102 protein-coding genes, 2 tRNA genes and 1 pseudogene (2 of these 105 cut by a window edge) are annotated in these 115,343 nt (G+C 43.9%); 78 read left to right on the forward strand and 27 right to left on the reverse strand.

What is annotated here, in order from left to right; translation table 11 throughout:
* The 16 genes from B3S93_RS12455 to B3S93_RS12530 all read left to right on the forward strand — a co-directional run.
* A protein-coding gene (locus B3S93_RS12455; RefSeq protein WP_292403277.1) for a L,D-transpeptidase crosses the window boundary here: on the forward strand, positions 1 to 411 show its 3' portion. The gene continues 75 nt to the left of window position 1, outside the view; only the last 411 of its 486 coding nucleotides appear in the window; its start codon lies off the left edge, out of view; the stop codon is at positions 409 to 411.
* Positions 412 to 420: 9 nt separating this feature from the next.
* Positions 421 to 1,470, forward strand: a complete 1,050-nt coding sequence (gene nagZ, locus B3S93_RS12460) for a beta-N-acetylhexosaminidase (protein WP_292403279.1) — start codon at positions 421 to 423, stop codon at positions 1,468 to 1,470.
* Positions 1,471 to 1,545: 75 nt separating this feature from the next.
* Positions 1,546 to 5,031, forward strand: coding sequence for a DNA polymerase III subunit alpha (gene dnaE / locus B3S93_RS12465; RefSeq protein WP_292403282.1), 3,486 nt, complete (start codon positions 1,546 to 1,548; stop codon positions 5,029 to 5,031).
* Between the two features lie 86 nt (positions 5,032 to 5,117).
* Positions 5,118 to 6,215, forward strand: a complete 1,098-nt coding sequence (locus B3S93_RS12470) for a PilT/PilU family type 4a pilus ATPase (protein ID WP_292403515.1) — start codon at positions 5,118 to 5,120, stop codon at positions 6,213 to 6,215.
* A 115-nt stretch (positions 6,216 to 6,330) separates the two neighbouring features.
* On the forward strand, positions 6,331 to 7,287 hold the full coding sequence (locus B3S93_RS12475; protein WP_292403284.1) for an acetyl-CoA carboxylase carboxyltransferase subunit alpha: 957 nt from the start codon (positions 6,331 to 6,333) through the stop codon (positions 7,285 to 7,287).
* A gap of 20 nt (positions 7,288 to 7,307) precedes the next feature.
* Entirely contained in the window at positions 7,308 to 8,636 is a 1,329-nt protein-coding gene (gene tilS / locus B3S93_RS12480; RefSeq protein ID WP_292403287.1) for a tRNA lysidine(34) synthetase TilS, read from the forward strand.
* Between the two features lie 105 nt (positions 8,637 to 8,741).
* Positions 8,742 to 10,379: a CTP synthase gene (locus tag B3S93_RS12485; protein ID WP_292355918.1), complete on the forward strand. Its 1,638-nt coding sequence runs from the start codon at positions 8,742 to 8,744 to the stop codon at positions 10,377 to 10,379.
* Positions 10,379 to 11,215: a 3-deoxy-8-phosphooctulonate synthase gene (kdsA, locus tag B3S93_RS12490; RefSeq protein ID WP_292403289.1), complete on the forward strand. Its 837-nt coding sequence runs from the start codon at positions 10,379 to 10,381 to the stop codon at positions 11,213 to 11,215. The genes B3S93_RS12485 and kdsA overlap by 1 nt, the downstream gene beginning before the upstream one ends.
* Before the next feature lie 60 nt (positions 11,216 to 11,275).
* Positions 11,276 to 12,556, forward strand: coding sequence for a phosphopyruvate hydratase (gene eno / locus B3S93_RS12495; RefSeq protein WP_292403291.1), 1,281 nt, complete (start codon positions 11,276 to 11,278; stop codon positions 12,554 to 12,556).
* 10 nt (positions 12,557 to 12,566) lie between these two features.
* Complete coding sequence (gene ftsB, locus B3S93_RS12500; protein WP_292355913.1) at positions 12,567 to 12,857, forward strand: cell division protein FtsB; 291 nt, start codon at positions 12,567 to 12,569, stop codon at positions 12,855 to 12,857.
* Entirely contained in the window at positions 12,841 to 13,557 is a 717-nt protein-coding gene (gene ispD / locus B3S93_RS12505) for a 2-C-methyl-D-erythritol 4-phosphate cytidylyltransferase (RefSeq protein WP_349677843.1), read from the forward strand. The genes ftsB and ispD overlap by 17 nt, the downstream gene beginning before the upstream one ends.
* Positions 13,554 to 14,036, forward strand: a complete 483-nt coding sequence (gene ispF, locus B3S93_RS12510) for a 2-C-methyl-D-erythritol 2,4-cyclodiphosphate synthase (protein WP_292403294.1) — start codon at positions 13,554 to 13,556, stop codon at positions 14,034 to 14,036. Before ispD ends, ispF begins: the two co-directional genes overlap by 4 nt.
* Positions 14,033 to 15,115 (forward strand): tRNA pseudouridine(13) synthase TruD, encoded by a 1,083-nt coding sequence (gene truD / locus B3S93_RS12515; RefSeq protein ID WP_292403297.1) that lies wholly within the window; start codon positions 14,033 to 14,035, stop codon positions 15,113 to 15,115. Before ispF ends, truD begins: the two co-directional genes overlap by 4 nt.
* Before the next feature lie 28 nt (positions 15,116 to 15,143).
* Positions 15,144 to 15,917, forward strand: a complete 774-nt coding sequence (locus tag B3S93_RS12520) for a DUF1223 domain-containing protein (RefSeq protein ID WP_292403300.1) — start codon at positions 15,144 to 15,146, stop codon at positions 15,915 to 15,917.
* Positions 15,918 to 15,924: 7 nt separating this feature from the next.
* On the forward strand, positions 15,925 to 17,319 hold the full coding sequence (cysG, locus tag B3S93_RS12525; protein WP_292403302.1) for a siroheme synthase CysG: 1,395 nt from the start codon (positions 15,925 to 15,927) through the stop codon (positions 17,317 to 17,319).
* A 142-nt stretch (positions 17,320 to 17,461) separates the two neighbouring features.
* Positions 17,462 to 19,774, forward strand: a complete 2,313-nt coding sequence (locus tag B3S93_RS12530; RefSeq protein ID WP_292403305.1) for a TonB-dependent receptor — start codon at positions 17,462 to 17,464, stop codon at positions 19,772 to 19,774.
* A gap of 48 nt (positions 19,775 to 19,822) precedes the next feature.
* Here B3S93_RS12530 and nadC read toward each other — a convergent pair whose 3' ends face one another.
* Positions 19,823 to 20,671, reverse strand: coding sequence for a carboxylating nicotinate-nucleotide diphosphorylase (gene nadC, locus B3S93_RS12535; protein ID WP_292403308.1), 849 nt, complete (start codon positions 20,669 to 20,671; stop codon positions 19,823 to 19,825).
* Positions 20,672 to 20,756: 85 nt separating this feature from the next.
* Between nadC and ampD the strand changes: the two genes are divergently transcribed.
* The gene (gene ampD, locus B3S93_RS12540; protein WP_292403311.1) at positions 20,757 to 21,308 is read left to right on the forward strand and encodes a 1,6-anhydro-N-acetylmuramyl-L-alanine amidase AmpD; all 552 of its coding nucleotides are present in this window, start codon (positions 20,757 to 20,759) and stop codon (positions 21,306 to 21,308) included.
* Positions 21,309 to 21,351: 43 nt separating this feature from the next.
* On the opposite strand, the gene B3S93_RS12545 is transcribed toward ampD, so the two are convergent.
* A complete protein-coding gene (locus tag B3S93_RS12545) occupies positions 21,352 to 21,975 on the reverse strand; it encodes an FKBP-type peptidyl-prolyl cis-trans isomerase (RefSeq protein ID WP_292355895.1) in 624 nt (207 codons plus the stop codon).
* A gap of 236 nt (positions 21,976 to 22,211) precedes the next feature.
* Between B3S93_RS12545 and B3S93_RS12550 the strand changes: the two genes are divergently transcribed.
* The 12 genes from B3S93_RS12550 to B3S93_RS12605 all read left to right on the forward strand — a co-directional run bounded on the left by B3S93_RS12550 (position 22,212) and on the right by B3S93_RS12605 (position 32,519).
* Complete coding sequence (locus B3S93_RS12550; RefSeq protein ID WP_292355893.1) at positions 22,212 to 22,700, forward strand: SUF system Fe-S cluster assembly regulator; 489 nt, start codon at positions 22,212 to 22,214, stop codon at positions 22,698 to 22,700.
* Positions 22,693 to 24,141: a Fe-S cluster assembly protein SufB gene (gene sufB, locus B3S93_RS12555; protein WP_292355891.1), complete on the forward strand. Its 1,449-nt coding sequence runs from the start codon at positions 22,693 to 22,695 to the stop codon at positions 24,139 to 24,141. Before B3S93_RS12550 ends, sufB begins: the two co-directional genes overlap by 8 nt.
* Positions 24,142 to 24,222: 81 nt before the next feature.
* A complete protein-coding gene (gene sufC / locus B3S93_RS12560; protein ID WP_292355889.1) occupies positions 24,223 to 24,990 on the forward strand; it encodes a Fe-S cluster assembly ATPase SufC in 768 nt (255 codons plus the stop codon).
* Positions 24,987 to 26,291, forward strand: coding sequence for a Fe-S cluster assembly protein SufD (sufD, locus tag B3S93_RS12565; protein WP_292403313.1), 1,305 nt, complete (start codon positions 24,987 to 24,989; stop codon positions 26,289 to 26,291). Before sufC ends, sufD begins: the two co-directional genes overlap by 4 nt.
* Complete coding sequence (locus B3S93_RS12570; protein WP_292403316.1) at positions 26,284 to 27,507, forward strand: cysteine desulfurase; 1,224 nt, start codon at positions 26,284 to 26,286, stop codon at positions 27,505 to 27,507. The genes sufD and B3S93_RS12570 overlap by 8 nt, the downstream gene beginning before the upstream one ends.
* Positions 27,507 to 27,953 carry a Fe-S cluster assembly sulfur transfer protein SufU gene (gene sufU, locus B3S93_RS12575; protein WP_292355884.1) on the forward strand — a complete coding sequence of 149 codons (447 nt, stop codon included), beginning with the start codon at positions 27,507 to 27,509 and terminating at the stop codon, positions 27,951 to 27,953. Before B3S93_RS12570 ends, sufU begins: the two co-directional genes overlap by 1 nt.
* 3 nt (positions 27,954 to 27,956) lie before the next feature.
* Entirely contained in the window at positions 27,957 to 28,292 is a 336-nt protein-coding gene (locus B3S93_RS12580; protein ID WP_292355882.1) for an SUF system Fe-S cluster assembly protein, read from the forward strand.
* Positions 28,293 to 28,749: 457 nt separating this feature from the next.
* Entirely contained in the window at positions 28,750 to 28,971 is a 222-nt protein-coding gene (locus tag B3S93_RS12585; protein WP_292355879.1) for a hypothetical protein, read from the forward strand.
* A 258-nt stretch (positions 28,972 to 29,229) separates the two neighbouring features.
* Positions 29,230 to 30,558: a histidine kinase gene (locus B3S93_RS12590; RefSeq protein ID WP_292403320.1), complete on the forward strand. Its 1,329-nt coding sequence runs from the start codon at positions 29,230 to 29,232 to the stop codon at positions 30,556 to 30,558.
* Positions 30,551 to 31,207, forward strand: a complete 657-nt coding sequence (locus B3S93_RS12595) for a response regulator (RefSeq protein ID WP_292355875.1) — start codon at positions 30,551 to 30,553, stop codon at positions 31,205 to 31,207. The genes B3S93_RS12590 and B3S93_RS12595 overlap by 8 nt, the downstream gene beginning before the upstream one ends.
* A 140-nt stretch (positions 31,208 to 31,347) precedes the next feature.
* Complete coding sequence (locus B3S93_RS12600) at positions 31,348 to 31,785, forward strand: Hsp20/alpha crystallin family protein (RefSeq protein ID WP_292355873.1); 438 nt, start codon at positions 31,348 to 31,350, stop codon at positions 31,783 to 31,785.
* Between the two features lie 173 nt (positions 31,786 to 31,958).
* Positions 31,959 to 32,519 carry a PepSY domain-containing protein gene (locus tag B3S93_RS12605; RefSeq protein ID WP_292355871.1) on the forward strand — a complete coding sequence of 187 codons (561 nt, stop codon included), beginning with the start codon at positions 31,959 to 31,961 and terminating at the stop codon, positions 32,517 to 32,519.
* A 99-nt stretch (positions 32,520 to 32,618) separates the two neighbouring features.
* On the opposite strand, the gene metG is transcribed toward B3S93_RS12605, so the two are convergent.
* Positions 32,619 to 34,637 carry a methionine--tRNA ligase gene (gene metG, locus B3S93_RS12610; protein WP_292403323.1) on the reverse strand — a complete coding sequence of 673 codons (2,019 nt, stop codon included), beginning with the start codon at positions 34,635 to 34,637 and terminating at the stop codon, positions 32,619 to 32,621.
* A 211-nt stretch (positions 34,638 to 34,848) separates the two neighbouring features.
* Here metG and B3S93_RS12615 point away from each other — a divergent pair, with 211 nt between their 5' ends.
* From B3S93_RS12615 to B3S93_RS12635, 5 genes are all read left to right on the forward strand, one after another.
* Complete coding sequence (locus tag B3S93_RS12615; protein WP_292355867.1) at positions 34,849 to 35,352, forward strand: hypothetical protein; 504 nt, start codon at positions 34,849 to 34,851, stop codon at positions 35,350 to 35,352.
* Complete coding sequence (locus tag B3S93_RS12620) at positions 35,352 to 35,939, forward strand: succinate dehydrogenase (protein WP_292403326.1); 588 nt, start codon at positions 35,352 to 35,354, stop codon at positions 35,937 to 35,939. Before B3S93_RS12615 ends, B3S93_RS12620 begins: the two co-directional genes overlap by 1 nt.
* Positions 35,940 to 37,880, forward strand: a complete 1,941-nt coding sequence (locus tag B3S93_RS12625) for a fumarate reductase/succinate dehydrogenase flavoprotein subunit (RefSeq protein ID WP_292403329.1) — start codon at positions 35,940 to 35,942, stop codon at positions 37,878 to 37,880. It begins immediately after the preceding gene.
* Complete coding sequence (locus tag B3S93_RS12630; protein WP_292355861.1) at positions 37,877 to 38,602, forward strand: succinate dehydrogenase/fumarate reductase iron-sulfur subunit; 726 nt, start codon at positions 37,877 to 37,879, stop codon at positions 38,600 to 38,602. Before B3S93_RS12625 ends, B3S93_RS12630 begins: the two co-directional genes overlap by 4 nt.
* Positions 38,603 to 38,775: 173 nt before the next feature.
* Positions 38,776 to 40,698, forward strand: a complete 1,923-nt coding sequence (locus tag B3S93_RS12635) for a TIGR00341 family protein (RefSeq protein ID WP_292355859.1) — start codon at positions 38,776 to 38,778, stop codon at positions 40,696 to 40,698.
* 43 nt (positions 40,699 to 40,741) lie between these two features.
* On the opposite strand, the gene B3S93_RS12640 is transcribed toward B3S93_RS12635, so the two are convergent.
* Complete coding sequence (locus B3S93_RS12640) at positions 40,742 to 41,557, reverse strand: class I SAM-dependent methyltransferase (protein WP_292403332.1); 816 nt, start codon at positions 41,555 to 41,557, stop codon at positions 40,742 to 40,744.
* 217 nt (positions 41,558 to 41,774) lie between these two features.
* On the opposite strand from B3S93_RS12640, the gene B3S93_RS12645 reads away from it, so the two are divergent.
* Genes B3S93_RS12645 through B3S93_RS12660 form a run of 4 tightly spaced genes read left to right on the forward strand, consistent with a single transcriptional unit; the run spans position 41,775 to position 47,656 of the window.
* On the forward strand, positions 41,775 to 43,931 hold the full coding sequence (locus B3S93_RS12645) for an HAD-IIB family hydrolase (protein WP_292403334.1): 2,157 nt from the start codon (positions 41,775 to 41,777) through the stop codon (positions 43,929 to 43,931).
* Entirely contained in the window at positions 43,932 to 44,789 is an 858-nt protein-coding gene (locus B3S93_RS12650; RefSeq protein ID WP_292403337.1) for an HAD-IIB family hydrolase, read from the forward strand.
* Positions 44,786 to 45,658: a PfkB family carbohydrate kinase gene (locus B3S93_RS12655; protein ID WP_292403340.1), complete on the forward strand. Its 873-nt coding sequence runs from the start codon at positions 44,786 to 44,788 to the stop codon at positions 45,656 to 45,658. Before B3S93_RS12650 ends, B3S93_RS12655 begins: the two co-directional genes overlap by 4 nt.
* A gap of 42 nt (positions 45,659 to 45,700) precedes the next feature.
* Complete coding sequence (locus B3S93_RS12660) at positions 45,701 to 47,656, forward strand: alpha-amylase family glycosyl hydrolase (protein WP_292403343.1); 1,956 nt, start codon at positions 45,701 to 45,703, stop codon at positions 47,654 to 47,656.
* A 54-nt stretch (positions 47,657 to 47,710) separates the two neighbouring features.
* Here B3S93_RS12660 and B3S93_RS12665 read toward each other — a convergent pair whose 3' ends face one another.
* The gene (locus tag B3S93_RS12665) at positions 47,711 to 48,127 is read right to left on the reverse strand and encodes a thiol-disulfide oxidoreductase DCC family protein (protein WP_292403346.1); all 417 of its coding nucleotides are present in this window, start codon (positions 48,125 to 48,127) and stop codon (positions 47,711 to 47,713) included.
* A 103-nt stretch (positions 48,128 to 48,230) separates the two neighbouring features.
* Between B3S93_RS12665 and B3S93_RS12670 the strand changes: the two genes are divergently transcribed.
* From B3S93_RS12670 to B3S93_RS12685, 4 genes are all read left to right on the forward strand, one after another.
* Positions 48,231 to 49,544, forward strand: a complete 1,314-nt coding sequence (locus B3S93_RS12670) for a DASH family cryptochrome (protein ID WP_292403349.1) — start codon at positions 48,231 to 48,233, stop codon at positions 49,542 to 49,544.
* Complete coding sequence (locus B3S93_RS12675; RefSeq protein ID WP_292403352.1) at positions 49,541 to 51,007, forward strand: cryptochrome/deoxyribodipyrimidine photo-lyase family protein; 1,467 nt, start codon at positions 49,541 to 49,543, stop codon at positions 51,005 to 51,007. The genes B3S93_RS12670 and B3S93_RS12675 overlap by 4 nt, the downstream gene beginning before the upstream one ends.
* A 78-nt stretch (positions 51,008 to 51,085) precedes the next feature.
* Positions 51,086 to 52,057 carry a calcium/sodium antiporter gene (locus tag B3S93_RS12680; protein ID WP_292403355.1) on the forward strand — a complete coding sequence of 324 codons (972 nt, stop codon included), beginning with the start codon at positions 51,086 to 51,088 and terminating at the stop codon, positions 52,055 to 52,057.
* Between the two features lie 246 nt (positions 52,058 to 52,303).
* Positions 52,304 to 53,290, forward strand: coding sequence for a sensor domain-containing diguanylate cyclase (locus B3S93_RS12685; protein WP_292355838.1), 987 nt, complete (start codon positions 52,304 to 52,306; stop codon positions 53,288 to 53,290).
* A 144-nt stretch (positions 53,291 to 53,434) separates the two neighbouring features.
* Here B3S93_RS12685 and rimO read toward each other — a convergent pair whose 3' ends face one another.
* Positions 53,435 to 54,745 (reverse strand): 30S ribosomal protein S12 methylthiotransferase RimO, encoded by a 1,311-nt coding sequence (gene rimO, locus B3S93_RS12690; RefSeq protein WP_292355836.1) that lies wholly within the window; start codon positions 54,743 to 54,745, stop codon positions 53,435 to 53,437.
* A gap of 563 nt (positions 54,746 to 55,308) precedes the next feature.
* Here rimO and B3S93_RS12695 point away from each other — a divergent pair.
* Positions 55,309 to 56,088 (forward strand): TIGR01458 family HAD-type hydrolase, encoded by a 780-nt coding sequence (locus tag B3S93_RS12695; protein ID WP_292403359.1) that lies wholly within the window; start codon positions 55,309 to 55,311, stop codon positions 56,086 to 56,088.
* Here B3S93_RS12695 and amrB read toward each other — a convergent pair.
* The 4 genes from amrB to B3S93_RS12715 all read right to left on the reverse strand — a co-directional run bounded on the left by amrB (position 56,073) and on the right by B3S93_RS12715 (position 58,967).
* The gene (gene amrB, locus B3S93_RS12700) at positions 56,073 to 56,861 is read right to left on the reverse strand and encodes an AmmeMemoRadiSam system protein B (RefSeq protein ID WP_292403362.1); all 789 of its coding nucleotides are present in this window, start codon (positions 56,859 to 56,861) and stop codon (positions 56,073 to 56,075) included. The genes B3S93_RS12695 and amrB overlap by 16 nt on opposite strands.
* Positions 56,862 to 56,889: 28 nt before the next feature.
* Positions 56,890 to 57,039 (reverse strand): hypothetical protein, encoded by a 150-nt coding sequence (locus B3S93_RS12705; RefSeq protein WP_292355830.1) that lies wholly within the window; start codon positions 57,037 to 57,039, stop codon positions 56,890 to 56,892.
* A gap of 293 nt (positions 57,040 to 57,332) precedes the next feature.
* Positions 57,333 to 57,989: a pyridoxamine 5'-phosphate oxidase family protein gene (locus B3S93_RS12710; RefSeq protein ID WP_292355828.1), complete on the reverse strand. Its 657-nt coding sequence runs from the start codon at positions 57,987 to 57,989 to the stop codon at positions 57,333 to 57,335.
* A 72-nt stretch (positions 57,990 to 58,061) separates the two neighbouring features.
* Positions 58,062 to 58,967 (reverse strand): LysR family transcriptional regulator, encoded by a 906-nt coding sequence (locus B3S93_RS12715; protein ID WP_292403364.1) that lies wholly within the window; start codon positions 58,965 to 58,967, stop codon positions 58,062 to 58,064.
* A 122-nt stretch (positions 58,968 to 59,089) separates the two neighbouring features.
* Between B3S93_RS12715 and B3S93_RS12720 the strand changes: the two genes are divergently transcribed.
* From B3S93_RS12720 to B3S93_RS12735, 4 genes are all read left to right on the forward strand, one after another.
* A complete protein-coding gene (locus tag B3S93_RS12720) occupies positions 59,090 to 59,674 on the forward strand; it encodes an FMN-dependent NADH-azoreductase (protein WP_292403367.1) in 585 nt (194 codons plus the stop codon).
* Positions 59,675 to 59,684: 10 nt separating this feature from the next.
* Positions 59,685 to 60,527, forward strand: a complete 843-nt coding sequence (locus tag B3S93_RS12725) for a pirin family protein (RefSeq protein ID WP_292403370.1) — start codon at positions 59,685 to 59,687, stop codon at positions 60,525 to 60,527.
* A gap of 270 nt (positions 60,528 to 60,797) precedes the next feature.
* Positions 60,798 to 61,247 carry a DUF305 domain-containing protein gene (locus B3S93_RS12730; RefSeq protein ID WP_292355820.1) on the forward strand — a complete coding sequence of 150 codons (450 nt, stop codon included), beginning with the start codon at positions 60,798 to 60,800 and terminating at the stop codon, positions 61,245 to 61,247.
* Positions 61,248 to 61,344: 97 nt separating this feature from the next.
* Positions 61,345 to 61,989, forward strand: a complete 645-nt coding sequence (locus B3S93_RS12735) for a MarC family protein (RefSeq protein ID WP_292355719.1) — start codon at positions 61,345 to 61,347, stop codon at positions 61,987 to 61,989.
* Here B3S93_RS12735 and B3S93_RS12740 read toward each other — a convergent pair whose 3' ends face one another.
* The 3 genes from B3S93_RS12740 to B3S93_RS12750 all read right to left on the reverse strand — a co-directional run bounded on the left by B3S93_RS12740 (position 61,990) and on the right by B3S93_RS12750 (position 65,828).
* Positions 61,990 to 63,696 carry a potassium/proton antiporter gene (locus B3S93_RS12740; RefSeq protein WP_292403373.1) on the reverse strand — a complete coding sequence of 569 codons (1,707 nt, stop codon included), beginning with the start codon at positions 63,694 to 63,696 and terminating at the stop codon, positions 61,990 to 61,992. It abuts the gene before it with no gap.
* A gap of 388 nt (positions 63,697 to 64,084) precedes the next feature.
* Positions 64,085 to 65,182 carry an alkene reductase gene (locus tag B3S93_RS12745; RefSeq protein WP_292403377.1) on the reverse strand — a complete coding sequence of 366 codons (1,098 nt, stop codon included), beginning with the start codon at positions 65,180 to 65,182 and terminating at the stop codon, positions 64,085 to 64,087.
* A gap of 235 nt (positions 65,183 to 65,417) precedes the next feature.
* Positions 65,418 to 65,828 (reverse strand): hypothetical protein, encoded by a 411-nt coding sequence (locus B3S93_RS12750; RefSeq protein ID WP_292355725.1) that lies wholly within the window; start codon positions 65,826 to 65,828, stop codon positions 65,418 to 65,420.
* A 163-nt stretch (positions 65,829 to 65,991) separates the two neighbouring features.
* Between B3S93_RS12750 and B3S93_RS12755 the strand changes: the two genes are divergently transcribed.
* Together B3S93_RS12755 and alkB are read left to right on the forward strand one after the other, a co-directional pair.
* On the forward strand, positions 65,992 to 66,531 hold the full coding sequence (locus B3S93_RS12755; protein WP_292403379.1) for a methylated-DNA--[protein]-cysteine S-methyltransferase: 540 nt from the start codon (positions 65,992 to 65,994) through the stop codon (positions 66,529 to 66,531).
* Positions 66,532 to 66,776: 245 nt separating this feature from the next.
* Complete coding sequence (alkB, locus tag B3S93_RS12760) at positions 66,777 to 67,448, forward strand: DNA oxidative demethylase AlkB (RefSeq protein ID WP_292403383.1); 672 nt, start codon at positions 66,777 to 66,779, stop codon at positions 67,446 to 67,448.
* A 1-nt stretch (position 67,449) separates the two neighbouring features.
* Here the strand turns inward: alkB and B3S93_RS12765 are convergent, their stop codons facing one another.
* The 5 genes from B3S93_RS12765 to B3S93_RS12785 are packed head-to-tail and all read right to left on the reverse strand — an operon-like array spanning position 67,450 to position 70,609.
* Positions 67,450 to 68,451: an ArsJ-associated glyceraldehyde-3-phosphate dehydrogenase gene (locus B3S93_RS12765; protein ID WP_292403386.1), complete on the reverse strand. Its 1,002-nt coding sequence runs from the start codon at positions 68,449 to 68,451 to the stop codon at positions 67,450 to 67,452.
* Positions 68,448 to 69,482, reverse strand: coding sequence for an ACR3 family arsenite efflux transporter (gene arsB, locus B3S93_RS12770; protein ID WP_292403389.1), 1,035 nt, complete (start codon positions 69,480 to 69,482; stop codon positions 68,448 to 68,450). Before arsB ends, B3S93_RS12765 begins: the two co-directional genes overlap by 4 nt.
* Positions 69,482 to 69,967, reverse strand: a complete 486-nt coding sequence (locus B3S93_RS12775; protein ID WP_292403392.1) for an arsenate reductase ArsC — start codon at positions 69,965 to 69,967, stop codon at positions 69,482 to 69,484. The genes arsB and B3S93_RS12775 overlap by 1 nt, the downstream gene beginning before the upstream one ends.
* A 36-nt stretch (positions 69,968 to 70,003) precedes the next feature.
* Positions 70,004 to 70,327 carry a metalloregulator ArsR/SmtB family transcription factor gene (locus tag B3S93_RS12780; protein WP_292353422.1) on the reverse strand — a complete coding sequence of 108 codons (324 nt, stop codon included), beginning with the start codon at positions 70,325 to 70,327 and terminating at the stop codon, positions 70,004 to 70,006.
* Between the two features lie 60 nt (positions 70,328 to 70,387).
* Positions 70,388 to 70,609 (reverse strand): RNA-binding S4 domain-containing protein, encoded by a 222-nt coding sequence (locus B3S93_RS12785; protein ID WP_292353423.1) that lies wholly within the window; start codon positions 70,607 to 70,609, stop codon positions 70,388 to 70,390.
* Positions 70,610 to 70,974: 365 nt separating this feature from the next.
* Between B3S93_RS12785 and B3S93_RS12790 the strand changes: the two genes are divergently transcribed.
* Complete coding sequence (locus B3S93_RS12790; RefSeq protein WP_292403394.1) at positions 70,975 to 71,304, forward strand: hypothetical protein; 330 nt, start codon at positions 70,975 to 70,977, stop codon at positions 71,302 to 71,304.
* A gap of 32 nt (positions 71,305 to 71,336) precedes the next feature.
* Here B3S93_RS12790 and B3S93_RS12795 read toward each other — a convergent pair whose 3' ends face one another.
* Genes B3S93_RS12795 through B3S93_RS12805 form a run of 3 tightly spaced genes read right to left on the reverse strand, consistent with a single transcriptional unit; the run spans position 71,337 to position 74,605 of the window.
* Entirely contained in the window at positions 71,337 to 72,470 is a 1,134-nt protein-coding gene (locus B3S93_RS12795; RefSeq protein WP_292353425.1) for a sodium ion-translocating decarboxylase subunit beta, read from the reverse strand.
* A gap of 11 nt (positions 72,471 to 72,481) precedes the next feature.
* Positions 72,482 to 74,269 (reverse strand): sodium-extruding oxaloacetate decarboxylase subunit alpha, encoded by a 1,788-nt coding sequence (gene oadA, locus B3S93_RS12800; protein WP_292403397.1) that lies wholly within the window; start codon positions 74,267 to 74,269, stop codon positions 72,482 to 72,484.
* 45 nt (positions 74,270 to 74,314) lie between these two features.
* Positions 74,315 to 74,605, reverse strand: coding sequence for an OadG family transporter subunit (locus B3S93_RS12805; protein WP_292353427.1), 291 nt, complete (start codon positions 74,603 to 74,605; stop codon positions 74,315 to 74,317).
* A 487-nt stretch (positions 74,606 to 75,092) separates the two neighbouring features.
* Between B3S93_RS12805 and B3S93_RS12810 the strand changes: the two genes are divergently transcribed.
* From B3S93_RS12810 to B3S93_RS12860, 11 genes are all read left to right on the forward strand, one after another.
* A complete protein-coding gene (locus B3S93_RS12810) occupies positions 75,093 to 76,469 on the forward strand; it encodes a ribonuclease J (protein WP_292353428.1) in 1,377 nt (458 codons plus the stop codon).
* Between the two features lie 389 nt (positions 76,470 to 76,858).
* Complete coding sequence (locus tag B3S93_RS12815) at positions 76,859 to 77,782, forward strand: patatin-like phospholipase family protein (RefSeq protein ID WP_292403400.1); 924 nt, start codon at positions 76,859 to 76,861, stop codon at positions 77,780 to 77,782.
* 236 nt (positions 77,783 to 78,018) lie between these two features.
* Positions 78,019 to 79,899, forward strand: coding sequence for a peptide-binding protein (locus tag B3S93_RS12820; RefSeq protein ID WP_292403403.1), 1,881 nt, complete (start codon positions 78,019 to 78,021; stop codon positions 79,897 to 79,899).
* Positions 79,900 to 79,912: 13 nt separating this feature from the next.
* Positions 79,913 to 81,295 (forward strand): ABC transporter permease subunit, encoded by a 1,383-nt coding sequence (locus B3S93_RS12825; protein ID WP_292353432.1) that lies wholly within the window; start codon positions 79,913 to 79,915, stop codon positions 81,293 to 81,295.
* Complete coding sequence (locus B3S93_RS12830) at positions 81,288 to 82,484, forward strand: ABC transporter permease (RefSeq protein WP_292403407.1); 1,197 nt, start codon at positions 81,288 to 81,290, stop codon at positions 82,482 to 82,484. The genes B3S93_RS12825 and B3S93_RS12830 overlap by 8 nt, the downstream gene beginning before the upstream one ends.
* Positions 82,481 to 84,133, forward strand: a complete 1,653-nt coding sequence (locus B3S93_RS12835) for an ABC transporter ATP-binding protein (RefSeq protein WP_292403409.1) — start codon at positions 82,481 to 82,483, stop codon at positions 84,131 to 84,133. The genes B3S93_RS12830 and B3S93_RS12835 overlap by 4 nt, the downstream gene beginning before the upstream one ends.
* 105 nt (positions 84,134 to 84,238) lie before the next feature.
* A complete protein-coding gene (locus tag B3S93_RS12840) occupies positions 84,239 to 84,778 on the forward strand; it encodes a glutathione peroxidase (protein ID WP_292403411.1) in 540 nt (179 codons plus the stop codon).
* A 362-nt stretch (positions 84,779 to 85,140) separates the two neighbouring features.
* Complete coding sequence (locus B3S93_RS12845; RefSeq protein ID WP_292403414.1) at positions 85,141 to 86,931, forward strand: sensor domain-containing diguanylate cyclase; 1,791 nt, start codon at positions 85,141 to 85,143, stop codon at positions 86,929 to 86,931.
* Positions 86,932 to 87,195: 264 nt separating this feature from the next.
* Positions 87,196 to 87,627, forward strand: a complete 432-nt coding sequence (locus B3S93_RS12850; RefSeq protein ID WP_292403418.1) for a CBS domain-containing protein — start codon at positions 87,196 to 87,198, stop codon at positions 87,625 to 87,627.
* A gap of 20 nt (positions 87,628 to 87,647) precedes the next feature.
* Entirely contained in the window at positions 87,648 to 88,103 is a 456-nt protein-coding gene (locus B3S93_RS12855; protein WP_292403421.1) for a DUF892 family protein, read from the forward strand.
* Positions 88,104 to 88,225: 122 nt separating this feature from the next.
* The gene (locus B3S93_RS12860) at positions 88,226 to 88,891 is read left to right on the forward strand and encodes a flavodoxin family protein (RefSeq protein WP_292403423.1); all 666 of its coding nucleotides are present in this window, start codon (positions 88,226 to 88,228) and stop codon (positions 88,889 to 88,891) included.
* Positions 88,892 to 88,917: 26 nt separating this feature from the next.
* Here B3S93_RS12860 and B3S93_RS12865 read toward each other — a convergent pair whose 3' ends face one another.
* On the reverse strand, positions 88,918 to 89,913 hold the full coding sequence (locus tag B3S93_RS12865) for a potassium channel family protein (protein WP_292403426.1): 996 nt from the start codon (positions 89,911 to 89,913) through the stop codon (positions 88,918 to 88,920).
* Between the two features lie 655 nt (positions 89,914 to 90,568).
* On the opposite strand from B3S93_RS12865, the gene B3S93_RS12870 reads away from it, so the two are divergent.
* From B3S93_RS12870 to B3S93_RS12945, 17 genes and pseudogenes are all read left to right on the forward strand, one after another.
* A complete protein-coding gene (locus tag B3S93_RS12870; RefSeq protein ID WP_292403429.1) occupies positions 90,569 to 91,117 on the forward strand; it encodes a sigma-70 family RNA polymerase sigma factor in 549 nt (182 codons plus the stop codon).
* A gap of 18 nt (positions 91,118 to 91,135) precedes the next feature.
* Positions 91,136 to 92,101: a FecR domain-containing protein gene (locus B3S93_RS12875; protein ID WP_292403431.1), complete on the forward strand. Its 966-nt coding sequence runs from the start codon at positions 91,136 to 91,138 to the stop codon at positions 92,099 to 92,101.
* A 114-nt stretch (positions 92,102 to 92,215) separates the two neighbouring features.
* A complete protein-coding gene (locus B3S93_RS12880) occupies positions 92,216 to 95,749 on the forward strand; it encodes a TonB-dependent receptor domain-containing protein (RefSeq protein WP_292403435.1) in 3,534 nt (1,177 codons plus the stop codon).
* Positions 95,750 to 96,288: 539 nt separating this feature from the next.
* The gene (locus B3S93_RS12885; protein WP_292403438.1) at positions 96,289 to 96,675 is read left to right on the forward strand and encodes a type II secretion system protein; all 387 of its coding nucleotides are present in this window, start codon (positions 96,289 to 96,291) and stop codon (positions 96,673 to 96,675) included.
* 499 nt (positions 96,676 to 97,174) lie between these two features.
* Positions 97,175 to 97,858: a MotA/TolQ/ExbB proton channel family protein gene (locus B3S93_RS12890; RefSeq protein ID WP_292403440.1), complete on the forward strand. Its 684-nt coding sequence runs from the start codon at positions 97,175 to 97,177 to the stop codon at positions 97,856 to 97,858.
* A gap of 53 nt (positions 97,859 to 97,911) precedes the next feature.
* Positions 97,912 to 98,322, forward strand: a complete 411-nt coding sequence (locus B3S93_RS12895; protein WP_292403443.1) for an ExbD/TolR family protein — start codon at positions 97,912 to 97,914, stop codon at positions 98,320 to 98,322.
* Between the two features lie 39 nt (positions 98,323 to 98,361).
* Positions 98,362 to 99,366, forward strand: a complete 1,005-nt coding sequence (locus tag B3S93_RS12900; RefSeq protein WP_292403446.1) for an energy transducer TonB — start codon at positions 98,362 to 98,364, stop codon at positions 99,364 to 99,366.
* Positions 99,367 to 99,542: 176 nt separating this feature from the next.
* Positions 99,543 to 100,274 (forward strand): DUF2726 domain-containing protein, encoded by a 732-nt coding sequence (locus B3S93_RS12905; RefSeq protein ID WP_292403449.1) that lies wholly within the window; start codon positions 99,543 to 99,545, stop codon positions 100,272 to 100,274.
* Positions 100,275 to 100,337: 63 nt separating this feature from the next.
* Positions 100,338 to 100,865, forward strand: a complete 528-nt coding sequence (locus tag B3S93_RS12910; protein ID WP_292403453.1) for a hypothetical protein — start codon at positions 100,338 to 100,340, stop codon at positions 100,863 to 100,865.
* A gap of 263 nt (positions 100,866 to 101,128) precedes the next feature.
* Positions 101,129 to 104,554, forward strand: coding sequence for a P-loop NTPase fold protein (locus tag B3S93_RS12915; protein WP_292403456.1), 3,426 nt, complete (start codon positions 101,129 to 101,131; stop codon positions 104,552 to 104,554).
* Positions 104,555 to 104,694: 140 nt separating this feature from the next.
* Positions 104,695 to 104,970, forward strand: a pseudogene (locus B3S93_RS15625) (hypothetical protein); the annotation flags it as partial.
* Positions 104,971 to 105,124: 154 nt separating this feature from the next.
* Positions 105,125 to 105,655: a hypothetical protein gene (locus tag B3S93_RS12925; RefSeq protein ID WP_292403459.1), complete on the forward strand. Its 531-nt coding sequence runs from the start codon at positions 105,125 to 105,127 to the stop codon at positions 105,653 to 105,655.
* A gap of 232 nt (positions 105,656 to 105,887) precedes the next feature.
* Complete coding sequence (locus B3S93_RS12930) at positions 105,888 to 107,741, forward strand: ATP-dependent nuclease (RefSeq protein ID WP_292403462.1); 1,854 nt, start codon at positions 105,888 to 105,890, stop codon at positions 107,739 to 107,741.
* A 25-nt stretch (positions 107,742 to 107,766) separates the two neighbouring features.
* The gene (locus B3S93_RS12935) at positions 107,767 to 108,561 is read left to right on the forward strand and encodes a hypothetical protein (protein WP_292403464.1); all 795 of its coding nucleotides are present in this window, start codon (positions 107,767 to 107,769) and stop codon (positions 108,559 to 108,561) included.
* A gap of 149 nt (positions 108,562 to 108,710) precedes the next feature.
* The gene (locus tag B3S93_RS12940; RefSeq protein WP_292403468.1) at positions 108,711 to 110,021 is read left to right on the forward strand and encodes a hypothetical protein; all 1,311 of its coding nucleotides are present in this window, start codon (positions 108,711 to 108,713) and stop codon (positions 110,019 to 110,021) included.
* Positions 110,011 to 110,322, forward strand: coding sequence for a helix-turn-helix domain-containing protein (locus tag B3S93_RS15630; protein WP_366928636.1), 312 nt, complete (start codon positions 110,011 to 110,013; stop codon positions 110,320 to 110,322). Before B3S93_RS12940 ends, B3S93_RS15630 begins: the two co-directional genes overlap by 11 nt.
* Positions 110,232 to 111,296, forward strand: a complete 1,065-nt coding sequence (locus B3S93_RS12945) for a tyrosine-type recombinase/integrase (protein ID WP_292403471.1) — start codon at positions 110,232 to 110,234, stop codon at positions 111,294 to 111,296. The genes B3S93_RS15630 and B3S93_RS12945 overlap by 91 nt, the downstream gene beginning before the upstream one ends.
* Before the next feature lie 15 nt (positions 111,297 to 111,311).
* Here the strand turns inward: B3S93_RS12945 and B3S93_RS12950 are convergent.
* From B3S93_RS12950 to alaS, 5 genes are all read right to left on the reverse strand, one after another.
* Positions 111,312 to 111,388: transfer RNA gene (locus B3S93_RS12950), tRNA-Arg, on the reverse strand.
* A 61-nt stretch (positions 111,389 to 111,449) separates the two neighbouring features.
* Positions 111,450 to 111,539 (reverse strand) — tRNA-Ser (locus B3S93_RS12955).
* Positions 111,540 to 111,593: 54 nt separating this feature from the next.
* Positions 111,594 to 111,779: a carbon storage regulator CsrA gene (gene csrA, locus B3S93_RS12960; protein ID WP_014706856.1), complete on the reverse strand. Its 186-nt coding sequence runs from the start codon at positions 111,777 to 111,779 to the stop codon at positions 111,594 to 111,596.
* Positions 111,780 to 112,005: 226 nt separating this feature from the next.
* On the reverse strand, positions 112,006 to 113,226 hold the full coding sequence (locus B3S93_RS12965; RefSeq protein ID WP_292356753.1) for an aspartate kinase: 1,221 nt from the start codon (positions 113,224 to 113,226) through the stop codon (positions 112,006 to 112,008).
* A 3-nt stretch (positions 113,227 to 113,229) separates the two neighbouring features.
* Positions 113,230 to 115,343 carry the 3' portion of an alanine--tRNA ligase gene (gene alaS, locus B3S93_RS12970; protein WP_292403474.1) on the reverse strand. 490 nt of this gene lie beyond the right edge of the window, so only the last 2,114 of its 2,604 coding nucleotides appear in the window; its start codon lies beyond the right edge, outside the window; the stop codon is at positions 113,230 to 113,232.

Below are 115,343 nucleotides of genomic sequence, written 5' to 3' on the forward strand. Positions count from 1 at the left end.
TCTGCATCTGTTTCAACGGCTTTAAATGGACCCGGTGAACAGGAAGGTTCAGGATGCACTCCCAGAGGCTGGCATATAATCAGGGCATGTATTGGTGAGGGGCAACCGGTTAATACCGTGTTTCGTGGCAGACGGCCCACTGGTGAAATTTTTTCACCACAGCTGGCAAAACAGTTTCCCGATAAAGACTGGATTTTAACGCGCATAATCTGGTTAAGCGGACTGGAACTTGGCAGGAATCGACTGGGAAATGTTGATACAATGCGTCGCTATATTTACATACATGGCACACCGGATAGCGAGCCAATGGGCATCGCTAAATCCCACGGTTGTATCCGCATGCACAATCAGGATTTGCTGACGTTGTTTGATCTGGTCAAACCCGGTTTGAAAGTCCTCATTCACGAATAAGGTAATTACATGACATTAGGCCCGTTGATGGTGGATCTGATCGGCGTAACGATCAGTGAGAAAGAAAGAGAAATTCTTCAACATCCATTGGTTGGCGGTGTCATCCTGTTCAGCCGTAATTATGAATCTCCGGAACAAATTGCTGCACTGACTTCTGAAATCCACGCAATACGTCAACCACATCTCATCATTGCTGTGGATCATGAAGGTGGACGGGTACAACGGTTTCGTGAAGGCTTCAGCCGTCTTCCACCTGTTGGCACGTTAGGCCAGCATTACATGCAACATCCTCAAAAAAGCCTTAAACAAGCCGAAGTAACCGGTTGGTTAATGGCGGCAGAACTACGTGCCGTGGGAGTAGATTTCAGTTTTGCACCGGTTCTGGATCTGGATTACGGCATCAGTGAAGTGATTGGTGACCGTGCGTTTCATCGAGATCCCCAAGCGGTCACCAAACTGGCTGCTGCTTATATCAGCGGCATGAAACAGGCTTACATGGCAGCTGTTGGTAAACATTTTCCCGGTCATGGTGCAGTGGAAGTCGACTCGCATTCAGGTCTGCCGATCGATAAACGCTATCTGGAAGATATGTGGCAGGCTGATATGCTGCCATTTAGGCAACTTTGCTCACAAACCTTGGCGGGCATCATGCCAGCACATATTGTTTATGAAAAATGCGACAGTTTGCCGGCTGGCTTTTCACCCTATTGGATCCAGGAAATTCTGCGTAAGCGTATGGGCTTCCAGGGTGCAGTCATCAGTGATGATCTGAGTATGGCAGGTGCTGCCATTATGGGAGATAGTACAGCTCGTGCAGAAGCTGCTTTAGCTGCGGGTTGTGACTTGTTGCTACTTTGCAATAACCCCTCAGAAGTTGAAAGTGTGCTGGATAACCTTAAATGTGATGCCGATCCGCTAAGACATATGCGTCTGGTTCGATTGCATGGTCGTCACCCGATTGACCGCGAGACGCTAATGGCAAGCGAGCAATGGAAACAGGCGGTTTATAGCGTTGCCAATTATGCTCCTGATACTGATCGGCAACTGGATCTTGCCTGATATTTTTTCGGCTGATTCTCCCTACACCGCCAGTCGGCAGTGTTATCATTTTGCTTTGAATTAAAAAACTGTCTAATGACCTCGCAATTCGTAAACCTGCATTTACACACTGATTATTCTCTGGTTGACGGACTGGTCCGTATCAAACCGCTGGTCAAGGCAGCGGCTGCCTCTGGCATGCCTGCAATTGCCATTACCGATCAACATAACCTGTTTGCCGCCGTAAAACTTTACAGCGCTGCAATGCAAGCCGGGGTCAAACCTATTCTTGGTGCCGATATCCGGCTGCGGGACAGCAGTGACAGCAAAAAAAGCCTGCGTATGGTGTTGCTGTGCAGCACGATGGAGGGCTATCACAACTTGTCACGATTGATTTCAAGAGCCTATACAGAAGGACAGCATTTAGGTGTGCCAATGCTGGAACCTGAATGGCTTGATGGACAAACTGACGGGTTGATTTGTTTAAGTGGCGGGCGTGAAGGGTTGTTAGGCCGTGACTTGTTGGGCGGTCGACAAACAGAAGCTGAACAATTGGCCAGACATTGGATGCAGTTGTTTCCAGATCGCTTTTATCTGGAGCTGGTGCGAACTGGCCGCGATGATGAAGAACGTTATATTCAACAGGCGTTGCAACTGGCCAGTGAGCTCGACTTGCCGGTGGTGGCGACCAACGATGTGCGCTTTTTAACTCCGGATCAGTTTGAAGCCCATGAAGCCAAGGTCTGTATTAATGAAGGCCGGTTGCTTGATGATCCGCGTCGCCCAAGAATGTACTCCGAACAGCAATATCTGCGTAGTCCGGAAGAAATGGTGCGTTTGTTTGCCGATATTCCGGAAGCCATCACCAACACGGTCGAAATCGCCAAACGCTGTAATGTTGAATTAACACTGGGCGAACATTATCTGCCGGATTTCCCGGTACCTGATGGCATGACACTGGCGGAATTCTTCTCCAAGGAATCATTTGAGGGGCTTGCTGAAAGATTACCGGTGTTGTTTCCGGATGAGGCAGAGCGTGAACAAAAGCGCCCTGAATATGAATCACGGCTGCAGATTGAACTCGACGTTATCAATGAAATGGGCTTTCCAGGTTACTTTCTAATCGTTGCCGACTTTATTCGCTGGGCCAAGAATAACGGGGTTCCGGTAGGACCGGGACGGGGTTCCGGTGCAGGCTCTCTGGTGGCCTATGCTTTAAAAATTACCGATATAGATCCGCTGCAATACGATCTGCTGTTTGAACGGTTTTTGAATCCGGAGCGTGTATCACTGCCTGACTTTGACGTCGACTTTTGTATGGATGGCCGGGATCGCGTTATCGATTATGTGTCCCGGCATTATGGTCGGGATCATGTCTCGCAGATCATTACTTTCGGCACCATGGCCGCCAAAGCGGTATTGCGCGATGTCGGCCGTGTTTTGGGTCATCCTTATGGCATGGTCGATCAACTGGCCAAGCTGGTGCCGTTTGAACTGAAAATGACTCTGAGCAAGGCGCTGGAACAAGAGCCTCAGCTTAAAGAACGTTACGACAAGGAAGAAGACGTTCGCACGCTGATTGATTTGGCATTGCAGCTGGAAGGTCTGACCCGAAACGTCGGTAAACATGCCGGTGGTGTGGTCATCGCACCGAAAAAACTGACTGATTACACACCGTTATATTGTGAACAGAATGGCGCTGGTCTGGTGTCGCAATATGATAAAGACGACGTTGAAAGTGTCGGTCTGGTTAAATTTGACTTTCTGGGCCTGAAAACCCTGACTGTTATTGACTGGGCGGTTAAAAATGTAAAAGCGATGTTGTCAGCTGACGAGGCGGACAAGATTGATATCACCTTGCTGCCGCTGGATGACAAACCCAGTTACGACTTATTAAAACGGTGTGAAACCACTGCGGTATTCCAGTTGGAATCGCGCGGTATGAAAGAGCTTATCAAGCGACTGCAGCCGGATAATTTTGAAGATATTATCGCTTTGGTGGCATTGTTCCGACCCGGGCCGTTGCAATCGGGCATGGTCGATGACTTTGTTAATCGTAAACATGGCCGGGCCAAAGTCGATTATCCGCATCCCGATCTCGAACCCGTTCTGAAACCTACCTATGGGGTAATCGTTTATCAGGAACAGGTTATGCAAATCGCCCAGGTTCTGGCCGGTTATAGTCTGGGGGAAGCCGATATGCTGCGCCGGGCGATGGGTAAGAAAAAGCCCGAAGAAATGGCCAAGCAACGACAGATTTTCCTGGAAGGTGCTAAAAATCGTGGCATTGAGGAAAACACTGCAGGACCGATTTTCGATTTGATGGAAAAGTTTGCTGAGTACGGTTTTAACAAATCGCATTCAGCTGCTTATGCATTGGTTGCCTATCAAACGGCCTGGCTGAAAGCCCATTATCCAGCAGCGTTTATGGCGGCAGTATTATCAGCGGATATGGACAACACGGATAAAGTTGTCGGCCTGATTGATGAATGCCGGGATATGAATCTGACGGTATTACCGCCTGATGTTAATTTCAGCAAAATCCAGTTTACCGTAGAAAATGAAACCACTATCCGTTACGGCATGGGCGCCATCAAAGGGGTAGGTGAATCGGCACTGGCAGGTATTGTTTCAGAACGCGAGCAGGGCGAAGCATTTACCTCATTATTTGATTTCTGTCGTCGGGTTGAGCTGAAAAAAATCAACCGCCGAGTGATGGAATCTTTAGTTAAAGCGGGTGCATTTGATTCACTTGGCGGACATCGAGCCAGTCTTGAATCCAGCCTCAGCCGGGCGATGCAGATTGCAGAGCAGCATCGGCGTGATGCCGCCAGTGGGCAGAATGATTTGTTTGGCCTGGCTGAACCATCTCATGCCGATCAACCGCAAACTGATTTGCTGGAAGATGTGCCTGAATGGCAGGAAGAGCAGTTATTACGTGCTGAGAAAGAAACACTGGGGTTATATTTAAGCGGACACCCCATCGATCGTTATGCTGCCGAGCTGGCCCAATTTATTCCAAAAAAAATCAGTGAGCTGGATGCGCCTGAATCCAAAGGCTATCAACGTAATGAAATTCCATTACTGACTGCTGGTTTGATTGTGGCCATTCGTACGATGAAATCCAAAAACGGCAGCCGTATGGCGTTTATTACTCTGGATGATCAGACAGCCCGCCTGGAAGTGCGGGTTTTTGGCGATGTCTATGAGCAATATCAAAGTGTTATACAACCGGATAAATTGGTGGTGATTCAGGGCAAGATTGGCCAGGATAATTTCAGTGGCGGTCTCGCTGGTACGGCAGAGTCAGTTTATGATTTACAGAAAGCCCGTGAATTATTTGGTAAGTCAGTCCAATTGACGGTGAAGCAGCAAGGTGAGGATGCACAATGGATTTCGCAGATGCAAGCTGTGATGTCACCATTTTGTGGTGGTGTAATTCCAGTGGAACTCAAGTATGTTAATCAGGATGCTGAAGTATTGATCCGACTGGGGCATGACTGGCAAATCACTCCATCGGATACCCTGTTGAAAGAGCTGGCAGATTTACCAATTAGTGAAACTGTGACGGTGCGCTATTAAGCGACTTAATCCGCTTTGTTGGCTGATGTCAATCGTGTACGATTAATGCAACTCAAACGTTTATTCTAAGGATTGCTGACGTGGAAATGATGCCTTACCTGAAACTGATGGCTGATAAGGAAGCCTCAGATTTGTTTTTTTGTACTGCGACCGAACCGCAAGTCAAAATTCAAGGGGTGATACGCCCCGTTGGCAGTAAAAAAATGCTGACAGGTGAAGTCAAAGAGCTCGCCTATTCATTAATGGATCAGCAACAGATAGCTGAATTTGAACAAAATCTGGAAATGAATTTTGCCGTTCCAGTCCATGGCGTTGGCCGGTTCCGGGTCAATATCTTCCGGCAGCGTGGCGAAGTCTCCATGGTCATTCGCTATATTCGTACCCATATTCCAAATTTTGAAGAAATGAGTTTGCCACCGGTACTGGGTAATGTGGTGATGGAAAAACGTGGTTTGATTCTAGTTGTCGGTGCCACCGGCAGTGGTAAGTCCACTACGTTGGCCGCAATGATTGGTCATCGAAATCGAAATTCCGGATCACATATTCTGACCATTGAAGATCCACTGGAATTTGTGCATTCCCATCAGCGATCAATTGTGCAACAGCGCGAAGTCGGTATTGATACTCTTTCTTACGAAAATGCATTAAAAAATGCCTTGCGTGAAGCACCCGATGTCATTCTGATTGGTGAGATCCGCGACATGGACACCATGAAGCACGCTATCAATTACTCTGAAACCGGTCATCTGTGTTTAGCGACCTTGCACGCTAATAATGCAAATCAGGCGCTGGATCGGATCATTAACTTTTTCCCGGAAATGATGCATCGTCAGATCCTGATGGATCTGTCACTGAATTTGCGTGCCATCATCTCGCAGCGTTTATTACCTTCGGTGCAGGATGGCAATCTGGTGCCGGCGGTGGAGGTCATGCTTAGCTCGCCATATATCGCTGAATTGATTAATAAAGGTCAGATCGGTGCGATCAAGGATGCGATGAAAGAAAGTAGTGAACCGGGGACGATTACCTTTGACCAGGCGTTGTTGACACTGTATCGGCAAGGCAAGATTTCTCAGGAAGATGCATTGCGTAATGCCGATTCACGTAATGACCTCAGTCTGGAAATCCGTATGGGGGCAACCCATGATGACAGCGATGCAGAAGACGAATTAATCCTCAGCTGAGCATAACGATAGGGTTTGCTGATCTTTCATAGTCGTCAGCAGTGGTAGATATGAAAGATCAACAAGCCCTAGTGCGTGTATAATCGAACTATTTTGATTCGAAGGTAATTTTGTAATGCAGTTGAATTTCCTTGACTACGAGCAGCCTATTGCCGAGCTGGAAGCTAAAATCGACGAACTTCGCTACATGAGCAATGACAGCGATCTGAATATCACCGAAGAAATTCAGAAGCTTAAGGAAAAAAGTGAATCGCTTACGCGCTCGATTTTTTCCGGATTGACGCCATGGCAAGTCACCCAAATGGCTCGCCATCCGCAGCGACCTTATACGTTCGATTACATCAAATATCTGATCACTGACTTCGAAGAATTGCATGGTGATCGCGCCTACGCCGATGACCAGGCATTAATTACCGGAATGGGCCGTTTCAATGGCCAGCCGGTGATTGTTATTGGTCATCAGAAAGGTCGTGATACCAAAGAAAAAGTGGCTCGTAATTTCGGTATGCCACGCCCTGAAGGCTATCGTAAAGCGTTACGGGTGATGAAACTGGCTGAACGCTTTGGTATGCCAGTATTGACCTTTATTGATACGCCAGGTGCATATCCCGGTATCGGTGCTGAAGAGCGTGGTCAGAGTGAAGCCATTGCTCGGAATCTGTTTGAAATGGCTAAATTAAAAACCCCCATCATCAGCACCGTTATCGGTGAGGGTGGCTCAGGCGGTGCGCTGGCAATCGGTGTTGCTGACCATTTGATGATGCTGCAATACAGTATTTATTCGGTTATTTCACCGGAAGGCTGTGCCTCCATTCTTTGGAAGAGCGCTGAAAAAGCTTCTGATGCTGCCGCAACACTTGGCGTGACTTCAGATCGTCTGAAATCCCTGGGGTTAATCGATGAAATTGTCAAAGAACCCCTGGGTGGTGCGCATCGTGATCCTGAAGCACTGATGGCAAATATGAAAACAGCAATCAATACTAAAATTAAACAGTTACAGGTGATGCCGGTTGATGAACTGGTTAAACGCCGTCAACAACGTTTGCTTAATTATGGTGCCTTTGAAGGATAAACAGGCCCTGGTTTATACAAGTGTCTTTTGACACAGAATTAGTTATTCAGAAGATCCGCAAATATTGCGGATCTTCTACTTTATGGGTGGCCTACAGCGGTGGTATGGACTCCCATGTGCTGCTGCATTTTCTGGCAACACATCGTGAGCAGTTTCCCCAAAAAATACAGGTCGTGCATGTCGACCATCAGCTGCAATCTCAATCTGCCCGTTGGACTGAACACTGTCGACAGGTTGCTGCTTCATTAGAAATGCCTTTTCACTGTTTGAAAGTGACGGTTACAGATATTAATCAGTCAGGCCTTGAATCGGCCGCACGGACTGCGCGTTATCAAGCTATTCATCAACTGATTAACGATGATGGCATTTTGCTAACTGGACAACATTTGCAAGATCAGGCTGAAACCTTGATGCTGCAATTACTGCGAGGGGCTGGCACTCGTGGATTAGGAGCGATGAAAGTAATTTCTCAATGGCAGAAAATGCAGATTGTTCGGCCATTGTTGACTATTTCCAGAGAAGCGTTATTTGAATACGCAACAACACATCAGTTGCAGTGGATTGAAGATCCCAGTAATCAAAATACCCAGATAAATCGTAACTTCCTACGTCATCAAATCTGGCCATTGTTACAACAACGTTGGCCTGCCTTAAACCGAAATCTGGCACGTTCAGCAAATAACCTGCAGGAAAGCCAAATTCTGTTGGATGAGATAGCGGAACAAGATTTAATTTCTGTTGAAGCTAATTCAATTGATGGCAGTTTAAACATTACCAAATTGCAGGCTTTGAGTGAGCCAAGGCAACGCAATGTGCTGCGATTTTTTATAAAAAAGTTAAATATGGTGCTGCCGTCAAGCATAAATTTGCAACGGATTTTAATGGAAGTCTGTCAAGCCGCAGCAGATGGGCAGCCTCAGGTCAGTTGGAGCCAATACATTGCCAGACGGTATCAGAACACACTTTATATCAGTTGGTTAAGACAACATCCTTTACCGGCTTCATCCGTGAATCTGCTTTACGATCAACAGCCCATATTGTTGGATGCTGAGCATCAGTTAGTTTGGAAAGCTGCAAGGGGAGAAGGGATTCGTGCCGAATTGTTTCGCTCTGGTTTAGCATTAACGTTTCGTCAGGGTGGAGAAAAAATCCAGCTAGCTGGCAAGTCTCATCATCAATCATTAAAAAAGTTGTTCCAGGAATGGCAAATCCCGGTTTGGCAACGCGATTCAATTCCGTTGTTGTTTGCCAATCAGCAATTAGTCGCAATTGTTGGGTATGCCTGTGCAGAAAAAGCCAAGCCCTTATCCGACGAAACTGGCTGGTTACCAGTGATTGAACAGACTTGATGGGGATATTTTGATTGAGCGACTCGGGCAATTCTGATACTTTATGACGATATTTTTGAGTGTGGCTATTCTGGCTGCACCGCTATTGCAAAAACTCTCCATAATATGACTAAATTTATATTTGTCACTGGTGGTGTTGTGTCGTCTCTCGGTAAGGGAATCGCGGCGGCTTCACTGGCAGCGATTCTAGAAGCTCGTGGCCTGAAGGTCACAATGATTAAACTCGATCCCTACATCAACGTTGATCCCGGAACAATGAGCCCACTGCAACATGGTGAGGTGTTTGTAACGGATGATGGTGCTGAAACCGATCTGGATTTAGGTCACTACGAGCGATTTATTGATGCCAATATGACCAGCCGCAATAACCATACGACTGGCCAAATCTATGAAAACGTTATCCGTAAAGAACGCCGGGGAGAGTATCTTGGCAATACGGTGCAGGTCATTCCGCATATAACCGATGAAATCAAACGCTGTGTTTATGAAGGCGCTGGCGATGCCGATGTTGCACTGGTGGAAATCGGTGGAACGGTCGGCGATATTGAGTCATTACCGTTTTTGGAAACCATTCGTCAGATGGCCACTGAATTAGGCCGTGATCGTGCCTTGTTTATTCATCTGACATTGGTGCCCTATATTGCTTCTGCCGGTGAAATCAAAACCAAACCCACTCAGCATTCCGTAAAAGAACTGCGCACTATCGGTATTCAACCGGATGTTTTGCTGTGTCGTATGGATCGTCCCCTACCGGAATCCGAACGCCGCAAGATTTCATTGTTTACCAATGTGCCTGAAAAATCGGTTATCACCTGTATTGATGTAGACAGCATTTACAAGATACCAATGGAGTTACACAAACAAGGTCTTGATGACATTGTGGTGAAACAACTGGGACTTGATGCTAAACCGGCCGATCTGAGTCAGTGGCAGCAGGTTTATGAAAATCTCTCCAACCCGCAGGGTGAAGTCAATATAGCCATGGTCGGCAAATATATGGAGTTGACCGAAGCCTATAAATCCCTTTCCGAAGCCTTGGTTCATGCTGGTATTCATACCCGTACCAAGGTCAATGTGCATTATGTCGATTCTGAAATGATCGAGAAAAATGGCACCAACAGTATTGCCGATATGGATGCCATTCTGGTGCCTGGCGGCTTTGGAAAACGTGGTGTCGAAGGTATGATTTCAACCGCCCAGTTTGCCCGCGAAAACAATATCCCGTATCTGGGAATTTGTTTGGGGATGCAGGTGGCCGTCATCGAATATGCTCGTCATAAAGCAGGCCTGACACAGGCTTTCAGTACTGAGTTTGAACCTAATACGCCAGATCCTGTGATAGGTCTTATTACAGAATGGCAGAAAGAGGATGGCAGTGTAGAACAGCGTGATCATGATTCAGATCTGGGTGGCACCATGCGTTTGGGCGGTTATCCCTGTGTACTGAAACCAGGATCTCTGGCACAACAGATTTACGGTGCTGATGAAATCGTTGAGCGTCATCGTCATCGTTATGAGTTCAACAATAATTACAAACAGAAACTGGAAGATGCCGGATTACTGTTTTCTGGCATGTCAAAAGATAACTCGCTGGCAGAAATGGTCGAGATTCCAGGCCATCCCTGGTTTGTGGCCTGTCAGTTCCATCCAGAGTTCACCTCCACTCCAAGACACGGACATCGATTATTTGAAGGTTTTATCAATGCTGCGGTGGCGAATCATAAAAAACGAGGACAGCAGTAATGCAATTATGTGGTCATGAAGTTGGTGGTAAACAACCGTTGTTTTTGATTGCCGGCACCTGTGTTATCGAAAGTGAACAAATGACTATGGATGTGGCTGGTAAGTTAAAAGAGATGACAGACAAACTGGGTATCCCTTTTATCTACAAATCCTCATTCGATAAAGCCAATCGTACCTCTACTAATACCTATCGCGGTCCTGGTCTTGAAGCGGGTATGGCGATTCTGGAAAAGGTTAAAAAAGAATTTGGTCTGCCTATTCTGACAGACGTTCATGAAGACACCCCGCTGGCAGAAGTTGCCAGTGTGGTCGATGTATTGCAAACCCCAGCTTTCTTGTGTCGTCAGACCAATTTTATTATTAATGTTGCCAGCCAGGGATTACCGGTAAATATTAAAAAAGGCCAGTTTCTGGCGCCATGGGATATGCAGCATGTCGCGGATAAAGCCAAATCAACGGGTAACCAGCAGATCATGTTATGTGAACGTGGTACTTCATTTGGTTATAACACATTGATTTCAGATATGCGTGGTTTACCGACCATGCGTCATATGGATTGCCCGGTAGTATTCGATGCCACCCACTCAGTGCAGCAACCTGGTGGTCAGGGTGGCAAAAGCGGTGGCCAGAGACAGTTTGTACCTGTACTGGCACGTTCTGCAGTAGCGGCTGGCATTGCTGGCTTGTTCATGGAAACGCATCCGGATCCTGAAAAAGCCCTCAGTGATGGACCGAATTCCTGGCCACTGCATAAAATGCAGGCTTTACTGGAAACGCTGATTGCTATCGATAAAACAGTTAAACAACAAGACTTTATTGAAGACGCCTACCTGTAACAGGTGGCATGCCAGAACAGGGTTATTGTCTGGCAACTTCAACTATAGATGGAGACAATTATGAGTAAAATTATAGATGTTCGTGGCCGTGAGATCATTGATTCTCGTGGTAATCCTACGGTCGAAGCTGACGTTATTCTTGCCAGTGGTGCTATGGGAAGAGCAGCTGTACCTTCAGGTGCTTCAACTGGCGAACGTGAAGCGATTGAGTTACGTGATGGCGATAAGTCACGTTATCTGGGCAAAGGCGTAACCAAAGCTGTTGAAGCAATCAATACTGAGTTACGTGCGGCTGTTGTTGGAATGGATTGTCTCGATCAATCCAGCCTAGATGAAAAACTCATTGCCTGTGATGGTACTGATAATAAACAACGTCTTGGCGCCAACGCAATTCTGGCGGTTTCCATGGCGGCGGCAGTAGCAGGTGCGGATGAACAGGGTTTGCCTTTATATCGCTATCTTGGTGGAGATAAGGCGGTGACCTTGCCGGTACCGATGATGAACATTATCAATGGTGGATCACACGCTGATAATAGTGTTGATTTTCAGGAATTCATGATTGTGCCAGTCGGTGCCAAAAGCTTCAAAGAAGCCATTCGTGCCGGAGCAGAAGTATTTCATCAGTTAAAAGCAGTTTTATTAGCCCAGGGTCTTAATACCGCTGTGGGTGATGAAGGTGGATTTGCCCCCGATCTGGCGTCAAATGAAGCCGCTATGGAACTGATTATGCAAGCCATCAAACAGGCCGGCTATGAGCCGGGCCGTGATGTCATGATCGCGCTGGATGTCGCCAGTTCCGAGTTTTATAAAGACGGTATGTATCGTCTGGAATCCGAACAGCGTAGTCTCACTGCGGCTGAATTAACCGATTTGCTGGAAAACTGGTGCAACAAGTATCCAATCATCAGCATTGAGGATGGCATGGATGAAAATGACTGGCAGGGATGGAAGTTGCTGACCGATCGTTTAGGGGATCGTATTCAATTGGTGGGTGATGATTTATTTGTTACCAACAGTGCGATTCTGCAGAAGGGCATTGAAGCCAAGGTGGCCAATGCGATCTTGATTAAGCTGAATCAAATTGGCACGTTGAGTGAAACACTTCATGCAATGAATATGGCCGCTGAAGCAGGCTATAAATCAATTGCATCCCATCGCAGTGGCGAGACTGAAGATACGTTTATTGCTGATTTGGCGGTGGGCACCCAATGTGGTCAAATCAAGACTGGCTCAATGTCGCGTTCAGACCGGGTAGCAAAATATAATCAGTTGCTGCGTATTGAAGCTGAACTGGGCGCTGCAGCAATTTATCCGGGGTTGCGGGCTTTCGCCTGTCAGTGAAGTTTGACGTATGAAAACAGTACTGATTGTGCTGACGTTAATTTTTGTCATGCTGCAATACAGATTGTGGTTGAGTCATGATGGCTTACCAGCTTTGTTAAGACTTCATCACACAGTTGAAAAACAGCGTATTGATAATGCAAAACTTGAAGAGCGTAATCAGGTACTGGCGGCAGAAGTTGCTGATCTTAAAAGCGGTTTGGATGCGTTGGAAGAGCGTGCTCGCAGTGAACTGGGTATGGTTAAGCCAGAAGAGACCTTTTTTCACATAATCGAACTTCCAGATGATGATGAACAATAAAGTCTGGGCGGTGGTGCCTGCTGCAGGGATCGGCAGCAGAATGCAGGCCGATCGCCCTAAGCAGTATCTACTACTGAATAATCAACCAGTAATTGTTCATAGTCTGCAACGGCTTATCAGTCATCCTGCAATTGAAGGGGTCGTTGTCGCGCTTTCAGCCAATGATCCCTACTGGCCTTCATTGAATCTGCCATCACAATGGCCCATCCATACAACACTGGGGGGTGAGCATCGGGCAGATTCAGTGAGCAATGCGTTGGAATTTTTAAAAAATCTTACCCGGCAGGATCCCTGGGTCCTGGTTCATGATGCAGCACGACCCTGCATTCGGCACAGTGATATTGATTCCATGTTGCAGCAATTAAGCGATGATCCGGTGGGCGGTATTTTAGGTGTGCCGCTAAGTGAGACGATCAAGCGTGTGAATACAGATAACACCATTGAAGCAACAGTAGATCGAACTGGATTATGGCGAGCATCCACTCCTCAGATGTTCCGTTTGAGAGGTTTGGCTGAGGCATTAACTCAAGCGAAACAATGTAATATCAATGTTACAGATGAGGCCAGTGCAATGGAGTTTATGGGCTTAGTACCCAAAATGGTAGCCGGCCATGCTGACAATATCAAAATTACTCTGCCACAGGATCTGGCATTAGCAGCGCTCTTTTTACAACAACAGAATAATGGAGAAGCTGCGTGAGAATCGGTCACGGTTATGATGTACATCGGTTTGCTGAGAACTGTTCGTTAATTATAGGTGGCGTAAATATCCCTCATACGCATGGACTGGAGGCTCACTCCGATGGGGATGTGTTGATTCATGCAATATGTGATGCTTTGCTCGGCGCTGCAGGCTGGTGGGATATCGGCCACCATTTTCCAGATGATGATATGGCCTTCGCGGGAATTGATAGTCGGGTACTGTTGCGTCGTGTTTATGACGATTTGAAAGCGGCAGGCTGGCAGGTCAGCAATGTCGATTCTACAGTGGTAGCACAAGTCCCTAAATTAGCGCCGTATATCCCGCAAATGCGAGAATTGCTGGCCACTGACCTGCATATTGAGTCCTCAGCGATTAATATCAAAGCGACCACAACCGAAAAGCTGGGCTTTGTCGGCCGCCAGGAGGGCATAGCGGCTCATGCTGTGGCGCTTATCCAAAAGGCTGTATCTGTTTGAAACATTTTGATTATTTTTCCCTGCCACACCATTCTGCCACTGCGTCAAGTTGTGGTGCCAAGTTACGTGAGAAAGCCGTTTATTTTGAAGTGGAGGAGCATCTGCCATTTTCGCCGGAGGGCGAAGGGTCGCATGTCTGGCTGTATGTGCACAAAACCGATACCAACACCGACTGGCTGGCCCAGGAAATTGCCCGTTTTGCCGGTGTATCACCCGTTGCAGTAGGTTACGCCGGGCTTAAAGATCGTCATGCAGTTACTTCACAATGGTTCAGTGTAAATTTACAGGGGTTGCCAGAACCGGATTGGCTGGCATTTGAAAATGAACAAATCAAAATTCTTAAAGCGGTTCGTCACAGCAAAAAATTAAAACGTGGGGCACTTGCCGGAAACCGTTTTCGTTTGCGATTAACCGACATTGTCGGTGACATGAATATCTGGGAGCAGAATCTGCAATTAATTGCGAAGCAGGGCGTACCTAATTATTTTGCCGAACAACGTTTCGGTCATCACGGTAATAACCTGAAAAAAGCAGATCAATGGTTCACAGAAGGGACCGAGCCGAAAAAGCGTAATCAACGCAGTATTATTATTTCAGCAGCGCGTTCCTGGTTGTTCAATCTGGTGCTGGCCGAAAGAATCCGTCAAGGCAACTGGAATCAACTATTGGCAGGTGACGTAATGTTGCTGGCTGGTACCAGAGCCAGTTATTTTGTCGCTGAAACCAAAGATGAAGTACTTAAAAAGCGAATTAACGAAATGGACATCCACCCGACCGGACCACTCTGGGGTAAGGGGGAAGCAATCAGTAAGAATGATACGCTGGCTCTGGAACAGAGTGTATTAAAAGACTGGCAGGATTGGCAGCAGCAGCTGGTGAAACTGGGTTTATCGCAGGAACGTCGTGCGCTGAGATTGTTTCCACAGAATCTTAAATGGCAATTTATCAATGAAACCAGTTTACTGTTAGAGTTTGAATTGGGGCCGGGCAGTTATGCAACGGCTGTTTTGCGAGAACTGGCTGAAATTCAGGACATGTCGCAGAAAATTTCCGCAGTGTCACCGAGTCCTAGTGAATAGGATTCAGTGATCTCTGAAGGAGGCTGATATGAATCTCTCCATGATTAAGGTGTTATTGCTGTTTTTATTATGCCTGCCATTCTCTGTTCAGGCAGTAGATCGGTGGCAGGCGTCGAGTGGTAATAAACATACCGCGGTACTGGAATTATTTACTTCAGAAGGCTGTGGCCTTTGTCCACCTGCGGAACGCTGGTTATATCAACAGCAGCGGGCAGAGCTTGATTATATTGTTTTGGGCTTTCATGTGGATTATCTGAATGATAAGAAAGGCTGGGTGGATGCATTTGCCAAACCGGTATTTTCTGAACGCCAGAAACTATTGGCCCGACTGAACCGATATCAGACGATTTACACTCCGGAATTTGTATTAAGTGGCGAGTCCCTGCCAAATTGGCGGGCGAATTTCGCTGAAGCAGTTAGTTTTCTCAATGAATTTGATGCTCAAGCACAGATTCGTTTAAGGGCTAACCTGATTAATGATCAGTTGAAGATTGATAGCCGAAGCCTGGTAACGGGTAAGGAAAATCGTCAACACAGCAAACTGTACCTTGCTATTACGGAGGATGATGTCAGCAGTCTTGTCCTTGGTGGAGATAATGCCGGACAGACCTTTAATCATCAAAACCTGGTTCGTCGATGGTTGGGTCCATTTGAGCTTGATGATTCTGGTGAAACCTTTATTGAACATCAAGTGAAATTGTCACCTGAATGGCAGCAGGACAAACTGAAACTGGTGGCGATTGTTCAAAATTTATCCGATGGTTATATTTTGCAGGCCGTGGAATTACCCTTAACACAATAGAAGTTAGATGGATTATTTACCAATATTTATAGATTTAAAACAACGCCAGTGTCTGGTGGTTGGGGGGGGCGAAATTGCAGCTCGTAAAGCAGCACTATTGTTGAAAGCTCAGGCATCAGTAACCATTGTTGCCCCCGAGATTGCAGAGATGTCGCGCCAATTGCTGGAAGAGCCTGATTACAAGGGCAGGTTGCGTTGGGTCAATGATAGATTTGATTCAAACTACCTGAATCAGCAAACGCTGGTGATCGCAGCGACCAATGATGAAAAAGTTAATCTTGAGGTCTATCAGGAAGCCAAAGCCAGAAATATTCTCACCAATGTGGCTGACCAGCCCGAGATGTGTGACTTTATTCTGCCTTCGGTTCTGGATCGATCGCCGATTGTGGTGGCAATATCCAGTGGTGGTCAGTCACCTATTCTTGCCAGACAATTACGCGCACGACTGGAAACACTGATTCCACCGGCTTACAGTAAACTGGGTTTACTGGTGGGGGAATATCGTGATCGGGTGAAGGCAAAGTTCGGCCATATTAAACAGCGTCGTCGTTTCTGGGAGTCTGTTTTACAAGGCCCAGTCGCCGATCATGTATTGGCGGGACGTGATGAACTGGCCAGCAAAACCCTCGAAACCCTGATTGATGAAACCGCTGATAATGCTTTGCAACAAGGAGAAGTCTATCTGGTGGGAGCCGGCCCCGGTGATCCCGATTTACTAACCTTTAAAGCCTTACGATTGATGCAGCAGGCCGATGTGGTTTTTTACGATCGTCTGGTGAGCAAGGAAGTGCTGGCATTAGTACGTAAAGAAGCTGAAATGATTTATGTCGGAAAACAGCGAGCATGGCACAGCAAGCGTCAGGATGAAATAAATCTGCTATTACTGGAACACGCTCAGGCTGGCAAACGTGTTTTACGTTTGAAAGGTGGGGATCCGTTTATTTTTGGTCGTGGTGGTGAGGAAATTGCCACACTGGCTGAACAGAAAATTCCTTTTCAGGTCGTACCAGGAATTACAGCTGCTTCGGGTGTCGCTTGCTACTCCGGTATTCCTTTAACACATCGTGATTATTCACAAAGTTGTGTGTTTGTAACAGGCCAGTTAAAAGAAGGTGAGCTGGATTTGAATTGGCAGGCCTTAGTGCAGCCTCGCCAGACAGTGGTTGTTTATATGGGCCTCGCAGGGCTTGATATTCTTAGTCAGAAGCTACAACAGCACGGCATGAAAGCCGATATGCCTGCGGCACTGGTTCAGCAAGGCACAACAGATAATCAAAAGGTTTGGACAAGTACTATTGCCGAGCTTCCTGAATTGGCAAAAAAACAACAACCTGTCGCACCAACGCTACTGATTATTGGTGAAGTTGTACAATTGCATAATAAACTATCCTGGTTTTCTTAATAAAATCAACAGATTAATCTTCCCTTATTGTTTTAGGAATTTTTCCTAATTCTATGTGCGAAACGTCATGCTAGCATCGCCCTAAGCTTCATAGAAAGCGATATAAAAAAATTAATACAAATATTAAATCTGGGAGATTAAGATGGCGATTCCATTCCGACGCGGCCTCCTGCCTGCGTTGCTAGCTAGTGCATTAACTCCGGGACTCAGCTTAGCTGCAGAACCGGATCTTCAACTTGAAAATATCGAAGTTATCAGTCTCACACCATTACATGGGGTAGGACTGGAGGCAGATAAAATTCCAAGTCATGTTCAAACTGCAACTGACGAAGATATTGAGCGTAACCAAAGCTTGGATATTTCTGATTTTATGAATCAGACAATGGATAGTGTGAGTCTGAATGCCGCTCAAAATAATCCTTTCCAACCTGATTTGAAATTCCGTGGTTTCACCGCTTCTCCACTTGTCGGTAATTCTCAAGGAATATCGGTTTATCAGGATGGTGTTCGTATCAACGAACCTTTCGGCGATGCGGTGAACTTTGAATTATTGCCTAAATCGGCAATTGCCAGCATGAATATGATGTCAGGTTCGAATCCATTATTTGGTCTGAATACTCTGGGTGGCGCTTTATCGATTCAAACGAAAAACGGTTTTACCCATCCTGGTCATAGTCTGGAAGCTTACACCGGTTCATTTGGTCGTGATTCGGGCACTATTGAAACGGGGGGCAATGACGGCAATTTTGGTTATTTTGTGACCGGTTCCATTACCAAAGAAGATGGTTGGCGTGATTTTTCACCTTCCAGAGTTGAACAGTTCTTTTCCAACTTAAGCTATCGTAATGAAACCAGTAGTCTGGATTTTGGTATTACCGCTGTTGATAGTGATTTGAATGGTAACGGTGCTTCTCCAATTGAGTTAGTTGCTGACGATCGGGAAGCTGTTTTCACCCATCCAGATAATACGCAAAATGAGTTGCGTATGTTCACTTTGAATGGATCACATTGGGTGAATGACAATGTCATGCTGTCTGCTAACACCTATTATCGTCGAAGTGATCGCAGCACGTTTAATGGTGATGGTTCTGAGTTAAGTGTAATTGGTGGGCAAATCGGCGAAGACGAGGATGGTGTTGAAGGTGTATTTGATGGTGATGACGAAATCATTAGTACAGATTCGCTCGGCTTTGCAGATGGTGATGATGTAGCCCTGAATAACACTAGTAAAACTGAACAAGATAGTTATGGTTTTGCTTTACAGTCAACCTTTTTGAATGATTTGTTCGATCGGGAAAATCAATTGATTGTTGGTGCTTCCTACGATACTTCAGATGTTAAATATTCATCCCAATCTGAAATAGCAGAATTTACTGATTCGCGTGGAACAGATGGAACGGGCTTCATTATTGATGAAACAGTAGTTGATGGTGATATTGAAACAGACACATTCAGTTTGTTTTTCACTAACACACATTCATTAACTGAACGTCTCGATTTAACTGTGGGTGGACGTTATAACTGGATTCAGATTGATATTTCTGGGACCAGCGAAGGTGGTGAACAGGATCTTAATGAGTCTGGTAATAAACATGTATTCAAACGCTTTAACCCTACAGTTGGTTTAACTTACGCGTTACAGGATAACTTGACTGTGTATGGGAACTATAGCGAATCTAATCGTGCTCCCACTGCATCTGAACTGACTTGTGCCGAACCAGAGTCACCTTGTGCTTACCCTAATGCTTTTTTAGCAGATCCTCCTCTGGATGATGTAGTTGCTAAAACAGTTGAGGCAGGTTTGCGTGGACAGCAAGAAATGTTTAATTGGTATAGCAACATTTATTACACTCAGCTAACGGATGATTTGTTCTTCTTCTCAGAAGATGAAGAAGTTTCTGAAGAAGTTAGTGGGCGTTTAGGTCTGGGTAACTTCAGAAATATTGACAAAACAGCACGTGCAGGGCTGGAAGTTGGACTGAATGGCCAATATCAACAACTGGCCTGGTTTAGTAATTACAGTTATGTTCGGGCGACCTTCGAAGATAATTTTGATTATTCCCGTAATGGCAATTTATTCAGCGTAAGTAAAGGCGACCGTCTGCCAAGTATTCCTGAACACAATATCAAGATCGGTGTTGATTATGCCTTTACACCGAAATTATCTCTTGGTGCGACAGCTTCATATCACTCCAGCCAATATTACCGTGGCGATGAGGCAAATGAAGATAAGAAAATCAGTGGTTATGGATTGGTTAATCTCCATGGTCGTTATAAGCTGAATAAAAATGTTCAGTTCTTTGCCAAAGTCGACAATTTGTTTGATAGTGAATACGAGAACTTTGGTTTGTACGGCGAACCTGATGAAGCGCCTGGTCTGGATTATGAAGATCCCCGCTTTGTTGGTGCAGGTGCACCGAGAGCCGGATGGATTGGTTTTAAAATTACTCTGTAATCAAATCGTTAAGCTAAAAGAAAGGCCGCTTCATGCGGCCTTTCTTTTTTATAAATCAATAAATCGCATCGATAAGTCGACAGCCTGCAAATCTTTGGTTAATTGCCCCACAGAAATTCTATCAACACCTGTCTCAGCAATACTTCGTAGCGTCTCTTTATTAATACCACCAGAAGCCTCAAGAGCTACTTTACCCTGAGCAATCACAACAGCCTCGCGAAGCATCTCCAGTGAAAAATTATCCAGCAAAACAATATCCACAGCAGTATTGAGTACCTGATGTAATTCATCCATAGACTCGACTTCAACTTCAATTGACACATTTGGATGCAAAGCTTTGGCCTGAGCTACCGCTGCTGCAATTGAGCCCGCAGCAAGAATATGATTTTCCTTAATCAATATGGCGTCATACAGCCCAAAGCGATGATTAACTCCGCCACCACAACGTACCGCATATTTCTGGCCAAGCCTTAATCCTGGAAGGGTTTTGCGGGTATCCAGCAGTTTAACCGGCAAGTCTTTGATGATGTCAGCATAAAGTTTGGTATGGGTAGCGGTGCCGGAAAACGTCTGCAAAAAATTCATAGCGGTACGTTCGCCACTCAATAATGCCCGGGCATTACCGGAGAGTTCACATACCACCGCATTTTCCCGCAGCAAATCGGCATCGTTGAAGAACCAGTGGATTTGAATACTTGGATCCAGCTGCTTGAAGACTTCATTAAACCAGTCTTGCCCACATAGAACAGCATCCTGACGACTAATTAGTCTGGCTTTGGCTATCGCATTTTTTGGAATAAGATCTGCGGTGAGATCTTGTTGTCCAATATCCTCAAGTAGGGAGAGTTTGACTTGTGAAGTAATAAAATTTGCTGGAATGAAATTCTGAATCGTCATAGTGTTAGGGGTTCAATTTAAACAGACGATAGGGTAACTGTTAAAGCTCTGATAATCTATTCAGAAACCTATGTTGGAGAGATGAGTGATTATCGACAAGCAAAGTGGATGGCTGGATGCGGCGGAGATTTTACCCTCACCAAATTATGATGACCGTCCTGATGAGAGCGATATCAGCGGCATCATTATTCACAATATCAGTTTACCGCCTGGACAGTTCGGCGGAGGCTGGATTGCCGATCTTTTTCTAAACCAGCTTGACCCGAATGCACATCCTTATTTTGCAGAAATCGCGCATCTAAAAGTTTCATCGCATTTGTTGATAAGACGAGATGGATTGATGCAGCAGTTTGTGCCATTTCAAAAACGTGCATGGCATGCAGGGGTATCCTGCTGGGAAGGGCGTGAACGTTGTAATGACTTTACAATCGGTATTGAAATGGAAGGCGATGATGAAACAGCATTCACCGAAGATCAATATCAACAACTAGCAAATGTGAGCAAAGCTCTGTTTGCAGCCTATCCATTATTATCGAAAGAACGAATTACCGGTCATGAGCATATCGCTCCTGGACGTAAAACCGATCCCGGGCCCTATTTTGATTGGGTCTATTTCAAACAATTATTGCAAGCATAAAAAAAGCCGCCAGGAGGCGGCTTTAGTCGATTTTAAATGATTATCACTGCGTGATCGCAATCAGCTCGATATCAAAAATCAAAGTTTCATTGGGGCCAATCATTTCACCGGCACCTTGTGGACCATAAGCCAGATTGCCTGGGATGACCACGCGCCATTTTCCGCCTTCTTTCATCATCTGCAAGACTTCCTGCCAGCCTTGAATAACGCCATTCACTGGGAAGGTTGCTGGTTCACCACGCTGAATAGAGCTGTCAAACACAGTACCATCAATCAAAGTACCTTCGTAATGGGCGATGACTTTATCAGTTGCTTTTGGTGTTGCGCCATCACCTTCTTCAAGAATTTCATATTGCAGGCCACTATCGGTTGTGACTACACCGTCTTTTTTAGCGTTTTCTGCCATATAGGCTTTAGACTCGGCTTGTTTTTTGTTCATCATTGCAGCCAGTTCTTGTGATTTTTTCTGCTGGTATTTACCAATGATTTCCTGCGCAGTTGCCTGATCCATCTGTGGTTGACGGCCAGCCATCATGTCGGCAACACCTGCACTGAATGCATCCATTTCAAGCTCTACACCTTCCATCATCATTTGTTGACCGACTTGTATGCCGAAGATATAGCTGAGTTTTTGTTGTTCGGTATCGAGGGTGGCGTTTTCTGCCATTACATTAGCTCCAAATAAAACGGGAAGGAAAGCGAGATATTTCAGTTTCATGTCTTATGACTCTCAAATTTTAAATAAAATAATTTAGCTTGCGTGGGTTAGAGATCTTATCAGCCGCGAAGTTCGCCATGCGATTGTCTCATATTTTTTCACAGCTTTCAGATTGAATAGCCGAGTAATACACTTGGTTATTCGTTCAAATGATACTATAATGGTATCAATTAGGAGGGCGTCAAATGTTACGCATGAGTAAATTGACTGATTACGGCATTGTGCTGATGAGTTACATAGCCGAGCACCGAAGCAAACAGCATAGTGCCCACATGCTATCTGATGCCGTGCATATGCCATTGCCGACGGTGCGAAAAATTTTAAAAGTGTTGTCAGCCGGAGGACTACTGACTTCAGAACGTGGCGCGCAGGGTGGATATACATTAAGTGGAGATCCCGCCAGTATTTCCGTCGCGCAGATTATTACCGCAATTGAAGGTCCTATAGCTTTAACGGAATGTGTAAGTACTGTTACGCATTGTGATCAGGAAACGCATTGCACCGTGCAGACAAACTGGAACCAAATCAATAATGCCGTATTTCACGCGCTGGATGAGGTCAAGTTAGCCGATATGCTGGCGCCAACAGTTTCAGCGCCGCGAACAGTTCAATTTTACCCGCCCAATTACAGGGCAAGAACAGTTACCTTACAGGATGGTGATCAACATGAATGATCAAACACAACAACTAGAAGCAATTACCCAGAAAGAATACAAAGCTGGCTTTTATACTGATATTGAATCAGACAGTTTGCCACCGGGTTTGAATGAAGATGTAGTTCGTCAGATCTCCCTTATTAAAGGTGAGCCGGAGTTCATGCTTGAATGGCGCCTGAAAGCCTTCCGCCATTGGTTAACGATGGAAACGCCGGAATGGGCACACGTCCATTATCCTGAAATCGACTATCAGTCAGTCAGTTATTATTCAGCTCCCAAGAAAAAAACTGATGGACCAAAAAGCCTCGATGAAGTTGATCCGGAATTATTGCGTACCTATGAAAAGCTGGGTGTGCCCTTAGACGAACGGGCGCGTTTGGCAGGGGTTGCTGTTGACGCGGTGTTTGATAGCGTTTCAGTCTCTAATACCTTTAAAGATAAACTGGCCGAGCAGGGCATCCTGTTTATGCCAATCTCAGAAGCCATTCATGAGCATCCTGAACTGGTCAAAAAATATCTGGGTAGTGTTGTTCCCTATAAAGATAACTATTACGCTGCATTGAACTGTGCTGTATTTACCGATGGTTCTTTTGTCTATATCCCGAAAGGGGTGCGTTGTCCGATGGAACTCTCCACTTATTTCCGTATCAATGCGGCTAATACCGGACAGTTTGAACGGACGTTAATCATTGCTGATGATGACTCCTATGTGAGTTACCTGGAAGGTTGTACAGCGCCTATGCGTGATGAAAACCAGCTGCATGCGGCGGTAGTAGAACTGGTGGCACTGGATCGTGCAGAAATTAAATATTCCACTGTGCAGAACTGGTATCCCGGTGATGAAAACGGCAAAGGTGGTATTTATAACTTTGTAACAAAACGTGCAGCCTGCCGTGGTGAAAGTTCAAAAGTCTCCTGGACTCAGGTTGAAACTGGCTCAGCCATTACCTGGAAATATCCAAGTGTGATTTTGCAGGGGGATAATTCTGTAGGTGAATTTTACTCAGTGGCTGTTACCAATAATATGCAGCAGGCTGATACCGGAACCAAGATGATCCATCTGGGTAAAAACACCAGCTCGACCATTATCTCCAAAGGTATTTCGGCTGGTAGATCATCCAATGCATACCGCGGTCTGGTTCGGATTGGACCCAATGCCGAGAATGCGCGTAACTACACAGAGTGTGATTCGTTACTGATGGGCGATAAATGTGCTGCGCATACTTTTCCGTATATTGAAGTGAAAAATCCGAGTGCTCAGGTTGAGCACGAAGCCTCTACTTCAAAAATCAGTGAAGATCAGCTGTTTTATTGCAAGCAGCGTGGCCTTGATGTGGAAGATTCTGTATCAATGATTGTCAACGGTTTCTGTAAACAGGTTATTCGTGAGCTGCCGATGGAATTTGCGGTTGAAGCTCAGAACCTGCTGGGCTTGTCGTTGGAAGGCTCGGTTGGTTAAACAGCGTTCACTTACATAACTACATGTTGGGCGGGTCAGGCCGCTTAACCTATAAAAAATGAATAGAGAATAATTATGAAAATGTTGGAAATAAAAAATTTACACGCATCAATTGAGGGCAAAGAAATTCTGCGTGGTATCAATCTGACGGTCAATGCTGGCGAAGTTCATGCCATCATGGGACCAAATGGTGCCGGTAAAAGCACCTTGTCAAATGTATTAACAGGTCGTGAAGGCTATGAAATCACCCAGGGTGAAGTCATATATAAAGGTCAAAACCTGCTGGAACTGGAACCTGAAGAGCGTGCCAGACGCGGCGTGTTTCTGGCTTTTCAGTATCCGGTAGAAATCCCCGGCGTCAGTAATATCTATCTGCTTAAAGCCGCATTAAATGCCATTCGTAAACATCAGGGTCTGGAAGAGCTTGATGCCATCGATTTCCTGACGCTGGTCCGCAGCAAAATGGCGTTGGTCAAAATGGACGAACAGTTTTTACACCGCAGTGTAAATGAAGGTTTCTCCGGCGGTGAGAAAAAACGTAATGAAATCCTGCAAATGGCCTTACTGGAGCCGCAACTGGCAATTATGGATGAAACCGATTCAGGTCTGGATATTGACGCCCTGAAAACCGTTTCTGAGGGGGTTAATGCCTTGCGTAGTCCTGAGCGTTCATTTGTGATGATTACCCATTATCAGCGGTTACTTGATTATATCGTTCCCGATTTTGTGCATGTGTTGTCTGAAGGTCGCATCGTAAAATCGGGTGATAAAGAATTGGCAAAAGAACTGGAAAAATCCGGCTATAGCTGGGTGCATGATGCACCAGAGCCGGAAGGGCAGCCTGCATGAAAGTATTAACAGACATTCATACCGATTTTTCTGCTGTTGCTAACAGCCGTGACATTATGGTGGCTGACAACGCACGTTGGAAAACCCTGCGTGAACAAGCTCAGCATCAGTTTGCACGAATGGGCTTACCCGGCAGAAAAGAAGAAGACTGGAAATACACCAGCCTGTGGCAGTTTGGTCAGGAACAGTTTGTTCATCAGGTATCCCAACCAGGATATGCTGATATTCATGAGCTGAAGCTGGTTGAAGATGCCTATCGTCTGGTGATTGTCGATGGTCGTGTGGATTTGACTGCATCATCCATTGACAGACTGCCTGATGGGCTTACCGTAACGCCATTATCTCAATCAATTGAGCGCGCCAGCGAATTTCTCAATCAACAAATCAGCATGGAAAAGCCAGGCTTTAATGCGATGAACACCATGTTGATGAATGAGGGTGTTTTCATAGAGGTAACTGAAAATACAAAGATTGATAAACCGATTGAATTAATCGTGGTAAACAGCGGCCATACGCAATATTACGCAATGCATCTGCGTCATGTCATTGTGCTTGGAAAAGACAGTCAGGCAACCTTTATTGAAACCTATGCTGGCAATGATAAAGCCAATGGTTTGACCGATGTAGTAACTGAAATAAGTCTGGCTGAAAATGCAGAATTATTTCATTACAAATTACAGCGTGAATCACTGGGGCATTATCATGTTGCCACTATGGCTGCCTCACAGGCTACTGACAGTAAATGGCATAACACCAATATTTCTCTAGGTGCAAAACTCGCCAGAAACGATGTACACAGCCAATTATTGGGAGAGCAATCCCATGTGACGATGAACGGTCTGTATCTGGTGACCGGAGAACAGCATGTAGATAATCACACTCGCATTGATCACAGCGTCCCAAATACCACCAGTGAAGAAGTTTACAAAGGTGTATTGGATGAACAAAGCCATGCGGTGTTTAACGGCAAAGTAATCGTTCATAAAGATGCCCAGAAAACCGATGCCAATCAAAGCAACCGCAATTTACTGTTGTCTCGTGGTTGTGAAATTGATACCAAACCGGAAATGGAAATCTATGCCGATGATGTCAAATGTGGACATGGTAGTGCAGTAGGTCAAATCAATGAAGATCAATTGTTTTTCCTGCGTAGCCGTGGTCTCGATGAAGTTAGTGCTCGTAGCTTGCTGACTTTTGCCTTTGCGGTTGACGTGATTGAACGCATTACCAATCAGGAACTCAAACAATCTATTACCCAGGTAATTGAAAAACGTTTACCTAAAGGTGTTGTGCATGAGTAATTTGAACATTAATACTATCCGTGTGGACTTTCCGATTCTGCATCAGGAGATTAATGGCTATCCATTGGTGTATCTGGATAATGCCGCCACCAGCCAGAAACCACGTCAGGTCATTGATGCCGTCAGTCATTATTATCTGCACGATAATGCCAATATTCATCGTGGTGTACATAAGTTAAGTCAACGTGCTACCGATTTATATGAAGCAGCCCGTGGCAAAGTTCGCCAATTTGTAAATGCCAACTCAGATAAAGAAATCATCTTTACCCGTGGAGCCACCGAAGCGATTAATCTGGTGGCGCAAAGCTTTGTCAGACCAAAGCTGCAAGCAAATGATGAAATACTGATCAGTCATTTGGAACATCACGCCAATATCGTGCCGTGGCAGATACTATGTGAACAGACTGGTGCCAAACTCAAAGTGATTCCGATGACTCAGACAGGTGAATTGGATTTAACGCAATTTGATACCATGCTGACTGAACGCACGAAGATTCTGGCTATCGGTCATGTCTCCAATGCACTGGGCACCATCAATCCAGTTAAAGCGATGACTGAAAAAGCCCACGCGAAAAATATTCCGGTATTAATCGATGGTGCACAGGCTGTGCCGCATATGACAGTCGATGTTCAGGATCTGAATTGTGATTTTTATGTGTTCTCCGGCCATAAGATGTTTGCACCCACTGGTATTGGTGCGTTGTATGGACGTGAAGATCTGCTAAACGCCATGCCACCCTATCAAGGTGGTGGCGATATGATTCTTTCGGTAAGTTTTGAAAAAACCATCTATAACGAGCTGCCAGCCAAATTTGAAGCAGGTACACCAAATATCTCCGGTGTTATCGGTTTGGGTGCAGCGATTGATTATATGTGGCAGGTGGGGATCGATAATATCGCCGCCCAGGAACATCACTTGCTGGAGATAGCGACCCGAAAAATTGAGTCTTTGCCTGGTGTCAACATTATTGGTACCGCTGCCGAGAAAGCTGCAGTAATTTCTTTCATGATCGAAGGCGTTCATCCACACGATGTAGGCACTATTTTTGATCAACAAGGAGTTGCTATTCGCACCGGGCACCATTGTGCTCAACCGGTAATGGAGTTTTATGATATTCCGGCCACTGCACGTGCTTCATTTGCCTTCTATAACTCAGAAGAAGAAGTCGACGCATTAATTAACGCCATACAAAAGACACAGGAGCTTTTTGCCTGATGAGTGATTTAAGAGAGCTTTACCAGCAAGTGATCATGGATCACAACAAACGGCCACGTAATTTTCGTGAGATTGAGAAAGCCAATCATCTTGCGCATGGCAACAATCCGTTGTGTGGCGATAAGCTGGTGGTTTATCTCAAGCTTGATGGCGATAAGATTGATGATGTCAGTTTCAAAGGCAGCGGCTGTGCCATCTCCATGGCCTCTGCATCATTAATGACTGAAGCTTTGAAAGGCAAAACCATTGACGAAGCTCAGGCCATTTACGAGCAGGTACATAAATCCATGACCGGTGAAGAAACTGACCGAAACCTGCTGGGCAAACTGGAAGTGCTTAGTGGTGTTAAAGAGTTTCCGGCACGGGTAAAATGCGCGACTTTGTCCTGGCATACCGTGCACGCCGCGATAGACAGTGATCATGATATTTCGATTAGTACTGAGTAATTTATGAACGACAATCAGGTACAACCTTTTACCGCTGAAGATATAAAAGAAGATGTAATTGAGATGCTCAAAACCATCTTTGATCCCGAGATCCCGGTCAATATCTATGAGCTTGGATTGATCTATGAGATTGATGTGAGTGAATCCGGAAATGTGGTTATCCAAATGACGCTTACCGCACCGGGATGCCCCGTGGCACAGACGTTTCCCGGGGATGTAGAAAACAAAATCAGCAGCATTGACGGTGTGAACAAAGTGCATGTTGAACTGGTGTGGGATCCACCCTGGACCCGAGACCAAATGAGCGAAGCCGCTCAATTACAACTAGGTATGTTTTAAGTTTGTCTGGTTAAGTATGACAAACTGCCAAATACAGACATCAGGCAAAAAAAAACCGTGGATAGGTCTATCCACGGTAACTCAGATCGCATGACCAATCTGAAGAGGTAACTAACTTTAAGGCTACAGTAAGCAACTATTTCGGGGGTACACCCCGAGAGAATCTCATTAGCAAGCTGTTGGAGTTAATCATAGTCATCTTAGACGCCACCGCATATAGGAGGAATTCCTTTTATTCTTCTTATGTGTAGACTCGGTTTATCAATGTTAAACGGTGTAGTGAACTGATTTATTATTAAATTTAATTAGAATTAATAATTAAATATAAAAACAATTGCTTAAGTCCGTTTTTCTCTATTTTTATAGCGTCATTAACAAAATAAGGAAAATATCCTATATGGGATATTTTCCTCTTTGTCTACTATCCACTCACAGAAATCAAACTGAGCCGGATAATATGAACATTGCCACCACAAACTCTGCCGAATTACTCAAATTCAAACTCACTGACATGATCGATGATGTATTAGCACATGACGGCTACAGTGATATTCATATCGAAGTTAAGATTCTCAAGCGTGGCCAGAAAGAAGTCATATTACACTTTGGTAAGCAATATCGGTTTGTTATCGACATGCCAGTTAAAAGCACCTCGAAAGATACGGTAGGCTCGAATTGAATTGTTCATTGGGCAAGGAGCGGGTGCCTCTAACAAATACCTCAAATAAAAAATCACCTTTTTTTCCTTTGTGAATAATGATTGAAAAAGCCATTTAAGCTATTCACAGTAATTTTATTTCTCAGTTTACTCATTGAATTATATTGATAATGATGCTTTATCAGTTTAGCTTTTATGTTAATTAATAATAACTAAACACATAACATTAGTTTAAGGAGCAATGATTATTCTCATTCCATGTGATATCGAGAGCGCTATATGAGCTTAAGAGGCCTGATCAATAGTCGAATTATATTTTCGGTGATCATTATTATTCTTGTGGGGGGCTTGTTAACAATATGGCAAGCACGTCATTCAGTTGAACGTGAGGTAAATTCTTCGTTCAATCTGGCCCTGCAAATGATTGATTTGGGATTTAGCCATTTATCCCGAACTTCCATGACTGAATATGAATGGCTTCAGCAAATTAGTGCGATTCAACATACCCGTCATCTACATATAAGTCTTATTAATGAAGAGAATGAGGAAGTAGAATGGTTTGTATCTGATGATATAGATGAAGAGTTACCACCTCAATGGTTTCAACGAGCTGTTAAAACTACCTATCCATCTTCAAAATATGACATAAAACTTGCTGATGGCAGAGTAAAAAAAATTATTGTTCGAGCTGATCCGATGGATGAAATTGCTGAAGCCTGGGAGGAATCGGAAGCTTATTTCTGGTCAGTAATGACAATGGTCGCTGTAATATTTTTAGCCATTAATTTTGTATTCAATTCCATGCTACAAAATGTGCGGACGATTGTTGTTGGGCTTAGGCGTGTAGAGTCTGGACAATATGGACGTAAACTACCGCCCTTCAAAATCAGTGAATTCGATGCTATTGCCACAGAAATCAATCACTTGTCTGATGCTTTGAAAGTCGCCAAAGAGAATAATCAGGCGTTAGCCCGTCATACAATGCAGATTCAGGAATCCGAAAGACGAAACTTATCCCGCGAATTGCATGATGAAATGGGCCAATCGTTGACTGCTATAAAAGCCATGTCTACAGCGATTCGCCAGCCGGGTACGGATGTAGCAAAAATTTCCGATTCAATCGCTGAAATATGTAACCATTTGGCCGGCGTGGTTCGTTCCATGATGCGAACCTTGCATCCGTTAAGTCTTGCTGATTTAGGCTTGGGGGCAACGCTGACCGATCTTGTTAATGAGTGGCGTCGTAGGCATCCCGATCTGGTGATAAAACTGGATTATGATGACCGTCTGGATGATGTTTCACATGAATTGGCGATACATGTTTATCGAATTGCACAGGAATGTCTCACCAATGTAGTGCGTCATGCCAATGCCACTGAGGTAACATTACTGATTCGGCAGGAGGGCGAGCATACCTCTCCACGTGTAGTTATGCGGATCCATGATAACGGGCAAGGCGGTGAGACTTCCGGACATGGGTTCGGGGTATTGGCCATGCGAGAACGGGTTGAGAATATGGGAGGCCGTTTCAGATTCGAGTCTGAAGCAGGAAAAGGCGTTAATGTCAGTGTATGGATGCCAATCATAGAGAAAACAGAGAATGAATGATAAAAAGATAAGTGTATTGCTGGTAGATGATCACCAGGTGGTGAGAGCCGGATTCAGAATGTTACTGGATTCTCAACCATTTATTGGCGACATAGTGGATGTTGATCGTGGCGAAGTGGCCTGTCATGAATATGAACGCAAGCGTCCTGATGTGGTGGTAATGGATTTATCCATGCCCGGCATTGGAGGATTGGAAACCATTCGTCGTCTTAAAAAGCAGGATCCACAGGCCACTATACTGGTCTACAGCATTCATGATGAATCGATCTATGTCGAGCGTGCCATTCAGGCCGGTGCTAAAGGCTATGTGACTAAAAACAGTGCTGCAGAAGTACTGGCAGAAGCCGTGTTAGCGGTATCTCAGGGCAAACGTTATATTGAACAGGATATTTTGCCCAATATAGATGATTTCAAACATCCCAGTGATACGTTGCATTACGGTCAGGTGGTGGAGTTGTTATCGCCAAGAGAGTTTGATGTGTTTTGTCTGACGGCTAAAGGGATGACTGCACATGAAGTCGCTGCAGAATTACATTTAGGCTATAAAACAGTGGCGAACTACAACACACAGATTAAAAATAAACTGAATGTAAACACCACGGCAGATCTGGCGAATATTGCCGTTGTATTAGGTATTATTAAACATTAACCTTAATTGCTATCCAGTTGATAACTAATAGTTAATTTAAAAGTATTGCAAGCCTCTTGAATTTTTTTTGACACATCCCAATCTTGCTGATCAGAAGACAGTATTCGTCTTCATGATGAACTTGTTATGGAGGTGTTTTTATGGCTATTCAACGTTATAGACCTTACAGTCTGCTTGATAATCTGCAGCGTGAAATGTCGACGCTATTCCAGTCACCGGCCGCTGAAACCAACTTCAGTGAAGAGGATTGGACACCAGCAGTTGATATTCAGGAAAACGCAGAGAGTTTCATTATTCACGCTGATTTGCCCGGCGTTAAAGCCGCTGATATTGAAGTGACAGCCGAAAATGGTCTGTTGACCATTAAAGGTGTGCGTGACAGTAAAAAAATTGAAGAAAAGGATAATTACAAACGTATTGAACGCTTCAGTGGCAGTTTTATGCGGCGTTTCACCCTACCGGAAACCGCTGATGTAGATAACATCAATGCCGCTTCACGGGATGGGGTGTTGGAGTTGACGATTCCTAAAATGCCACAGCTTCAACCCAAACGCATTGAGGTGAATGTTCAGCAGTAAAATCAAATTAAAGCCCCGGAAAGTTATTTTCCGGGGCTTTTTTTGTATACAGGAAAAATTCCCAATATAATGATAACCGGGTTAGGGGTTAGCTAATCAATTCAAAAAGATAACCAACATTGCTCTTGCGGGTAGAGAATGGAAGCAGGTTTTTATATTTAAGGAGCAATACTATGAAACATACAGCTACATTATTAACAGCTGCAGTCACCATGTCTTTATCTTCAATGGCATTGGCTGATAACGACAACTATGATCTTGACGATATCCGTGAATGGAAACTGGTAAAAATGGAAACGTGTATGGATGCTGCTTTGGATACCATTCCTGGCAATGTTCGTAAACTGGAAATGAAAATGGAAGGTGATGACCCAGTATATGAGTTTGATATTGAAGCTTCGGCAAATGGCAGTACCTACAATGTCGAATGTAATGCTGAAGAAGGTTTTGTCACCGAAGTCGAGCGTGAAGTAGAAGCAAATGATCCTACATTCCAGAAATACGCCAAAATTGAAGAATCAGCAGCTCGTCAAACGGCTTTGGACTTCATTCCGGGCGAAGTCGTTTCCAATGAATATGAAATCGGTTACGAAGGTTCGGTCACTTATGAATTTGATATCGTGAATGAACATGGCCGCGAATATAAAGTAGATGTAAATGCCGTAACTGGTGAAATTGAAGAAGCCAATTTAGAGTTGTATGAAATTGGTATGGAAAAAGAACTGAAACAATAAAATCAGTCTTGGTAACACTAAAAAGCCGGCTATCATGCCGGCTTTTTTTATGTATTTTACATCAGGTCTTTTTTGAGTGCTTAGTTCACGGTTCAAAGATTATTTAACCCGCATTCCCGGTTTTGCTCCTTCATCGGGGTTTAGGATAAACAAGTCCTTACCACCAGGGCCTGCGGCCAGCACCATGCCTTCTGATAAACCGAAGCGCATTTTACGTGGGGCCAGATTTGCGACCATCACGGTTAATTTACCGACCAGATCTTCAGGTGCATAAGCAGATTTGATGCCTGCAAATACCTGTTTTTCTGTCAGCCCGATATCCAAAGTGAGTTTCAGCAGTTTTTCAGCCCCTTCGACATGTTCAGCATTAACAATTTTGGCGATGCGCAAATCAATTTTGGCAAAATCATCAAACTGAATTTCATCGGCAATCGGATCAATATTTTCTGCTGTTTTGGTGGGGGCAGCTGTTGCAGCCATATTCTCTTTGGACTCTTCAATAATAGCGTCAATTTTGTCCTGTTCGACCCGAGTCATTAAAGGTTTGAACGGTTCAATAGTATGACCTAATAATGGTTGACCAATATCAGCCCACTGCAATGGACTAATTTTTAAGAAAACTTCAGCTTGTTCAGCCGTTCGTGGTAATACAGGTTTGAGGTAAGCAATCAAAACACGAAACATATTGATGCCCATACTACAAACGGCTTGTACTTCTGCGTCTTTGCCTTCTTCTTTCGCCAGCACCCAGGGTTTTTGTTCATCAATATACTGATTGGCTTTGTCTGCCAACGCCATGATTTCGCGCATTGCCTGAGCAAATTCGCGATTGTCATAACGTCTGGCAATCGACTCAGATTGATCGGTGAATGCGTTAAATAATGCTTCATCAGTCAATGAGTCACTTAATTTTCCATCAAAGCGTTTATTGATAAAACCGGCACAGCGGCTGGCAATATTCACAACCTTGCCAACCAGATCTGAATTAATGCGACTCTGGAAATCTTCCAGGCTCAAATCGATATCTTCAATAGTGTTATTCAGCTTGGCAGCAAAGTAATAACGCAGATATTCCGGATTCAGATGATTCAGATAAGTGCGGGCCTTGATAAAAGTGCCACGCGACTTGGACATTTTTTTACCATCAACGGTAAGAAAGCCATGCGCATACACACGGTTTGGTAATCTGAAACCGGCACCCTTAAGCATGGCCGGCCAGAACAGCGCATGGAAATAGATAATATCCTTGCCGATAAAGTGCACCATTTCAGTCGGGCTGTCGGCACGCATAAATTCATTAAAATCCACACCGGTGCGATCACAGTAGTTTTTGAAGCTGGCTAAATAGCCAATCGGAGCATCCAGCCACACATAGAAAAACTTGTTTGGCGCATCCGGTATCTCAAAACCAAAGTAGGGTGCATCACGTGAGATATCCCAATCCTGCAGACCGCTGTCAAACCATTCACCGAGTTTGCGTCCTACTTCAGCCTGTAAATGGTCGCCCTGAGTCCATTCACGCAGCATTGGTTCAAAATTACCTAGTTTGAAGAAATAGTGCTTAGACTCTTTAGTGATGGGAGTAGCGCCAGAAACGGCTGATACAGGGTTTTTTAATTCGGTTGGATCATATGTGGCACCGCAAACTTCACAGCTATCACCATATTGATCGGCTGCACCACATTTGGGGCATTCACCGCGGATAAAACGATCCGGTAAGAACATTTCTTTTTCTGGATCGTAGGCCTGACTGATGGTACGACTTTCGATATGTCCGGCATCACGATTTGCCAGATAAATCTGGCTGGCCAGTTGGCGGTTTTCTTCGCTGTGTGTGCTGTGATAGTTATCAAAACCAATCGCAAACTCGGCAAAATCCGCCTGATGTTCCTTGCTGATGTCGGCAATTAATTGTTCCGGGGTAATGCCCTCATTCTGTGCGCGCAACATAATTGGCGTGCCATGGGCATCATCGGCACATACATAATGACATTCGTGGCCCCGCATCTTTTGAAAACGTACCCAGATATCTGTCTGAATATATTCAACTAGATGTCCCAAATGGACAGAACCGTTGGCATAGGGAAGTGCGCTGGTGACCAGAATCTTTCGTTGCATAAATAAACCGGAATTAAGCCGTTATAAAACCGTCAAAGATAACAGATTAACTAGGGTCTGTTAATCTTTCATGGCCACCATGAAAGGCTAACAAACCTTATCAGACTCTATTTTGAATAATGTGGCATGGTTGCGTTGAAAAGCCATGCCAATTGCTTTAGATTGAGGCTATATCTGCCGTGACGGCAAATCCTAGTAGCAAGAGAGCGCGATGGACCTGAATTTACATGATATACATGCCGAGTCAATTGAACTGGCTCTGGACCGTGCGCGACAATATCGCTCATTACTTGAGCCCGAAATTGCGGAAAGCATCTGCCTGGATATTCTCAATATCGAGCCTGAAAATCAGGCGGCTTTGGTGGTTTACATACTTGCGTTAACGGATCAGATCAGTATCAGTGGCAGTCAGTCGCCGTTTCAGGATATTGAAACGGCTATCAGCAAGCTGTCCAGTGAATACAAACAGACCTATTACACCGGTATTGTGCTGGAACGTCGTGCCAGATTTATGCTCACTCAACCCATGTCCCGTGCATTTGCCTATGATTATTTTATTAAGGCGCTGGAATGTTACCAGCAGGCAGAGCAAATGCGTCCAGATCATAATGATGAAGCCATTCTGCGCTGGAACAGCTGTGTGCGAACCATTCAGCGTGAAAAACTTGAACCGCTGTCAGAGACCGATCAAATTGTAATGAGTCGGGAAAGCTGATGGCACTGTTGCAAGTTAAAAAGCGCCTGATGGCGATGGCCGGTCTGGTGCTGACCGCATATCTGATTTTTCATATGCTCACTAATCTGAGCTTTTTCAGTCCCGAGCAATACCAGGCGTTTTACGATTTTTATAATCAACCACTGATTCGCTGGCCTTTATGGCTATTAGTGGCAGCATCATTGGTGTTTCATGTCATTGTCGCGGTGCAAATTCGGTTGCACAACAGCAAGGCCAGGGTTCAGGCTTATCAGCACCGGCAACATCATTTCATTCCCGCATGGCTGGTATCCATCGTTATTACGCTGATTTTACTGTTTATTATCTGGCATATGGCGCAAATGTGGTCATTTGGCGGCGCTGATATTTACACGCAGACACTCACGTTATTCAGTTCAGTATGGCAATTGCTGATTTACCTTGGGGGCGTGTTGTTAATTGGACTGCATCTGCAACACTCATTGACCAATGTATTACAAACACTGGGCAAAACTTCAAAACAGTTTTACTGGATTAGCACTGCCATTGTCGTTTTACTAGTGGTGGGATTTTCTATTGTCCCGATTCTGGCCTATTGGAAAGCATAAATGACTGAAGAACAACCATTAGACAGCTTTTCCCCAAAAGGTCCATTGGAACAACGTTGGACTCAGCATAAATACAATCTTCGGGTAGTCAGTCCGGCTAATCGAAAACGATATCGAGTAATTGTGGTCGGCACCGGTCTGGCTGGTGCTTCTGCTGCAGCATCATTGGCAGAAATGGGTTATCAGGTGAAAACCTTCTGCTATCAGGACAGTCCTCGCCGTGCACATAGTATTGCTGCTCAGGGGGGGATTAACGCCGCTAAGAATTACCATAATGATGGTGACAGTGTCTGGCGTCTGTTTTACGACATGATCAAAGGTGGCGATTTTCGGGCCCGCGAATCCAATGTATTCCGCCTGGCAGAACTGAGTACCTCAATTATTGATCAAGCTGTAGCCCAGGGTGTGCCGTTTGCCCGTGAATACAGCGGCTATCTGGCCAATCGTTCGTTTGGTGGAGCGCAGGTATCCAGAACCTTTTATGCACGAGGTCAAACCGGTCAGCAGTTATTACTCGGTGCTTATCAGGCGATGAGCCGGCAGGTGGCTGAAGGGCATATTGAGCATTTTTCCCGCTGTGAAATGCAGGATCTGATCAAAATTGATGGCAAGGCGAAAGGGATTGTGGTCAGGGATTTATTGACCGGTGAATTAAGTTCACATCTGGCGGACTGTGTGGTGCTCTGCACCGGTGGATATGGTAATGCCTTTTACCTGTCGACCAATGCCAAGGGCTGTAATACCTCTGCTATCTGGCGAGCACATAAGCATGGAGCATTATTTGCCAATCCCTGTTTTACCCAGATTCATCCCACCTGCATTCCACAACATGGTGAATTGCAATCCAAGCTGACCTTGATGAGTGAATCGTTACGTAACGATGGCCGCATCTGGGCACCCAAAAATCCGGCAGACTGTGGTCGTGACCCGCGTGAAATTCCGGAACAGGATCGGGACTATTTTCTGGAACGGATGTATCCGGCCTTTGGCAATCTGGTACCACGCGATATTGCTTCGCGGGCGGTCAAACATATTTGTGATGATGGCCGTGGTGTTGGTCATGAAATTAATGGGCAGAAGCTGGGGGTCTATCTGGATTTTGCCGATGCCATTAAAGAACAGGGTGCTGACGTAATCAATGAAAAATACGGCAATCTGTTTGATATGTATCAGCGAATTACTTCTGAAGACCCAACTCAACAGCCGATGCGAATATATCCTGCCGTGCATTACACCATGGGAGGATTGTGGGTGGACTATAATCTGATGACCTCGGTAGATGGATTGTTTGCCGGCGGCGAAGCCAACTTTTCCGATCATGGTGCCAATCGACTTGGTGCCAGTGCATTGATGCAGGGGTTGGCAGATGGCTATTTTATTCTACCAACCACGGTGTCCGACTATCTTGCTCGACAAACACCATTGGAAGATAAAGATTATCCAGAAGTGCAGCAGGCCATGAACTATTCGCAATCGCGACTGGACAGACTGTTGAATGCGCCTGAACCAAAACAGACGCCAGACTATTTTCATCGTCGTCTGGGCAAGATTTTATGGGATCACTGCGGCATGGCACGCAATGAATTTGACTTGAAACAGGCTATTGAAGATATCCAGCAACTGCGTGAACAATTCTGGCGGGAAATCAAAGTCAGTGGCAATGACAAACAGCTTAATCAGACGCTGGAAAGAGCCGGTAGGGTTGCCGATTTTATGGAACTTGGCGAATTAATGTGTATTGATGCATTAAGCCGTGAAGAGTCGTGTGGTTGCCATGCTCGGGTCGAACATTTAACCGCTAACGGTGAAGTACAACGACACGACAACGATTTTGGTTTTGTTTCGGCCTGGCAGTTCACCGGTGATGTGGTTCAGCCGAAGCTGGTAAAAGAACCGCTGCATTTCGATTTTGTCAGTCCTGGGATTCGGAACTACCAATGAAATTTATCCTGCATATATGGCGTCAGGCCAATCCCCAAGCCAAAGGTTTTTTTGAAAAACATGAATTGGAAGTGGAAGCTGAATCTTCTTTTCTGGAAATGCTTGATGCCCTCAATGAGCGTCTGATCACTCTCGGTAAAGAAGCTATTGTTTTTGATCATGACTGTCGTGAAGGCATTTGTGGCAGTTGTAGTCTGGTGATTAATGGCGAACCTCATGGTCGGCACCGGGCGACGACCACCTGTCAGCAATATATGCGTGACTATCAAGATCAAAACGAATTATGGATTGAGCCCTGGCGGGCAACGGCATTTCCGGTGATTAAAGATTTGATGGTCGATCGCAGTGCGTTTGATCGTATTATTCAGGCGGGTGGTTATATACCGGTAAGAACCGGTGCAGCACCGGAGGCCAATACCCAGCCGGTGGCCAAGCCGGTAGCAGATAAAGCCTTTGATGCAGCCACCTGTATTGGCTGTGGCGCCTGCGTTGCGGTTTGTCCGAATGCATCGGCAACGTTATTTATTGCCGCCAAGGTCAGTCACTTGAGTAGCTTGCCGCAGGGACAATTAGACCATAAACGACCGGCTAAAATGCTGGCAAAAATGGAAGCTGAAGGGTTTGGCAGTTGCAGTAATTACCGTGAATGTGAACGTGTCTGCCCCAAACAGATTCGAACTGACACCATTGTGACGATGAATAAATTGTTATATCAAAGCTAGGGCTTGTTGAGCTTTCATCTCCGCCTTGTTGGACGAAAAAATAGCCGCCAGCAGTAGTGGCTAGCAAAGATTAATATACTTGGGTTCATAACATTTCCATCTCCTTACAGACCAGACGTTTCTGATTGGTCTGATAACATATTGCAGAATTATTCCCGTTACGGAGCGCCTGAATGGTAGAAGATTTGATCAGCAAACTTGATTCAATGACTGATAAACGCCGAGTTGTATTGTTGTTTTCGACGGAAGATGAATCAACTGTTCAAGAACAGATTCTGCCGAAATTACCTGAACAGCAATGGGATATTGAGCTCAGCAGCTTTGAGTTGGAGCAGTCATGTCAATTTGATGATGATCAGCTGGTCATCAGCTATCTGAATGATGAGTTGCTGCGTAAGTTGATGCTAAAGGCACGTGAGCAGAAATGGACGATTGGGCTGTTACCGCATCCCGAGATGAAACATGCCCGCTATGGTTTTGGGATTGCCGCCAATTTTGACGATGCACTTAGCGATATTGTGAATAACGATGCTTCGCAACTGGATTTGTTGCTTTGTAATGAAAGACCGGTGTTCAACTCTGTGATTGTAGGGCAGACCTTTACTCTGGTCCCTGGCGAAGCAATGGTAGAAGCATTCTTGGTGAGGGTAAGACGCTTCTGGCGATTGATGCGTAGTCTCAAAGAGGTGCGTTTTACACCGTTCACTATTACCACTCAGAAAGAAAAAGTGATTGAAACAGCAGCCTTTGGCGTGGTGGCAGTTGAGCATGGCCGAAGCTCAGTATTGTCCCGCCGTTTTATGCCCGATTCCAATGCCAATGATGGGATGCTGCATGCACTGGTGTTGGCGCCAAGAAGTGTCTTTGAAATGCTCAGGTTTCTGTTTGCCTCTTTGTTTATGCGAACTATCTGGAGCCGAAATAACCCGGCGTTTGTCGGCTTTATTAAAAGTAGCCAGCTTACGTTGGAAACCAATAAACCCATCCAATACAGTCATGATGAGATGGTCTCCGAGGCACAGCAACTGCAGTTCAAAGTAGAGCGGCGGACTATTCGGTTGATACCCGGCAGGCTACTGGCGTTATCGGAAAGTGGTGGGGATCAGAAAGAAGTTATTCGCACCCAGGCATTGCCGTTGGGCAAAGCGCGTAATGAACTGGTCAGTTATCCATTGCCATGGATGCATCATGCTGCGCCGGAAGAGTTTAAAGATTTATTTATGATGATGCGCGAAAGCGCAAAGGCTACTCCAGCCTATTTAACGTTGATGGTGTTATCCACTTTGCTGGCGGCTTTTGGCCTGTTTGCCAATTCTATTCCAGTCGTTATCGGTGCGATGATTCTGGCCCCATTGATGGGCCCGATTATTTCTATGTCATTAGGCACCCTGCGCCAGGATGAAAATCTGATGATCGATAGTGGTCGCAGTATCGCTATTGGCACCGGGCTCGCCTTACTTTGTGCCATGCTGATTGCCTGGTTTATACCGTTGAATCATATCAATAGTGAAATCGCCGCACGAATCAGTCCGACCTTGCTGGATTTAGGTGTGGCCGTGGTTTCGGGTATTGCCGGTGCCTATGCTCATGCGCGTGCTGAAGTGGCTAAAAGTCTTGCCGGTGTCGCTATTGCTGTAGCCTTGGTGCCACCGCTGGCGGTTGCTGGTATTGGCTTGGGTTGGTTCGACTTGACCGTGTTTTTTGGTGCTTTCCTGTTATATCTGACGAACCTTGTTGGCATTATTCTGGCAGCGTTAATCACCTTTATGATTCTGGGTTACAGTCCATTTCATCGAGCGAAACGTGGTTTGATGCTGACGCTGGTGATGGTGGCTATCCTGGCGGTTCCGCTGGCTTTCGGTTTTGAGCGGATGGTGGCCGAAAATAATGTGTTACGTCAGTTGGATGGCCAGGAAATAGCAGGTGTCAAACTGGTGGATGTCAATGTGAGACCTCGTGATCCAGTGATAATCAGCTTGACCATGGTGTCAAAAACCCCAGTGGATCATGCCGTGATGGATGAAGTAAAACAGGAAATTGAACGCCGTTTACAACAACCAGTGGTGTTGGAAATTGCTGTCAGGGTGGTTCGATAAATAATAGCTCAGACACAGATTTCTGTGTCTGAGCTTTCCGTCATCAAGGCTTACGAAAACGTAAGGTCATTCGATCACTTTCACCAATGGCCTGATATTTCGTTTTATCTGTTTCATTATCTACGCGCAGGTTGGGTGGCAAGGTCCAGACACCATTGGGATGATCCGCCGTATCTGCCGGATTCGCGTTGATTTCAGACTTTTCTTCCAGTACAAAGCCAGCATTTTCAGCCAGTGAAATCACATATTCTTCAGTGAGATAACCACTTTTCTTCATCACAGCAAGCGGAGTTCCCGGTTTGGCCCGATGGTCAGTCACACCCAGAATACCGCCGGATTTTAATGCTGTGAAAATGGCATTAAAGGCCTGGTCGGCAAAATCACCCTGCACCCAGTTATGAACGTTGCGAAAGGTTAAAACAGCATCCAGACTTTGTGGATCAGCAAATTGCCAATCGCTTTCCGGGCCAAATTCGGTGACAACTACTTCGTCATATAGCTCTGGAGAGGCTTTTAGCCAGGTATTGTATTCCTGGCGAAGATTTTGTCTGTAAGCCGATTGTGTGTCCGCAGGAAAACCGGCTGCAATCAATTTTCCCTTACCATGTTTTAACCATGGGGCAAGGATCTCAGTATACCAGCCACGTCCTGGCCATATTTCAGCAACATGCATATCAGCGGTGATGCCGAAGAACATCAAGGTGGCTGAAGGATGGCGAAACATATCACGTTGCTTATTGGCTTCTGACCGTGAAGGACTGTCAATTGTTTTCTCTAATAACGCCTCTGCCATAACAGGTTGACCAAGTGGCAGTAAACACAATAATAATAAAGAAGAAAAAATACGCTGCAAACTCATAGAAATTTTCCTTTTTAAATTTAAGTTAATACGTAACTAACAGACTGCATGATACGCTCATGGTTGCAACACCCCTTTAAGAACGAGATTGATTTGTCTTCTGGCAGCTTAGCGGGTAGTTTTAAGGGAATATCGCAAAGTAACAGACGAATATTCCTTGTCTGACTCTAGCTGAGTGTCCGGATATAACGCATTGTGAAGAAACCATAAAACGCCTATGTCAGATAAAAATGAAAAACTTAAGATTGCTCTGTTAAATATCCATGGTCTTATTCGTGGTCATGATCTCGAACTTGGTCGAGATGCCGATACTGGCGGTCAGACACTGTATGTGCTTGAGCTGGCTCAGGCTTTGTCTGAGCAGGAAAAGGTCGGTGAAGTTTTACTAATTACCCGACGAGTCGAGGATGATGAGGTTTCGCCTGATTATGCCCAGCCTATTGAAGAGCTCAACGAAAAATTACGTATCATAAGAATTGATGCCGGGCCTGAAGAATATCTGGCCAAAGAACAAATATGGGAATATCTCGATACCTTTGCCGATAATCTGGTGGATTTTTTCCGTAGACAGGCGTTTTTACCAGACATTTTGCATAGTCATTATGCTGATTCCGGACTGGTTGCCTCGCATATTGCCAATCAGCTGGGAATTCCACTAATCCATACCGGCCATTCACTGGGACGAGTCAAACGCAGAAGATTGCTGGCCAGTGGCGTGGATATCGATCAATTAGAACAACAGTACAAGATGAACCAGCGAATTGAGGCAGAAGAAATTACGCTGGCTACCGCAGAGCGGGTGATCACTAGTACGCATCAGGAAATTGAAGAGCAGTATGAGCTTTATGATCACTACCAGCCGGCTCAAATGCGTATCGTGCCGCCCGGTACTAATGTTCAGCAATTCACTCCACCAAAGGGAGATGAACTGCAAAGCGAGTTATTTAAACGCATTACCAAACATCTGGATGAACCGGAAAAACCGATGATTCTGGCATTGTCGCGGCCAGATAAGCGTAAAAATATTGTCAGTCTGATTGAGGCCTATGGGCAGTCAGAACAATTACAGCAACATGCCAATATTCTGGTGATTGCTGGTAATCGTGATGATATTGATGATCTGGAACGAGGGGCACAGGAAGTATTTCATGAGCTTCTGGTGGCGATTGATCGTTATGATCTCTACGGCAAAGTCACTATTCCTAAACATCATCGTCGTGATGAAGTACCGCTGATTTATCGCATAGCAGCCGCAACCAAAGGGGTATTTGTTAACCCGGCTCTGACAGAGCCTTTTGGACTGACATTGATTGAAGCTGCTGCCAGCGGCTTGCCGATTGTTGCCACCGAAGACGGTGGCCCCAGAGATATCATGGCGAATTGTCTGAATGGCGAATTAATTGATCCACTGGAAATTTCCAGTATCAGTACTGCGATAGAGAAACTGTTACTTGACGATGATTATTGGCAACAGTGTCAGCAAAATGGCCTGAAAGGCGTCACTGAACATTATTCCTGGGAAGCACATGCAAAACGCTACCTGGAAATCATTGAACCGATTGCTGCACGCACTGAAAAATTACTGCGCTTGCCAGTTGAACGTCGTGAAATGGGACGCGATGAAAGAGCACTGGTCACCGATCTGGATTTGAATCTGATTGGTGATGATGAATCCTTGCAGGCATTGCTTGGTCTGCTGCGGGATAATCGTAAAAGTACCAAATTTGTTATTGCTACCGGCCGACGCTTGGATCAGGCTTTAAAACTGATGAAAAAACATCGTATTCCCGAGCCGGATATTCTGATTACCAGTAGCGGCAGCGAAATTTATTATGCACCAAAACTAACACCGGATACGGCATGGACCAAACATATTGACCATTTGTGGTTACCTCATCGGGTGACTAAATTGCTTGATGATATTCCAGGGCTGGAACGACAGCCCAAGTCAGAACAGAGTCAGTTCAAGCTAAGTTATTACATCAATCCCGAACAGATAGATGTTGAGGCCGTGAAATCATTGTTACACCGAGAAGAGTTATCGGTACATGTTCAACTCGCCTTTGGTCAGTATCTGGATATTCTGCCGCTCAGAGCATCAAAAGGTATGGCGTTGAGGTTTGTTGCAGATCGCTGGCAAATGCCGCTGGAACGTATCTGTGTGGCCGGTGGAAGTGGTGCCGATGAGGATATGATGCGGGGCAACACACTGGCTGTTGTTGTAGCAAACAGGCATCATGAAGAACTGTCACAACTGGAAGATTTTTCACATATCTATTTTGCCCATAAGCCTTATGCTGCAGGCATTATGGAAGCGATTGAATACTATAATTTTTTTGAAACCACCTCTGAACAAGCAACAGGTTCAAATTAAATGAGTGCAAGATTATTACTCTGTACCGATATGGATCGCACTGTCATACCGAACGGAATGCAGGCTGAACATCCCAATGCACGCAGGCGATTCCGAAAGTTCTGTCAAACGGAAAATGTTTGTCTGGTATATGTGACGGGCCGCCATCGTCAATTGGTTGAAAAAGCTATCCGTACCTATAGCCTGCCACAACCGGATTACATCATTAGCGATGTGGGAACTAAAATATTTCAATACAAAGATAAACGGTGGCAGGAAGTAAAGAGCTGGTGTGATGAAATTGCCAAAGACTGGAACGGTCAATCACATTCTGATTTGAAGGCCTTGCTGAGTGATATCAAAGATCTGCAATTGCAGGAGTTCAGTAAGCAAAACACCCACAAACTGAGTTTTTATCTGCCGCTTTATCTCAATAAGGATGAGGTCATTGCACAAGTGCATAACCATCTGCAAAAAAATGGAATCAACGCTTCAGTAATGTGGAGTATTGATGAGCTGACCAATGTTGGTTTACTGGATGTGTTACCGGAACATGCCACCAAACTGCACGCCATCGAATTTTTGCAAAGCCGTTTGGGGTATCAGGATACCGAGGTGGTTTTTGCTGGTGACAGTGGTAATGATATGCCGGTTTTAGCCAGCCCGATACAATCAGTTGTGGTCAATAACGCCTCAGATGAAATCAAAGCCATGGCACAGCAATTAGTCGCTGAAAATGGTCACCCGCAGTCGCTTTATATTGCTGTTGATCCTGGGCCGTTGGGCATGAATGGCAATTACAGTGCAGGGGTATTACAAGGTGTTTGGCATTATGCTGAAGGATTCAGAAACCAACTTGAATCAGGAGACAATACATGAGCCAGCAGTCCGCGCTAGCCATATTTGGCGAGGTATTATTTGATTGCTTTCCGGATGGCGAGCGAAAGCTGGGCGGAGCACCTTTTAATGTCGCCTGGCATTTACAAGCCTTTGGGGATCATCCGGTTTTCATCTCCAGAGTTGGCAATGACGAATCTGGTCAGCAGATCCGCAATGCGATGGAAAATTGGCAGCTTTCTACTGAAGGGCTGCAAACAGATAATGAACATCTCACGGGCGAGGTTCAGGTCTCTTTGCAGGGCAGCGAGCCTTCATACGATATCAGAGCTGACCGAGCTTACGATTTTATACAAACAGCAGAGCTGCCAGGCCTGCGTAATGATGCCATTGTTTATCATGGTTCACTGGCGTTAAGAAATGCAGTGTCGAGAGATGCTTTTGAGTTTCTGACACGTCCCAAATCCGTATCAGTTTTTATGGATGTGAATTTACGCACACCGTGGTGGAACAAGGAAGATATATACAAATGTCTGGAACGTGCGAAGTGGTGCAAGCTGAATCATTTGGAATTGAATGAACTGGGCTTTAATTCAGCGGATTTGCAGCAGGATATGACCCGCATGCAAACCCATTTTCAATTGGAACAACTGATCGTGACACGGGGAGAGGAAGGGGGTATCGTGCGCTGCAACGATGGGACCTTTTATGAACAGAAACGGGTTGCTGCTGAGCAGCTGGTTGATACTGTGGGAGCAGGAGACGCTTTCAGTGCAATGTATATTCACGGGTTGTTAGCCGGGTGGCCAGTACAGAAAATTTTATTGAATGCCCAGCATTTTGCCAGCAAAGTGATAGGATTACGGGGAGCGGTCAGCGAGGATCCTGCTTTTTATTCTGAGTTCACATAACCACACACCCAGAATTATCCGACTCTTTAATCAGGAAATTACATGTACGAACAGCAATCTCATTCACTTCTGAATGCCATCCTGAATCAGATTGAACCAGAGTTTTCCAAACATGATCTGCGTTATTTCTATACGCGGCTGGGTGCCAACTTCTACGCCATTCATTCGTTATTTGAAAGGCTGTATGGCAAACGCCCGGACTTTGCCGAACAGGCACAGCGCCTTGTTGAGACACTTGCCAGACAATATATCGATCGGTCTGAAGAATTACGTGCCAAGGATATAGAGCGGGAACAGGATTACAACTGGTTCCTCAGTCAGAAGTGGGTTGGCATGGCACTGTATTGCAATGGGTTTGCCAAAAATCTGCAAGGCATGCGTGAACATCTGCATTATTTTCAGGATCTGGGTGTTAATCTGGTACATGTCATGCCCATCATGAAATGCCCTGAAGGTAAAAGTGATGGTGGATACGCTGTCAGTAATTTCCGTGAAATTGATCCCCGTGCCGGAGACCTCAACGATCTGCGTGGTTTGGCAGGTGATCTCCGTCAACGTGATATGTTGCTGGTGATGGATGTTGTGTTAAATCACACTTCTGACCAGCACGAATGGGCACAGAAAGCGCGTGATGGTTATTCGCCTTATCGCGATTATTTTTATACTTTTGAAAACCGTCACGTCCCGGATATGTTTGAGCAGAGCATGCCTGAAGTGTTTCCGGAAACAGCTCCAGGTAATTTCACCTGGAACAAGGAAATGCAACGCTGGGTGATGACGGTATTTAACGAATACCAGTGGGATCTGAACTACAGTAACCCCACTGTATTCATTGAAATGCTCGATATTATCCTGTTTTGGGCCAACCAGGGTGCCGATATTGTGCGGCTGGATGCAGTGGCATTTTTATGGAAAAAGATCGGCAGTACCTGTCAGAACGAACGCGAAGCCCATCTGATTTTGCAGCTAATGAAAGACTGCTGTCAGGTTACAGCGCCAGGTGTACTGTTTATTGCTGAGGCCATTGTTGCTCCCGTCGAGGTGACTAAATATTTTGGCGAAGATGCGGTCATCGCCAAAGAATGTGAAATTGCCTATAACGCCACATTTATGGCGTTGTTATGGGATGCAGTGGCCACCAAAAATGCCCGATTGCTGAATCAGGGAATTAAAAGTCTTCCGGTAAAACTGGAACGCGCTACCTGGTTAAATTACATACGCTGTCACGATGATATCGGTCTAGGGTTTGATGATAAAGACATAGAGCTGGCAGGTTACGAGCCACGTGAACACAGACGCTTTTTGATCGACTATTTCACCGGACAATATGCTGATTCACACGCCAGAGGTGTACCATTTGGTCAGAATGATAAAACCGGCGATGCGCGTATTTCCGGCTCTCTGGCCTCGCTGGTGGGGTTGCAATATGCCATTGATATCGGAGATGAGCAGGCTATTGATGATGCGATACGCATCATCGTGTTATTGCATAGCATGATTCTGTCATTTGGTGGCTTGCCGTTACTTTATTATGGCGATGAAATTGGTACCACCAATGATGAAAGTTATCGTGATGATCCTGTCAAAATGGATGATTCACGTTGGGTACATCGACCATTTATTGACTGGAAAAAAGCTGAACAGCGAAATGTACCGGGTACGGTTGAATATCTGATTTTCAGCCAGTTGAAGACACTCATTGCGGTGCATAAAGAACTGGATGCATTTGCTGATTTTAATAATCGGGATTTGGTCGAGGTAGATAATCCGCATTTGTTTGTTTTTGAGCGTTACCATCTGCAAAAACCTGCCGATCGGGTCTTGGTGATTGCGAATTTCGATAAACAATCTCAGCGTCTGGATTTGGACCAGTTACCGAGATGGTCACAATCCTATCAGGGGCATCTGGTGGATGCTATTACTGGGCAAAGTCCCGAGAAGTTTGGCAATACAGTGGTCATCCCGCGGTTTGGTTGTTACTGGTTAACCGAAGTCTGAATAACTCGAGGGTCTGTTGATCTTTCATAGTCGTCACTGAAAGATCAATAGAACCTATAACTTACAGTTATCATCCTGACAGGACTTATCACCGAATAACCGGGCAATCGGATGACGAAACCGGGCGAAAAACAGATAGGCTAAATCTGCAAACCAGCGAATGACCGGCCAGCGTAATATCTGCAACCAGCGATGATGACCTACAAGGCCCCAGGCTTTAGCCGTCACATCCAGCCCGGTAATGATTTGCCCATTTGCTAATTGACCGTGCAGTCTTTTATCGGCGCTAACGACATCAATGTAGGGATAACGATAAGCAAAGTCAGTGGCGTGAATATCTTCAAAATGCAGTCGTTGTCGCGTATCTAATTGTTTTAATAAAGCAATTTCTCTAGTGCACAAAGGGCACTGACCATCAAAGAATACCGTCAATTGATGCATTTTGTGTTCTCTACTGAAAGTGGTTGTCATTCTGACGTTCTCAACGCTACTTAGTTCTGAAACATCGAACCTATATCTCTCTTTGCAGTCTCTGAACTGTCAGCTTTTTACCCCAAAGGAGTTTTGAAACCCTATGACCACAGGAATATTCTGGTTCACTAATGATCTGCGACTGCATGATCAGCCTGCATTATGGAAAATGCAGTCGGTTGATAAACTTATTTGTGTGTTTTGTTTGGACCCACAGTGGTTCAGGCCTAATGGGTTGAATGCCAAGGCGATGGGGGAGCGTCGTTTGCAGTTTTTAGTCGAGTCGCTAAAGGATCTGCAGCAACAGCTTCAGCATGTCGGACAAGTACTGATTATCAAACAACAAACCCCGCACCTGGCGCTGACTGAATTAATCAATAAATATAACGTCGATATTATTGCCCGTAGCCAGCATGCAGGTGTTTATGAAAATCGTCACTGGAAGCTGTTACAACAACAATTTCCGGATCTTAAATTCGTGACAGAACCAAGCCACACATTATTTTCTGCTGATGATTTACCCTTCCAACTTAATCAATTACCAACGTCATTTACCCAGTTTCGTAAACAGGTCGAAGATTTAGCGCTGCCCAGGCCTATGTCGATTCCTCAGCAATTGCCACCAACGCCAGGACCAATTGCGGTTGATGAGATTCCCCAGCCGGTATTTCAACCCTCAAAATTTACTGGAGGGGAAACGGCTGCACTGAAACATATCAATGATTATTTCTCCACGGATCTGCCAGCCAGTTACAAAACTGTGCGAAATGAACTGGACGGCTGGACCAATTCCACCAAATTTTCTCCCTGGTTGGCGTTAGGCTGTCTTTCTGTAAGACATCTGGCTTCCCGGCTCAAAAACTATGAACAGACTAAGGTCAGTAATGATTCGACTTACTGGATTTACTTTGAATTACTGTGGCGGGAATACTTTCAATGGTATGCCCATCGTTATGGCGCCAGATTATTTCGCTTTGACGGAATAAAAAACACTAAAAGCCGACGTTGCTATTACCCGGAACGTTATCAGAAATGGTGTAACGGTAATACACCATATCCGCTGGTCAATGCCTGTATGAAACAACTTAATGCTTCAGGTTATATGTCCAATCGGGGACGGCAGATCGTTGCCAGCTGTTTTGTTCATGAGTTAAATCTGGATTGGCGCTTTGGCGCCGCTTATTTTGAGCAGCAATTAATTGACTATGATGTCGCTGCCAATTGGGGCAATTGGCAATATATTGCTGGAGTAGGGGCTGATCCTCGAGGTGGACGGCAATTTAATATTGAAAAACAAACCCGGCAATACGATCCAGATGGTGAATTTATCCGTCACTGGCAGGGAGACATTGATATTATCCCGCTGGATTCAGTTGATGCGGCTGACTGGCCAATCATGCCTCCTCCCAAAAAATGACCCGTCAATTAATCAATGTCGTCTGGTTTAAACGTGATTTACGTTTATCCGACCATGCAGCGCTTAATGCTGCATGTGAACAGAATTTACCCATTTTATTGTTATATATTGTGGAACCCTCGCTGGTGGATGATGCGCATTACAGCTTGCGCCATTGGCGATTTGTCTGGCAGTCATTACAACAGTTGGATCAGCAGCTGATAGTAAACAAAGCCAGTGTGGTGGTGATAGAGGGGGAAGCGCCAGCTGTCTTTGAACAATTACAGCAGTATTATCAGATTGATACGGTTTTCAGTCATCAGGAAATAGGTCTGAACATCACCTATGAGCGAGATAAAATTCTCCATAAAAAGTTTAAACATCAACAAATTAGCTGGAATCAATTTCCACAAGGTGCGGTCATTCGTGCCGCAAACAGTCGTGAGGACTGGGATAAACATTGGCAACAGGTCATGCGGCAATCCGTGCCGGAAAGTAATTGGCAACAGGCTGACTTTATTACCGAGGTGCAGATGACACCATTCACGCCTCCGGTCGAATGGCAGCAAACGGATATGCTTTTTCAATATGGTGGCGAATTGACCGCGCAAAAAGTGTTGGCTGAATTTTTTGCCAAGCGTGGCAAACTTTATAACCGACAGATTTCCAGTCCGGATCTGAGTCGGCAATCCTGCTCCAGAATGTCACCGTATCTTGCCTGGGGCAATATCAGCCTGCGACAGGTCTATCAACAGTTACTGGATCACTGGAATGACCCCGGCTGGCGAAGAGCCTTGGCAGCACTCTCTTCAAGGTTGCACTGGCATTGTCATTTTATGCAGAAATTTGAAAGTGAAACGGAAATGGAATTTCGGCCGGTAAACCAGGGTTATCAATCTTTCCCCTGGCGAGAAGATAAGCAATCGGGAGTTGATTTGATAGCCTGGCAAAATGGTAAAACCGGTTATCCGCTGGTCGACGCCAGCATGCGTTGTCTGAACGCAACCGGCTATATCAATTTTCGAATGCGCGCCTTGTTGGTCAGTTTTTTATGTCATCAGCTGCATATTGACTGGCGGCGCGGAACCTATCATCTGGCCCGGGTGTTTCTGGATTTTGAGCCGGGTATTCATTATCCACAACTACAAATGCAGGCAGGGGTTACGGGCACCAACACCATTCGTATTTATAATCCAACCAAGCAAGCTGAAGAACAGGACCCCGAGGGTAAGTTTATCCGTGAATGGTTACCCGAACTGTGCGATTTACCTAATGAAATTATTCACCGACCATGGGAAGTCACACCTATGGAGGAAATGATGTTAAATTTTCAGTTGGGGAGAGATTACCCGTATCCCATTGTTGATATCAAAGATACCTCAAAACAAAGCCGGGATCGTTTATGGTCATGGCGTAAACGTGACGATGTGCAACGCGAAAGTCAACGTATACTGCATCGTCATGTACGATTGACCCGCCGTTAACAGATTCGAATTGCCAGCGAACGGTTTCACCCCTGATAATAACGCTATAAATTCCTCAATATTTTTTCCGGAGAACATATGACACTTGCCTTTGCTGCGGTGATTTTTGGTTTGATTTTATTAGTATGGAGCGCTGATCGATTTATTGATGGTGCCGCAGTTTCTGCCCGCTACTTCGGTATGCCGCCGTTACTAATCGGCATGGTGATAGTCGGTTTCGGTACTTCAGCACCGGAAATGGTGGTCTCTGCATTGGCCGCAACGCAAGGCAATCCTGGTCTCGCTCTGGGTAATGCTTATGGTTCAAACATTACTAATATTGCGTTAATTCTGGGCCTGACCGCAGTACTCAGTCCGATTGCAGTGCATTCACAAGTGTTGCGCAAAGAGTTGCCGATTCTAATCGCAGTGACCGCCTTGGCTGCCTGGCAGTTAGCTGATGGTTCATTGTCGCGTCTGGATGCCGGCGTGTTGATTTTGGTGTTCTTTATGTTGATGGGCTGGACCATTTATCAGGGCATGAAGAAATCACCAGATGCATTCGGTACCGAAATGGAAGCTGAATTCAATACAGAATCAATGAGCTTGAAAAAAGCGTTGATTTGGTTATTTATCGGTCTGATTTTTTTGATTATCAGTTCACGAATTTTGGTCTGGGGCGCAGTAGAAATTGCTGTAGCGTTTGGTGTCAGTGATTTGATTATTGGTTTGACCATCGTGGCCATCGGAACATCATTACCCGAGCTGGCCTCATCACTGATTGCTGTAAAAAAAGGCGAGCATGATATTGCACTGGGTAATGTTATTGGCTCAAACCTGTTTAACACCCTGGCTGTAGTGGGTATCGCAGGGTTGATTCATCCTTTTGGTGTTCCAGCAGAAATACTTACACGGGATATTGCCGTTATGGCTGGTCTGACCATAGCGATATTTATCTTTGGCTTTGGTCTTCGCGGAAGACAAGGACGTATCAATCGCGTTGAAGGCAGTGCGTTAATGCTGGTGTTTGTCGCTTATACAGCCTATCTCGTCAGCACGATTGTGACTTAAGCGAAAATTAACAGCAGTTTAAATCGCTATGAATAATGGTGGCCTGAGGTCTTCTCAGGTCACCATATTTTTAATATTTGGGCTTACGTAATCTGTCCACATTCTCAATCCTGATTACTGTCTTATTTATAGTCATTTCCTGTAATTATCTGTCTCTCTCGACAACCAAATAATATTGTGACTTGCATCACATAAATATTTATAAGATACTTCCGCTCTTAAGTGTTTGATTACTAAGGATTGGGTATGAAGACGGGGCTGGGCGAGGTAGACGATCAATGTCTGCAAGTCGTATTGGACATAATCAGCGATGGTGTGTGGGACTGGCATGCAAATACCGGATACGTTTATCGTAGTCCTGGTTGGTTCAGAATGTTGGGGTATAACGCCGCCACTCTTCCTGCCAGCGTAGCATCCTGGGAGCAAAATCTGCACCCAGAAGATCATCAGCGTGTATTAGCCCACTTCGATAACTACATACATAATCATAGCAGTTCATACCAGATTGAATACCGACTGAAAAAGGCTGATAACAGTTATTTGTGGGTAGAAGACCGTGCCAGAATTATCGAATGGAATGAAGATGGTTCTGTTGCAAGAATGATTGGCGCCCATCGGGATATCAATGAACGAAAACTCAACCTGGATCGGCTGGCGCAACAAAATCATTCTCTGGAAGACCTGGTCGAAGAACGTACTCACCAGTTGATTCAAACCAACGCTGAACTGGAAAGCAAGATTGCCGAAGTTCAACGCCTCGCTGAAACAGACACACTTACGGGTGTAGCCAACCGATATCGTTTGGAAAAAACACTGGAGCTGGAAGTCGAGCGGGCTGAGCGTTTCAAGCAACCACTCTCAATAATTGCCCTGGATATCGATGATTTTAAAATCGTCAACGATGAGTTTGGCCATGCCAATGGAGACATGGTGTTGGTTCAGATGAGTCGTTTATTAAAAAAGAATATTCGCGAAATCGATTTGCTGGCACGCTGGGGCGGTGATGAGTTTATGATTTTGTTACCGAATACCGGCCTCGAAGCAGCAGCCCATACCGCTGAAAAATTAAGACAATTGATCGTGGATGCCAAATTGGATAAACGCGCTACTATCACCACGAGTTTTGGGGTAGCGCAGTTGCGTCAGGGAGAATCAGCTATGCGTTTGTCGATCCGCGCCGACAATGCACTTTATCAATCTAAAGACTCTGGGAAAAACCGTATCAGTTCTTAATCTGCATCATTGCTGGAGAGGTGCTTTTTCTTCAACAAGCCATGAATAATAGATCAGCAACGATCCGGCATAATGCTTTTCCAACCACGCTGCCGGGCTATATTTTCTTAATACTATGCCTTGCAGATTAAGTATAAACCACTTCTAAACCAGTCTTGCCCAGAGGTCATGCTCATCGGCTTCTTCAAATTCCACCTCAACAATATCTCCCACTTTTAAATGGGTGGCGTGATCAATAAAGACTTGGCCATCAATCTCAGGGGCATCAGCACGGCTCCGCCCGACGGCACCTTCTTCAACAACTTCATCGATAATCACAAAATCGCGTTTCCCAACTTTCTGTTGCAGCCGGTAGGCACTGATTTCTGCCTGTTTCGCCATAAAGCGGGCCAGACGTTCCTCTTTAATCTCTTCAGGCACCGGATCGGGTAATTGATTTGCCACTGCACCATCAACAGGCGAGTATTTGAAAGCACCGGCTTTATCCAACTGAGCCTGATCAAGAAAATCCAGCAATTCCTCAAATTCAGCTTCGGTTTCACCGGGGAATCCCACGATAAAGGTACTGCGAAGAGTGATTTCTGGACAAATTGCCCGCCAGGCCTGGATGCGTTCCAGATTATTTTGTGATGAAGCCGGACGTTTCATTAATTTGAGAATACGCGGGCTGGCATGCTGAAACGGAATATCCAGATACGGCAGAATTTTGCCTTCAGCCATCAATGGAATTACATCATCCACATGTGGGTAAGGGTAAACATAATGCATGCGCACCCAGATGCCGAGTTCACCAAGAGCTTTGGCCATGGCTGTAAAGCGGGTGGCAATTTTCTCGCCCTGCCATTCGTATTCAGCGTATTTCAAATCGACACCGTAAGCACTGGTATCCTGCGAAATAACCAGAATTTCCTTTACACCAGCGTCAGCCAGACGCTTAGCTTCAGCGATTACCTGATTCACTGGGCGACTGACCAGATCCCCACGCATGGAGGGGATAATGCAGAAGGTACAGCGATGATTACAGCCTTCGGAAATTTTCAGATAGGCGTAATGTCGGGGAGTTAGTTTGATGCCCTCAGGCGGCACCAGACTAATAAACGGATCATGGGGTTGTGGAAGATGTTTGTGAACCGCGCCTACCACTTCTTCAAGCGCATGAGCACCGGTAATTTCCAGTACCTGTGGATGCTTTTCTCGGATGGTATTGTCACGGCTGCCCAGACAACCGGTCACGATAACTTTGCCATTCTGCGCAATGGCTTCACCAATACTTTCCAGTGATTCATCAACGGCAGAATCAATAAAGCCACAGGTATTGACCACCACTAAATCAGCATCATCGTAATTGGCGGAAATTTCATACCCTTCTGAACGTAATTTGGTGATGATACGTTCGCTATCAACAAGTGCTTTTGGGCAACCGAGACTGACAAACCCGACCTGAGGAGCTTTCATAAGCGTAACCTGTAACTGGGAGAGAAAAGCCCGCTATTCTATACTGTTTATTAGGGCTTGTTGAATTTTCATATCCACCACTGCCGGCGATTATTTTTGTGTCCGGCAAGGCGGAAAGCACGCCGTGTAGCCAACCTACATAAGTGATTGACAAATGAGTCTGGAACTCATTTGAACAGCTTAGCTGGCCGCGCAGCGGTGAAATACAGGGATGTATTTCATACAACGCAGGCGGGCGCAAAAATAGTCCCAGCCCTTCGGGGTGTGTCTGAAAAAGCGCCACTCTGCGTTACTCGTCACTTATTTAGAACAACTAAAAGGCGCTCCTCGTGCCTTGATTGACGCTTTTTCAGCTCACAACAGCGGCGGAGATGAAAGTTCAATAAGCCCTAGAGCTTGTTGAACTTTCATAGTTACTTCTGCGATGACATTGAATTTTTAACAGCACCGGGGTAGATCGCAATTTTATACAGTTGAATCAAGCAGAATTAATTGTGTAATTTGTTTGTCAGCATTTAACCGAGCATAATTTATACATACATAACATGCCCAAGGTGATTATGATGATAAAAGCGATTTTATTTGATATCAGTGGTGTATTGCATGTTGATAACGAGCCGGTAAATGGCGCTATAGAGGCCATTCAGCTGGCTCGGAACGAGCAAATAGTGGTGCGCTTTGTAACCAATACTTCCCGAAAAACCAGCACCGACATGTTGCAGTCACTGTTGCAGATGGGCTTCGATCTGAGTGTTGAGGAAGTGTTAACCGCTCCCGGCGCAGTGAAGTTAGCGTTACAGCAACGCAAATTGCGTCCATATTGCCTGGTGCATGAAAAGCTGCGCCCGGAATTTGCCGATCTGGATCAAAGTTCTCCCAATGCTGTGGTCATTGCCGATGCCGGCGATGGATTTAATTATGCGAACATGAACCGGGCATTTCAGTTGGTGATGGATGGGGCACCGCTGCTTGGTATAGGTTTGAATCGATATTTCCGGCAAAACGAAGAGTTGCAGTTGGATGCTGGCCCCTTTATTGCGGCACTTGAATTTGCCTGTGATGTGGAAGCTGAGATTTTAGGCAAACCAGCAAAAGCATTTTTCCAGACAGCAGTGGAATCTACTGGTTTTGCTGCTGAAGAAGTACTGATGATAGGAGATGATGCGTTTGCTGATGTACAAGGTGCGTTGGCAGCAGGATTAAGAGGTTGTCTGGTGCAGACCGGAAAATATACACCGGGAGACGAAGATAAAATCCGTCATCCCGGTGCATGGGTATTACCTTCTGTGGTCGAGGCAGTAAATCAGGTGGTCAAACCGACTTATGCCTATTCGAATAAATAGGCGCCATATCCGACGACGCTTTCTTTTTTGCGGACGATATCACCGGAATTACTTAACGCCATGATTTGACCGGACATATTTGCATTGCGGGCATACTCAAGAAAGCCGCGGATGGCATCACAGCCACAGGCATGAAACTTATCAATATCGTGATTATCCATGCTGATAATAGCCTGTGAAGTATATTGGTCTATCTTGCGTGCGGTCTCATAATCCAGGTAGTGACTCAGGTCAGAACTGATCACAATTAACGATTTAGCATCCTGGGTTGCCGTACCCAGAACATCGGCAATCAGCGAAGAACTAGCTTGGCCGGTGAGTAAAGGCACAATTTCAAATTGATTTAGCGAATATTGTAAAAAAGGTAGCTGGACTTCCAGACAATGTTCGTTATCATGCGGGCTTTCGTAGGTTTCAACCCCTTTAATGCGGCTTAACTGAGGGTAGATTTTTTTGTCTACCGCCACACTGCCAATCGGCGTAGCAAAATAATCCGCCTCGCTCATCGCAATGCCTTTGAAATCTGTACGATGCGAGGGACCAATTAAAATGACCCGTTCAATATCATCGGCTACTTCCATTAAGGACTGATAAGCCTTGGCAGCGACTTGACCGGAATAGAAATAACCCCCATGCGGAACAATAAGCGCTTTAGCATGATGGTGAATGTGGTCTGAGGGCTTATCAAACTGTTTTGCCAACAAGTCTTCAAGCTCTGCTGAACGGGCGGGATAATACAAACCTGCAACTGCACTGGGGCGAATCGAAATCATTGTTTTTATCCTCAACTCTTGGGTCTGTTTACCTTTCATAACCACCACTGCTGGCGACTATTTTTCCGTCCAACAAGGCGGAAATGATGCGATGTAGTTGTTCTACATAATTCATTTCCAACGCAGTAGGGTGGAAAAATTGTCCCAGCCCTTCGGGTTGTGGCTGAAAATCTACCACTCTGCGTTGCTCGTCATTTATTTAGAGGAACTAAACTACACTCCTCACGCCTTGATTGGTCTATTTTCAGTCACAACAGAGGCGGCTTTGAAAGGTAAATAGACCCAAGGCCTTGGATGATTGAGTATTCGCTTCGCAATATGGATTTTCAAGCAAGGATTTAGCTGTAAAAAATGATCAATACCCGGAAACCTGATGTGTCGGGCATTGATCACTTGCGGGAATTTTTCCCGAAATATAAATGTGGTACAGATGAGACATAGTGGTGCGCAAACTACTTATTTTTCAATAATTTACGCTTCACCTTTTTGCAGCAGTACTTCATATTCTTCCATGGTAATAATGCCGCCTTCCAGAGCCACTTTAGCCTTTTCTTTATCATCTATAACGTCTTGAACGGCATCTAAACGCTTCCAGACTGGTAATGGTGTCTGGCATTCAGCTTTTGGCACATATCGAGATTCACTGATGCGTTTATAACGGTGAATATAACGAGGGCAGTTCTGAAACATATCTTCAATGGTGACTCTGACCACCAGTTCTGCTTCATGAAATAACGCCAGATCTGCCGGATCGCGACTCAGTTCGGCAGTACCATGAACCCGAACCCGGTGTGGAGTTTCAAAATCGATAAACAACATGCCAACTTTTTTATTGGCATCAATATTACCCATCGACAGATACATGCCGTTACCGTCAAGACTGGGAAAGGCGAGTGTTTTTTCATCGAGAATTTTTACAAAACCAATGTCGCCGCCCTTATGGGAACAGGTTGGAAACCCCCGGTGATCAACCGTGGACAGGAAAAAGAAATCACGTGATGCGATAAACTCACGATGCTGATCAGTAATGTAATCAGTGATAATGGCCTCGCCGACTCGATCCGCAAGTTTTTCTTTATCGAATTCCTGTTGTAATTGCCGATGCTGGGTGCCATAAATTTCAGTCATAGGTTCTCTCTCTTTATAAGATTTTTCTTGTGGGCGACAGTTGAGCATTGTCGCCAAAGACTGTCAAATAGCTCAGCAATCCAACCAGGGTGCATTGCGAGCGAAATATTTCTGCAAATAGGCAATCAGAATCTGACTGCGCCTTGGCAAATAGCGGGTTTGTGGGTAAACCGCGAAAATGCCAACCTCGTTGTCATACATATAGTCACGCAATATGACCTCAAGCTTTCCTGATTGCACAGCCTGATAACAAAGAAAATCTGGAGAGAAGATAATGCCTTGGCCTGCGATGGCTGAATCACACAGAAAATTACCATTATTAGCTGAAAGCTTGCCCTGCAAATGCAAACTGATGGGGCTGCCATTCTGTTGAAACACCCAGGTTTCAGAGGTATTTCGATAATGCAAAATAGCATGGTCATTAGTAAGATCGATGGGAATGACTGGCGTGCCATGATAGGCCAGATATTCTGGACTGGCACAGACCAGCAGCCGTGTAGATGAGAGTTTTTTTGCAATTAAGGTTGAGTCATCCAGTCTGGCGATGCGGATTGCCAGATCAAATCCATCAGCAATCAAATCAACCTGTCGATCATTGAAATCAATCGACATTTCAATCAGGGGATGTAATTGCTGAAATTCCTGTAAGGCGGGCCCCAAATGCATTAAGCCAAAAGATACCGGCGCGGAGATTCGTAACTTGCCGCTGAGTTCGGCTTCAATATCGGATATCTGTGCTTCTGCCTCTGCAATATCATCCAGTAATCGCAAACAATGCTGATAATAACGGTGTCCGGCCTCGGTCAGCGTTTGGCGTCGGGTGGTGCGTTGCAGCAGAGTCACATTCAAACGTTTTTCCAAATCTTTTAACCGCCTGCTAACTGCCGATTTCACGGTATCAAGCTGTTCGGCAGCGAGACTGATACTGCCTGCTTCAACAATACGTTTAAACGTTTGCATATCTTCAATTTGATTCACTGCCATATCCTTTTATTGTTCTTTATATATCAACAATAAATTCTTTATAGCATTCTTTATCAAAATTTAAAGAACTATAAAATGTCACCGTACTAACTTAACCGACCTATAAGAGGAATTAAATGATGCAAAAATTAAACGTATTACATATTAATGCCAGTGGTCGTTATGACGGATCATTAACCCGGACTGTCTCGACCCAGTTGACCGAAATATTGGCTAGTCAACATGATGTAACCTTGCAGCAACGTGATGTGGCTTCAGGTTTGCCATTCATCAACGAAGAATGGATTAATTCCAACTTTACCGATCCGGCAGATAGAAGTGAGGCACAAAAAAATGTATTGGCCTTATCTGATCAGCTGATTAATGAAGTCAAGACAGCGGATGTGATAGTGATAGCTGTACCGATTTATAACTTTGGTATACCGGCAGCATTGAAAGCCTGGATTGATCTGGTGGCTAGGGCGCGCGAAACCTTTCGGTATAACGAAAATGGTCCTGTAGGCTTACTGGAAAACAAACAAGTTTATCTGGTGATGGCATCAGGTGGCGTACCACTGGAAAGTGATGTGGATTTTGCCAGTCAGTATTTGAAATTTTTTATGCAGTTTATTGGCATTAGCGATGTCACATTGGTCAATGCCAACCACTATTTTGAACAGCCGGACAGCAGCGAGAAATTGGCTGCAGTGATTGCGGCGTAAGGAGGCCATCATGGCACAACAACGTGAAGTGAAAAAATGGATACGGGGTCAGATGACCTCGGATGGGGCGGGGGTGTCGTTAAGACGGTTAATCGCCTCGCATGAAATAGATATGTTGGATCCGTTTTTATTGTTTGATGCGTTTGGCAGTGATAAACCTGAAGACTATATTGCCGGTTTTCCACCCCATCCACATCGTGGTTTTGAAACAGTGACCTATATGCTGGCAGGTAAAATGCGCCATGAAGATAGCGCCGGTAATGCGGGGGTGATTGAAAGTGGAGGCGTGCAGTGGATGACAGCAGGCCGCGGCATTATCCACTCGGAAAAACCTGAGCAGGAAGCGGGTTTGTTGGCAGGTTTCCAGTTGTGGGTAAATCTGCCCGCTGAACATAAAATGATGGCACCACGCTACCAGGAAAAAGCAGCCAGCGAGATTGCAATAGAGACACGCCAAGCAGGTTTAACGGTAAAAGTCGTAGCCGGTGAAACGCTTAATGGAACCAAAGGCGTTATAGATAATAGTTTTATTGAGCCGGTTTATTTTGTGATTGATGCGCCTGCAGGTAGTGTATTTGAAGACCAGATACCAGCTACTCATAATGCCTTTATTTATGTAGCAGCAGGTCGAGTCAGTATTGGCGATAAACCGACTTCAATCGGTGCCTCGCAGCTGGCGGTACTAAAAGAAGGTGATGCGGTGAAAGTAATGGCAGAACAGGACAGCACATTCATTGTGGTGGCTGGCAAACCGATTAATGAACCAGTTGAACGGGCAGGACCATTTGTAATGAATACCCGTGCTGAACTGGAACAGGCTTTTGCTGATTATCGCAGCGGTCAGTTTGCCTGATTTTGAGCCCGGAATTATCCGGGCTTTTTTTTGCGGTATCAACCAGAGCTTGTTTATCTTGCATATCCACCACTGCCGATGGCTGATTTTTTGTCCAGAATGGCAGTCATGAAAGATCAATCGCCCTAATAAATGTTAACTTAATATAACAACAAGAATTTTTTCTCATTTCACGGGGTGTTAACGAGGGGCTGTTTATCTTTCATAGCCGCCAGCAGTGCTGGCTCTGAAAAATAGACAGACCCTAGTCTTTAATTAGGAGATAAGCTGATGAAAATGTATGGAAGATTTGCTGCCATGATCCTGACATCCACTCTCGTGATGTTCGGCTTAATGTATCTAAATACCTATCAGGCTGATCATGTGTTTTTCAGTGAAACCCGAAGTTATATGGCACTGATAATGGGGGCAACCATGGCAATAGTGATGTTGAGCTTTATGCTGCACATGTATTCCAACGTCACAGTCAATATCATTATTTATCTTGTCAGTATTGTAATTTTTGCGGGCTCACTCTGGCTGGTAAGGAGCCAGACCACGGTTGATGATGTGTCTTATATGAAAGCCATGATTCCACATCACTCGATCGCAATTTTGACCAGCGAAAGGGCAAAGATTAGTGATCCACGGGTACGTCAATTAGCCGATGAAATTATTGAGGCGCAACGCAGGGAAATTGATGAGATGAAAATGCTGATTAACGATCTTCAGAAAAAGTAAAAAACCGGATTGAAAATATGTCTCTATTAATTAAACAACAAGACAATACAGAAAACGCATTTATGCGAACATAGCGTTTTCTTTAAGTGGATACATTATGAATGCAATTGGTTTATTTGATTATTGGATCATCGCGATTGCCGCCTTATTTGTCATTGTGAATCCATTAACAACTGCTTTTATGTTTGTATCGCTGTTGCCTCGTACTTCAGAAACCACCCGTAAGGCAGTCGCCAAACGCTCCAGCCTGATTGCTACTGGCGTATTTTTTGTTTTTGCCTTACTGGGTGGTCTTATTTTCAACATATTTGGTATTACCATCGAGGCATTTCGTATTGCCGGTGGCTTGATTTTATTTGGTATTGCCATGAGCATGATTCACAAGGGACTGGATGAAGGTGAGACCAGCAGTGCATCTGATCCTGCAATAGAAGGCAAAATTGCCAAGGATATCTCGGTGATTCCGTTAGCTATCCCGTTTATGAGCGGACCGGGTGCCATTGCCACGGTGATGATTTTGACCAGTGAGGCACCGACAGCCTGGCATTTAATTTTGGTGTTTGCAGCGATTATGCTGACCACAGGATCCTGTTACCTGGCAATGGTGTATTCCCATTTTCTGGTGCGTTATCTGGGAGAAACCGGCAAAGAGATAATTACCCGAATTTTTGGCATCATTCTTTCGGTCATCGCGGTGCAATTTGTCATTAATGGCGTATTGGAAATTTATGCTGGATTATAATCAGTAAAGCCTGAGACCCACTTTAATAATTTTATCGCCATCTACTTCATTGACTACCCAATGAATGCCATGCCAGTCCACATCATCGCCCACTACCGGATGGCCACCGACTCGACGGGAAATAAATTCGCTTAATGTCATACCATGTTCTGCAGAACTGATAACCAGTCCATAAGCTTTTGCGACGTCTGATAATAAGGCATCGCCGCGTAGCGTAAATGATCCAAAAAATGCCTCACGATTTTTTAGTTTTGAATGACCACTAAAGATTTGATTCAGTGCATCCAAATCTTCATTACGACTTATCACACAAATGGTGTCATTCAACTTCAGTTCAGTACTGCCTTTGGGATGCAGCATCACGTTATTACGGAATAATGCCGATATCAATGTGCCAGAAGGGAAGCGCAGTAAACGGATCTGCTGACCATCAAGCTGTTCGTTCTCAATCCGATAAACAAACATTTCATAATCATTTGTTGGCAAAATGCCCAAGGCTCCCTGATGGTTTGGTTTGATACCTATCGGCACCTCTACCCGCATCCAACGTGCCATTAGTGACAGGGTGCTGCCTTGAATCAACAGCGAAAGTAATACAACAGCAAACGCAACATTGAAATACAGCGAGGCATTTTCTACTCCCCCAATCACCGGGAAGATAGCCAATACGATAGGCACCGCTCCACGTAAACCTACCCACGAAATAAACCCCAATTCACGCCAGCGGAAGCGAAAGAAAGGTTTAATGGACAGGAATACCGCGATGGGTCGGGCGACAAAAATTAATGCCAATGCGATAACCAGTGAAGGCAGGGCGTATTGCAATAATTCACTCGGATTGACCAGTAAACCTAAAATCAGAAATAAACCAATCTGACTGAGCCAGGCCAGACCATCATGTACAGGAAGAATAAAGTTCAAATGACGGCCAGGTTGATTACCGATCATCAAACCACAGAGGTAAATGGCTAGAAAACCACTGCCACCAATGACTCCGGTTAAGCCAAACACGCTGAAACCCAGAGCCAGAGCCAACATGGCATAAAGTCCCGGCGCTAGATCCATCCAATTGAGTAATTTTGCAATTAGCCAGCCACCTCCGATACCGATAATCAGGCCAAAACCGAATTGCTGTAATAAAAATAAAGCCGTATCCCAGGCACCGCCCATTTCACCGGTCATTAACTCGACCAGCATAATCGTAAGGAAAATTGCCATAGGATCATTGGTGCCAGATTCAATTTCCAAGGTGGCACCAACGCGTTCATTCAGGTTTATTCCTCGCCCGCTCAACATGGAAAATACCGCAGCCGCATCGGTTGAACCGATAATGGCGCCGATCAATAACCCTTCAAGCAGCTTGAGATCAAATATCCACATTGCCAGCAAGCCGATACTGCCACTGGTCAGTAAAACACCTAATGTCGCAAGGGAAAGTGCAGGTTTGAAGCCGGCACGAAAGGTTTTCAAACGGGTACGTAATCCACCATCCAGCAGAATCATTGCCAGGGCAAGATGGCCAATCAGAAAAGCCAGGGAGTAATCATCGAACTGAATCCCCAGAACACCCTCTTCACCGGCTAACATGCCCAGGGCTAAAAAGATAATCAGTAATGGCAGGCCAAACTTTGATGAAAGACGACTACCAAGAATGCTTAGGGAAATAAGCAGGCCGCCAAGTAGAAAAAGAGTATTGATAAAATCCATATTAAACCGAGGGTCTGTTTATCTTTAAAGCCGTCAATATTGAAGACGAGACTTTTTCCAACATGGCAGAAATGTTGAGATGTCGTCATCCTGCATAAGTCATTTTCAACGCAGTTGTAATAACTATAAGTTCAATTATTACATACCCATTAATTCGTTTGTCTGCTGATTCAACTGTAAGTGATATTTTTCATATTTTCATAAATAAAAAAGCAGGCATAAAAAAACCGGCATAGCCGGCTTTTTAGGGGGTGCCTATCTTTTATCGTCACCACTGCTGGAAACTTTTTTCCGACTCATAAACTGCAATAATCGCACTTTGAGTACTACATTCAGTCACAACAGTGGCGGAAATGAAAGATCAACAAGCTCTTAATCAAAAATAAACTTATACCGGTTCAAGAAAAGGGTAATCGATATAACCTTTTGCATCACCACCATAAAAACTATCTGGATCCGGTTGGTTCAGTGGTGCATTTTTGGCAAAACGTTCAGGAAGATCCGGATTAGCAATAAACAGTTTGCCAAACGAAATCAGATCAGCCTTGTTATCTTTTAGAGCTTGATTGCCTGACGCATAATCATAATTACTGTTAGTCATATAAAGACCATTCCATAATTTACGCAAAGAGCTAACATCAAAATAAGGGCCGGCAACACCGGGAGTTTCAGCGCCCATTTCAGTGACATGCAGATAACCCAGTTCAAATTTATTGAGCGCCTTTACCATGTAACTGAAAGTCGCCTCAGGATTGGAATCATATAAATCATTAAACGGCTGCAGCGGGGAGAGGCGAATCCCCACTTTTTTGGGATCCCATATTTCGCATACTGCCGCAGTGACTTCCATAATCAATCGTGCGCGATTTTCAATACTGCCACCGTATTGATCAGTGCGTTTATTACTTCCATCCCGAAGAAACTGATCCAGCAAATAGCCATTGGCAGCGTGAATTTCAACGCCATCAAAACCAGCTTCAACCGCACAGCAGGCGGCATGACGATATTGTTCAATAATCCGTGGAATGTCGCTTGTTTCTATGGCCTGGGGTGTTTCATATGGTTTCATGCCTTCATAGGTATAGACTTCACCTGCAGGTTTGATGGCAGAAGGTGCCAGCGGTTTCATACCATTTGGCAGCATGGAGCTGTGTGAAACCCGACCACAATGCCAGAGTTGCATAAAGATCAGTCCTTCTTCCCGATGCACGGCATCCGTTACTTTTCGCCAGCCAAGCACTTGCTCATCAGTATGAATACCGGGGGTATGCGGATAACCCAATGCATCATCAGCAATTTGTGAACCTTCACTGATAATCAGGCCGGCACTGGCACGTTGCCGATAATAAGTAACATTCATTTCGGTCGGCACTAAACCTTCTCCCGCTCTATTGCGGGTTAATGGGGCCATAACCATTCTATTCTTCAGTGTAACCTGCCCAATTTTGATTGGAGATAACAAATCATTCGCCTGCAGTTGGCTCATAAATACCTCTGAAATAATTGTGAAAAGGAGTTGAAACGGCTGATCCTTTGAAAAAGGCACCGCATTGTCAGCAACAAGAACTCATTAACAAGTTTAAATCTGTACCGGTGTTGGATTTAAACTGAGATAAAGGTTCTGTATGTTAGCCGCTGTTTGGAGGCACTTAGAGTCACCCTTCAGCATAAGGCAGGAAAGATAAAATTCGACAGGTACTAACGAAAATAACGCCTGTAAACTACTGCTGTTCAGCTTTAGCTTTTTGTTTGGCTTCAAGTTGTAGCTTGATGAACTCAAGTTTTTCCGGCACTTGATCGCAGCTATCAGCTGCACTGCCGCAACGTGAGCAATTTAGCGCAAACCATGCCGCATCAATTACGTCACTGCGAATTTCTTCTTCAACTTGTTTTGCAGTGCCCACCATAGATCTGGCACGGGTTTGAATATATCCATGCTGATTTTTGCATTGCATCACATCAATTGGTTGCTTGAAGTCGTATTGTTCATGTAATTGCAAACCAACCTGATACTGATAAAGCATTTCCTGATAAACCAGTTTCAATGGATCACCTGTACCAAGCTGAGAGACCGCACCTGCGTGTGCCAGCAGTGGAGAACAGAGTAAAAGCAGTATTAATTTAAGTTTCATAATATTGTCCAGGAAAAATTCCTATATGCAGTATAGCTTAATGGAATTTCTAACTACCTGCATCGGCAAATTCCTTACTGTTAAACTAATGAAGGAATTAATATTTATAAATGTAATCTAACAACGTTAAGGTGAACGCTACGTGAACAGAGGACAATCGATAATGGCAAGTGAGTTACGTGTCATTGCACCAGAATTTGAACAAATTCATTTTGCTATTGGTATCAGTCCAGTGGGGAATGTGCTTGTTGGTGAATCTCCAAATGGTATTTGTGCCGTTTACCTGGGCAAATCGGCTAAAGAACTAATGGCCAGCCTGCAAAAACAGTTTCCAACGGCAAAATTTGTTGACGGGGGCAGTGGTATTAAAAATACACTTTCAAAAGTGATTGAGATTATTCATAACCCACAAAAAAACACGGATTTTAATCTGGATCTGCGAGGCACGACTTTTCAACAACAAGTCTGGCAAGCCTTAAGGGAAATTCCGGTGGGGTCAACAGTGTGCTACAGCGATATTGCTGAAAAACTACATAAACCCGGGGCTGTAAGAGCCATCGCCAGTGCCTGTGGAGCCAATAATATTGCGGTTATCATCCCGTGTCACCGAGTGATTCGCAAAGATGGTGCAATTTCCGGATATCGTTGGGGAGTCGAGAGTAAACAAGCGCTGTTACGCCGTGAGCGATTGATGTTGGCCTAGGGCTTGTTTATCTTTCATATCCGCCTCTGTTGTGAGCTGAAAAAGCGTCAATCAAGGCACGAGGAGCGCCTTTTAGTAATTCTAAATAAGCGACGGGTAACGCAGAGTGGCGCTTTTTCAGTCACAACCCGAAGGGCTGGGACTATTTTTGCGGCCGCCTTCGTTGTCAATCACTTATGTAGGAAGACTACACTGCGTGCTTTCCGCCTTGTCGGACACAAAAATAGTCGCCAGCAGTGGTGGATATGAAAGATAAACAAGCCCTAATGCATACAGCAGATTTATTTGCTGAGAGTGTCTTTAAAGACTGTGATGAGATCTTGCCGGATGTCTTCCTTCTGAAAGGTTTTGCCCTTCAACAAGCCCCACAGTTAATAACTGCCATTGGTCAGATTAATGCCCAATCAACTTTTCGTAAAATGCAGACACCTGGCGGATTTTATATGTCTGCAGCAATTACTAATTGCGGTGATGTGGGGTGGCACACCGATCGACAAGGTTACCGATATACCGCAATCGATCCACTGACAAATTTGCCATGGCCTGAAATGCCGCAATGTTTTCGTGAGCTTGCTGAAACCGCGGCTCAGATTTGTGGCTTTTCTGACTTTAATCCTGATGTTTGTTTAATGAACCAATATGAAGTCGGTGCCAAGATGGGGCTGCATCAGGATAAGGATGAGCAGGATTTTTCTCAGCCAATAGTTTCAGTCTCACTGGGTTTGCCCATTATTTTTCAGTTCGGTGGTGCCAGCAGAAACGATCCAAAGCAACGTGTTCCACTTGAACATGGAGATGTCATCGTCTGGGGCAGGGCAGCGCGTCGTTATTATCACGGTGTATTAACATTAAAACCTGGCCAGCATCCACTGACCGGGCCTTATCGATTTAACCTGACGTTTCGCAAGGCAAGCTAACTTAACTTAAGCCAACTTTACGCACCAGCTCCATTGTCCGCATGCTATAACCCCATTCATTGTCGTACCAGGCATAAATTTTCACCTGGGTCTTATTAGTGACCATGGTCGATAGTGCATCAATAATGCTGGAACGCGGATCGCCACGATAATCACTGGAAACCAGCGGTTTTTCCTCATAGCCCAAAATACCACTTAACTCATTTTCTGCTGCAGCTTTTAATAGTGCATTGACTTCTTCAACCGAGGTTGCACGTTCAACTTCAAACACACAATCCGTTAATGAAGCATTGGCTAATGGCACACGTACAGCATGTCCATTGAGTCGCCCTTTGAGTTCGGGAAAAATTTCAGTAATGGCTGTAGCACTTCCGGTGGTGGTCGGAATCAAGTTAGTGCCGGACATCCGAGCACGGCGTAAATCTTTGTGGGGAGTATCCATAATTGACTGAGTATTGGTCAGATCATGGATGGTAGTGATCATGCCATGCTTGATAGCCAGTTTTTCATGAATGACTTTGACGACTGGTGCTAGGCAGTTGGTAGTGCAGGATGCGGCCGTTACTATAGGATGTTTATTGGCATCATACAGATCATCATTCACACCCATTACGACATTTAAAATACCGGGTTGTTTGATTGGAGCTGTAACGACCACACGTTTTACACCTTGATCCAGATAGCTTTGCAGCAAACCAGTGTCGCGCATTTTACCGGAAGCCTCTATGACAACATCACAAGCTGACCAGTCAGTATCATCAATAGCTTTATTGGCGGTTAAAGCAAGCGTTTTATGGCCAACAACAATAGTATTGCCACTGGCTTCTGCCTGGTGATCCCAGCGGCCATGTACCGAATCATAATTTAACAAATGGGCGTGGGTTTCAGCATCACCGGCAGGATCATTAATCTGCACAAACTCAATATCTTCCCAGTCCCATGCGGCACGTAAACATAATCGACCGATACGGCCGAAACCATTAATACCTACTTTAATTGTCATGATAAATTCTCTTTTTTGGGAAACCAGTTTCTGGTGCGATTGGCGAAATAGACTAACGTCAGCATGACCGGCACTTCGACCAGAACTCCCACCACAGTTGCAAGAGCAGCGCCGGAGTGAAGCCCGAATAATGAAATAGCAACGGCAACAGCCATTTCAAAGAAGTTGGAGGTACCGATAAGGCATGCCGGTGCAGCAACATCATGCTGGAGGCGCAGTTTGATCGCTGCGAAATAAGCCAGCGCAAATATCCCATAGGTTTGAATCAACAGTGGAATTGCTATCAGTAAAATAATGAAAGGTTGTTGCAGAATGGTTTCAGCCTGAAAGCCAAACAAAAGCACTACAGTGGCCAGTAATCCCAGAATTGACCAGGGTTTGATGTGATTTAAAAATCGGGTTAACTCAGGCAAACCTTTGTTTTTAATAATATGTTGTCGAGTAAAAAAGCCGGCTAATAAGGGTAACAATACATATAAAACGACTGAAATCAGCAAGGTTTTCCAAGGTACGGTCAAATCTGTGATGCCAAGTAAAAATGCGGCAATCGGTGCAAACGCAAAAATCATAATTATGTCATTGAGAGACACCTGTACCAGCGTGTAATTAGCATCACCTTTGACCAATTGACTCCAGATAAACACCATTGCCGTGCAGGGAGCTACACCGAGTAAAATCATGCCAGCTATATATTCATCAGCCGATTGGGGATCGACCCATCCGGCAAACAGGACCTTAAAAAACAGCCAGCCCAGGGCAGCCATAGTGAAGGGTTTGATCAGCCAGTTGATGACTAAAGTCAGCCAGATTCCCTGAGGCCGTTTGCCAATATCTTTAATTGCCGTGAAATCCACCTGCACCATCATTGGATAAATCATTAACCAGATAAATATCGCGATCAGCAGATTGACATGTGCATATTCCAGGCTGGCAACCAGATTGAACAGGCTGGGAAACAGATTTCCCAAGAACAAACCCGCCAGAATACTCAGTCCGACCCAAACCGATAAATAGCGTTCAAATATGCCCATCAGTATGTAGCTCCTATGCGTTTAATGTCGGCACTGAGTTCAGAGGCAGATAATTCATCTGGCATTAATTGCAGTAATGCGCTGATACGAGCGTCGAGCAAACTGATTAATTCATCGAAAGTCTGATTTCGCTCAAGTGGATCCGCTACTTTGGAAGCATCGGTCAATCCCCAATGTCCTTTTACCGCCTTACCAAACCAGACCGGGCAGCTTTCACCTGCGGCCTGATCGCAAACAGTGATTACAACATCCGGTTGATAATCTTTTAAATCATCCCAGGATTTGCTGGATAAACCCTCAACGCTGTAACCATGTTCCTGCAATTTGGTCAGTGTTTCAGGGAAAACTTTACCCGCAGGGTTGCTGCCCGCACTGGCCACAATAAACCTGGTATCCGCTAAGTGTCGGAAGATGGCCTCAGCAAGAATGCTCCGACATGCATTGTGTGTGCAAAGAAATAAAAATTTGAAAGGTTTGGCTGTCATAACATATGTTTATCCATATATATTTAATGAAAATTTTTAGCAGCAATTACCCAGGCGTTGTAACTTGGTTAAATCTTCTTTGAAGAAGTCAGGTTTACTCTGATAAGCAGCATTGATGGACTGTTGTGACCAAGCGGGGAGTTCCGGATTAAGTCGATAATAAACCCACTGTCCCTGACGTCTATCCTGTAATAGTCCATGTTGTCTGAGAAGCGCCAGATGACGTGAAATTTTCGGCTGGCTTATTTTCATAGCGGACATCAGCTCACATACGCAAAGTTCGCCCTGATCAACAATCAGCAACACCATACGCAGACGTGTTTCATCTGCCAGACATTTGTGAAAACTCAGTAAATCCACAGCTAAATCATATTTGAATATTCATATATGCAGTAAATCATATATTAAACTACCATTAAGTCAATCCACCAACTGCCAGCTATCCTCTCCAATTTGAAAAATATCACCCGCGACCATTTGTCTGCGTTTACGGGTTTCAACTTCACCATTCACTTTTACGTGTCCCTCAGCAACGATATTTTTTGCTTCGGCACCACTGTCAGCAATACCTTCAAATTTAAGGATCTTGAAAAGTTCGACCGGACTTTTGGTGATATGAACGGGTATTATTTCGTTAGACATGGAAGTTTCCTGTTATTTTGTAAAAATAATCGTTAGGTCACGTTTTAACAATGTGACTCACTCTACAATCAACACACTTAAAAATGGCTCAATGAAAGGAAACCTGGCCATGAATTATTCAGGGTCTATTGATTTTTCAGAGCGACCACTGCTGGAGGCTCTTTTTTTGTCCAACAAGGCGGAAATGATGCGATGTAGTGATCTACATAAGTCATTTCCAACGCCGTGGGGCAAAAAAATAGTCCCAGCCCTTTGGGTTGTGACTGAAAATGCACCACTCTACGTTACTCGTCATTTATTTAGAACTACTAAACTGCATTCCTCGCGCCTTGATTGGTGCATTTTCAGTCACAACAGAGGCGGCTATGAAATATCAACAGACCCTTGTTAAATTGATACAATTTTCAATTGTGCTGTTGATGTTATACCCACTTTATTATGTATGGGAAACCGATAAGATCAAATCTGCTTGTGAACAAATAAACCCCGGTATGAGCTATAGCAATACGTTAGTTTTATTGAAAAGCTTTGGGCTGGATTTTAGCCAGATGAATGGTGATTATGCCCAGGGTGAAAAATGGCAGGGCCTGGTTGAATCTCACGCATCTTTTGCCGGATATGCTTGTGAAATAAGAGGTTTTGGCGATCAGATTGCAAAAGTGAGAATGGTTAAAGGTAAACAAATTGCTCCCTGAAAAAAGCTATTTTCAGGGAGCAATAAAAGAGGTTAACCTGCTGCGTAGTTAATCAGGATACCTGCAGCTACTGCTGAGCCAATAACCCCGGCCACATTCGGGCCCATGGCATGCATTAACAGAAAGTTATGTTTATCGGCTTCCAGACCCAACTTGTTGGAAACCCTGGCCGCCATAGGGACTGCTGATACACCAGCAGAACCGATTAACGGGTTGATGGGCTCTTTGGTTATTTTATTGAGTATTTTGGCCATAATAACCCCGGAGGCCGTACCGATAGAAAAGGCCAACATACCAAGCAAAAGAATGCCTAATGTCATTTGATTCAAAAAGCTTTCTGCACTTAATTTGGAACCAACCGCAAGGCCAAGGAAAATCGTCACAGTGTTGATCAGTGAGTTCTGAGTAGTATTACTCAGACGATCTACTACCGCACATTCTTTCATCAGATTACCGAAACAGAACATACCCAATAATGGGGCTGCATCAGGCAAGAAGAGAGCGACCAGAATCAATATGACCAAAGGGAAAACAATTTTTTCCCGTTGTGATACATGACGCTGCTGATGCATACGTATTTTACGATCTTTTTCATTAGTCAGTGCACGCATAATCGGTGGCTGAATCAATGGTACCAATGCCATGTAAGAATAAGAGGCAACAGCGATAGCACCCAGCAAGTCCGGTGCAAGCTTACTGGCAACATAAATCGATGTAGGCCCATCAGCGCCGCCGATAATACCAATGGCAGCAGCGTCAGCCAGACTAAAGTCAAATATACCGAAGGTAGAGAGTAAAACCGCTCCCATTAACGTTGCAAAAATACCAAACTGGGCTGCAGCCCCCAGAAAAAGGGTTTTAGGATTGGCGAGTAGTGGACCAAAATCGGTCATTGCGCCGACGCCCATAAAAATGATGAGCGGGAAGGCGCCACTTTCAATACCAACCACATAAAACAGGTGCAAAATACCACCGGCCTCAGCTAAGCCGGCTCCCGGAATATTGGCAAGCACGCCACCAAAGCCGATTGGAACCAGTAGTAAAGGCTCAAAGTTTTTCTTGATCGCCAGATATAACAACAACATGCCGATCAGGATCATGATGCCCTGGCCAGGTTGCATTTGATAGAAGCCAGTGGCCTCCCAAAGATGTAATAACTTATCCATTAGAGTTGCCCTTAAGCGATAGAAACGAGAGTGTCACCAACTTTGACGGTGTCACCTGGTTTAACATTGATTGAAGTCACCGTACCATCGTGTTCGGCTACTATCTGTGTTTCCATTTTCATCGCTTCAAGGATAAGCAATACATCGCCTTCATTAACCGACTGGCCTTGAGAAACCATGATTTTCCAGATATTGCCAGACAAAGGTGCTTTTACAGCAACGCCTTCATTTGTGCTTGGCTGCGCAGCAGGCTGAGGCGCCTGTGAGCTGTCAATCTGACTAATATCACCACCTTCATTCACTTCAACGACATATTGCTGACCATTGACCGTGATGGTGTAAGTTTCAGGCGCACCTGCCGATTTGGCTGGAGTGGAGGATTCGTGAGTGGATTCCGCGGTTGGCAACGGTTCAAATGCATCTGGATTGCCACGGTTTTTAAGAAATTTGATTGCTGTTTGATTAAATAACGCAAAGGTTAAAACATCATCAATCTGTCTTTCACCTTCTTCGAGTTTAAAGTCCTCTGTTTCGGCAAGTGAAATTAATTCACTGGTCAGCTTTTCCATTTCGTCTTCAAGCAAATCGGCGGGACGACAGGTAATCGCTTCTTCATCATTAAGCACACGTTTTTGCAGCTCAGAATTAAATGGTGCTGGAGCAGAGCCATACTCCCCGCGTAAAACACCCTGTGTTTCTTCTGTGATGGATTTATAACGTTCACCGGTTAATACATTAATAACTGCCTGGGTGCCGACAATTTGTGAAGTAGGCGTTACCAACGGGATGAATCCGAGATCCTCACGCACACGAGGAATTTCATGTAACACTTCATCCATCCGGTCCAGCGCATTTTGTTCGCGCAACTGGCCTTCCATATTGGTCAACATGCCACCAGGAACCTGTGCTACCAGGATGCGTGAATCGACCCCGCGTAAACTTCCCTCAAACTTGGCATATTTTTTACGAACCTCGCGGAAGTAAGCAGCGATTTCTTCAAGCAATTCGATATTCAGACCGGTATCACTGGCTGTATCTTCGAATATGGCCACAACCGATTCAGTCGCCGAATGGCCATAGGTCATCGACATTGATGAAATAGCGGTATCGACATTATCAATACCAGCTTCAACACATTTCATGATGGTCGCTGTCGACAGGCCAGTCGTCGCGTGAGACTGCATATGTATAGGGATATCAATGGTTTGCTTAAGGCTTTTAACAAGTTCATAAGCTTTGTAAGGCTTAAGCAAACCAGCCATATCTTTAATACATAATGAATGGGCACCCATATCTTCAATGCGTTTGGCCATATCCAGCCACATTTGCAAATCATGCACCGGGCTGATGGTGTAGGCCATGGTACCTTGTGCATGCTTTTCATTATCCAAAACGGCTTTGATAGCAACTTCAAGGTTTCTGGGATCATTCATTGCGTCGAATACGCGGAACACATCTACGCCATTAATGCTGGCTCTTTCTACAAATTTACGCACCACATCATCAGCATAATGACGATAACCCAACAAATTTTGTCCGCGAAGTAACATTTGTTGTGGGGTATTGGGCATGGCTGCCTTAAGACTGCGGATGCGGTGCCAGGGATCTTCACCAAGATAGCGGATACAGGCATCAAAAGTTGCGCCACCCCATGTTTCAACTGACCAGTAACCTACCTGATCCAGTTTGTCGGCAATTGGCAGCATGTCATCTAAACGGAGTCGAGTAGCGAAAAGTGATTGATGGGCATCACGCAGAACGACATCGGTGATGCCAAGCTTTTTATTTGCTTCGGTCATATTATGGCCTTTGATTAAACTACTAATTCGTGGAGCGACTTGGCGTCACTTGTTTTTACGGTATTTGTGAACTGCACTGGATAAAACTGTCAGTAATGTTGAATCTTGAGAAGATTGGGATTGCTGTTTGGACTGCCCTGACTGATTCCGACCTAATACAGCAGTAGGGGCAGGAATGCCTTCAGCAGGAAGGGCGCCGACACTTTTCTCATAACGTGTGATTATCCACGACATTAATGTCGTCACCAGTACTAATACGGTCAAAAACACAAATACAAAACCCATGCCGGTTACCATGAGCGTTAATCCTTCTGACATAAGGGTGGATTTTTCCATCTGTTTGCCTCTGATTATTTGGGATAGTTAAAAGCCTGCAGCGTTTTCAACTGTAAACAGCCGCAAAGTATAGCATTGTTGATTTAAGTCAGATATTTCCTTTATGCCAAATGCAGCTTATAAGCTGCAATAACAACGATGTAGCTATATTAATTGTGACGATTGATTTAATGACCGGAGCGGCAAAATCTACTCAAACAATGTAGTTAAAGCCAAAATGAAAGAGAAAACCTAAACGTCTTGTTTCAGGAGTTAACTGATAACTTCGTAAAACAAAAAGCTGTTGCCACTAGCGGAACAGACACATCACGGCTTTGCTGGAGTGTCTTTGAAAAAGAATTTCTCTGGCTGCATTTATAATGTTGCAAAAGTGCAACTGCTATCATGAAGATAGCAAAAATGAACTGGTGAAAACATTACCAGTCATAGCAACACTTGTTTTAACTGAAAAGATTGAACACCGACGCATTTGAATTAAGAGGCCTGGATGACACCTGGAAAAGATGATTTTTGGTTCCTGCCGCTGGGGGGCTGTGGCGAAATAGGCATGAACCTGAATGTGTATGGACATAACGGGCGTTGGTTGATTGTGGATTGTGGTGTGACATTTCAAGCTGAAGTAGATGAGTTTGGTGACCCACTTAATAGTCAGAACCCGCCAATCCAGATGGCTGACCCGCAATTTCTGATCGACCGTCGTCAACAGCTGGATGGTCTGATTATTACCCATGCTCATGAAGATCATATTGGTGCAGTGCCTTATCTTTGGGAATACTTTCGTTGCCCGGTTTATACAACAGCATTTACCGCCGAAATGTTACGACGAAAGCTGGTTGAACGTGGTATCGCAGATAAAGTGCCGGTCATTGTGGTTGAAGCAGATGCCAAACGACAGATCGGCGTATTTCATGTGGAGTGGTTAAAACTTACTCATTCCATCCCCGAACCTTATGCATTGCTTATCTCGACAGCAGCAGGAAAAGTATTCCATACCGCGGATTGGAAGCTTGATAAAGCTCCGGTGGTGGGGCCGGCATATGATGCAGGCACGTTTCAAAAGTTAGCTGAGTATCAGGTTGATGCGATGGTGTGTGATTCGACCAACGCCAATGTGCAGGGGTGGTCGGAATCAGAAGCCAATTTATACCAAGGTTTGAAATTCCATGTTGAACAGGCCAAAGGCAGAGTCGTGGTCGCCTGTTTCGGCAGTAATATCGCCCGGTTACACACTCTGGCAAGAATTGCTGACGAAACCGGGCGCCATTTGGGCCTGCTTGGCCGCTCATTAATTAACACCGTGTCAGCTGCCAAAAATGTTGGTTTATGGAACAGTGTGAAAACGTCAGTAGATTCAGCGCATTTAGGGTTTTTACCGGCACATACGGTTTTATTGGTGGCGACCGGTAGTCAGGGAGAGCCACGAACAGCGCTAAATCGGCTGAGTCTGAACAGTTTTCGGGATATGCAGTTATCACCTGGCGATACCGTTATTTTCAGTTCAAAAGTCATCCCGGGAAATGAACTGGCGATTGCCACTTTGATAGAACGGCTTAAAGTCATGCAGGTTGACGTTATTGATATTGATAATAGCGCGCTGCCCATTCATGCCTCGGGACATCCTGCTAGCGAAGAACTTAAAACCATGTACCAATGGGTACAGCCACAATGTGCGATCCCGGTTCATGGCGAGTTAATGCACATGAAGGCCAATGCCAAAATTGCCAAAGCCAGTGGGGTCAGACAACAGCTTTTGGGGCAAAATGGTGATTTGTTTTACATAGCACCGGTTAACGGGATTCGTCGTGGAGCGGTTAAAACAGGACGATGGGGCTTGTTTGATCGAAAGTCTTTAAAAAAGCTTTAAAAGCGTACTAATGGTTTATCTTTATGATCCGCATGAGTAAAAGCTTTTAAAGAACAGCCGGATTCAAGCCTTGGCATCAAACGAAGGGCCCCTGCGCTCTGAGGAAACCCGTCTTTCTATTCGCGTTTTCTGTTTACGTTTGCGACGTTCACGACGCTGCCTTCGCTCTTCATGAATTGTTTGCTGGGTTTTTTCCGCAGACGCTTGTCCAGGGTTAACCGGTTGCGTGCTGTAGGTAATTAAAAAGTTGTTATGATAAATTCGTGATATATCCATCATGTTGACCTAAGGTTACACGAGTCATTTAGTTATAACGGTCGGAATTTATATATCTTTAGCTTTTTCATCATGTTAATACGGTTTTCCCTTAAATTTAAAGTGAACATTAAATGAAAAATTCGTTGAAAATCGGCTTGGCACTTGGCAGTGGGGCAGCAAGAGGATGGACACATATTGGTGTGATAAATGCTCTCGAAAGGGCGGGAATCAAGCCCGATGTAGTGGTCGGTACTTCTATAGGTGCATTAGTTGGTGCGGCATATCTCAGTAATAAATTGCCCGATCTGCAACAACGACTTTTAAAATTGACCAAACTCGAAACGGCGCGATTTTTTAATATCGGTTTTCCATTTAATGGGGTCGTTAATAAAGATAAGTTGCATCAATTCCTAAGACAGTATGTGGCTGAAGAAGCCACATTAATTGAAGATCTTCCGACGCGCTATGCTAGTGTCGCGACCCATCTTCATACCGGTCAGGAAGTCTGGAATACCGAGGGGAAATTGCTTGAAGCCGTCTGGTCTTCTATTTCTTTGCCAGGTTTATTTCCAGCCATTAAGCATCATGGGCGCTGGTTGATAGATGGCGGATTAGTTAATCCTGTACCAGTATCGGTTTGTCGCGCATTGGGGGCTGATATTGTGATTGCAGTCAACCTGAATGGCGATATTTTGGGAAAACATCTGCATCAGAATCCTCCGGTTCCCCAGAATGATCAAAGCAGCAGTCTGCTGGGAAACCGGATTAGTGATTTCATCACCAATTACACTGGCAATCTTTTTGGTGAAGAGAAAACGCCCAAAGAAGATGTACCGGATATGTTCGCGGCAATTGCTGCGTCGGTAAATATCACTCAGGATCGTATCACCCGTAGTCGTATGGCGGGTGACCCACCAGATGTGTTGTTACAACCACGTTTATCACATATCGGTTTGCTGGAATTTTACCGTGCAGCTGAAGCAATACAGGCGGGCACACAAAGTGTTGAAAAAAATCTGGCTGAAATCAAGTTCTGTCTGGGAGAGGGTGATTAAGGGCTGGTGATGTTTAACATAACCGTCTGCAATACTGACGCTGGAAGATCAACAGATTCTAGTGAATTCAGTCATAACAATTTTAGCTACGACAAGAACCAACCCGGATTTGCAACTGTCAAGTCGTGAAGCTAAATTTTTAGTAGAAATCTACTGACAGCAGCTCAACAAACTGTCAGGCTGAACTAAAGTCATAAAAAATAACAAACATCTACAGAGAAATAGGCAAATAAAGCATGAAAAATGGAAATGCGGGTATCAGTAAACTCTGGTTTTGGCTGGGATTAAGTTTATTCGTGGTGATGTTCCTGCTACTTATGGTTCAGATAGACAGGCAGTGGACCAAGATGGATGAAATGACCCGTATTATGGAAGAGCAGGCCAAGGATATCCGCTCGACGCGTGGTTTATTACGTAATCTTGAAAAAACGATTCGTACGGCCGATTTCAGTAGTGCTGCCAACACCTCCTTTTCAGACCAATCAGTCACCAAAGAGACAGATGCTTTTGAACGTGCCCGCCGAGCGACTGAACACGAAGAGTATGCCCAGGGAGATTGGTTGATGATGGCGTTTGGCAGCAATATCCGCACCTTAACCCCCCTGGTTTCTGCTGACGCATACTCCGCCGAAGTTCAACAATATGTGCTGGAATCATTACTGGTCAGAAACCCCGAAACACTGGAATGGAATGGATTGCTGGCAGAAGACTGGTCAACTTCTGCTGATGGTTTGACGATTACCTTTGCACTACGTCGTGATATTACGTTTTCAGATGGTGAACCATTAACCGCTAAAGACGTAGAATTTACTTTTAATTTCATTATGAATGAGGCAATAGCCGCACCCCGCAGTCGTGCATATCTTTCGCGCATAGAGCGGGTGACTGCCTTGGATGATTACCATGTGGAATTTGTCTTCAAGGAACCCTACTTTAATAGCTTACAACTGGCCGGCAGTCTGGAAATTTTACCGGAACATTTTTATGGACGCTTTCTTGATGATCCCCAGACGTTTAATGAAAGCCGGGGCTTATTGCTCGGCTCAGGTCCATTCCGTTTAGCCAATCCTGAAGGATGGTCTCCCGATGCAGGTGTCGTTGAATTGGTACGTAACCCTCGCTATTGGGGACCGGTCAGTGCTTCTTTTGATCGCATTGTCTGGCGAATTATCGAAAATGACAGTGCTCGTTTAACCACTTTCCGTAATGGGGATATTGATGTCTACAGTGCTCGTCCACGTGAATATCAAACGTTACTGGATGACAAAGACATCATCGAACGCAGTCAGAATTTTGAATATATGAGTCCTACCGCAGGTTACAGTTTTATTGCCTGGAATCAGGAACGTGGGGGTGAAAAGACTATATTTGCCGATAAACGGGTGCGGATCGCAATGTCCATGCTCACCGATGTCGATAGAGTATTGGAAGAAATTTTCCTGGGATATGGACAACCTGCAGCCAGTCCCTTTATGCCGGGCTCGGCTCAGCATGATAAGGCTAATGAGGCAATTGGCTATAATATTGAAAAAGCGCGTGAATTATTATTGGAAGCCGGTTTTCAGGACAGCAATAATGATGGTGTATTGGAAACCCCGGATGGTGACAATTTTGAGTTTTCGCTGACTTACTTTCAGGACAGTGATGATACTCGCCGCATGGTGCTGTTTCTGAGAGATTTATATGCTCGTTCAGGCATTATCATGAAACCAAATCCCACTGAATGGTCGGTCATGGTAGAAAATATCCAACAGAAAAACTTCGATGCCATCACCTTAGCATGGACATCAGGTATCGAAATCGACATCTATCAGATGTTTCATTCCAGCCAAACCGTTGAAGGTGGCGATAATTTTATCAATTACCGAAATCCTGAGCTGGATGCCATCATTGATGCAGCTCGTGGTGAAGTAAATGAAGAAAAGCGCATGAATTTATGGCATCAGGCAGAGAAAATTCTGGTGCAGGATCAGCCTTATACTTTCCTCTTCCGTCGCAATACCATGGCCTTTATTGACCGGCGCATTCATAACCTGGAAAAAACTGCATTGGGGCTTAATCTTATGGCTGTCCCGGTCGAGATATATGTCCCGGCCGAACTGCAGCATAGTCGCTAGGCGTTAGACAGACATGCTGAATTATTTGCTGCGACGCATCTTACTGATGATTCCGACGCTGCTCGGAATCACTATTGTAGTGTTTACTGTTATGGCTGCTGCTCCGGGCGGTATTAGTGCCCAGTCGCTGGTTGATGGCATGGAACTGGAACCGCAAAGCCGTCAGGCCCTGGAAGACTATTACAACAAATTGTATGGTCTGGACCAGCCCGCCCCGGTGCAATATGTCCGTTGGTTAAATAATATTTCACCGATTGGTTTTGAAAGATTAGCTGATGGTAGTTTTGGTGAGTTTTCATTGTGGAAAGGTCCTGATCTCGGCACCAGCTTTCGTTATGGCAGACCAGTCACCGATATGATTGCTGAACGACTACCAATCACCTTGTTACTCAATCTGATTTCAATACCACTGATTTATGCTCTGGCAATCGGTATCGGCGTACAAGCCGCTCGCCAACGGGGAGGACGATTCGATGTCACCTCCAATATTTTCCTGCTCGGCTTATGGTCAGTACCGAGTATGCTGGCTGGTGTTTTGTTTATCGGCTTTTTTGCTTCAGAGCAATATTGGCGCTGGTTCCCAACCGGGGGTTTGATGCGCCGCGAAACGGCGGATCAAACATTCCTTCCATTATTTAGCAGCTTTGGCGATGTGTTTATTACCGTGTTGTGTGTGGCATTGATAACGGTTGCTTTGATCAGTGCTGCAGTAAGTTTTTCATTAAAAAAGCGGCAGTATGCCGGGGTCATTGTGGGGGCTCTGCTAGGGTATGCAATGGCGTTTAACCTGCATGGTCAAGCTTTTGGGGTGTTGCATCTATTTTTGATTCCATCCATGGCCTTATTGTTCAGGCTATTGGCTGGGCTTAATAATATTGCATTGAGAATTATCGTAGCCGGAACCTTTGGAATAGGACTCGGATTAGCCATATCGCGATTACTCGGAGTGGACATTCTGCAAGGCGGCTATCTACTGGATCGGTTATGGCATCTGGTATTGCCTGTTATCGCACTTTCATATGGTGGTTTGGCCTTTCTTGCCAAGTTGACGCGTTCATCTTTATTGGAAAACCTAGCCGCTGATTATGCCCGAACGGCAAGAGCGAAGGGAGTGGATGAAGAAACCGTATTATGGCGTCATGTCTTTAGAAACTCACTTTTGCCACTGATTACAGTATCGGCCACTTTATTGCCCAGTTTGTTAGCGGGGTCAGTCATAGTGGAAAGCATTTTCAGTATCGATGGGATGGGCAAATTGGCGGTTGAAGCGGTGCAGACCCGTGATCGTGAGCTGGTGTTATCGGTCACATTGATTTCCGGTCTGCTTACATTAGTCGGCTATTTACTGGCTGATATTGCCTACGCAATTGTTGATCCGAGGGTCAGTTATGACTGAGCAAGTCGTCGATATTCCAGTCAAGCAACCGTCTAAATCCTGGACCCAACAGGTGGTTTCTTCACTGTTAAAACGCACCAGCGCCAAAATCGGTTTGGCCTGGATTGGGCTGTTAGTGTTAATCGCCACCTTTTCACCCTTTCTGGCAAGCAGTCACCCGCTTTACATGGTTGTGGACGGACAGGCTTCCAGCCCATTACTGCAACATATGGAACCACTGGACTGGGTCTGGTTGAGTGGTTTTTTCATAACCCTGGTGATTTCAGCCTTATCAATTGTTGCCTGGAAAAAGATTTTGTTGTGGGTTGCCAGCATTGCTGTGGTGTCATTTATTGCTTACTCGAGCGTAACACCGCCGGTATTGGTGGTATATGAGCATTACCGCGAAATGGAAGCTGCCGGTAAAGTCGACAATATCATTCGGGCACCGATTCCATATTCCGCTAAGGATTATCTGCGTGATTACGCCGATACCGGGATTGAGTCACCCTTATCAGTAAACGAACGTACCCATTGGATGGGTACTGACGAAAATGGGGCAGATGTAGCATCCCGAATGATCCATGCATCCCGTATTGCCTTGGGAATTGGTTTTATAGCTACCGGAATTGCCTTGGTTATCGGAACCATTATTGGTGGTCTGATGGGCTATTTTTCAGGCATTGTCGATATTATTGGCATGCGGCTGGTGGAAATCTTTGAAGCTATTCCAACCCTCTTTTTGTTGTTGTCATTCGTGGCGTTTTTTGGCCGTTCCATTTACATGATGATGGTGATTATTGGGATAACGGCCTGGTCGGGCTATGCACGTTATGTACGTGCCGAATTTCTCAAGCTTCGGCAGCAGGATTTTGTTCAAGCGGCCATCGCCAGTGGTTTACCGCTACGATCCATTTTATTTCGTCATATGTTGCCCAACGGGCTGGCTCCATTGCTGGTCGCGACCAGCTTTGGTGTGGCCTCTGCGATTCTGGCTGAAGCGACGTTAAGCTTTCTTGGTCTGGGTTTAGTCGATGATCCTTCATGGGGACAGTTGCTTAATCAGGCCGTGCAATCTTCGACATTTAACTGGTGGTTGGCGGTTTTCCCGGGTGGTGCAATTTTTATGACGGTATTCGCCTATAACCTGTTGGGTGAATCGTTGCGTGACGCGGTTGATCCCCATACCAATCGGGGGATGCAGTCATGACGTTACTGGAAGTTGAAAACCTGGTAACAGAGCTGGGTGAGGGCGATAACTGGTTACGGGCGGTTGATAATATCAGTCTGGCGGTTGAACCCGGCCAAACCTACTGTCTGGTCGGTGAATCCGGTAGCGGTAAATCTGTGACAGCGTTATCGATCATGGGGTTATTACCGCATGGTCATTACCGGCATCCTGACGGTCATATTAGGTTAACGGATCCTCAGGGACAATTACCTGAAATAGCCTTACTCAATGCGGATGACGAAACACTGAGATCAGTCCGTGGCAGTCGTATCGCGATGATATTTCAAGAGCCAATGACCTCACTTAATCCCGTGCAGACGATTGGCGAACAACTGGAAGAGGTATTGCTGATACACCGTCCCGAACTGGAAGAAGAGGCACGTAAACAGAAGATTCTGGCAGCACTGGCAGAAGTCAGGATTCCGGACCCGGAAGGTCGGATTCGGGAGTATCCCCATCGGTTATCCGGTGGTCAACGCCAGCGGGTGATGATCGCGATGGCGCTGATTTGTGAACCGGCATTATTAATTGCGGATGAGCCGACCACTGCCCTTGATGTAACGGTCCAGGCTGAGATTCTCAAGCTGATGCGTGATTTACAGACCAAATATGGAATGGGCATGTTGTTTATTACCCATGATTTTGGCGTGGTTGCACAAATTGCTGATGTGGTCGGGGTGATGCGTAAAGGCAAACTAGTGGAAAGTGGTAAGACGGCAGATGTCTTACGTAATCCACAACATGAATATACCCAGAGCCTGATAGCCGCATTACCGGAACGGCTGATCAGACCAGACAGGCCGGTGAAACCAGAAAAAGTCTTATTGGAAGTCAAAGACGTCTCCGTATATTTTCCAGTGCGTCGCGGCTTAATGCGCCGGGTAGTCGATCATTTTCGTGCCGTTGAAAACGTTTCGCTGCAGGTCAATGCAGGAGAGGTGGTTGCTCTGGTAGGTGAGTCTGGCTGCGGTAAAACAACATTAGGGCGAGCCTTGTTACGTCTGCAGGAAGTGACATCCGGCAGTATATTTCTTGAAGGCCAGGATATCACCCAGGTATCTGCTAAAGCGATGCGGCCACTGCGAAGACGGATGCAGGTAGTGTTTCAGGATCCGGGGTCAAGTTTAAATCCACGTCTGCCGATTCATACCACGTTAATCGAACCGATGCGGGTTCATGGTATTGGCAGTAGCGATGCTGAACGCACCCAAATCGCAGCGCGGTTTTTGGACAGGGTTGAGATGCCAACCGATAGTCTATGGCGCTATCCACATGAATTTTCCGGTGGTCAACGTCAACGTCTGGCTATTGCCAGAGCTTTAGTGTTGGAACCACGCTTTATATTGTGTGATGAAATAACATCAGCTCTGGACGTTTCCGTGCAGGCCGGTATTTTGCGGTTGTTAAGACAGCTGGTCGATGAAGAGGGTATTGGCATGTTGTTTATCACGCACAATATGGGCGTGGTGGATTATCTGGCCGATCGCATGGTGGTCATGCATAGAGCACAATTAGTAGAATCCGGTAATACTCAAGAAATCATGAATTCGCCACAGAATGAGCATACCAAAAACCTGCTGGATGCCGTGCCACGGTTAGATGACAACTATCTGGCTTCTGCCATTTAAAGCTGACAGATAATTAATTTAACGTTATATCAACTTTTTGTGGCCCCTAAGGTCTGCATAGATAACAAGCCCTAGGGTTTGACTTACTTCTAGCCAAAGGATTTTATGATGCGTTATGTCTTACTATTAATATCAAGTTTAATGCTTTCTTTCTCGGCGCAGGCAGCAGAGTCCTGTCCTGAATTTCTGGATTATGAATTGCCCAAACTGCATTCCAACGAAACAGTCAACCTCTGTAAAGTGGCCAATGGCAAGCCATTACTCATCGTTAATACCGCCAGTCACTGTGGTTATACGCGCCAGTTTGAAGGGCTGGAGGCCTTGCATCAGAAGTATCAAGAAAGTGGTTTGATGGTAGTGGGCTTTGCCAGTAATGATTTTAACCAGGAAGCAAAAGACGAAGCCGAAGCTGAGCGAGTTTGCCGGGAAAACTTTGGCGTGACCTTTACCATGATTGCTCCGAGTTTTGTAACGGGTCAGAAAGCCAATCCGGTGTTTCAGGAAATTAACCAGCAAAGCGAAGAACCAGCTTGGAATTTCAGTAAATACCTGATTAATGCCGACGGCAAAGTCGTTGCCGCTTTTCCCAGCAAAGTTAAACCAAGTGATAAACAGGTGACTGATGCCATTGAGTCATTGCTATAATTCAGACATTTACGATTAAAGAACCGAAGGCTTATTAAAAGTAGAAAATTATTTTTGATAAGCCTTTTTTTATGCAAGGATGCAACGTATTTTGCTTTAGACGCTCATTCGACTTCACTCAATCTCATCAAATGTATCTACAGAGTGACAGTTTTCAGATGCGATTGAGTTTTTAGGCAGCGACTAAAAGCTATCATTCTTATTCCTAATCTAACCTCACCAAACAAATTGTATTAGACAATAGATTTTAACTTCTCAATCAACATAAATGTTTACTGGTTATTTTTTGAAACTGTGCGCAACTATCCGAATCACAAAGAGTTTTTAGTGTGTTTTCACTATCAAGACGATATCCTTAAGATATGACAAAACATATCAACCAATTATTTTTTAACCGTACGCTTGTAGTCTTTATGCTGCTTGCTGTGTGGTTTATTGGTGCGATGAGTTTGCGTTATTTTTACCACCAACAAGTCTCTGGTTATAAAAATCCGATTAATGAGCAGATCAATCAGCGGGTCGGCATGTTATCGGTGTTACAAGCCGAGTTGATTGATAAAGAATTTTCTTTTGTAGGAGCAAACCTCAGACAGCTTGGCGCTATGAGTATTGATGCACCGCAGCAAGTCGCTGCTTACGCTGAAAGACTCAAAAATCTAAATCCCACCATATGGCAGCTATATGTTGCCGATAGCAAAGGTGTAATTACATTTTCTACCAATCCCGGATCTCAACAGCCAATTTCGGTAAGGGATTATTTTACCGAACACATTCAAAACGAACACACCAGTTTTTTCATTTCCTCACCGAGGCAATCCATAATTCAGGAAAGTGCATTATCTATTATGATGAGCTATCCGATTCGGGATAGTGAAGATAAGTTTAGGGGAGTGGTGGTGGCGACCCTTAAAAATGAAGACCTGACTGCTCAGCTTGGAAGCATTACCAAGAACAAAAATATTTCTGCTGTATTGACCGATCAGTCCGGCAAACTCATCTGGTCATCCAGTATGTACGAAGGACTGCATAAAAGTGATATTTATAGTTTATGCAAAGATCATAAATATCTGGCCTCAACTGAGCTGGGTATTCATCGGGTTCAATTAGAGAACAATGCCCAGTGCGATTTTCAGTTTCTCGATAAATGGGGAATGTTCTCCATTGTCGCTGAAAATCGTGCGACGGCCGATCAACTCATAAGACAATATGAACAACAGGTGGTGACGCGAAATATCATCATTTTGATGGTTTTCACTCTGTTATTAGTATTTTTAGGTAACCAACTGCTCAAACAGATTGAATCCAGAAAACTGTTAGCGGTGCTCAATCAGCGAAATAAAGCCATTATTGATGCGATGCCTGATTTACTGCTGACTATGCGGGTGGATGGCAAAATAATTGACCATGAAGTAGAAGATAGTTTTCCTTTATTGGTTGATGCCGATAAATTAAATGGCATGAATATCAAACAACTGCTGGAACCGGATCTGGTAGAGAGAAAACTCGCGTTGATGGCTGCCACAGTAAAGACGGGAGAACCGTCAACCATTGAATATCCATTGGTATTAAACGGCAAAGAATATTATTTTCTGGAACGTCTCACCGCCCTGGATGATAAACACGTACTGGCGTTTATTATAGATATTACCAGTAGAAGAGCGGCTGAAGTTAAGCTGGAATGGCAGGCATTTCATGATGGACTGACTGGACTTCCCAACCGCCTGATGTTCTTTGAGTTTTTAAATAAACTGATACAGAACTATCGGCGTCATAAACGTGAATTTACCATCTTATTTATTGATTTAAATGGATTTAAAGAAATTAATGATAACTATGGTCATCATGTGGGAGATGAGATCCTTAAACATACCGCCACCCAACTCGGCAGCATTCTGCGTGAGACAGATACCGTAGCCAGACTGGGCGGTGATGAATTTGCAGTTTTATTACCCGAAACCTCACCAAGCCAGGCCCAACGGGTTGTTAAATCCATAGTTGAAACCATCAAACAACCGCTAATTCATAACGATAAAAGCCTGTCGGTCACAGCGAGCATCGGTATGGCTGCCTGCCCACAGGATGCCACCTCGGCAGATGAGCTTTTAAATGCTGCAGATAAGCGGATGTATGACGTTAAGTTAACTGAACGATAGTTCTGTGATTCACTATTTTCTTTTTAATGGCCCCAAACTCCTTCGTTGAAGGTAATAGTCCAATAAAAGCCCTGGTAAAAATTACTGCTGGTAAATGAAATTTTTATAGAGCTTGTTTTATATTTCCCCATCGTTTTTATCAGTTGACGTTATAAACCTTCCTTACGGAGCGCTTTTAGGCGCTCAGCAAAAGGTTGGCATATGCATTGCAAAAATTCCTGACAGATAGAGAAATCAAAACTCTCAATGCAAAGGAGATTAACCATGATGCATGTAAAAGAAATTATGAACACTGATGTTACAACGATCTTGCCTTCGACGCTGGTCAGAGAAGCGGCTCAAATCATGCGAGACCAGGATATCGGCTTTCTGCTTATTGCTGATGACAATACCTTAGTCGGTACGGTAACGGATAGAGATATTGTGACTCGCGGCGTATCTCAGGTGAATGATTTATCCGAGATTTCAGTTGATGAAGTGATGACTGTAAAAGTCCTTGCCTGCCATGAAGAAAATACCATTGAAGAAGTGGCTGTACTGATGAATGATGAACAGATTCAAAGAATGCCTGTATTCAATGATGAAAATACTTTGGTGGGCGTCGTCAGTATTGGCGATATGGCTCAACATTTAAATTCTGTCCAGGTAGGACAAGCCTTGAAGGGAATTAAAGAAGGCGTCCATACCACTCATTAATATTGAGTAAGGAAATTATCATGAGTGAAACCATGGAAAAAACAAATATTGTTGAGAAATTGAATGATCTTATAGAAATGGATTATGACGCTATTTCAGCTTATCAAGCCGCCATCGAGCGACTTGAAAATCCAGAGTACAGAGATAAGTTAAATGTATTTATGCAGGATCATGAAAATCATATCGCCGTCCTCAGCCAGATTGTTTGCCAGGAGGGTGGTGCGCCACCAGAGAAGGGTGATTTGAAAAAAATCCTCACCAACGGCAGCGTACACATTGCTCAATTGGCAGGTGATGACGGTATTTTGAAGGCTATGCAGTTGAATGAAGTCATGACCAATAATCGTTATGAGGAAAATGTCCAAGAAGCTTTTCCTGAGCCAGTGAATTCAATTTTGCAAGATCATTTGGCAGATGAACGTCGTCATAAAGAATGGCTGGAAACAACACTTCATCATCTGCATGAGCCACATTAAACGCCTCACCAACGGGTGAGAGGACGCTTCTGTCTCTCACCCGATTTTCAAACAGTTCACTTCGCGACGTTGCTTCACGACCATTACCAGTAACGTTTTTAACTTACTATCAGGAGTACTTTATGAGTGATTCCAACCATCAGTTAAAAGCTCTGTTTTTGAACTGCACGTTAAAACAGTCACCAGCCACCTCAAATACGGACGCCTTTATTGATGTTGCCAGCAAAGTATTGAACGATCTGGAGGTCGAGACAGAAACCATAAGGGTGGTCGATTACCATGTAAGTTTTGGTAATACTTCGGATGAAAAAGGTGAGGATGAATGGCCAAAAATTCTCGAACGTATTTACGCTTCCGATATGCTGATTATCGCGACACCGATTTGGCGTGGCGATAGAAGTTCGGTGGCTAAAATGGTCGTTGAACGTATGGATGGCATTATGAGCGAGGGCAATAACAAAAATGGTCAATATCCCACTTTTAATAAAGTCGCTGGCGTCATGGTAGACGGTAATGAAGATGGTGCCAAAAAAGCCTCCGCCAGTATTATGCTGGACTTATCCGAGCAGGGATTTACGCTACCAGTCAATGCGTTTACCTACTACGTTGGTGATGCCGGTCCGGGACCGAGTTATATAGAAGCCGGTGGCGATAAACACTTTTTTACCAATAATATGACCTTGCTAATGGTGCATAACATGGTGCAACTGGCACAAACACTCAAGGCCAATCCTTATCGTACAGATATCATTGCTATTGGTGAAAAAGCCAAGCAGATGAGCGACTGAGCATGAAGCTCATTGAAATTGTTCAGTTAAGCCGGGCTGACATCTGTCCATTCCCAGCCTTCATGTAAAACCAGTTTATGCAGTAACCTTCGACGCTCATTAAACTCTGCCATGCTGGATTCAAACGTCTTATCACTTTGCAATGTGAGGCCGGAGTGACTGAGAGGTGACAGAGAAGGAAGCGGCGGCACATCTGCCTCAATGTGGCTTAATGCTGAATGGCAGCGAGTAAGATAAAGCTGAATGATTTTACGAATATTTAAGATCGTGGATTCTGCTGGCAGCAATGACTTATCGACACCTGAAACCAATAGGTTCAGAGCCTCATCGACTGTTGCCAGTTGCAATCCCAGAGAAAACTCTCGTTCGTAACTGTAAAAATAATCTAATATCGGATAGGCCAAGCGATTTTCTGCACATTGGATTATCTCACCAGACACTAAATGGATGGTCGACTCAAGATCGCGGAAATCCTCTCCATTCCAGGCATTCAGCACCAGATTGGTCATATTGTCACCTAACAACGACAAATAAAAAGCCAGTTTGCGTCGGCTGATAACACCGTTAAGTAAGGGAATGGCATAGGAAATCATCAAAGTGACGAGGATCAGTCCATTAAAGGCCGCCACACTGGTCAATATTCGTGAAATATCTCCCACCGGTCGTAGATCGCCGATGCCAAGTGTAGATAAGGTAAACCCCACAAAATAAAAATACCCCACCAGATTCGCCGGTTGCATATCCCCATCTTCTATTACACTGCCTGGCATACCAATAAAGATTAAGCCCCAGCCCAGCCATAAACCACATAACCAAAACAGCACCAGAGTGATAATAGTCAATGTGCCGGTATGGGCGAGCACATTACGATTTCCCATTTTATAGGAAAGAGATCTCATCACCCATCGAAGACTTAACGTTAAAGGACCTGCTAAAAAACCACTGCCACGAGTCGTTAACGTCGTCCAGACCGCATCAACCATAATAATAAAAACCAGTACGGCACCGATGAATGTCAGCATGTCATTTCCATAATAAAAAAGCGGGGATATGCAAGATCAACAGCCCCCAGTTAAAAATAATTGAAAAACTTTACGCAAAATTTGTACCCGGCGATTATTTGTGTTCAGAGAAGAGCAACCAATGGATAACCATTTACAAAGTATTTATTCAGTAGGTAATTTTTACCTGATTGCACGAAAATAATACGTTAACCAACAAAGCTTCCAAATCGTTTATTTATTCTCATCACTCCATAGCAGTTTTACTCAAAGTACTTAAGCCAGTTGGAAGCTTTAAAGCTTTTGATAAGCGTCAACCGGTTTGGATAAAAGTAACGCGGACAACTCGTTACTGCTCCCTAAATACCAATTTATATTAAGAGAAGATATGGAGGTGATCATGGTAATTCCGTCTTTCATAAAAATAATGTTTAACGTCAAAGTCAGTGATGGCGCGGGATATATAGCGAAAACCAATAAATAAATCTTCCCTTATAACTTTAGGATTATTTCCTATATTTTTGGCCCTCTTTACGTAGTAAATTGAAGCCCACTCTGTGATTCGCATCACAGACTTGGCCTACATGGTGGTGGTGGGAAATTGAGTCAGCTTTTCACTGCTACAGGCGGGCGAGCCTTTAAAAATTCGCTCAACATGTTTACTGGGAGAGGTCATTTGAGTACTGCCGCTTTATACCAAGAAGTAGATGTCTGTAATGTGAATACCATAACTCAAACAAGAGATTCACTGATTACAGAGCTTTATCAATCACATAATAGTTGGCTCATGGGATGGCTATGCAAAAAGCTGGGCTGCAGTTTTGATGCTGCCGACTTGATGCAAGATACTTTCTCCCGAGTCCTGCAAAAAGATGACCTGAGCAATATCAAAGAACCCCGGGCCTATCTCACCACCATCGCCCATGGTTTGATGGTCAATCATGTAAGACGCCGGGATATTGAAGCGGCCTACCTTGATGAAATTGCCAACTTACCTCAGGCAGAAGCGCCTTCACCCGAAACCATCAATATCATGATTGAAACTCTGACCAAAATCGATGAGATGCTCGATGGGTTGCCAAGCAAAATTCGTAACGCATTTTTATGGTTTCAGCTGGAAGGTCTGACTCATGCCCAAATCGCAGAAAGATTGTCGGTTTCTGTCAGTTCTGTTCGTCAATACATTGCCAAGGCGTTATTACACTGCATTACCATGACGTCTTAGAGGATGGTTACAGCTTAAATGGCACAGCTCAATACCAAAGCCCTTCGTGACGCGACGAACTGGTATGTTCAGCTCACCTCGGGAGAAGCCACCGACAGTGATCGTGCGCAATGGAAAGCATGGATAAATGCCGATCCAGAACATAAATTTGCCTGGCAACAAGTTGAAGAAGTCACCAAAACCTTTATTGGGCTCAATTCAAAAACCAGCATCGCTGTCCTCAATCGGAGCTATACACCCGCATCCAGTACCAGAAGACAGGTGCTCAAAAACCTCAGTCTGCTTTTTGCGTTTAGTTCTGCCGGTTGGATTACCTACAAAGAAAAGCCCTGGTATCACTTTATGGCGGACTACACCACAGCAAAGGGCGAAATCCAAACATTCAGGTTAGATGATGGCAGCAAACTGGTTTTAAATACTGATACCAAAGTGTCGATTCACTTTGACGAACAAATCAGAAGGGTCAGACTGCTGCAGGGCGAGATCTATGTTGAAACTGCTCAAGAAACCAATCCTGTTTACCGTCCCTTTATCGTTCAGACCATGCATGGCACCGTGACGGCGTTAGGTACCCGGTTTAGTACCCGTATTTATAAAAACCGCAGCTGCGTCAATGTATTTGAAGATGCAGTTGAGGTGAGACCGATTGATGGGCTTGGCGATAAAGTTGTCGTGAATGCCGGTGAAGAGGTGAAATTCACCTCCATGCTGTTCCAGCAAAAAATGTTGTTTGATATGTCCGCAGCCGATGCCTGGACCAAAGGTTTTATCATCGTTGATAACATGCCGTTGGCAAAAGTCATCGATGAGCTATCAAGATATCGACACGGCGTGGTGCGTTGTGATCCCGCGATTGCTGATTTAGAAATCTCAGGCGCTTTTCCAATCACCGATGTGGATGCTGCTTTACTGAGTATCGCTAAAACACTTTCGATTCGTATTGAAAGTTTCACGCCCTTTTTGGTCATGTTCAAACCCGCGTAAGCCTTTAGATATCTAGCTTTTCAAAAAAACTTAAAAATAATTTCAAAAAAAATTGTCACTTTCCGATTTTCAATTGGCATAGCTAATAGAACAATAAATAAGATCGGAGAGAGAATGTTGAATTTGCACAATCAAGGCAAACTCTGCCTGAAGAAAAAGTTTTATCGTTGTCTATCAGTTGCTTCACTGAGTATGGCTTCAACTATGTCGTTGAGTCATATCGTGTTAGCAGCAGATGAAACTGTGCAGGAAGCACCCAGAAAAAACTATTCCATCCCAGCGGGCCCATTAAGTAATGCAATCTCAGAGTATGCTGCCGAAACCGGCGTGCGATTAACCTTTGATCCCTCCATCGCCAAAGGCAAGCAAACTGGAGGTTTAGAAGGCGAATTTTCTGTTGATGAAGGCTTTAACCGTCTCTTAAAAGACAGCGGTCTTGAAGCGATTGATGATCAAGATGGTGGTTATTTCCTAGTTACGGCATTACCTAAGTTGGGCGAAGGAACCTTGATGCTGGAAAAGGTAGACGTTCGCGCACAACGCTTTTATGAAGTAGGCCCATTACCCGGCTTGGGACTCACCAAAGAAGAAATTCCCGGAAACGTGCAAAGCATTAGTGCAAAAGAGATTAGAGAATCTCACTCTATAAGCATGACCGATTTGTTTAATACAAAGTTTCAAGGTGTGACGGTTAATGACACTCAAAGCAATCCCTTTCAAATGGATGTTCAATATCGTGGCTTTAGAGCTGGACCTCAAATCGGAACCGCCCAAGGCTTAAGCGTTTTCTTTGATGGTATACGTGTTAATGAACCATTTGGTGATGTCGTGAACTGGGACATGATCCCGATGAATGCTATTGCTAATGTAGATCTCTTTCCTGGATCTAATCCAATATTTGGTTTGAATACACTGGGCGGTGCTTTTGCATTAAAAACCAAAGATGGATTTGATTTCACAGAAACGCATTTCGACGTTTTAAAAGGTTCGTTCGGTCGTGAACAATTGCAAGCTGAGAGCGGCTGGAATAATGGCACCATTGCATTTTTTGGTGCTGGCAGCTTTTTTATGGAGGATGGCTGGCGCGATAATTCACCGAGCGAAGTGAATCAAATGTTTGGTAAGGCCAGTTATCGTGGAGATAGACTAGATCTTAATTTAAGCACTTTGATAGTAACTAATGAAATGGTGGGCAATGGAGGTATTCCACTTACCGACTATGAAGCAGATTCAACAGCGGTATTCACATCACCTGATGAAACAGAAAATAAATTACAACAATTTCAAGTATCTGCTGCTTATCAAGTAAACGATAAATTCAGTATTACCGGGCAAGTATATCGTCGTAATAGCAAGCGTACAGCGCGTGGCGCTGACGTATATACAGACTTTGATAACCAGCATGTTAAACGTAATTTGGAGCCTGGAGAGGAATATACTTGCTTATTTGAAACAACCAATGAGTATGACATACCTGATTACTATGTCATGGATATACCCGATGGCGATATTTTTAATTCAGCAGAGTTTATGAACTTTGCTTTTAATGGTGGATATACAACTGCGGAAGAAGCCTTTGCCAGTCTCCCTGCCACTTCTTTCAATGCGCCTTTACCGGACGATTTCGTCAAAATGGCCCAAAATAATCTATATTATTGGAAAAACTTTCAGTCTACTCGGGTGTTTCAAAACGCTGCTGGTGATTTCCCTGATGTTGTATATGGTCCAATAGATGAAAGTGGACAATTTACTTCCATTTACTCTGTAGCAACCAGTCTATCAGGCCTAAAAGGGGCGGTAAACGATCCTGCTCTTATCGCATTTACTGCATGGGGTGATTATTTCTACACAACACCAGATGGTGTACAGCATCTGATATTGATTAAACCGCCTACCAATGCAGAAGTTTGTCATGGAGACATCCGTGATCCAAGTGAATCAGGCGATTGGCCGCTGGACTTGGTGGATGAAGATGGCAGAAGCATCATGACCGATGGTGGAGAGGATAGTCCTACTGCTTCAGGATTTGTCGAAGGTGTGCCTACTGGCGTGCTGACAGATAACACCATTGAACAAATAACCGATGGTGCTTCAATACAATTTAATTGGAATACAGATCATCATAAATTTATGGTGGGGGCATCTATCGATCGTCCTACAGCATCATATGCAAATACCCAACAGCTGGGCTTTTTTGATGCCAATCGGGATTTTTATTTAGATCCAGATCAGGCACGGGATCAATACGCTGCTGCTGATGTAGCCATAGATAATAATAATTTTGATGGTGAACAAGTGACGAAAAGCTTGTATTTCAGTGAGACATGGAGTCCCGTAGAGACCTGGCATTTTAGTGCCTCAGCACGTTATAACGATACAAAAGGTCACAATACCATGGCTTCACGTACACATGGTCAGTACGTTTATAGTCTCGCCAGATTAGAAGCTTTTCCTAATTACTATGATGTATGTTCGCCAGGAGAGGACTGTCCCACGGGCTATATTATTCCTGATACGTCGAATGTACTTAATGAATCAGAAAGAGAGGATTACAGTTATTACTCGTTAAATCCTTCTTTAGGTGTAGCTTGGCAAGCCAAACCCAACCTGAATGTTTATGCAAATTTCTCACAAGGTGTTCGAGTCCCTTCCGTCATCGAGTTAGGCTGTGCTTTAGATAATACCCCTGTTTTGGTTAACGATGACCCAATCACTGGAGAGAAAACTTATCTCCCGAGGAGCGTTCAAGAAAACAGAACCTGCTCGTTACCGTCAACTTTATCTGGTGACCCATATTTGCCACAAATCAAAGCACAAACAGGAGAAATAGGATTACGTGGTCAGTTGGGAGATTCTTTCCAATGGAATATATCGGCCTATCAAATTGATGTGAAAGATGATTTATATATGATCACTTTCCCGGGCGACAGAAGTTTTTTTGACACAATTGGTGAAACACGACGCAGAGGACTTGAAGCTGGTTTTGCAGGACAAAAAGGTAAATGGGGCTTTATGCTGAATTACTCACTGACGGAAGCCACCTTCCAAAGCAACTTTACCACTGCTGGTGAAGGAAATAGCAGCTCATTCGAAACACCTAACGGATACTATCAGCTCGGTCGTATGATACAAGTCGAGCCCGGTGACACCATGCCAGGTGTGCCATTACATAATCTGAATGCCACCATTTCCTATCAAGCTACACCGAAGTGGAAAATAGGGCTGACTGCTGTGGCGCATTCCTCAAGTTATGTGCGTGGCAACGAAAATAATGATCATAAAGCGGGTGAAAGTTATCAGGAAACTACCGAGACGACTATTGATCCCGATGCGCCAGGATATGATCGATATTTAACTACCAGAAAAGGATCTAACAATCCTGGAAAACTGCCTGGCTATGTCGTGTTTAATCTGCAATCAACCTACCAGTTTACTAAGGGGTTAAGTGCAACCTTGTTAGTCAATAATATCTTTGACGAAGAATATTTCAGTGCGGGTGCACTTGAATTAAATCCATTTACACCTGGAGAGTACGGTGCAATTGGTCCTGATGGGTATAACCATAATTCACTCGAATGGGAAAGTAATACGTTTGTTTCTCCTGGAGCCCCAAGAGCTGCATGGATAGGAGTGAATTGGAATTTTTAGTCATGATTGATTGTGATTTTATAATGAAGCAGGCAGCCAAAGTTTCATATTTAAGCATTGTCAAAGGGGTAATTAGTCACGCTTAAATGATGTTTGATGGGAACATTTACAAATGACCTACCTTTAGTAAAGGATGAGTAAACTTAATATTCAAAAGTAATCAGGAAATTTTTTACTGCTCAAAATCTCAGAATTCAGACTCCTTAAATTAATGAGATTTAGTCAGGTAATAAACCTGATGCCAACTTCGATGCAGTGAGATTTTTACTACAGAGATAAGGTGGTTTTTGCTTAGAACTTGAGCGAAGGGTGTACTTGTTTTCCCCAGTCAGGTACCCCCTTTTTTTTAAGAGAAACCCTAGTTAATTTGTATGCGAGTTAGGGGCGGTGCCATAAAAGGTCCTAAACCCTGCAATATCTTAAGAATTCGGCAATAGTGCAAGGTTTAAGTAAAGCAAGCATTAGCAAGAGATAAATTTCATGCAGAAGAGAGCATAAAAAATATAAATCCATTAAGGAATGAAATGGGAGGAAAGGGAATGGAGAACAAAAAAACATTAACTGGCTTTACTATTATTGGCTTTTTAATAGTAGTCATTCTTATTGCCCTCATACTGACTTTGGCGGCACCCCAATATATGGAATCAGTCGATCGTTCAAAAGAGAAAGTGCTGCGCCATGACTTGATTGTGATGAGAAGTGCTATCGATCAGTATTTGAATGATCACAACGAATACCCCAGTAGTTTGCAAGATTTGGTTGAGGGAAAATATTTGAGAGAGGTGCCAATTGATCCCATTACGGATAGTGAAGATACATGGATCTTTAGTAAGCCAATTTCAGATGAATATGCTGGCAGTATTGCAGATGTGTTTAGTGGCTCGCAGCTGACTTCCTCAGAAGGAACGCCTTATGCAGAATGGTAATACTAGTCCATTCAATTAGGTTGCATATTTTTCTGCACAATTTGTCTATTGATTTTTACAACTTAAAATCGAGCTAAGTAGGGGAGTATGGCTTCATAACGGTAATACTGATACCGCCAGAACTGATTAACGATGGGCGAGACGTGATTTCATCTAAAACAGCAGTTTGGCAGCCGTTAACGTTTAAGTCACCAAATTCAAATTAAGGATATTTTCCCTTTCACTTTCGTTGGTTTTTCGCTAGAAAGGCTGCTGAATAGAGCCGATTATTTTATTCATAGAGAACGTTTTTAAAAAAAAATCCAAAAAAAATTGTCACTTTTGCATTTTCAATTGGCATAGAAGGTAGGGAGCCATAAAAACTTAACGTTTTTTTGGAACCCAGACCGATGAAGATATGCAAATAGTGTGGTGTTCTGAGGCAAGTTCGCAGTTTAAATCATCAGTATTTTGATATTAGGTCAGTTTTTTTACTCACTTAACGAAGGAAAGTTCTTCTATGGATTCAGTACCAGATATAGTTGATGCGGTACTTATTTTTCTCGCATTTTTATCGGTCCTGATCTGGGCTGTTGCTATCACCAAGTTTTTTGTCTTTTACCGTAATACGGGTCATGACCGTCATTTTTTAAGACAGTTTTCGCAAATAAAACATATTGATGAATTGCCAGCGATTATCTCGTCAACCAAAGGCCGTTTATCACGCGTATGCCAAGCCGGATTAGCAGAGTTAGCGTCGTTACAAGAGATGAATAATGCGGTTTTGCCTGAAGACAAACGCCAGATTTTACTGCATGCACTTCGACAACAAGCGCATATCGAACAAACCCGGATGGAAAATGGATTATCAGTACTGGCCAGTGTCGGATCCACCGCACCGTTTATCGGTCTTTTCGGTACCGTCTGGGGGATTATGAATGCGCTTAAAGCGATCTCAGCATCTGGCTCAGCCAGTCTGGATGTAGTGGCAGGACCAATTGGTGAAGCGTTGATTGCTACTGCTGTCGGTATTGCTACGGCAGTACCTGCTGTTCTGGCTTATAACTACTTCCTGCGGAAGGTGCGTCTTTCTGTTGCCACCATGGATAATTTCGCTTCAGCGTTTCAGTTATTAGTGCTGAAATCCGGTGGTCAATTTGATGAAGTGAATCGAGCCAACAATTCGGACAGCGGTATTCATTAAAATCAAGCATCGACTGTAAAAGCAACCGTCTTAATTTTGTAAGGAATTCCGTTATGGCAATGAATATGGGTAGTGATGACGCTGCAATGAGTGAAATCAATGTAACGCCCTTGGTAGACGTTATGTTGGTATTGCTGACCATTTTTATCGTTACCGCACCTTTATTAACCAACGCGGTACCGGTTAATCTTCCCAAAGCCACTTCTGATCTTTCACTGACTCAGCCAAACACCATCAGTATTAGTGTGACCGATGATGGTACGGTTTATTTTACCGATGAGGCTGTTTCTCAGGAGGATCTTGATCTGCGATTAATGCAGACCTCAGAAAATGCAGACAGTACCGTTGAAATTTTTGCTGATGAAAAAGCCGAATATGGGAAAGTGGCCAAGGTTATGGCATCCATTCAGCGTGCGGGCATTACGAAATTCACTTTTGTGATGCAACCTGAGACGATTAATTAACCATGGTTGATTGGCAAAATAAATTTGTGAATAACTGATATGACAACCCTGGTTCCGGATTTTTCATCAGCCCAGGCCATTGGTTCTGACCGAATTATCCCTGGGTTTTTGCTGGCTTTAGCAATTCATATTGGTTTATTAATATTGTTTCTACCAGTGATTGAATATTCACCGCCAGCTGCCCCCATGCGGATTGCTGTACAAGTGACGCAGCTTCAAGAGGAGGTTGAGCCGGTTGATGAAGAACCAGAAATCGTCGAACCGGAGCCGATTCCAGAGCCGGTAGAACTGATAAAGCCTCCAGTTATTGATAAACAAATTCTTGTCGCCAAAGACGATACGCCACCAGAACCCGAAGAGCTGGTTGTGCTTGAAAAGGTACCTGAAGAGGAAGTTGTTGATGAAATAAAGCCGGTAGAGCCACCGCCCAAGCCAGAGCCGGTAAAACCTGAAGCCAAAAAAGTCAAAAAGCCTAAACCCAAGGTTGAACCCAAGCCGGAAAAACCGAAAGTTATTGAGAAGCCAAAACAGGAATTACCGATAGCTGAACCGAAAGTGGCTGAAGTGATTGAGGAGCCTGTCACGCCCTTACCTGATGAACCTATAAATGAGGAGGTAGCAGAAATATCACCGTTGCCATCTTCCAGTGTCAGTTCAGAGAATGCATCCTCAACCAGTAAAGCAGTCAATGCCACCGGTGATAACCCCAACGAAGATAACAGAGGCGGGACAGATGAAGTTGATCGTAACGAAGCCTGGAAAGGTTACGGCCAATTACTTTACGCCATGGTTTCGAAAAATAAAAAATACCCCCAACAGGCCATTCGCCGTAATTTGGAAGGCATTGTTATGGTCAGCGTACGATTTGATAAAGGGGAGATGGTAGAAATAAACATCATAGGACAAGGCAGCGGACATCAAGTCCTGGATAGAGCTGCTCGCGAGATGTTAGAAAAAGCCGTAAGAGAATTGCCCGTGCGAGGCAACCTGTCGAATAAATCGTTTACCGTCGTCGTGCCAGTGGATTTCAAATTAACTGGGTAGCTGCTAAGTCCTGAACGTTCTAAGCATTTGCTCGTAACAATAGCAATACAAATAAAAATGCGGCTATCAAATTATTAGTTATGGAGCCTAACAGTGAAGTAGGTTTGGTTTTATTCCAGCATTTAATATCCTTTATGACTATATTGATTAGACACTATTTTTAAGGACATTTTTAAATGGAATTTTTATTTATATTGCTTTTAGTAATCTCCGCAATAGTTATGTACAAACTCTCTGGATTTGGTGGGAGAGTGAAATTAGCTCAACGGAATCAAAAAACATATCCCTACTATAAAAATACAACTTTACTTACCCCTGCTGAAATATCCTTCCGACATAGCTTGAAAATTGTTGTCGGAGATTCCTATGACATAAACTCTAAAGTTCGCCTAGCAGATCTTATTTCAGTGCATAAAGGATTACCGAAATCTGAATGGTCTAGATCTTTTAATCAGATAAAAGCAAAGCACGTAGACTTTGTTTTGGTGGATAAAACAACTACAGAAATTCTATGCGGTATAGAATTGGATGATTCCTCTCACAATAACCCAAAAAGACAAGATCGAGATAGCTTTTTGGAAGCAGCGATGAAAAGTGCCAAGCTTCCGTTACTGAGATTCAAGGCAGAGCAAACATATAATTCCAAAGAGATTGAGGAGGCGATCAATTTAGTTTTTAAACCATCGCTCTTGATGACACATGATGAGAGTGAAGAGATAAAAGTTCGAATTGAAGCAGATTTGGATGTAAACAAATTCGATGAATTTATTACTAACAAATGTCCGCAGTGCAATGCTGAATTAGTTGAACGAAAGGCATCAAAAGGGCGTCATGAAGGAGTGAAATTTTTGGGATGTTCAAACTTCCCAAAATGTCGCTATCGTAAAATACTAGTCAATAGTAACTAATTGGATAATTGGGTCAGTTTAAAGTTGATATCCAATACTTAATAAGTCAGTTCTAGGTAGTTTATGGAAAAACATAGAGAAGAGTTGTACTCACTTATTGGTAGAACAGTCATTCTGTTTCAGCGATATGAATATACTTTTAAATCCCTCTTGATTAGATCTCTCATAGTGGGGACTGCTGACACACTTAAAGAAAATTTTGAAGAACGTTCACTAAAAATACGGAAGAAGAGTCTGGGCCAACTCGTGGCTATGTATATAGATGAATTTGTTACAGCTGAAAATAATACAGATGTTCTAGATTCAGATATCTACAGTTCTCAATTTAGCATTCGAGTTTCGATGATTTTAGATTCGATTTCAAAAGATGAAATGAAAAAAATGTACAAGTCTTTGGTAGATGATCGAAATTTTGTAATTCACCACCTGATAACAGAGTTAATCCCACACGACGCTTTGAGTTATCAAACGATGATCACCAAACTTTCTGCAATAAATCAAAAATTCGAATTAAATTTAGAAAATCTCTTAATATTTCACGAAGCAGTATCAGAAGGGTATAGGCAATTGATTGAGGCACAAAGAAGATAAAAACACTTTAAAATCAGCTACATGATATTTGTGAATTCATTTGAAAACTATTAGTTACGCTTATCTTTGGCTATTTCATAGTTAGACTATAAATTAATTTAATTTTTTAAATAAAACAATCAAGCCTTTTCTTTTCTCTTAGTTACATGTAAATGATTTTTATTGTTAATTAGTTGTTTTGCTAAGCAATTGATTAAGTTCAAAATGTGCTATTGTAAAAATATTACATTTCGCTATATATCTGCGACAGGGGTGTCAAGAGTATGAACGAGGAGCTTGATCAACAATCGGTCCATGGGCTTGAAACGCGTAATATTTGTACATTAATTGATGAGCCTTCAATAGAAGATCTTTTTGGTGGAAATGGTCATGACCGAACCGCTACTAGTCTCTCCTCGGCAATCACTGAGTTTTCTGAAGTTGATAATGCTATCGGTCTTGAAGGTGATTGGGGCTCAGGTAAATCTACTGTATTAAAGCTTGCTGAAACTAAATTGTGCAATCAGAACGAAGGTAAATTTAACTTTTCTGTTTTTACTATGGATCTATGGACTACACATAGTGATGGTTTTAGAAAAGCTTTTCTAGAAACCTTTATTTCATGGGCAAGAAATAAAGGTTTAATTGATTCTGATACCGCTACCCGTGATTTGGAATATGTGCGTGGTAAGAAGAAAACGATTAAGTATTCTAACCTACGAGAATATAATATTTTAGGTCTGATATTTCTTGCGATAGCACCACTTCTACCCGTAATTTATACATGGCTTAGCCCCTTTGCCTTCAATCCTGAAATTGCTGATAACGTCCCACCAAATCTTCCTTTGTGGATAGGTAGTTTTGTATTGGCAATTTATTTTTTAGTTCTGCTTAAGTCGTTAAAACTTTATCGCAAAGCTGAGCCTAAAGATAAATCTTTTATTAATGCTATATCCAGCAGTTTATCTATATTCACGAAAGATGTTGATGCAGAAACAATAACGCAAGCTATTACTGAAGAAGATCCATCTACAATACAGTTTGAAAATGCTTTTCGTAACATAGTAAATAAAATTCAATTCAACTCGAATAACAGAGTAATAATTGTCCTCGATAACGTTGACAGGTTACCGGTTAAAGATATACCTGAAGTTTGGTCTTCTATAAGATCCTTATTGAAGCGAGATGAAGCAACAGATGACTACCCTGATTCATTTGTTACTGTAATAATTCCATATGACAGAAAGTACGTACTTAAAGCTTTTAATTTAGATCCTCAAGACGATCAAGCAGGCTTCATGTCTGAGGATGTAATCAGAAAAACTTTCAAAAGAGTTTTTTATGTCTCTCCAACGGTACCTTCCGATTGGAAGAGCTTTTTTAAATCTAAGCTATCTGAATCTATTAGTTATGGATTCTCCATCGAAACCGTATATAGATTAGAGAAAATTCTTGAATATCACTTTCAAGAATTGAAGAAACAACCCACGCCAAGACAAATAATAAATCATATCAATGAGCTAGCTGTTCTTTGGCAGGCTTGGGGAGACATTATTGATATCCACTCGCTATCGATTTTTACTTGTATTAGATCAAAACTCTCAAATGATCCCAATTTACTTAAAACCCAAATTATCTGTCCAAGAATTGAGAATCTCATCCCTAATATAGATTGGCGTAGAGATATAGCTTCGTTGATCTTCAATGTGGACCGTGATCATGCTTATCAAGCTCTCCTATCACAAGACCTATCGAGATTGCTACCTGCGGAAAATTCTGATGAATTGAAGATGCTAACAACAATAAAAGGATTTACTTCTGTAGTTGTTGATTTGGTACAAAGCGAAGCCGATGAGTGGTCCGCTGAAGATCCTCACCTAATATCTAATGTTGTCAGTAATGTAATGACTTTGGAGTTGGAGCAGCATGAGCTTGATGTCATTTTTCTTAGGCTTGCATCAACTCTCCCAACATTAGCTGATATGGATAATGATGTGATCTTGAGTAATTATTCGGGACTTATGGCTTTACCTGGACAGATATTTAATCCAAAAGAACGGATGGAAGTAATTAAAAATCTTACAAATTGGGCAAATAAAAATATAGTTAATATCGATGATAACTTTAAAGAGCTAGGTAAAGATTGGGCAGATTTCTATTCAGGTTTGATAATTTCGCTGACTGAGAAACAGCTTTCATCCCTTGTATTAAAAACGCCACTCCCATCAAGTGCAGAGATTATCTTAGGAATAGCTAACGCAGCCCCAGGATTAGGGGTTTTCAATACAGGCAACTTAACTATTAAGAGAGCAGATTTAGAAGAAGCTATTAATGAAAAAATCGAGAGTGACAAAAAACTGCTTTTATCTGTATTGAAACCACTAGAAAAGTTGCTCACTCCAAACCTTATTAAGAATATACAAACTTCCTTAGCAAACATTGTTAAACAACCAAAAGACATTTCTGGAAATGATTTAGATCTTATTTCTAACATCTTTTACTTCACATATAGCTCTGAGGTTTTTGAAGATAGGGAAGTTTTAATAAACGATTTAGTTTCTTCTGTAGTAACTCTTTGGCATTTAAAGAATTATTATGAAGAGGAGGGGCATCATCAGACTTATTTATGTTGGCTAATGTTAAATCAACTTGGTCCAGTTCAGCAAAATCACTTTTCTAGTCAGGTAAATCACCCTCAGTTAGGTAATCTAAATGCAACTGTTCCATATCTAAAGACTCTTCAAGAGAAAAATTCTTATTCTAATGAACAGATAGATGATTTAGTTCAGATAACGTCTGACTCCAAACGTTTTACTACTTGGCTTAACTACGCTGAAAAAGCATCTGACACCAATAGTGTATTTACTGAGGTTCTCAAGAAACTTCTGATAGATTTAAGCTTTAAGACTATGAATGCCAGCCTTACTGCTAGAAAATATGCATTCATTAAATCTCTTCTCGATTCAACTCAAGCGACAAGGTTTCTACATAGATTATCTAAATGGTCAGATTCTCTTATAAAATCCTTTTCTGGAGTAGCATGTTTAGATATACCACCAGAGTTGCTATTCGACATTGATTCTTATGATATTGCTGATCTTAAATGCTTAATAAAAGTCACCGATGCTTATTTAAAAGAGATTGATGCTAACGAATGGGAAACTCATTTAGAAACGGCCTCCGATACACTTGGGTTAGTTATTAGAAGACAAAAACTCACACTTTCATTTACCTTGTTAGTAAATAATTTTAGAACACCTGTGGTTAACCATGCGAGAAAACTACTTGAAGGTACAAATTTAGTTGATACTTATAAATCAGAATGGTCACTAATTCTTCAGTGTTTTAGGCCTACTACGTTAACAGCCATTTCTAAAGATATGCTTAATATCTTCACGAATACCGTCATAGATGAGACCAAAGCATCTGAATTTATTATCTTCTATAAAGATCTTATAGCCCACTTCCCGATTGACAAAACCTCTGAACCTCTAATTGATAGGTTATTGATAAACCTTGTAGCCACGAGTAATGAGACGATAAGACAAGTCTTTAGAGATAATTCGATCAACCTTTCGAAGATTTATAAAGTTCTTTCGCGAGATGCAAAGACAAGGTTTGATGACATACTGAATGAGCTAAGAGATGATACTGATGATGAAGACATTAAAATGTGGGCAAAGGAGCTTTCATCTTTATTTAATGGGTGACTACGTCTTCTTTTCTTATATTATTTTTTTGAGAATGTGGCTAAACGTATAAATATTGCACGTGTTAAAAAGAAATTACTGCACTATTGTCGGAAAGGATTGGCGATTTTCGTTGGTATGATTTATGACACACCTGGGCGAGTTGGCATATTCAAAACGGGACGCCAATACATATTCTGCAAGAAATGGGCGGGCGGTCTGATATCAGGATGGTGCAGCGATATGCACATTTATCCTCGGAACATTTAAACGTTTATGCAGACAGTTTATGTCAGTTGAAAACAGTGGCTACATTTTCGGCTACAGCAAACGCTAGAAACAAAAAAGCAGCTACCAAATTAATGATAACTGCTTCGATGTACTTCAATTTTTGGTGCGCCTGGCACGATTCGAACGTGCGACCGCCTGGTTCGTAGTTTGCTTTAGAATTAACTTAATCTACATATAAAACAAATACTTGCATCCCTGGCTTATTATTTCTATTTAGTTATAAATTATTCATTTTTAGGTGTGATTAGTGCTGTCAATACAATAAATATATACTTGATTTATTTCTATATTGGGTTGTTTATGGACGAACTACGTGAAGAGCTGTATTCACTCATTGGCAGAACAGTCATACTGTTTCAGCGATATGAGCACACCTTTAAATTCTTATTAATTAGATCTCTGATAGTGGGGACGGCTGACACACTCAAAGAAAATTTCGATGTACGTTCTCAAAAAATACAAAAGAAAAGTCTCGGTCAACTAGTAGCATTATTTAATAATGAAATTGTTAAATTTGAAGATAATACTGATTTTGAAGATTCAGATATCGACAATACACAGTTTAAATTTCGAGTTTCGATAATTTTTGATTCTTTTTCAAAGGATGAAATTGACAGTAAATACAAAACTCTGGTTGATGAACGAAACTTTGTAATTCATCACCTGATATCAGAGTTAACACCTGGCGATGCTTCGAGTTACCGATCGATGCTCACAAAGCTTTCGGCAATTAATCATAAATTCGAAGTAGATTTGAAAAATATTTTAAATTTAAACAATGCACTGGCAAATGCATACCAGCAAGTTCTAGAATTTAATAATGCCGAATAATAAGTTACACATTGCTATATTCACTTAATTATCAGATATTTAGTTTGAATTATGGTGTGCTCACGAGTCGAATTTAGAATTTTCAATAAAGCCATTAAGAGTCGATAGTTTCATATTCTGACAGTTTCCAATCCCGTTTATCATATACATTAGTTATCTTAAGTAACAATAAGACAATATTTTTGTTAAAGTCAGTCTCTTAGCAATAAACGTCTTTTAATGGCTGAGGTAGATGATGGAATATCTAGGTTTTGATATAAAAAATTTTAAAGGTATCGAGCACTTAAATTTAGACTTCACTAAGAAACCCAGCGCACCAGTGACAACGCTTGTCGGTCTGAATGAGTCAGGTAAGACATCAGTACTTGAGGCGATAAGTTTTTTTGATTCTAGAAATGAGCATCTAGAGTCACTTTATGAAGAGCGTTTTTCTCATGGGGATGTCAATTCATTAGTTCCTCTCAAGAAGAAAGCTAATTTTAATGACACCATTGAAATAGCGGCTTGGATCTCTCTCTCAGATGAAGATAAGCAAGATATCAAAAAGTTTGCCAAAGATTCTTTAGAGTTCAATTTAAATATTCAAAAGATACCTGACGCCTTTACAATTACTAGGAAATTAAAGTTTGAGAAGTCAACCTATAAATCCACGCAGGCTATATGGGCAATAACACTTGATGGTAAGTCTCTTCCACGGGGTAAGAAAGAGAGAAGGTTAATTGAAGCTAATCGTAAGAAGTGGAACGAACTCACCGATTATATTTCCTCTAAATTACCTTCAATTTTATATTTCCCTACCTTTCTTTTTGATTTTCCAGAGAGAATTTATCTAGATGTTGAAGATGAATCAAAAACTAATGGTTATTACAGAAAAATTATTCAGGATATTTTGGATTCGCTCGACGATAATCTAAACATAGATGATCATATAGTTAATAGAGCACTTGATTCAGAGTCCTCAAGTCGTAGAAGCTTGAGCTCAGTTCTGAATAAAATGAGTAAATCGGTTACCAGTACAGTTTTTGAAAGATGGAATGAAATTTTTGATAAAAGAATGCCTACAAAGGACATAAGAGTTAATGTTGATGTCGAGGTAGGAACTCCACCAAACACAGATAAAGTTTATCTTGAATTTGAAATGGTTGATGGGGAATCAATATATCTAATCTCTGAGAGGTCTTTAGGATTTAGATGGTTTTTCTGCTTCCTACTTTTTACTCAGTTTCGCTCTTATAGAAAGCATCAAAAAAATACGCTTTTTTTGTTAGATGAACCAGCCTCTAATTTGCATTCAAGAGCCCAGGTTCAGCTTCTTGAGAGCTTTTCGAAGATAACCCAAAATGGCGGTCAAATCATTTACTCTACGCATAGTCCTTACCTAATTAATCCAAAGTGGTTGGAAGGGACTTTCATAGTTAGGAATGATGGGTTGAAGTATGAAGATCCGAAAAGTGAATATGATTACTCTTCTCGAGACACAGATATTCGCGTGGAAAGATATAGAGAGTTCGTAGGTCGTAACGCAGATAAAGAAACATATTTTCAGCCAATACTCGACACCTTAGATTATATGCCTAACAAATTGGAATACATTCCAAACTGTATAATGGTAGAAGGTAAGAATGATTATTATTTTCTCAAGTATTTTCAAGGATTGCTTCCTGAAAAATATGCAAGTCTACATATTTTGCCTGGTACAGGTTCCGGTGCTTTAGACCCCTTAATATCAATGTATTTAGGTTGGAATAGGGATTTTTTAGTTCTTCTTGATGATGATGCTGCAGGTCGTAAAGAGAAAAAAAGGTATACCGATGAGTGGTATTTACCAACGTCTCAAGTTCTGACCTACCAAGATATCAATATTGATTGGCAAGGATATGAGGTTGAAAACTTAATTACAAGTTCAGACTTAGAGAAAATTGCTCAACAATACTTTCCTGGCAAGAAAGTTAGTCAATTAAAGAAGAAAGATTTATGTAGGTTAATTCAAGAAAAAACTCTTAAGAATGAAACACATGATTTTGAAGCTGCGACTATAGATAACTTCAAGGAACTCTTTGAATATCTTATTAGAGCTCTACCATGATTTCATTACTTAATAGGCAATAATAATGCCCATCTTAATAGAATACCTATCTGTATGGGATATTTCGCATAGATGGGCTGCTTATGATGTTGACCGTTATCGTTTTATATTTCCTCTTGCAGTTAAAGATAACTTCAGACTAATTATGGAAGCCATTTTAGAAGGCGAACTTTTCTGCGAAACCCTAACTTTAGAAAAACGTCCATCAGATTCTAAAGCTGATCCCAAATACTATATTCGAACGCACATCGATGATGTATATGCATGTATTGGTGGGCAGAAATATAATAAAAAATTACTAAATTGGGCAATTATTTCTCGGGGAGATTTTCATGAATGGTGTGAACGTCGTTCAATACCATTGCCTGAGTTCTGGTTTCCAAAAGGTTGGAAGTACGATTTTGAATGGCCTGAATATGGCACAAGAGCTAGTTGGGCTCGCCATGAAGAACCTGAAGAGCAAGGTGGCTTTTCTTTACGTTTTGATATACCCGAAATGGGTGATGCACAAAATATTAAAAATCTGACTAATCAAAAGGTTTCTGATGGAGAGTTAGATATAGATTCTGCTACAAATCTAAGACCAAACCAGTTAACAAAATTGATAGTTCAACGGATAGCCTTGAAAATTTGGGAAGATCCAGACAATAAAGATATCAATATCTCTCAAATGGCACGTCATGAAGTTATTCTGAAATATGCCGGTGTCGAACACTATGATCACGGAACAATAACTAAATGGGTTCGGGAGATTGCGCCGGTAAATCTCAAAGGGAAAAGAGGCAGGCCATCAGATAAATCTGACGAAGCTGGGGAATAACTAATTTTTTAAAAAAGTTAAGTTATTGAATAATAAGTATTAAAAAATAGTACGTCTTATTTTATTGCCTGCATCAACTTGTTCAGTCTATTTTTCTCAACACGTTAAGCGATGATTGTAAGAGCTCCCAAACAAAAGGAGCTTTTATCATGCAAGATTCAAATAGTTTTGATGCTGGTTGCTGCGAGGACGGAGCGAACTCCCGGTCGCCCCGCCCGCAGCAGGAACACTCTCAGGGTACGCAGTCTAGTAACACAGTACCCTCTAATTGCATAAACACATCACAGACTAAGATTTTAAGAGTAGGTATTGATAGTTTGTATCTGTCTTATCAGGGTGAACTATTCGAAGACAAATCCATAAGACTAAACCAGCTCAAAAAACTAGCTCAGTCGAATCAAGAAACTGATGTACCACTTGCTCAGGACAATATAAAAGGGCATTTATTTGAAGTAAAAGATCGTGGACGACACCCTTTTGCTTTTATTCTCAACGATAATCATTACCGGATTGAAATTGCCAAGTTAGGTGCTAAACGAACCCCTTTAGCGCATGCACAGATTTCAAGTGAGTTATTAACTTGTCAGGGTGCGCCATTAGCCGTTGAAGTACTGACCGATATCGTCTCAACATTAGGTATTGTGACAAGCTCTGCAAATGTGAGTCGCGCCGATCTGTTTGTTGATTTTTTAACAGATTATCCGCTTTCATCCATTACCGAAACGCAGTGGGTGACCAGGGCAAGAGATATTGACCGATTTACTGTATCACGTGTCTTTTCTGGTTTTGTTATTGGGGTAGGGGGGGATATTTCGGCTCGGCTCTATAATAAATCCCTAGAAATGATAAAAAAGCCCAGACCTTATTTACAGCAGATTTATAACGAATTGGGGGTATTACCTGAACAGCAAGTATGGCGTTTAGAATTTCAGTTTCGCCGTGAATCGTTACGTCAGCTAGGCATTGCTAGTTTTCACGATCTGAATGGCGCATTAGGCAGTTTATGGCGTTATGGCACTGAACAATGGTTACGTTTATGTATTCCAAGTGAAACGGATAAAACCCAGTCACGTTGGGAGACTGTGGAATTTTGGCAAATCCTTCAGCAAGTGTATTGGAGTGGAGATTCTAAAATTCAGAAACGTGCAGCGCCATTGGGACGAGCTCCATGCGATAGAACGTTGTTTGTGAATGGCCTTAGCGCGTTATCTTCCTTTATGGCGAGAGAAGGCATTACTGATCCGGTCGAAGGCTCACACGCTTTTATTCGCACGGCCAAGCAATATCATGATAGCAGGGAGTATTTAACGGGATTAGATTTCTTTGGTTATCTTCATCAAAAAGTGTCAGAAAAAGCCCGAAAATTTAACAGCTTCAAAAATATGCCTGCTGATTCACATCTCCATCCAGCCGATGCCGCAATTGCGGATGCTTATAGGAAATTGAGTGATGGTGAATAATGATGAAATACTCAATCTATATGAAGCGGCTGATTATCTTAAAATGCATTGGCAGACCTTACGTGAGAAAGCGGTACGTGGAGAAATACCTGCCGCTAAACCCGCCAAGCAATGGGTATTCATTAAATCAGATCTTGTCAGTTATTTACGCTCGTTCTATTCTCGGTCTTGGCTGGGGTTGCAAGTACAACGTGATGGAGGAACATCTCAATGTTGTATAAGCGACGAAATTCTGAGTTCTGGTGGTGCAAATTTACCGCACCAAACGGACGCAGAGTACAAAAATCTACTAAAACGGTAGATAAGCAGCTAGCCCAGGAGTTTGAGGATAAATATCGGGTTAGCTTGTGGCGGATCATGCAGTTAGGTGAGAAACCACGTAGGACATGGAAAGAAGCGGTTATCCGGTGGCACAGGGAAAACCAAGATAAGAAGACCATCAAAGATGATTTGGCACATATTCGCTGGGTCGATCCTTTTATCGGTGGTCTTTATCTTGATGAAGTGTCTCGTGATCGTATAGATGATATAACCGATGCCAAGCTTAAAACGGGGGTTAAACCAGCAACAGTTAATCGTTTGTTGGAAGTCGTTAGAGCCATTTTAAACAAGGCATCACGGGAATGGGAATGGACTGATCGAGCACCTTATGTTCGGATGCTCAAAGAACCTAAAAGGCGTATTCGTTGGCTCACGCCAGAAGAGGTTCATCAAATCCTTATCCACTTACCTGATCATCTTGCGTCCATGGTTCGGTTTTCACTGGCAACTGGTCTACGTGAATCAAATGTCACGGGGCTTGAGTGGAACCAGGTTGATCTGACTAGGCGCGTCGCATGGGTTCATGCTGATCAAGCCAAAGCAGGTCGGTCAATCGGCGTACCGTTAAACAATGAGGCGGTTGTTTTGTTAAGAACATTACAAGGCAATCATGATCGGTTTGTGTTTTCCTATAAAGGAAGACCTATTAAGAAGGCAAATACTAAAGCGTGGCGTAATGCGTTAGTGTCAGCAGGGATTGAAGATTTTCGTTGGCATGATTTACGTCACACCTGGGCGAGTTGGCATATTCAAAATGGGACGCCAATACATATTTTGCAAGAAATGGGCGGGTGGTCTGATATCAGGATGGTGCAGCGATATGCACATTTATCCTCAGAACATTTAACCTCATATGCAGACAGTTTGTGTCAGTTGAAAACAGTGGCTACATTTTCGGCTACAGCAAACGCTGAAAACAAAAAAGCAGCTACCAAATTAATGATAACTGCTTGATTGACTTTCAATTTTTGGTGCGCCTGGCACGATTCGAACGTGCGACCGCCTGGTTCGTAGCCAGGTACTCTATCCAGCTGAGCTACAGGCGCTTTAAAGCGTGAAATTGTACTGTTTTTTACTGATTATCACAAGGATAATTTCAGAAAAAAATGGCGGAGAGCGAGGGATTCGAACCCTCGATAGGGATTAACCTATACACCCTTAGCAGGGGCGCGCCTTCAGCCACTCGGCCAGCTCTCCATCAAGCCGGCCATTATACCAGCTGTGATTCTTTTGGCTAGTCGATTTGCCTAATTAACCTGCGTTTGATTGATCTTTTTCAGCTTGAATACGATCATAGATTTCTTCACGGTGAACTGTGACATCTTTTGGTGCATCTACACCGATTCTTACTTGATTACCTTTGACACCCAGTACATTTACAACAACATCATCACCGATGATGAGAGATTCTCCAACGCGACGTGTAAGTATTAACATGTTATTCCCCTTTCAGTATAAAATCTGGCACCGAGGGGGAGGAGAGTGATGACTCCTTTCGTTGAGCTAGGCCTCGTGCCAGTTCCGTTTATTTCCTTTTGGAAGATCTTTTGTCTTCCTTCCTCTATGACAGCGTTGGACAATAAATTATCCGCTTATCTTTGGTGGAAAGTATATCAGGATAGTTGCACCTTATCGATAGGAAAAACTTCCTGATATCAATGGTTTACTTAGCTTGTTCTAGCTGGAATGCCTTATGTAAAGCTCTCACGCCCAGTTCCAGATATTTTTCATCCACCACAACTGAGATTTTAATCTCGGAGGTGGAGATCATGCTGATGTTAATATTTTCCTGTGCCAGGGTTTCAAACATAGTACTGGCAATACCTGCATGTGAACGCATACCCACACCAACCAGTGAAATTTTTGCGATATGTTCATCGCCTGTAACTTCACGGGCACCCATGGATTCTGAGGTTTCTTTCAGTAATTTCAACGCTGTTTGATAATCATTGCGGTGAACGGTAAAGGTGAAGTCGGTAGTGGAATCATGACCAGTGTTTTGGATAATCATATCCACTTCGATATTTTTCTTGGCAATTGGCCCCAGAATTTTATAGGCGACACCTGGTTGATCAGGGACGCCTAAAATAGTTAGTTTTGCCTCATCGCGATTAAAGGCAATACCTGAAATAAGCGCTTGTTCCATTGAGGGTTCCTCAGAGGTAATTAATGTGCCGCCACCGTCAGTAAATGATGAAAGTACGCGTAATGGCACGTTGTATTTTCCAGCAAATTCGACCGAGCGAATCTGCAAAACTTTTGCTCCCAGGCTGGCCATCTCGAGCATTTCTTCAAAGGTAATGTGATCCAGCCGACGTGCTTCCGGGACAACGCGTGGATCAGTGGTATATACACCATCCACGTCAGTATAAATCTGACATTCATCGGCTTTTAACGCTGCAGCCAACGCCACCGCAGTAGTATCGGAACCACCACGACCCAGCGTAGTAATATTGCCTTGCTCGTCACATCCCTGGAATCCTGCAACGACGACAACTTTGCCATCGCTGAGATCCTGACGCATTTTTTCATCATCGATCTGCATGATGCGGGCTTTGTTATGTGCATCGTCAGTGAGGATTTTTACTTGGGATCCGGTATAGGATTGTGCTGGCATACCCATTTGCTCAAGTGTCATGCTGAGCAGGGCAATCGTGACCTGTTCACCCGTTGACAATAGAACATCCAGTTCACGACCACGTGGATCTGGATTAATTTCTTTCGCCAAAGCCAGTAAGCGATTGGTTTCGCCGCTCATAGCGGAGACGACCACCACGATATCGTGACCATCTTTACGATATTGAATAACTTTTTTAGCGACTTCCTGGATACGTTCTACAGAACCGACTGAAGTACCGCCGTATTTTTGTACGATAAGTGCCATGACTTAATTTTCCAGCTTAGATGCCACCCAGTTGGTGACGGAGTCGAGTGCGGCAGTTAATTTTTGTGGTTCGCTACCACCGCCTTGTGCCATATCTGGTCGGCCGCCACCTTTACCACCTACTTGTGCGGCGACATGCGATACCAGGTCACCGGCCCGAATTTTATCGGTCACATCTTTAGTGACACCGGCGATTAAGGTGATTTTTTCACCTTCTACAGTTGCCAGAATAATGGCGGCACTGCCCAGTTTGTTTTTAAGTTGATCAACCGTATCACGCAGGCTTTTTACATCAGCCCCTTCAAGATCGGCGGCCAGAACTTTTATCGATCCGATTTCGGTAGCAGATGCTGCCAGATCGGATCCGGCACTGCTGGCGAGTTTGGATTTAAGAGATTCCAATTCTTTTTCCAGCTGACGGGTGCGTTGCACCAGTTGCTGGGTTTTTTCTTCAATATTTTCCGGTTTGGCTTTGACCAGTTCGGAAATGCTGTTGAGGCGGTTTTCTGATTGTTCAATATAGTTCAGCGCTGCTTCGCCGGTGACCGCTTCAATACGGCGAACACCTGAAGCAATGCCGGTTTCATTGATGATCTTCAATAAACCGATATCCCCGGTGCGGCCAACATGAGTACCACCGCAGAGTTCAATCGAAAAGTCACCCATGCTCAGCACGCGAACTTCGTCATCATATTTCTCACCAAACAGTGCCATGGCACCGCTTTGACGCGCTTTTTCAATTGGCATCAGGCGGGTTTCAACAGCATGGTTCACACGGATGTGCTGATTAACCATTCGTTCAATCTCGCGAAGTTGTTCAGCGGTCACCGGTTCAAAATGCGAAAAGTCGAAACGCAAACGTTGTGAATCAACTAATGAGCCTTTTTGTGTCACATGTTCACCAAGCACATTTCGCAATGCAGCATGTAACAGATGCGTCGCAGAATGATTCAGTGCCGTTGCCTGCCGATTATATTCATCGACATGTGCAATGACCTGTTGGCCTACTTCAAAGGTACCGTCTTTACATTCGCCAATATGGGTAAAGGCTTTACCCTGTTTGCGAGTGTCTTTGACAATAAAGTGTGCACCCGCCGTATTAATTTCACCCTGATCACCGACCTGACCACCGGATTCAGCATAAAACGGAGTGTGATCCAGAACGATAATGCCTTGCTGACCGGCATGCAGTTTGTCGACATTTTCGCCATCAACCAGCAGGGCAGTGATCACGCCTTCATTACGCATATGATCGTAACCACAGAAAACAGTTTCACCATCAATAATAAGCGTTTCGGACAAACCTCCACCAAACTGACTGGCGCTGCGGGCACGATTGCGTTGTGCTTCCATATGACGTTCAAAACCTGCAACATCAATCGTCAAACCACGTTCGCGGGCAATATCGGCCGTTAAGTCAATGGGGAAACCATAGGTGTCGTACAACAGGAAAATGGTTTCACCGGGAATTTCTTTATCGCCCATTTCTTCAATAGCATGGTCCAGAATTTTCAGACCGTTATCCAGCGTATCGGCAAAACGTTCTTCTTCAATTTGCAAAGCCTGTTCGACAACTGGCTGTGCCTTAGTAAGTTCTGGAAATGCTTCGCCCATTTCATCGACTAAGGGTTGTACCAGTTTGTAGAAAAAGGCTTCTTTTAACCCCAGTTTGTGCCCATGACGAATGGCGCGGCGGATAATACGACGCAGTACATAACCACGCCCTTCATTTGAAGGTTGAACGCCGTCGGTGATCATAAAGGCACATGAGCGGATATGGTCAGCGATAACACGTAGGGAAGTATTGCTGGAATCGGTAGTGCCCGACAGTTTTTGAATCGCTTTAATCAGATTCTGAAACAGATCGATGTCGTAATTATTATGTTTGTGCTGCAACACGGCTGCCAGACGTTCAAGGCCCATGCCAGTATCAACTGAAGGTTTTGGCAGTGGGGTTAGCGTGCCATCTGCAGAGCGGTCAAACTGCATGAAGACCAGATTCCAGATTTCGATATAACGATCGCCATCTTCTTCCGGTGTGCCGGGTGGGCCGCCGGCCACTTCGGGACCATGGTCATAAAATATTTCAGAGCAGGGGCCACAGGGGCCGGTATCGC

This window comes from Methylophaga sp. UBA3613 (genome assembly GCF_002375415.1).
In the GTDB taxonomy this organism is placed as follows: Bacteria; Pseudomonadota; Gammaproteobacteria; order Nitrosococcales; family Methylophagaceae; genus Methylophaga.

Bases quoted from the DNA above. Each gene is read 5' to 3' on its own strand.
- nagZ (WP_292403279.1), top strand. From the start codon at position 421: ATGACATTAGGCCCGTTGATGGTGGATCTGATCGGCGTAACGATCAGT.
- dnaE (WP_292403282.1), top strand. From the start codon at position 1,546: ATGACCTCGCAATTCGTAAACCTGCATTTACACACTGATTATTCTCTG.
- B3S93_RS12470 (WP_292403515.1), top strand. From the start codon at position 5,118: ATGATGCCTTACCTGAAACTGATGGCTGATAAGGAAGCCTCAGATTTG.
- B3S93_RS12475 (WP_292403284.1), top strand. From the start codon at position 6,331: ATGCAGTTGAATTTCCTTGACTACGAGCAGCCTATTGCCGAGCTGGAA.
- B3S93_RS12485 (WP_292355918.1), top strand. From the start codon at position 8,742: ATGACTAAATTTATATTTGTCACTGGTGGTGTTGTGTCGTCTCTCGGT.
- kdsA (WP_292403289.1), top strand. From the start codon at position 10,379: ATGCAATTATGTGGTCATGAAGTTGGTGGTAAACAACCGTTGTTTTTG.
- eno (WP_292403291.1), top strand. From the start codon at position 11,276: ATGAGTAAAATTATAGATGTTCGTGGCCGTGAGATCATTGATTCTCGT.
- ftsB (WP_292355913.1), top strand. From the start codon at position 12,567: ATGAAAACAGTACTGATTGTGCTGACGTTAATTTTTGTCATGCTGCAA.
- ispD (WP_349677843.1), top strand. From the start codon at position 12,841: ATGATGATGAACAATAAAGTCTGGGCGGTGGTGCCTGCTGCAGGGATC.
- B3S93_RS12520 (WP_292403300.1), top strand. From the start codon at position 15,144: ATGAATCTCTCCATGATTAAGGTGTTATTGCTGTTTTTATTATGCCTG.
- cysG (WP_292403302.1), top strand. From the start codon at position 15,925: ATGGATTATTTACCAATATTTATAGATTTAAAACAACGCCAGTGTCTG.
- B3S93_RS12530 (WP_292403305.1), top strand. From the start codon at position 17,462: ATGGCGATTCCATTCCGACGCGGCCTCCTGCCTGCGTTGCTAGCTAGT.
- nadC (WP_292403308.1), bottom strand. From the start codon at position 20,671: ATGACGATTCAGAATTTCATTCCAGCAAATTTTATTACTTCACAAGTC.
- B3S93_RS12545 (WP_292355895.1), bottom strand. From the start codon at position 21,975: ATGGCAGAAAACGCCACCCTCGATACCGAACAACAAAAACTCAGCTAT.
- B3S93_RS12550 (WP_292355893.1), top strand. From the start codon at position 22,212: ATGTTACGCATGAGTAAATTGACTGATTACGGCATTGTGCTGATGAGT.
- sufB (WP_292355891.1), top strand. From the start codon at position 22,693: ATGAATGATCAAACACAACAACTAGAAGCAATTACCCAGAAAGAATAC.
- sufC (WP_292355889.1), top strand. From the start codon at position 24,223: ATGTTGGAAATAAAAAATTTACACGCATCAATTGAGGGCAAAGAAATT.
- sufD (WP_292403313.1), top strand. From the start codon at position 24,987: ATGAAAGTATTAACAGACATTCATACCGATTTTTCTGCTGTTGCTAAC.
- B3S93_RS12570 (WP_292403316.1), top strand. From the start codon at position 26,284: ATGAGTAATTTGAACATTAATACTATCCGTGTGGACTTTCCGATTCTG.
- sufU (WP_292355884.1), top strand. From the start codon at position 27,507: ATGAGTGATTTAAGAGAGCTTTACCAGCAAGTGATCATGGATCACAAC.
- B3S93_RS12580 (WP_292355882.1), top strand. From the start codon at position 27,957: ATGAACGACAATCAGGTACAACCTTTTACCGCTGAAGATATAAAAGAA.
- B3S93_RS12585 (WP_292355879.1), top strand. From the start codon at position 28,750: ATGAACATTGCCACCACAAACTCTGCCGAATTACTCAAATTCAAACTC.
- B3S93_RS12590 (WP_292403320.1), top strand. From the start codon at position 29,230: ATGAGCTTAAGAGGCCTGATCAATAGTCGAATTATATTTTCGGTGATC.
- B3S93_RS12595 (WP_292355875.1), top strand. From the start codon at position 30,551: ATGAATGATAAAAAGATAAGTGTATTGCTGGTAGATGATCACCAGGTG.
- B3S93_RS12600 (WP_292355873.1), top strand. From the start codon at position 31,348: ATGGCTATTCAACGTTATAGACCTTACAGTCTGCTTGATAATCTGCAG.
- B3S93_RS12605 (WP_292355871.1), top strand. From the start codon at position 31,959: ATGAAACATACAGCTACATTATTAACAGCTGCAGTCACCATGTCTTTA.
- metG (WP_292403323.1), bottom strand. From the start codon at position 34,637: ATGCAACGAAAGATTCTGGTCACCAGCGCACTTCCCTATGCCAACGGT.
- B3S93_RS12615 (WP_292355867.1), top strand. From the start codon at position 34,849: ATGGACCTGAATTTACATGATATACATGCCGAGTCAATTGAACTGGCT.
- B3S93_RS12620 (WP_292403326.1), top strand. From the start codon at position 35,352: ATGGCACTGTTGCAAGTTAAAAAGCGCCTGATGGCGATGGCCGGTCTG.
- B3S93_RS12625 (WP_292403329.1), top strand. From the start codon at position 35,940: ATGACTGAAGAACAACCATTAGACAGCTTTTCCCCAAAAGGTCCATTG.
- B3S93_RS12630 (WP_292355861.1), top strand. From the start codon at position 37,877: ATGAAATTTATCCTGCATATATGGCGTCAGGCCAATCCCCAAGCCAAA.
- B3S93_RS12635 (WP_292355859.1), top strand. From the start codon at position 38,776: ATGGTAGAAGATTTGATCAGCAAACTTGATTCAATGACTGATAAACGC.
- B3S93_RS12640 (WP_292403332.1), bottom strand. From the start codon at position 41,557: ATGAGTTTGCAGCGTATTTTTTCTTCTTTATTATTATTGTGTTTACTG.
- B3S93_RS12645 (WP_292403334.1), top strand. From the start codon at position 41,775: ATGTCAGATAAAAATGAAAAACTTAAGATTGCTCTGTTAAATATCCAT.
- B3S93_RS12650 (WP_292403337.1), top strand. From the start codon at position 43,932: ATGAGTGCAAGATTATTACTCTGTACCGATATGGATCGCACTGTCATA.
- B3S93_RS12655 (WP_292403340.1), top strand. From the start codon at position 44,786: ATGAGCCAGCAGTCCGCGCTAGCCATATTTGGCGAGGTATTATTTGAT.
- B3S93_RS12660 (WP_292403343.1), top strand. From the start codon at position 45,701: ATGTACGAACAGCAATCTCATTCACTTCTGAATGCCATCCTGAATCAG.
- B3S93_RS12665 (WP_292403346.1), bottom strand. From the start codon at position 48,127: ATGACAACCACTTTCAGTAGAGAACACAAAATGCATCAATTGACGGTA.
- B3S93_RS12670 (WP_292403349.1), top strand. From the start codon at position 48,231: ATGACCACAGGAATATTCTGGTTCACTAATGATCTGCGACTGCATGAT.
- B3S93_RS12675 (WP_292403352.1), top strand. From the start codon at position 49,541: ATGACCCGTCAATTAATCAATGTCGTCTGGTTTAAACGTGATTTACGT.
- B3S93_RS12680 (WP_292403355.1), top strand. From the start codon at position 51,086: ATGACACTTGCCTTTGCTGCGGTGATTTTTGGTTTGATTTTATTAGTA.
- B3S93_RS12685 (WP_292355838.1), top strand. From the start codon at position 52,304: ATGAAGACGGGGCTGGGCGAGGTAGACGATCAATGTCTGCAAGTCGTA.
- rimO (WP_292355836.1), bottom strand. From the start codon at position 54,745: ATGAAAGCTCCTCAGGTCGGGTTTGTCAGTCTCGGTTGCCCAAAAGCA.
- B3S93_RS12695 (WP_292403359.1), top strand. From the start codon at position 55,309: ATGATAAAAGCGATTTTATTTGATATCAGTGGTGTATTGCATGTTGAT.
- amrB (WP_292403362.1), bottom strand. From the start codon at position 56,861: ATGATTTCGATTCGCCCCAGTGCAGTTGCAGGTTTGTATTATCCCGCC.
- B3S93_RS12710 (WP_292355828.1), bottom strand. From the start codon at position 57,989: ATGACTGAAATTTATGGCACCCAGCATCGGCAATTACAACAGGAATTC.
- B3S93_RS12720 (WP_292403367.1), top strand. From the start codon at position 59,090: ATGATGCAAAAATTAAACGTATTACATATTAATGCCAGTGGTCGTTAT.
- B3S93_RS12725 (WP_292403370.1), top strand. From the start codon at position 59,685: ATGGCACAACAACGTGAAGTGAAAAAATGGATACGGGGTCAGATGACC.
- B3S93_RS12730 (WP_292355820.1), top strand. From the start codon at position 60,798: ATGAAAATGTATGGAAGATTTGCTGCCATGATCCTGACATCCACTCTC.
- B3S93_RS12735 (WP_292355719.1), top strand. From the start codon at position 61,345: ATGAATGCAATTGGTTTATTTGATTATTGGATCATCGCGATTGCCGCC.
- B3S93_RS12740 (WP_292403373.1), bottom strand. From the start codon at position 63,696: ATGGATTTTATCAATACTCTTTTTCTACTTGGCGGCCTGCTTATTTCC.
- B3S93_RS12745 (WP_292403377.1), bottom strand. From the start codon at position 65,182: ATGAGCCAACTGCAGGCGAATGATTTGTTATCTCCAATCAAAATTGGG.
- B3S93_RS12750 (WP_292355725.1), bottom strand. From the start codon at position 65,828: ATGAAACTTAAATTAATACTGCTTTTACTCTGTTCTCCACTGCTGGCA.
- B3S93_RS12755 (WP_292403379.1), top strand. From the start codon at position 65,992: ATGGCAAGTGAGTTACGTGTCATTGCACCAGAATTTGAACAAATTCAT.
- alkB (WP_292403383.1), top strand. From the start codon at position 66,777: ATGAAAGATAAACAAGCCCTAATGCATACAGCAGATTTATTTGCTGAG.
- B3S93_RS12765 (WP_292403386.1), bottom strand. From the start codon at position 68,451: ATGACAATTAAAGTAGGTATTAATGGTTTCGGCCGTATCGGTCGATTA.
- arsB (WP_292403389.1), bottom strand. From the start codon at position 69,482: ATGGGCATATTTGAACGCTATTTATCGGTTTGGGTCGGACTGAGTATT.
- B3S93_RS12775 (WP_292403392.1), bottom strand. From the start codon at position 69,967: ATGACAGCCAAACCTTTCAAATTTTTATTTCTTTGCACACACAATGCA.
- B3S93_RS12785 (WP_292353423.1), bottom strand. From the start codon at position 70,609: ATGTCTAACGAAATAATACCCGTTCATATCACCAAAAGTCCGGTCGAA.
- B3S93_RS12790 (WP_292403394.1), top strand. From the start codon at position 70,975: ATGAAATATCAACAGACCCTTGTTAAATTGATACAATTTTCAATTGTG.
- B3S93_RS12795 (WP_292353425.1), bottom strand. From the start codon at position 72,470: ATGGATAAGTTATTACATCTTTGGGAGGCCACTGGCTTCTATCAAATG.
- oadA (WP_292403397.1), bottom strand. From the start codon at position 74,269: ATGACCGAAGCAAATAAAAAGCTTGGCATCACCGATGTCGTTCTGCGT.
- B3S93_RS12805 (WP_292353427.1), bottom strand. From the start codon at position 74,605: ATGGAAAAATCCACCCTTATGTCAGAAGGATTAACGCTCATGGTAACC.
- B3S93_RS12810 (WP_292353428.1), top strand. From the start codon at position 75,093: ATGACACCTGGAAAAGATGATTTTTGGTTCCTGCCGCTGGGGGGCTGT.
- B3S93_RS12815 (WP_292403400.1), top strand. From the start codon at position 76,859: ATGAAAAATTCGTTGAAAATCGGCTTGGCACTTGGCAGTGGGGCAGCA.
- B3S93_RS12820 (WP_292403403.1), top strand. From the start codon at position 78,019: ATGAAAAATGGAAATGCGGGTATCAGTAAACTCTGGTTTTGGCTGGGA.
- B3S93_RS12825 (WP_292353432.1), top strand. From the start codon at position 79,913: ATGCTGAATTATTTGCTGCGACGCATCTTACTGATGATTCCGACGCTG.
- B3S93_RS12830 (WP_292403407.1), top strand. From the start codon at position 81,288: ATGACTGAGCAAGTCGTCGATATTCCAGTCAAGCAACCGTCTAAATCC.
- B3S93_RS12835 (WP_292403409.1), top strand. From the start codon at position 82,481: ATGACGTTACTGGAAGTTGAAAACCTGGTAACAGAGCTGGGTGAGGGC.
- B3S93_RS12840 (WP_292403411.1), top strand. From the start codon at position 84,239: ATGATGCGTTATGTCTTACTATTAATATCAAGTTTAATGCTTTCTTTC.
- B3S93_RS12845 (WP_292403414.1), top strand. From the start codon at position 85,141: ATGACAAAACATATCAACCAATTATTTTTTAACCGTACGCTTGTAGTC.
- B3S93_RS12850 (WP_292403418.1), top strand. From the start codon at position 87,196: ATGATGCATGTAAAAGAAATTATGAACACTGATGTTACAACGATCTTG.
- B3S93_RS12855 (WP_292403421.1), top strand. From the start codon at position 87,648: ATGAGTGAAACCATGGAAAAAACAAATATTGTTGAGAAATTGAATGAT.
- B3S93_RS12860 (WP_292403423.1), top strand. From the start codon at position 88,226: ATGAGTGATTCCAACCATCAGTTAAAAGCTCTGTTTTTGAACTGCACG.
- B3S93_RS12865 (WP_292403426.1), bottom strand. From the start codon at position 89,913: ATGCTGACATTCATCGGTGCCGTACTGGTTTTTATTATTATGGTTGAT.
- B3S93_RS12875 (WP_292403431.1), top strand. From the start codon at position 91,136: ATGGCACAGCTCAATACCAAAGCCCTTCGTGACGCGACGAACTGGTAT.
- B3S93_RS12880 (WP_292403435.1), top strand. From the start codon at position 92,216: ATGTTGAATTTGCACAATCAAGGCAAACTCTGCCTGAAGAAAAAGTTT.
- B3S93_RS12885 (WP_292403438.1), top strand. From the start codon at position 96,289: ATGGAGAACAAAAAAACATTAACTGGCTTTACTATTATTGGCTTTTTA.
- B3S93_RS12890 (WP_292403440.1), top strand. From the start codon at position 97,175: ATGGATTCAGTACCAGATATAGTTGATGCGGTACTTATTTTTCTCGCA.
- B3S93_RS12895 (WP_292403443.1), top strand. From the start codon at position 97,912: ATGGCAATGAATATGGGTAGTGATGACGCTGCAATGAGTGAAATCAAT.
- B3S93_RS12900 (WP_292403446.1), top strand. From the start codon at position 98,362: ATGACAACCCTGGTTCCGGATTTTTCATCAGCCCAGGCCATTGGTTCT.
- B3S93_RS12905 (WP_292403449.1), top strand. From the start codon at position 99,543: ATGGAATTTTTATTTATATTGCTTTTAGTAATCTCCGCAATAGTTATG.
- B3S93_RS12910 (WP_292403453.1), top strand. From the start codon at position 100,338: ATGGAAAAACATAGAGAAGAGTTGTACTCACTTATTGGTAGAACAGTC.
- B3S93_RS12915 (WP_292403456.1), top strand. From the start codon at position 101,129: ATGAACGAGGAGCTTGATCAACAATCGGTCCATGGGCTTGAAACGCGT.
- B3S93_RS12925 (WP_292403459.1), top strand. From the start codon at position 105,125: ATGGACGAACTACGTGAAGAGCTGTATTCACTCATTGGCAGAACAGTC.
- B3S93_RS12930 (WP_292403462.1), top strand. From the start codon at position 105,888: ATGATGGAATATCTAGGTTTTGATATAAAAAATTTTAAAGGTATCGAG.
- B3S93_RS12935 (WP_292403464.1), top strand. From the start codon at position 107,767: ATGCCCATCTTAATAGAATACCTATCTGTATGGGATATTTCGCATAGA.
- B3S93_RS12940 (WP_292403468.1), top strand. From the start codon at position 108,711: ATGCAAGATTCAAATAGTTTTGATGCTGGTTGCTGCGAGGACGGAGCG.
- B3S93_RS15630 (WP_366928636.1), top strand. From the start codon at position 110,011: ATGGTGAATAATGATGAAATACTCAATCTATATGAAGCGGCTGATTAT.
- B3S93_RS12945 (WP_292403471.1), top strand. From the start codon at position 110,232: ATGTTGTATAAGCGACGAAATTCTGAGTTCTGGTGGTGCAAATTTACC.
- csrA (WP_014706856.1), bottom strand. From the start codon at position 111,779: ATGTTAATACTTACACGTCGCGTTGGAGAATCTCTCATCATCGGTGAT.
- B3S93_RS12965 (WP_292356753.1), bottom strand. From the start codon at position 113,226: ATGGCACTTATCGTACAAAAATACGGCGGTACTTCAGTCGGTTCTGTA.